General features: G+C 32.4%; 101 protein-coding genes and 3 tRNA genes (2 of these 104 cut by a window edge). 50 read left to right on the forward strand and 54 right to left on the reverse strand.

Annotated elements, in window-relative coordinates:
* The 5 genes from gyrB to G6042_RS07995 all read right to left on the reverse strand — a co-directional run.
* Positions 1 to 1,204, reverse strand: the 5' portion of a protein-coding gene (gyrB, locus tag G6042_RS07975) for a DNA topoisomerase (ATP-hydrolyzing) subunit B (protein WP_169523781.1). It extends 737 nt beyond the left edge of the window; 1,204 of the gene's 1,941 nt are visible here — the first part of the coding sequence; the start codon lies at positions 1,202 to 1,204; its stop codon lies beyond the left edge, outside the window.
* Positions 1,205 to 1,421: 217 nt separating this feature from the next.
* Positions 1,422 to 3,113, reverse strand: coding sequence for an asparagine synthase B (gene asnB / locus G6042_RS07980; RefSeq protein ID WP_169523782.1), 1,692 nt, complete (start codon positions 3,111 to 3,113; stop codon positions 1,422 to 1,424).
* Positions 3,114 to 3,275: 162 nt separating this feature from the next.
* Positions 3,276 to 3,725 (reverse strand): hypothetical protein, encoded by a 450-nt coding sequence (locus G6042_RS07985; protein ID WP_169523783.1) that lies wholly within the window; start codon positions 3,723 to 3,725, stop codon positions 3,276 to 3,278.
* Between the two features lie 100 nt (positions 3,726 to 3,825).
* On the reverse strand, positions 3,826 to 5,538 hold the full coding sequence (locus G6042_RS07990; protein WP_169523784.1) for a TonB-dependent receptor: 1,713 nt from the start codon (positions 5,536 to 5,538) through the stop codon (positions 3,826 to 3,828).
* A gap of 45 nt (positions 5,539 to 5,583) precedes the next feature.
* Positions 5,584 to 8,598: a tetratricopeptide repeat protein gene (locus G6042_RS07995; protein ID WP_169523785.1), complete on the reverse strand. Its 3,015-nt coding sequence runs from the start codon at positions 8,596 to 8,598 to the stop codon at positions 5,584 to 5,586.
* A gap of 212 nt (positions 8,599 to 8,810) precedes the next feature.
* Here G6042_RS07995 and G6042_RS08000 point away from each other — a divergent pair, with 212 nt between their 5' ends.
* Entirely contained in the window at positions 8,811 to 9,494 is a 684-nt protein-coding gene (locus G6042_RS08000) for a cell division ATP-binding protein FtsE (protein ID WP_169523786.1), read from the forward strand.
* Here G6042_RS08000 and G6042_RS08005 read toward each other — a convergent pair.
* On the reverse strand, positions 9,491 to 10,603 hold the full coding sequence (locus G6042_RS08005; RefSeq protein WP_169523787.1) for a glycosyltransferase: 1,113 nt from the start codon (positions 10,601 to 10,603) through the stop codon (positions 9,491 to 9,493). The genes G6042_RS08000 and G6042_RS08005 overlap by 4 nt on opposite strands.
* 73 nt (positions 10,604 to 10,676) lie before the next feature.
* Between G6042_RS08005 and G6042_RS08010 the strand changes: the two genes are divergently transcribed.
* Positions 10,677 to 11,615, forward strand: a complete 939-nt coding sequence (locus G6042_RS08010) for a glycosyltransferase family 2 protein (RefSeq protein ID WP_169523788.1) — start codon at positions 10,677 to 10,679, stop codon at positions 11,613 to 11,615.
* On the opposite strand, the gene G6042_RS08015 is transcribed toward G6042_RS08010, so the two are convergent.
* Together G6042_RS08015 and G6042_RS08020 are read right to left on the reverse strand one after the other, a co-directional pair.
* Complete coding sequence (locus tag G6042_RS08015; RefSeq protein ID WP_169523789.1) at positions 11,602 to 12,000, reverse strand: sugar 3,4-ketoisomerase; 399 nt, start codon at positions 11,998 to 12,000, stop codon at positions 11,602 to 11,604. The two genes, G6042_RS08010 and G6042_RS08015, sit on opposite strands and share 14 nt — an antisense overlap.
* 12 nt (positions 12,001 to 12,012) lie before the next feature.
* Positions 12,013 to 13,107 carry a glycosyltransferase gene (locus G6042_RS08020; RefSeq protein ID WP_169523790.1) on the reverse strand — a complete coding sequence of 365 codons (1,095 nt, stop codon included), beginning with the start codon at positions 13,105 to 13,107 and terminating at the stop codon, positions 12,013 to 12,015.
* Between the two features lie 37 nt (positions 13,108 to 13,144).
* Here G6042_RS08020 and G6042_RS08025 point away from each other — a divergent pair, with 37 nt between their 5' ends.
* The gene (locus tag G6042_RS08025) at positions 13,145 to 14,284 is read left to right on the forward strand and encodes a glycosyltransferase family protein (RefSeq protein WP_169523791.1); all 1,140 of its coding nucleotides are present in this window, start codon (positions 13,145 to 13,147) and stop codon (positions 14,282 to 14,284) included.
* Between the two features lie 28 nt (positions 14,285 to 14,312).
* Here the strand turns inward: G6042_RS08025 and G6042_RS08030 are convergent, their stop codons facing one another.
* The 4 genes from G6042_RS08030 to G6042_RS08045 are packed head-to-tail and all read right to left on the reverse strand — an operon-like array spanning position 14,313 to position 18,413.
* Positions 14,313 to 15,803 (reverse strand): oligosaccharide flippase family protein, encoded by a 1,491-nt coding sequence (locus G6042_RS08030; RefSeq protein WP_262887309.1) that lies wholly within the window; start codon positions 15,801 to 15,803, stop codon positions 14,313 to 14,315.
* Positions 15,804 to 15,817: 14 nt separating this feature from the next.
* Positions 15,818 to 16,831, reverse strand: coding sequence for a hypothetical protein (locus tag G6042_RS08035; protein ID WP_169523793.1), 1,014 nt, complete (start codon positions 16,829 to 16,831; stop codon positions 15,818 to 15,820).
* A gap of 22 nt (positions 16,832 to 16,853) precedes the next feature.
* Complete coding sequence (locus G6042_RS08040) at positions 16,854 to 17,393, reverse strand: acyltransferase (protein ID WP_211161660.1); 540 nt, start codon at positions 17,391 to 17,393, stop codon at positions 16,854 to 16,856.
* Positions 17,394 to 17,435: 42 nt separating this feature from the next.
* Complete coding sequence (locus G6042_RS08045) at positions 17,436 to 18,413, reverse strand: GNAT family N-acetyltransferase (RefSeq protein ID WP_169523795.1); 978 nt, start codon at positions 18,411 to 18,413, stop codon at positions 17,436 to 17,438.
* Between the two features lie 135 nt (positions 18,414 to 18,548).
* Between G6042_RS08045 and G6042_RS08050 the strand changes: the two genes are divergently transcribed.
* Complete coding sequence (locus G6042_RS08050) at positions 18,549 to 20,318, forward strand: gliding motility-associated C-terminal domain-containing protein (protein ID WP_235933236.1); 1,770 nt, start codon at positions 18,549 to 18,551, stop codon at positions 20,316 to 20,318.
* On the opposite strand, the gene G6042_RS08055 is transcribed toward G6042_RS08050, so the two are convergent.
* A complete protein-coding gene (locus G6042_RS08055; RefSeq protein ID WP_169523796.1) occupies positions 20,319 to 21,062 on the reverse strand; it encodes an RDD family protein in 744 nt (247 codons plus the stop codon).
* Between the two features lie 20 nt (positions 21,063 to 21,082).
* Between G6042_RS08055 and G6042_RS08060 the strand changes: the two genes are divergently transcribed.
* From G6042_RS08060 to G6042_RS08135, 16 genes are all read left to right on the forward strand, one after another.
* On the forward strand, positions 21,083 to 22,045 hold the full coding sequence (locus tag G6042_RS08060) for a stage II sporulation protein M (RefSeq protein ID WP_169523797.1): 963 nt from the start codon (positions 21,083 to 21,085) through the stop codon (positions 22,043 to 22,045).
* Positions 22,046 to 22,131: 86 nt separating this feature from the next.
* Positions 22,132 to 22,983 (forward strand): hypothetical protein, encoded by an 852-nt coding sequence (locus G6042_RS08065; protein ID WP_169523798.1) that lies wholly within the window; start codon positions 22,132 to 22,134, stop codon positions 22,981 to 22,983.
* A complete protein-coding gene (locus tag G6042_RS08070; protein WP_317168063.1) occupies positions 22,976 to 23,737 on the forward strand; it encodes a DUF4129 domain-containing protein in 762 nt (253 codons plus the stop codon). Before G6042_RS08065 ends, G6042_RS08070 begins: the two co-directional genes overlap by 8 nt.
* Complete coding sequence (locus tag G6042_RS08075) at positions 23,734 to 24,936, forward strand: DUF4350 domain-containing protein (RefSeq protein WP_169523800.1); 1,203 nt, start codon at positions 23,734 to 23,736, stop codon at positions 24,934 to 24,936. The genes G6042_RS08070 and G6042_RS08075 overlap by 4 nt, the downstream gene beginning before the upstream one ends.
* Positions 24,936 to 25,949 carry an AAA family ATPase gene (locus G6042_RS08080; protein WP_169523801.1) on the forward strand — a complete coding sequence of 338 codons (1,014 nt, stop codon included), beginning with the start codon at positions 24,936 to 24,938 and terminating at the stop codon, positions 25,947 to 25,949. Before G6042_RS08075 ends, G6042_RS08080 begins: the two co-directional genes overlap by 1 nt.
* Before the next feature lie 106 nt (positions 25,950 to 26,055).
* Complete coding sequence (locus tag G6042_RS08085; RefSeq protein ID WP_169523802.1) at positions 26,056 to 27,387, forward strand: DUF58 domain-containing protein; 1,332 nt, start codon at positions 26,056 to 26,058, stop codon at positions 27,385 to 27,387.
* 72 nt (positions 27,388 to 27,459) lie between these two features.
* Positions 27,460 to 28,095: an ApaLI family restriction endonuclease gene (locus G6042_RS08090; protein WP_169523803.1), complete on the forward strand. Its 636-nt coding sequence runs from the start codon at positions 27,460 to 27,462 to the stop codon at positions 28,093 to 28,095.
* Positions 28,085 to 29,281, forward strand: coding sequence for a DNA-methyltransferase (locus G6042_RS08095; protein ID WP_169523804.1), 1,197 nt, complete (start codon positions 28,085 to 28,087; stop codon positions 29,279 to 29,281). Before G6042_RS08090 ends, G6042_RS08095 begins: the two co-directional genes overlap by 11 nt.
* Before the next feature lie 14 nt (positions 29,282 to 29,295).
* The gene (locus tag G6042_RS08100; RefSeq protein WP_169523805.1) at positions 29,296 to 30,084 is read left to right on the forward strand and encodes a TrmH family RNA methyltransferase; all 789 of its coding nucleotides are present in this window, start codon (positions 29,296 to 29,298) and stop codon (positions 30,082 to 30,084) included.
* A gap of 153 nt (positions 30,085 to 30,237) precedes the next feature.
* Complete coding sequence (locus G6042_RS08105; RefSeq protein WP_169523806.1) at positions 30,238 to 30,948, forward strand: L,D-transpeptidase family protein; 711 nt, start codon at positions 30,238 to 30,240, stop codon at positions 30,946 to 30,948.
* Positions 30,949 to 31,117: 169 nt separating this feature from the next.
* Positions 31,118 to 32,659 (forward strand): serine hydrolase, encoded by a 1,542-nt coding sequence (locus G6042_RS08110; RefSeq protein ID WP_169523807.1) that lies wholly within the window; start codon positions 31,118 to 31,120, stop codon positions 32,657 to 32,659.
* A gap of 98 nt (positions 32,660 to 32,757) precedes the next feature.
* Positions 32,758 to 34,977 carry a RelA/SpoT family protein gene (locus G6042_RS08115; protein WP_169523808.1) on the forward strand — a complete coding sequence of 740 codons (2,220 nt, stop codon included), beginning with the start codon at positions 32,758 to 32,760 and terminating at the stop codon, positions 34,975 to 34,977.
* A 73-nt stretch (positions 34,978 to 35,050) separates the two neighbouring features.
* Positions 35,051 to 35,506 carry a Fur family transcriptional regulator gene (locus G6042_RS08120; RefSeq protein WP_211161661.1) on the forward strand — a complete coding sequence of 152 codons (456 nt, stop codon included), beginning with the start codon at positions 35,051 to 35,053 and terminating at the stop codon, positions 35,504 to 35,506.
* A gap of 165 nt (positions 35,507 to 35,671) precedes the next feature.
* Positions 35,672 to 35,878 carry a hypothetical protein gene (locus tag G6042_RS08125; RefSeq protein WP_169523809.1) on the forward strand — a complete coding sequence of 69 codons (207 nt, stop codon included), beginning with the start codon at positions 35,672 to 35,674 and terminating at the stop codon, positions 35,876 to 35,878.
* A 38-nt stretch (positions 35,879 to 35,916) separates the two neighbouring features.
* Positions 35,917 to 37,188 carry an adenylosuccinate synthase gene (locus tag G6042_RS08130; RefSeq protein ID WP_169523810.1) on the forward strand — a complete coding sequence of 424 codons (1,272 nt, stop codon included), beginning with the start codon at positions 35,917 to 35,919 and terminating at the stop codon, positions 37,186 to 37,188.
* Between the two features lie 82 nt (positions 37,189 to 37,270).
* Positions 37,271 to 38,698, forward strand: coding sequence for an L-serine ammonia-lyase (locus tag G6042_RS08135; protein WP_169523811.1), 1,428 nt, complete (start codon positions 37,271 to 37,273; stop codon positions 38,696 to 38,698).
* Here the strand turns inward: G6042_RS08135 and G6042_RS08140 are convergent.
* The 11 genes from G6042_RS08140 to G6042_RS08190 all read right to left on the reverse strand — a co-directional run bounded on the left by G6042_RS08140 (position 38,695) and on the right by G6042_RS08190 (position 49,712).
* Positions 38,695 to 39,723: a porin gene (locus G6042_RS08140; RefSeq protein ID WP_169523812.1), complete on the reverse strand. Its 1,029-nt coding sequence runs from the start codon at positions 39,721 to 39,723 to the stop codon at positions 38,695 to 38,697. The two genes, G6042_RS08135 and G6042_RS08140, sit on opposite strands and share 4 nt — an antisense overlap.
* Positions 39,713 to 41,665 carry a KUP/HAK/KT family potassium transporter gene (locus G6042_RS08145; protein ID WP_169523813.1) on the reverse strand — a complete coding sequence of 651 codons (1,953 nt, stop codon included), beginning with the start codon at positions 41,663 to 41,665 and terminating at the stop codon, positions 39,713 to 39,715. The genes G6042_RS08140 and G6042_RS08145 overlap by 11 nt, the downstream gene beginning before the upstream one ends.
* 115 nt (positions 41,666 to 41,780) lie before the next feature.
* The gene (locus tag G6042_RS08150) at positions 41,781 to 42,467 is read right to left on the reverse strand and encodes a response regulator (RefSeq protein WP_169523814.1); all 687 of its coding nucleotides are present in this window, start codon (positions 42,465 to 42,467) and stop codon (positions 41,781 to 41,783) included.
* On the reverse strand, positions 42,460 to 43,569 hold the full coding sequence (locus tag G6042_RS08155; protein WP_169523815.1) for a sensor histidine kinase: 1,110 nt from the start codon (positions 43,567 to 43,569) through the stop codon (positions 42,460 to 42,462). Before G6042_RS08155 ends, G6042_RS08150 begins: the two co-directional genes overlap by 8 nt.
* Before the next feature lie 89 nt (positions 43,570 to 43,658).
* The gene (locus tag G6042_RS08160) at positions 43,659 to 44,096 is read right to left on the reverse strand and encodes a nuclear transport factor 2 family protein (protein ID WP_169523816.1); all 438 of its coding nucleotides are present in this window, start codon (positions 44,094 to 44,096) and stop codon (positions 43,659 to 43,661) included.
* A 4-nt stretch (positions 44,097 to 44,100) separates the two neighbouring features.
* The gene (locus G6042_RS08165) at positions 44,101 to 45,405 is read right to left on the reverse strand and encodes an ABC transporter permease (protein ID WP_169523817.1); all 1,305 of its coding nucleotides are present in this window, start codon (positions 45,403 to 45,405) and stop codon (positions 44,101 to 44,103) included.
* Complete coding sequence (locus G6042_RS08170) at positions 45,405 to 46,328, reverse strand: ABC transporter ATP-binding protein (protein WP_169523818.1); 924 nt, start codon at positions 46,326 to 46,328, stop codon at positions 45,405 to 45,407. Before G6042_RS08170 ends, G6042_RS08165 begins: the two co-directional genes overlap by 1 nt.
* A 288-nt stretch (positions 46,329 to 46,616) precedes the next feature.
* Complete coding sequence (gene dnaJ / locus G6042_RS08175) at positions 46,617 to 47,741, reverse strand: molecular chaperone DnaJ (protein WP_169523819.1); 1,125 nt, start codon at positions 47,739 to 47,741, stop codon at positions 46,617 to 46,619.
* A gap of 65 nt (positions 47,742 to 47,806) precedes the next feature.
* Entirely contained in the window at positions 47,807 to 48,376 is a 570-nt protein-coding gene (locus G6042_RS08180) for a nucleotide exchange factor GrpE (RefSeq protein ID WP_169523820.1), read from the reverse strand.
* Positions 48,377 to 48,611: 235 nt separating this feature from the next.
* Positions 48,612 to 49,214, reverse strand: a complete 603-nt coding sequence (locus G6042_RS08185) for a thioredoxin family protein (RefSeq protein WP_169523821.1) — start codon at positions 49,212 to 49,214, stop codon at positions 48,612 to 48,614.
* 6 nt (positions 49,215 to 49,220) lie between these two features.
* Positions 49,221 to 49,712 (reverse strand): TlpA disulfide reductase family protein, encoded by a 492-nt coding sequence (locus tag G6042_RS08190; protein ID WP_169523822.1) that lies wholly within the window; start codon positions 49,710 to 49,712, stop codon positions 49,221 to 49,223.
* Positions 49,713 to 49,929: 217 nt separating this feature from the next.
* Here G6042_RS08190 and G6042_RS08195 point away from each other — a divergent pair, with 217 nt between their 5' ends.
* The 3 genes from G6042_RS08195 (at position 49,930) to G6042_RS08205 (ending at position 51,433) form a co-directional block, all read left to right on the forward strand.
* Positions 49,930 to 50,331: a DUF1801 domain-containing protein gene (locus G6042_RS08195; protein WP_169523823.1), complete on the forward strand. Its 402-nt coding sequence runs from the start codon at positions 49,930 to 49,932 to the stop codon at positions 50,329 to 50,331.
* Positions 50,332 to 50,380: 49 nt separating this feature from the next.
* A complete protein-coding gene (locus G6042_RS08200) occupies positions 50,381 to 50,854 on the forward strand; it encodes a tetratricopeptide repeat protein (RefSeq protein WP_169523824.1) in 474 nt (157 codons plus the stop codon).
* A gap of 138 nt (positions 50,855 to 50,992) precedes the next feature.
* A complete protein-coding gene (locus G6042_RS08205; RefSeq protein WP_169523825.1) occupies positions 50,993 to 51,433 on the forward strand; it encodes a hypothetical protein in 441 nt (146 codons plus the stop codon).
* Positions 51,434 to 51,512: 79 nt separating this feature from the next.
* Here the strand turns inward: G6042_RS08205 and G6042_RS08210 are convergent, their stop codons facing one another.
* The 6 genes from G6042_RS08210 to G6042_RS08235 form a co-directional block, all read right to left on the reverse strand.
* Positions 51,513 to 52,268: a LytR/AlgR family response regulator transcription factor gene (locus G6042_RS08210; RefSeq protein WP_169523826.1), complete on the reverse strand. Its 756-nt coding sequence runs from the start codon at positions 52,266 to 52,268 to the stop codon at positions 51,513 to 51,515.
* Between the two features lie 91 nt (positions 52,269 to 52,359).
* Complete coding sequence (locus G6042_RS08215; protein WP_169523827.1) at positions 52,360 to 52,668, reverse strand: 2TM domain-containing protein; 309 nt, start codon at positions 52,666 to 52,668, stop codon at positions 52,360 to 52,362.
* 2 nt (positions 52,669 to 52,670) lie between these two features.
* Positions 52,671 to 52,976, reverse strand: coding sequence for a 2TM domain-containing protein (locus G6042_RS08220; RefSeq protein WP_211161662.1), 306 nt, complete (start codon positions 52,974 to 52,976; stop codon positions 52,671 to 52,673).
* Positions 52,977 to 52,978: 2 nt separating this feature from the next.
* Positions 52,979 to 54,319: a 2TM domain-containing protein gene (locus tag G6042_RS08225; protein WP_235933238.1), complete on the reverse strand. Its 1,341-nt coding sequence runs from the start codon at positions 54,317 to 54,319 to the stop codon at positions 52,979 to 52,981.
* 46 nt (positions 54,320 to 54,365) lie between these two features.
* A complete protein-coding gene (locus G6042_RS08230) occupies positions 54,366 to 54,986 on the reverse strand; it encodes a tetratricopeptide repeat protein (RefSeq protein WP_169523829.1) in 621 nt (206 codons plus the stop codon).
* Between the two features lie 166 nt (positions 54,987 to 55,152).
* Positions 55,153 to 57,306: a TonB-dependent receptor gene (locus tag G6042_RS08235; RefSeq protein ID WP_169523830.1), complete on the reverse strand. Its 2,154-nt coding sequence runs from the start codon at positions 57,304 to 57,306 to the stop codon at positions 55,153 to 55,155.
* A 185-nt stretch (positions 57,307 to 57,491) separates the two neighbouring features.
* Here G6042_RS08235 and G6042_RS08240 point away from each other — a divergent pair, with 185 nt between their 5' ends.
* The 10 genes from G6042_RS08240 (at position 57,492) to G6042_RS08285 (ending at position 71,489) form a co-directional block, all read left to right on the forward strand.
* Complete coding sequence (locus G6042_RS08240; protein WP_169523831.1) at positions 57,492 to 57,875, forward strand: DoxX family protein; 384 nt, start codon at positions 57,492 to 57,494, stop codon at positions 57,873 to 57,875.
* 183 nt (positions 57,876 to 58,058) lie between these two features.
* Complete coding sequence (locus G6042_RS08245) at positions 58,059 to 58,451, forward strand: hypothetical protein (RefSeq protein WP_169523832.1); 393 nt, start codon at positions 58,059 to 58,061, stop codon at positions 58,449 to 58,451.
* A 105-nt stretch (positions 58,452 to 58,556) separates the two neighbouring features.
* Positions 58,557 to 59,096: an IS1096 element passenger TnpR family protein gene (locus G6042_RS08250; protein WP_169523833.1), complete on the forward strand. Its 540-nt coding sequence runs from the start codon at positions 58,557 to 58,559 to the stop codon at positions 59,094 to 59,096.
* A gap of 19 nt (positions 59,097 to 59,115) precedes the next feature.
* Positions 59,116 to 60,174: a nucleoid-associated protein gene (locus G6042_RS08255; protein ID WP_169523834.1), complete on the forward strand. Its 1,059-nt coding sequence runs from the start codon at positions 59,116 to 59,118 to the stop codon at positions 60,172 to 60,174.
* Positions 60,175 to 60,328: 154 nt separating this feature from the next.
* Positions 60,329 to 62,110, forward strand: a complete 1,782-nt coding sequence (locus G6042_RS08260) for a hypothetical protein (protein WP_169523835.1) — start codon at positions 60,329 to 60,331, stop codon at positions 62,108 to 62,110.
* 100 nt (positions 62,111 to 62,210) lie between these two features.
* The gene (locus G6042_RS08265; RefSeq protein WP_235933239.1) at positions 62,211 to 62,495 is read left to right on the forward strand and encodes a hypothetical protein; all 285 of its coding nucleotides are present in this window, start codon (positions 62,211 to 62,213) and stop codon (positions 62,493 to 62,495) included.
* A gap of 52 nt (positions 62,496 to 62,547) precedes the next feature.
* Positions 62,548 to 63,459, forward strand: a complete 912-nt coding sequence (locus G6042_RS08270) for an ABC transporter ATP-binding protein (protein WP_169523836.1) — start codon at positions 62,548 to 62,550, stop codon at positions 63,457 to 63,459.
* Positions 63,456 to 64,292 (forward strand): ABC transporter permease, encoded by an 837-nt coding sequence (locus G6042_RS08275; RefSeq protein ID WP_169523837.1) that lies wholly within the window; start codon positions 63,456 to 63,458, stop codon positions 64,290 to 64,292. The genes G6042_RS08270 and G6042_RS08275 overlap by 4 nt, the downstream gene beginning before the upstream one ends.
* A gap of 86 nt (positions 64,293 to 64,378) precedes the next feature.
* Positions 64,379 to 69,454 carry a T9SS type B sorting domain-containing protein gene (locus G6042_RS14555; RefSeq protein ID WP_169523838.1) on the forward strand — a complete coding sequence of 1,692 codons (5,076 nt, stop codon included), beginning with the start codon at positions 64,379 to 64,381 and terminating at the stop codon, positions 69,452 to 69,454.
* A gap of 25 nt (positions 69,455 to 69,479) precedes the next feature.
* The gene (locus tag G6042_RS08285; RefSeq protein ID WP_169523839.1) at positions 69,480 to 71,489 is read left to right on the forward strand and encodes a T9SS type B sorting domain-containing protein; all 2,010 of its coding nucleotides are present in this window, start codon (positions 69,480 to 69,482) and stop codon (positions 71,487 to 71,489) included.
* A 299-nt stretch (positions 71,490 to 71,788) separates the two neighbouring features.
* Here the strand turns inward: G6042_RS08285 and typA are convergent, their stop codons facing one another.
* A complete protein-coding gene (typA, locus tag G6042_RS08290; protein WP_169523840.1) occupies positions 71,789 to 73,585 on the reverse strand; it encodes a translational GTPase TypA in 1,797 nt (598 codons plus the stop codon).
* A 204-nt stretch (positions 73,586 to 73,789) separates the two neighbouring features.
* Between typA and G6042_RS08295 the strand changes: the two genes are divergently transcribed.
* Positions 73,790 to 75,448: a PAS domain-containing sensor histidine kinase gene (locus tag G6042_RS08295; RefSeq protein WP_317168069.1), complete on the forward strand. Its 1,659-nt coding sequence runs from the start codon at positions 73,790 to 73,792 to the stop codon at positions 75,446 to 75,448.
* A gap of 1 nt (position 75,449) precedes the next feature.
* Positions 75,450 to 75,851, forward strand: coding sequence for a response regulator (locus G6042_RS08300; protein WP_169523842.1), 402 nt, complete (start codon positions 75,450 to 75,452; stop codon positions 75,849 to 75,851).
* A 73-nt stretch (positions 75,852 to 75,924) separates the two neighbouring features.
* Here G6042_RS08300 and rpsT read toward each other — a convergent pair whose 3' ends face one another.
* The 4 genes from rpsT to proS all read right to left on the reverse strand — a co-directional run bounded on the left by rpsT (position 75,925) and on the right by proS (position 78,081).
* Positions 75,925 to 76,176 carry a 30S ribosomal protein S20 gene (gene rpsT / locus G6042_RS08305; RefSeq protein WP_169523843.1) on the reverse strand — a complete coding sequence of 84 codons (252 nt, stop codon included), beginning with the start codon at positions 76,174 to 76,176 and terminating at the stop codon, positions 75,925 to 75,927.
* 154 nt (positions 76,177 to 76,330) lie between these two features.
* Positions 76,331 to 76,402: transfer RNA gene (locus G6042_RS08310), tRNA-Glu, on the reverse strand.
* 45 nt (positions 76,403 to 76,447) lie between these two features.
* A tRNA-Glu gene (locus tag G6042_RS08315) sits at positions 76,448 to 76,519 on the reverse strand.
* Positions 76,520 to 76,602: 83 nt separating this feature from the next.
* Entirely contained in the window at positions 76,603 to 78,081 is a 1,479-nt protein-coding gene (gene proS, locus G6042_RS08320; RefSeq protein ID WP_169523844.1) for a proline--tRNA ligase, read from the reverse strand.
* A gap of 99 nt (positions 78,082 to 78,180) precedes the next feature.
* On the opposite strand from proS, the gene G6042_RS08325 reads away from it, so the two are divergent.
* The 6 genes from G6042_RS08325 to G6042_RS08350 all read left to right on the forward strand — a co-directional run bounded on the left by G6042_RS08325 (position 78,181) and on the right by G6042_RS08350 (position 83,607).
* A complete protein-coding gene (locus G6042_RS08325; RefSeq protein ID WP_169523845.1) occupies positions 78,181 to 79,173 on the forward strand; it encodes a hypothetical protein in 993 nt (330 codons plus the stop codon).
* Positions 79,174 to 79,236: 63 nt separating this feature from the next.
* Positions 79,237 to 80,736, forward strand: coding sequence for an OmpP1/FadL family transporter (locus G6042_RS08330; protein WP_169523846.1), 1,500 nt, complete (start codon positions 79,237 to 79,239; stop codon positions 80,734 to 80,736).
* A gap of 158 nt (positions 80,737 to 80,894) precedes the next feature.
* On the forward strand, positions 80,895 to 81,401 hold the full coding sequence (locus G6042_RS08335) for a hypothetical protein (protein WP_169523847.1): 507 nt from the start codon (positions 80,895 to 80,897) through the stop codon (positions 81,399 to 81,401).
* Between the two features lie 10 nt (positions 81,402 to 81,411).
* Positions 81,412 to 81,744, forward strand: coding sequence for a hypothetical protein (locus G6042_RS08340; RefSeq protein ID WP_169523848.1), 333 nt, complete (start codon positions 81,412 to 81,414; stop codon positions 81,742 to 81,744).
* A gap of 114 nt (positions 81,745 to 81,858) precedes the next feature.
* Positions 81,859 to 83,163 (forward strand): 30S ribosomal protein S12 methylthiotransferase RimO, encoded by a 1,305-nt coding sequence (rimO, locus tag G6042_RS08345; protein WP_169523849.1) that lies wholly within the window; start codon positions 81,859 to 81,861, stop codon positions 83,161 to 83,163.
* A gap of 6 nt (positions 83,164 to 83,169) precedes the next feature.
* Positions 83,170 to 83,607 carry a hypothetical protein gene (locus tag G6042_RS08350; RefSeq protein ID WP_169523850.1) on the forward strand — a complete coding sequence of 146 codons (438 nt, stop codon included), beginning with the start codon at positions 83,170 to 83,172 and terminating at the stop codon, positions 83,605 to 83,607.
* Here the strand turns inward: G6042_RS08350 and G6042_RS08355 are convergent.
* From G6042_RS08355 to idi, 14 genes are all read right to left on the reverse strand, one after another.
* Positions 83,604 to 85,829, reverse strand: a complete 2,226-nt coding sequence (locus G6042_RS08355) for a B12-binding domain-containing radical SAM protein (RefSeq protein WP_169523851.1) — start codon at positions 85,827 to 85,829, stop codon at positions 83,604 to 83,606. The two genes, G6042_RS08350 and G6042_RS08355, sit on opposite strands and share 4 nt — an antisense overlap.
* A 50-nt stretch (positions 85,830 to 85,879) precedes the next feature.
* Positions 85,880 to 86,593 carry a DUF4369 domain-containing protein gene (locus G6042_RS08360; protein ID WP_169523852.1) on the reverse strand — a complete coding sequence of 238 codons (714 nt, stop codon included), beginning with the start codon at positions 86,591 to 86,593 and terminating at the stop codon, positions 85,880 to 85,882.
* Between the two features lie 82 nt (positions 86,594 to 86,675).
* On the reverse strand, positions 86,676 to 88,532 hold the full coding sequence (locus G6042_RS08365) for a M61 family metallopeptidase (RefSeq protein ID WP_169523853.1): 1,857 nt from the start codon (positions 88,530 to 88,532) through the stop codon (positions 86,676 to 86,678).
* A gap of 129 nt (positions 88,533 to 88,661) precedes the next feature.
* Positions 88,662 to 88,937, reverse strand: coding sequence for a TIGR03643 family protein (locus G6042_RS08370; protein WP_169523854.1), 276 nt, complete (start codon positions 88,935 to 88,937; stop codon positions 88,662 to 88,664).
* Between the two features lie 108 nt (positions 88,938 to 89,045).
* A complete protein-coding gene (locus G6042_RS08375; protein WP_169523855.1) occupies positions 89,046 to 89,870 on the reverse strand; it encodes a sterol desaturase family protein in 825 nt (274 codons plus the stop codon).
* Between the two features lie 23 nt (positions 89,871 to 89,893).
* Positions 89,894 to 90,496: an alpha-ketoglutarate-dependent dioxygenase AlkB family protein gene (locus G6042_RS08380; protein WP_169523856.1), complete on the reverse strand. Its 603-nt coding sequence runs from the start codon at positions 90,494 to 90,496 to the stop codon at positions 89,894 to 89,896.
* A gap of 72 nt (positions 90,497 to 90,568) precedes the next feature.
* A complete protein-coding gene (gene aqpZ / locus G6042_RS08385) occupies positions 90,569 to 91,276 on the reverse strand; it encodes an aquaporin Z (protein WP_169523857.1) in 708 nt (235 codons plus the stop codon).
* Positions 91,277 to 91,333: 57 nt separating this feature from the next.
* Positions 91,334 to 92,245: a DMT family transporter gene (locus tag G6042_RS08390; protein WP_169523968.1), complete on the reverse strand. Its 912-nt coding sequence runs from the start codon at positions 92,243 to 92,245 to the stop codon at positions 91,334 to 91,336.
* A gap of 70 nt (positions 92,246 to 92,315) precedes the next feature.
* Positions 92,316 to 92,389: transfer RNA gene (locus G6042_RS08395), tRNA-Thr, on the reverse strand.
* Between the two features lie 78 nt (positions 92,390 to 92,467).
* Positions 92,468 to 92,734, reverse strand: coding sequence for a hypothetical protein (locus tag G6042_RS08400; RefSeq protein ID WP_169523858.1), 267 nt, complete (start codon positions 92,732 to 92,734; stop codon positions 92,468 to 92,470).
* A 55-nt stretch (positions 92,735 to 92,789) separates the two neighbouring features.
* Positions 92,790 to 93,752, reverse strand: a complete 963-nt coding sequence (locus G6042_RS08405; protein ID WP_169523859.1) for a type I phosphomannose isomerase catalytic subunit — start codon at positions 93,750 to 93,752, stop codon at positions 92,790 to 92,792.
* Between the two features lie 72 nt (positions 93,753 to 93,824).
* On the reverse strand, positions 93,825 to 94,289 hold the full coding sequence (locus G6042_RS08410; RefSeq protein ID WP_169523860.1) for a peroxiredoxin: 465 nt from the start codon (positions 94,287 to 94,289) through the stop codon (positions 93,825 to 93,827).
* A 1-nt stretch (position 94,290) separates the two neighbouring features.
* A complete protein-coding gene (locus G6042_RS08415; protein WP_169523861.1) occupies positions 94,291 to 94,701 on the reverse strand; it encodes a 6-pyruvoyl trahydropterin synthase family protein in 411 nt (136 codons plus the stop codon).
* A 53-nt stretch (positions 94,702 to 94,754) separates the two neighbouring features.
* Positions 94,755 to 95,282 carry an isopentenyl-diphosphate Delta-isomerase gene (gene idi / locus G6042_RS08420; RefSeq protein ID WP_169523862.1) on the reverse strand — a complete coding sequence of 176 codons (528 nt, stop codon included), beginning with the start codon at positions 95,280 to 95,282 and terminating at the stop codon, positions 94,755 to 94,757.
* A 162-nt stretch (positions 95,283 to 95,444) separates the two neighbouring features.
* On the opposite strand from idi, the gene G6042_RS08425 reads away from it, so the two are divergent.
* Positions 95,445 to 96,536, forward strand: a complete 1,092-nt coding sequence (locus G6042_RS08425; protein WP_169523863.1) for a bifunctional methionine sulfoxide reductase B/A protein — start codon at positions 95,445 to 95,447, stop codon at positions 96,534 to 96,536.
* A gap of 1 nt (position 96,537) precedes the next feature.
* Here G6042_RS08425 and G6042_RS08430 read toward each other — a convergent pair whose 3' ends face one another.
* Both G6042_RS08430 and G6042_RS08435 read right to left on the reverse strand, forming a co-directional pair.
* Positions 96,538 to 97,152, reverse strand: coding sequence for a response regulator transcription factor (locus G6042_RS08430; protein ID WP_169523864.1), 615 nt, complete (start codon positions 97,150 to 97,152; stop codon positions 96,538 to 96,540).
* Position 97,153: 1 nt separating this feature from the next.
* Positions 97,154 to 99,124, reverse strand: coding sequence for a tetratricopeptide repeat-containing sensor histidine kinase (locus G6042_RS08435; RefSeq protein WP_169523865.1), 1,971 nt, complete (start codon positions 99,122 to 99,124; stop codon positions 97,154 to 97,156).
* A 171-nt stretch (positions 99,125 to 99,295) separates the two neighbouring features.
* On the opposite strand from G6042_RS08435, the gene G6042_RS08440 reads away from it, so the two are divergent.
* The 4 genes from G6042_RS08440 to G6042_RS08455 are packed head-to-tail and all read left to right on the forward strand — an operon-like array spanning position 99,296 to position 103,668.
* The gene (locus G6042_RS08440; protein ID WP_169523866.1) at positions 99,296 to 100,663 is read left to right on the forward strand and encodes a hypothetical protein; all 1,368 of its coding nucleotides are present in this window, start codon (positions 99,296 to 99,298) and stop codon (positions 100,661 to 100,663) included.
* A gap of 17 nt (positions 100,664 to 100,680) precedes the next feature.
* Positions 100,681 to 101,616, forward strand: coding sequence for a hypothetical protein (locus G6042_RS08445; protein WP_169523867.1), 936 nt, complete (start codon positions 100,681 to 100,683; stop codon positions 101,614 to 101,616).
* A 36-nt stretch (positions 101,617 to 101,652) separates the two neighbouring features.
* Entirely contained in the window at positions 101,653 to 102,936 is a 1,284-nt protein-coding gene (locus G6042_RS08450) for an NHL repeat-containing protein (RefSeq protein WP_169523868.1), read from the forward strand.
* Positions 102,937 to 102,954: 18 nt separating this feature from the next.
* Positions 102,955 to 103,668, forward strand: a complete 714-nt coding sequence (locus G6042_RS08455; protein WP_169523869.1) for a hypothetical protein — start codon at positions 102,955 to 102,957, stop codon at positions 103,666 to 103,668.
* 2 nt (positions 103,669 to 103,670) lie between these two features.
* Here the strand turns inward: G6042_RS08455 and G6042_RS08460 are convergent, their stop codons facing one another.
* Together G6042_RS08460 and G6042_RS08465 are read right to left on the reverse strand one after the other, a co-directional pair.
* Positions 103,671 to 105,230, reverse strand: a complete 1,560-nt coding sequence (locus G6042_RS08460) for an NAD(P)/FAD-dependent oxidoreductase (protein ID WP_169523870.1) — start codon at positions 105,228 to 105,230, stop codon at positions 103,671 to 103,673.
* Between the two features lie 123 nt (positions 105,231 to 105,353).
* Positions 105,354 to 106,406 carry a DUF2891 domain-containing protein gene (locus G6042_RS08465; protein ID WP_169523871.1) on the reverse strand — a complete coding sequence of 351 codons (1,053 nt, stop codon included), beginning with the start codon at positions 106,404 to 106,406 and terminating at the stop codon, positions 105,354 to 105,356.
* A 59-nt stretch (positions 106,407 to 106,465) separates the two neighbouring features.
* Between G6042_RS08465 and G6042_RS08470 the strand changes: the two genes are divergently transcribed.
* The 3 genes from G6042_RS08470 (at position 106,466) to G6042_RS08480 (ending at position 112,258) form a co-directional block, all read left to right on the forward strand.
* Positions 106,466 to 106,705: a hypothetical protein gene (locus G6042_RS08470; RefSeq protein ID WP_169523872.1), complete on the forward strand. Its 240-nt coding sequence runs from the start codon at positions 106,466 to 106,468 to the stop codon at positions 106,703 to 106,705.
* Positions 106,706 to 106,968: 263 nt separating this feature from the next.
* Positions 106,969 to 111,261 (forward strand): beta strand repeat-containing protein, encoded by a 4,293-nt coding sequence (locus G6042_RS08475; RefSeq protein ID WP_169523873.1) that lies wholly within the window; start codon positions 106,969 to 106,971, stop codon positions 111,259 to 111,261.
* 193 nt (positions 111,262 to 111,454) lie between these two features.
* Complete coding sequence (locus G6042_RS08480; RefSeq protein ID WP_169523874.1) at positions 111,455 to 112,258, forward strand: HNH endonuclease; 804 nt, start codon at positions 111,455 to 111,457, stop codon at positions 112,256 to 112,258.
* 174 nt (positions 112,259 to 112,432) lie between these two features.
* Here G6042_RS08480 and recQ read toward each other — a convergent pair whose 3' ends face one another.
* The gene (gene recQ, locus G6042_RS08485; RefSeq protein ID WP_169523875.1) at positions 112,433 to 114,631 is read right to left on the reverse strand and encodes a DNA helicase RecQ; all 2,199 of its coding nucleotides are present in this window, start codon (positions 114,629 to 114,631) and stop codon (positions 112,433 to 112,435) included.
* An 87-nt stretch (positions 114,632 to 114,718) separates the two neighbouring features.
* Between recQ and G6042_RS08490 the strand changes: the two genes are divergently transcribed.
* On the forward strand, positions 114,719 to 115,343 hold the 5' portion of the coding sequence (locus G6042_RS08490) for a KpsF/GutQ family sugar-phosphate isomerase (RefSeq protein WP_169523876.1). 341 nt of this gene lie beyond the right edge of the window; 625 of the gene's 966 nt are visible here — the first part of the coding sequence; its start codon is at positions 114,719 to 114,721; its stop codon lies beyond the right edge, outside the window.

Raw genomic sequence — 115,343 nt, forward strand, 5'->3', positions numbered from 1 at the left:
CCATTTCACGTGCTTTCTTCGCTGCGTGACGTGCTTGTGCAGCTAAAATTACTTTTTGAACAATAATTTTAGCATCATTTGGATTTTCTTCCAAATAGTTTTCCAACATTTCAGCAACGGCTTGCGAAACTGGAGAAACTACTTCTCTATTTCCTAATTTGGTTTTGGTTTGTCCTTCAAATTGAGGTTCAGCAACTTTTACCGAAATAATCGCTGTTAAACCTTCACGAAAGTCATCTCCCGAAATTTCAAACTTTAATTTTTCTAATAATCCCGAAGCATCAGCATATTTTTTTAACGTACGAGTTAATCCCATACGGAAACCTTGTAAATGCGTTCCACCTTCGTGAGTATTGATATTATTTACATAAGAGAAGATATTTTCAGAATAACTTTCGTTATAAATCAACGCTACTTCAACAGGAATTTCACCTTTCTCGTTTTCCATCGAAATCACGTGACCAATAATTGGCACACGGTTTCCATCGAGGAATTTAACGAATTCTTTCAAACCTTCTTTTGAATGGAACGTTTCTCCTTCAAATTCGCCGTTTTCTTTAGTATGTCTTCTGTCGGTAAGTGTAATTGTAATTCCTTTGTTCAAGAAAGACAATTCACGCATACGCGCAGCTAAAGTATCATAGGAATACTCCAGAGTTTGTGTAAAAATTGTACCATCCGGTTTGAATGTTACAACTGTTCCTCTTTTTTCTGTTTCTCCGATTTGCTTAACCGGATACATTGCTTTTCCTCTTTCATACTCTTGCTCATAGACTTTTCCTTCTCTATGAACGGTTGCACGTAAATGATCCGAAAGTGCATTCACACACGAAACACCAACTCCGTGTAAACCTCCGGAAACTTTATAAGAATCTTTATCAAATTTTCCTCCGGCACCAATTTTAGTCATTACAACTTCCAAAGCTGATACACCTTCTTTTTTGTGCATATCAACCGGAATACCACGACCGTTGTCTTCTACTGTAATGGAATTATCTTCGTTTATAATAACACTAATTGTATCACAATGTCCAGCCAACGCCTCATCGATAGAGTTATCAACCACTTCATAAACCAAGTGATGTAAACCTCTAACTCCTGTATCACCAATATACATCGAAGGACGCATTCTTACGTGCTCCATTCCTTCTAACGCCTGAATACTATCGGCTGAATAATTGTTCTTTTTAATCTCGTCGCTCATATTATTTTATCGTAAAAAAATCTATTTTTTGTCTAACACGCAAATATATGAAAACACATAGGATTTACTATTAAAATTTACCTATAAAAGTGTTAAGTTATTAACATTTTGAGCCAGATTTCAACAAAAAACGCCTGCCAAAAAATGACAAGCGTTTTTAACAAACAAACTAAACTTCAATCAAAACCAAGTTTCAACTCTTGGTTTACTTTTTATGCTATTCTACTTCAATAGCAGTATCTTTTACATAGGCATCATCGTGAACATTAGCCACAGCTCTACCCGATGGATCATTCATATTTTTAAAAGCTTCATCCCATTCGAGAGCGATTTTGGTACTACAAGCAACGCTAGCTTCTTGTGGAACGCAAAGCGCTGCTGCATCACTAGGGAAATGTTCTGTAAAAATAGAACGATAATAATATTCTTCTTTGGATGTTGGCGTTTGCAACGGAAATTTGTATTTAGCATTCGCTAATTGTTCATCCGAAATTTCCTTTGCTACCATTTCTTTCAAAGTATCAATCCAACTATAACCAACACCATCACTGAATTGCTCTTTTTGACGCCAAACAACGCTTTCTGGTAACATTTCTTCAAAAGCTTTACGAAGCAACCATTTTTCCATTCGCTCGCCGTTAATCATCTTATCTTGCGGATTTACACGCATAGCAACATCCATAAATTCTTTGTCTAAAAACGGAACGCGACCTTCAATTCCCCAAGCTGCCAAACTTTTATTGGCACGCAAGCAATCATACATGTGAAGTTTACTCAATTTACGAACTGTTTCTTCATGAAATTCTTTGGCATTTGGCGCTTTATGAAAATACAAATAACCTCCAAACAACTCATCGGAACCTTCACCGGAAAGCACCATTTTAATTCCCATTGATTTGATAACTCTTGCCATCAAATACATTGGCGTTGAGGCGCGAACTGTTGTTACATCATAAGTTTCCAAGTTATAAATCACATCTCGAATAGCGTCTAAACCTTCTTGAATGGTAAATTTAATTTCATGATGAATGGTTCCAATATGCTCAGCTACTTTTTTGGCAGCAGCCAAATCTGGCGAACCTTCTAAACCAACCGCAAACGAATGCAATTGTGGATACCAAGCTTCTTGTGTATCACCTGATTCAATACGTTTTTGAGCAAATTTTTTCGCCACTGCAGAAGTAATTGACGAATCCAATCCTCCGGAAAGCAAAACACCATAAGGAACATCACTCATTAACTGACGATGAACCGCAGCTTCCAACGCTTTTTTCAATTCATCAATGCTGGTTTGATTATCTTTTACAGCATCATATTCTGTCCATTCTCTTTTGTACCATTGCACAAATTCACCATCTTTACTTGACAAATAATGTCCTGGAGGAAACAATTCAATTTTGGTACAGTAACCTTCCAACGCTTTCAATTCGGAAGCTACATAAAACGTTCCGTGTTGATCCCAACCAATATATAATGGAATAATTCCCATGTGATCGCGAGCCACGAAATATTCGTCTTTTTCTACATCGTAAATTGCAAAGCCGAAAATTCCGTTCATTTCGTCAATAAAATGTACACCTTTTTCTTTGTATAAAGCCAAAATCACTTCGCAATCGCTTTCGGTTTGAAACTGATATTTTCCTTCAAATTGTTTTCTTAATTCTCTGTGATTGTATATTTCGCCATTAGCTGCTAAAACCAATTGTTTGTCTTGGCTAAACAAAGGTTGTTTTCCCGAAGCCGGATCAACAATTGCTAATCTTTCATGGGCTAAAATAGCTTTTTCGTTACTGAAAATTCCGCTCCAATCCGGTCCGCGATGACGGATGATTTTTGCCATTTCCAATACTTGAGGTCTTATTGTTTCTGATTTTTGTTTTAATTCAAAAGCGCACACAATTCCGCACATAATCTTTTCTTTTTAATTCGTTTCTGGAAGCAAATTTGAAGCTTTCGATTTAAAATGAAAAACAAAAAACATTAATTAATTACAATTTGTAATTAAAAATATGTTTTTACAGAAATATTTAAACTAAAACAATCTGAAAAAGTAAATTTTAGTTAGAAAATGTTACTCCAAGCTTTCAATTTTATACTGTTTCCCATTCACTTCTGCAGAAAAACCAATGGAATTTCCCATTAATTGACTTCCTAATGGAGATTGTGGCGAAAGCGCGAAAACGGTTTTGTTGTCGATAGTAATTTTTGGCAAAGCCGTAGAAATAAAAAGTAACATTCCGTTGGTTTGCACCAAACTTCCCAAAGTTACTTTTTGATGGATTACAGAATCATCAATTCGGTCGAGAATATTTTTTTGGTCTAAAACTTCTCTAAGTTTATGGTTGAGTTTTTCTTGTTCCAAATGCATCATTGACAATGCTGTTTCATGCTTGTCGCCAGCCGAGCCTTTGGCATCATTCTGTGCATCATCGGTTAAACCCGAAATCATGTCTTGAAAAACATCGATTCGGTCTTGAACTAGTTGTTTATAGTAGGTGAGGATTTGAAGTTTTGTCATCATATTCTTTTTTAACCACAAAGTTCACAAAGTAAGCACTAAGAACACAACGAAATATAGCGAGCTTTGTGAAAAAACTTAGTGATCTTTGCGGTTAAATAAATTAAAAATCAAACTTATAACTTGCTCCACCAAGAACTTGAATTCCTTGAACTGGATAATTTAACCAACGTTGGTAATCTTGGTTTGCCAGATTATTTCCTTTTAAGAAAAATGTTAATCGCTCGTTATGTTTGTAACCAACATGAGCATTCAAATCAAAATAGCTGTCTAAATTTACTGTTGTTAAGGGTAAAAAATCCTGAGCAAATTGATCTTTTCTTTCGCCTACAAAGAAAACGCTTGTTCCAGCATACCATTTTGGTGTAATGGTTACGTCAAGATTGGCACCAACTTCAAGCTGTGGTAAATTCCAAGCTTCGGCAACTGCATCGGTTGAAAAACTATTGAAAGTTCCGTTTACACCAAAAGAAACATTTTTAGAAAAATCGGCTTTTAATTCACCAAAGAAACTAATCGTTTTCACTTGGTCATATACTACACCAAATGAATTTCCGAAGATGTAACCATCCGTATTTGCATTTGAACTTTGAAATCCATTACTTGTAAATAACGCTTTGTTGTCTTCGTTTTTATATGAACCGCGAACATTATAGCTTACTGAATTGGCAAGTTTACCTTTTAAACCTACATAAACATCATATTTTTGATCGGTTGGTGCTATTCCCAAAGTTGGAGAAACAAAGAAATTTTGTTCTACAAATTCTCTGTATGAATTTTGTTTTAACGAACCTTCAATTCCAGCATAAGCAATCATTAAATCACCAACAACTTTATACGAACCTGTTACTTGTGGATAAATGAAAAACTTACTTTCTCCTGATTCTTGTGCGGCGCTGTAGAAAAATCCAACTCCAGCATTTACGCTCAAATCATCTTTTTGTAAACGAATGCTTGGTTGAAAACCAAGATTAGTATAACCATATTTTATTTCGCTTCCGCCAAAAAAATCTTTTTCAAATGAACCGCTGATGTAATCTACAATAAAATCGGTTTTGATTTTTTCTTCTACAATATCAAATTCCATTGAAGGTTTTGCAATAAAACGGTTTTCAGCCGAACCAAATGCATCCCAAAATCTATTGAATTTAATGGTACTTTCCTTTAAAAAACTATCACCAAGATTTAATCTTCCTGCTACATATAAATTATGATACGTTTGTTGTTCGTCAATGACATCAATTACCGCTTGGTCAAAATAATTTGGTAAGATTCCATACCAATTATAAATTTGATGTTGATAACCTGCATCGGCATTCCAAGACAAAGCGCGAGTTCGGCTACCATAAGTTAAATCCAACGAAGTGTTTGAAAATTTATCATCCAAAGTAACATTTTTAATTCCGCCTTGCGAAGAAAGATGACGAAGCATTCCGCCAAAATAATCGGTATTGCTAACGTTTTCGGTTACAAATAATTCTACGTTAGCAGTTCCATAATTTCCAGCACCAAGCGTAATATAGTTGTTGTATAGTTTTTCTTGTGCCGATTTTTCTACGTTGGCAGCTTTTCCTTTATTTGGTGTAAAGGTTGATGCTACCGGAAAAGAGAAAATATTGTATTTAATATTCTCTTTTTTTGACGTTTCATCATCGTCAAAAGATGGCGTTTCTTTTACTTTAAATGCATCCGAAATGGTTGGCGAATAAGGTTTAACCACATTCACTACTTCGGTTCCAATGTTTTCGTCTTTCTTTTGAGCTGAAACCACTTGAGAAAAAACAGCAATTGCCAATATATATTTTAAATTTTTCATATTTAAGTTTTTTAAGCACTTCGACTGCGCTCAGTGTGACAAAATTTAGTTTGTAATTGATGAATTGGTTTTAGAAATTTCTCCTTTGATGATATTTAATTCTGTTTGCGCTTCGGTAACAACATCAGTATAAGTTGAGAAATTTTTAATTACACTTTCTAAAATTGATGTAGCACTAAAATCATCTTTCAATTGATAATAGTTTTTTGCCATAACAATCAATCCTTTGGCTCCAAAATATTTATAACCCGAATACTCTTTGGCTAATTTTTGAACTGCTTTATTTGAGTCTTCAAACTTGCCATCTTTGTTTTTGAAATAGGCATCATAATACAAAGCTTCTGCGGCTAATTCACCTTTGGCAATAGTCAACAATTTTGCATAAGCTGAACGTGCTTTACTTTCGTCATTGGCTTTTATTGCAGAACGAGCAACGATAATCTGCGCATCACTTTTTACTTTGTCATCGGTTTTTGGATTAGCCAAAACTTTATCGGCATAAACTACCGCATTTGAATAGTCTTTTTGCTCAAAATAGGCACGCATCAAATTGGCTTGTGCAAACGTTACATTTTGAGGAAAATCGGCTTCGGTTTCTAATCGTTTTAAAACTGAAATTGCCTTTGTATAATCATTATTTTTCAAATGAATTTCACACAAACGAGCCAACGATTGTTCCGTAAATTCACTTCGAGGTTTGCTTACTACAAATTCATAACTTGAAACGGCATTATTAGGCAAACCATCAGAAAAATAGGCTTGTGCTAAATAGAAATTTGCTTTCAGCGAATGAATTCCGTTAGGGAATTTCGAAACATAACCCGTCAAACTTGAAATAGCTTGTTTGGTATTATTTTGTAAATATTGTTTTTCGGCAGCTTCATAAGTATCGTTATCCAAATCGGCATCAGAAACTTCCACAAAATCCAATGTTCTAACCCAAGTGGCATATTCATCTACTTTTCCGTTATCCATATAAATTAATCTTGCGGTAGAAACAGCTTCAACAGCTTCTGGAGTTCGTGGAAAATCGGCAACTACTTTTTTAAATTTCGTTAACGCTAATTCGTCTTTTTGACTATTATAGTACACTAAACCTTGGCGCAAAATTGATTTGGCAGCAAATGAACCCGTTTTAAATTCGGATAATAATTGGTCGTACGTTTTAATTGCCAAATCAGTTTTCCCTTCGTTTACATACGTATTTGCCAGTTCAAATAATGCATCATCACGGTATTGTGACGTTTTGAAATTTTGTAAAAACTTATTGAAATCGTCTATTTTACTTTGGTTTCTGGAAACAAAACCATAACTCAAAGCTTTTTGAAACGCAGCATAATCGGCATCGATGCCTTTTAACTCAATCGCTTTATTATACGCATCCATTGCTGGCCAATATTTTGAAGTTACAAAACGGCTGTCGCCTAAACGAAGATACGAATCGTTTAAACGAACTTTATCGTCTTTAACAGCATCGATTTGTTTTTGGAAAAAATCACCCGCTTGATCGTATTCTTTCAGCTTGAAATGAGAATACGCAATGTTGTAATTAATGTTTTTGTATTCTGGAGTTGATTTGGCTTCAGCTGCATTTTCGAACTGTTTCAAGCTCAATAATGCTTCACTAAAATTACTCAAAACATACTCGCTTTCGCCTTTCCAAAAGGTTGCTCTAGCTGTAAATTTTGCGTCTCTTGGCGTGGCAATCGATTTTTTGAACATTGCCAATGCTTCTTTGTAATTTCCGTCAGTGTATAATTCTAATCCGCGGTAAAATGTTACTTTTTGATATGCTGGTTTGTTTTCGGCTGAATTATTTTTTTCTAATAAAACCAAAGCATCTTTATAATTTTTAGACGTGATATAAGAATTAATCAACAACGTTTCGATTTCGGCTTTGCTTGAAGTGTTTGGATATTTAGCTAAAAACGATGATAAAACATCTGGAACTGATTGGTATGAATTTCCAATTTCGTAACTTAATTTGGCATAATTCAAATGAGCATCTTCCTGAATTTTTTTATCAAAATCCATTTCGGAAGCATTTTTAAACGCATTTAACGCTTGTTGTTTTTTATCCGTTTTTAAGTAACTTTCTCCTAAATGATAATAACCATTTTGCGCCACATGATCTTTTCCATCGATGATTTTATTGAACTGAGAAATAGCATTTTCAAAATCATTTTGCTTGTAATACGTATAACCTAATTGGTAAAAATCGGTGTTTGACCATTTTCCTTTTTTACCTTTATATTCTTTCAAATAAGGCAATGCTTTGTCATATTGTTGAAGATTGAAATAACTTTCACCAATAATTTTATTCAATTCTGATTTTTCGGCAGCCGAAGATTTTGGCATTGCTTTAATTCCTTCGTCGATTGCTTTTTGGAAATTACCCAATTTAAAATTCATATCAGCTTGAAAATACGTTAGCTTTTCTTTGTATTTTTCATCGCCCGAAACTTGGTCAAAATATTTATTAGCTTCTTGATAATTATCGGTTTCATAGTTCATAAAACCTAAATAATACTTGGCTTGCGAACCATATTCTTTAGAATTAACCACTTTGTTGAAGTAATTGGTTGCTTCTTTCTTATTTTTTGACGTAAAATAAGCATATCCTTTTTGGAAATTGAATTTTTCTTGTTCTTCATACGTCAACGAAGATTCGTCAACCTTATCAAAATATTCCATCGCTTGAGGATATTTTCCTTGCTCAAAATAGTATTGCGCCACTTCTTTGTATGCCTGATTTTGCTTAGAACTTGTTGGATAATCCGAAACGAATTTTTCCATCAATTCATCAGCATTTGACTGATTTAATCGAATAGCGCAAGTTGCAATATAGTAAGCGCAATCGGCTTTGACATCGATTTCTTTTGCTTCTTGCTTTACTCTTTCAAAAAGAATTTGAGCTGACTGGTATTGTTTGTCTTTAAACAGTACTATCGCTTTGTCTAGTTCTGACAACTTATGTACATAAATTTCAGACTGTTGAGCAGAAATCGTTCCAACAGTTGCAAGCGGTAATACATAAAATAACAATGATAATTTTCGCATTTCTTCCTATTTTACTTTTTTCAAAAATATTACTCTTTAATGGTTAACGTAAAAACCTTTGCTTTTATTATGAACATTCTTTTGAACAATTGACATTTAACATCTTTTTAGCATTTGAACTTGCTGCAATTTTTAGCCAAAAATATTTTCTGAAACAAATTATTTTGAATAGCAATTTTAACTTCTTACTTTTACCCAATAAACTAAACGCGATGTCAGAAACTGTTTTATCCTTAAAAAATGTTACTATTTATCAAAGCAACAAAGTTGTTTTGTCGCAAATAAATCTAGATGTTACTCCTGGAGAATTTCTATATATTATTGGTAAAACTGGTACTGGAAAAAGTAGTTTTATGAAAACGCTTTATGGCGATTTACCTCTAACGCAAGGCGAAGGAAGCATTGTTGGCTTTGATTTAAAAAAATTAACTGATAATGAAATTCCGTTTTTAAGACGAAAAATTGGTATTGTTTTTCAGGATTTTCAATTGCTTCCAGACCGAAGTGTTTTTGAAAACATGCATTTTGTTTTAAAAGCAACGGGTTGGAAAGATGCATCAGAAATGAAAACAAAAATTGACAGCGTTCTTGAAAGCGTTGGAATGCTTGGTTTTTCTAACAAAATGCCGCATCAACTTTCGGGTGGAGAACAACAACGTGTTGCTATTGCAAGAGCTTTGTTAAACGATCCCGAAATTATTCTTGCCGATGAACCAACTGGAAATCTTGATCCGCAAACGAGTGTTGAAGTGATGAATGTTTTGAAAAAAATAAACGAAAGCGGACGAACCATCATCATGGCAACTCACGATTATGCTTTAATCATGAAATTCCCATCAAAAACATTAAAATGTGAAGAAAATACTATTTTTGAAGTCGTTCAGAAATCGGTTTAAGAGAAAAGTAGTTTTTCTATTTTTTTAGCATTTTCAATATCATTTAGAACAGTTGAAAGCACTTGGTTTCGCTTTTCATTTTCCTGATATTCTTTGTTTTTTAACTCATTTATCTTGGCAACAAACTCTTGCTTTGTCTCTGCTAATTCACATAAATTCAGAACAGTAACATCATCAATCATGTTTTTATTGACCAAACAAAAACGTCCATTGAAAAGTGAATTAACTACTTTTAATTTAGTTCCCGAACGTTGAAAAGAAAGCATTACGTTAATATGAGCTTCTGAAAATAAATCTGTCAATTGATTGCTGGCGTTTAATTCAACAAAAGCTACATTGGAAAGATTTTTTGCTTTGGTTTCGACCATTTTTTTTCCATTAGATGAAGCAATAATCAATTGATAATCGGGAATTTCTTTGAAAACTTCTATCAGGAATTTTGCTGCTTTTTTATTATCCGCCAAACGTAAATCACCATGATATAAGGCAAACTTTCCTTTTTTTGAAAGAAATTGATGTTGATTTCCGTGAAAAACAGGAACATAATCCGATTGATTGGTCATGCTTTTTACAACTTCATTTTCATAACACGAAAGTGTAAAAACATGATTAAAATTTGAAATTATTTTTTGATAACTCATGAATTTTTGAGCCACAAAATGATACATAATTTTCCAAAAATAATTAGTCTCATTTTTGCTCATTCCGGTATAGAAATCAGATTCAATGTTATGAAGTCGTAAAAATTTTTGATTTGGTAAATGTACTTTTTGAAGTATCATTGTGGTTTGCAATCCTTCAAAAAAAATAGGTGCATCGGTTTTAGCAATATTTTTAGCTAAATCATGATGAAATCGAGAAATAACTGGCAACGGAATTTTAGAAAAAAGAAAAAAAGGGTTTCTATTTTTTTTATACAAAAAAACGCGCTCAGTTATAGCTTTTAACTCATCCGAAACCACACTTCTATCTTGATAAAAACAATGTAAATAGATTTTAAACCCGATGGAATGCAACGCTTTTATTTTGTAAAAAACATCAATTACACCACCAAAATCTGGCGGAAATGGATTGTCAAAACTGATGATGTGAATAGATTTTGTTTGCATTGGTATTGACAAAAATAACATTTTAAAAAGAAGAAACCGCAGTTTTAATTATATTTGAAATTAAATTTATTTTATGCCTTTTTTTTCAGTAATAATACCCGTTTACAATAAAGAAAAGTATGCTCAAGCGGCTGTAAAAAGTGTTTTGAACCAAACTTTTACAGATTTTGAACTTATAATTGTAAACGATTGTTCAACGGATAATAGTAGAAAAGAAGTCTCAAAAATCATTTCTGAACAAATTAAAACCATTGAACATCTTGAAAACAAAGGACTTTCGGCTTCAAGAAATACAGGCATAAAAAATGCAACTGGAAATTTTATCGCTTTTCTTGATGCAGATGATGAATGGAAACCTGATTTTTTAGCCACAATAAAATCCTTAATTTCAACTTTTCCCGAAGCTCAATTATTTGCTACAAACTATGAAGAATTGTATGCTGATGGCATAAAAGTTATTCATAATCAAAAACTTTCTAAACTTGGGAATGATTTTTTGGTTGACGATTTTTTTGAATTGAATTTAGGCAAACCTATTTATTTTCCTGGAAGTTTATGTGTAAAAAAAACAGTTTTTGATGAAATTGGTTACTTTGACGAAAAAATTACCTACAGTGAAGATATTGATTTTAATATTAGAACCAATTTAAAATTCAAATTAGCTTACAGCACAAAAGCTCTAGTTACTTATACAATGTTTTCTGAAAATCAAATTACAAACAGTAGTGTAAAAAATAAAGTTTTCCCAGATTTAAACCAATATGAGATTTATACTGAAAATAAGTTTTCATTAAAAAAATATTTAGACTTTAACCGTTACATTTTTGCTAGAAAATTTAAGGCGCAAAATGACTTGGAGCGTTTTCAAAAAGTAACTTCTGAAATAAACTTCAAAAACCTTAATTACAAACAAAAGCTATTATTACGCTTACCAAATTCAATTGTCAATCTAATTTTTAAAACTAAAAGTTTGTTCTTAAAAAAAGGATTTATGGTTTCTACTTATGATTAACATAAGCTAAAAAATCATCAAAATTCCTGATATAATCTTCTTCCAAATATTCGCCAGAAGATAAAACTAGACAAACTGCTCCCGACGAAAAATTTTCTAGTTCGCGCCAAATATTAGATTTTATCAAAAGACCTTTATCGGGTTTATTTAATGAAATTATTTTTTGATTTTTTCCATCATTTACCACCACATCAAAACTTCCCGAAAGAGGAATTAGCAATTCAAATTGTTCTTTATGAGCATGTCCGCCACGTCTTGCAGAGCTTGGAACGTCAAATAAATAATAAACTCTTTTTATTAAAAACGGAATGATATCATTTTCAATAACAGCAATATTTCCTCTGTAATCTTCAATTTTTGGTATCTGTAAAATTTCTATATTCATATTGCTAACTTACTACTTTTTAAACAAATCAAGCCAAAGCTGTCCAATTGTTTCTGTTTCCAAATGCTTGATACTTAATTTTGCATTGCTTTTACAATTTTTATACAGTTTAGTATCTTCAATAAAAGTATTCATGGCTTGTGATAACTTTTCAAAATCCTGATTGTCAACTAAAATTCCATTTTCTCCATGTTGTATAATTTCGTTTGGACCGCTGAAACAATCAAATGAAACAACTGGCGTTTCAACAGCAAGAGATTCTATCAAAACATTTGGAAAACCTTCATTTTTACTCGACAAAACGGTAAAAATTGCGTTTTTATAATACGGAAAAGGATTTTCTTGATATCCTAAAAATTTAACTCGGTTTTCCAATCCAAGATTTTTGGCTAATTGAATATACTTTTCTTGATTTTTTCCTTCGCCAAGAAAGACTAAATCAATTGCTTTTTGAGGTAAATTTGATTTTGAATAAGCAATAATCAGTTGGTCAAATTGCTTGATATCATTGTTCATTCTGCCAGCTGCAAGAATGTAATTTTGAGTTTCGGGAATGAATTCTTCTTTTAATTTTATAATCTCTTCAAAATCAATCGGATTGTAGATATATGTTACATTTTGGGCAAATTTTTCTTGAATAATCTTATCTTTTACAGCACTAGAAACTGCAACAATTTTTTTGTTTTTATAAATTAGTTTAGACAGAAAAGATGATTTTGGAAAATAATAATTCAAAACTCCACTTCTAACTGAAAAAATGGCTTTCTTTTTATAAATCAAATTGGAGATTAAAAATTCCTGAACAAAAACATTTCTCATTCTGAAGTCGATAATTACATCAAATTGATTTTTTTCGACAAACTGTTTTAGTTTTATAAATCGACTGATTTTTCTAGTTATTGGATTGGAATTTTTATGAATTTTTCCCAAATTGAATAATTCACCCGAATTTTTATAGGTTACTGAATCTAAAAAGATACAATTGAAAACCTGATGATTATTGGCTACAAAATATTCGGACAAACGAGCATGAACTCTTTCGGCTCCGCCAACAGACAAACTATCGCCGATGATAGCAATTTTGTATGCTTTACTTTGTATTATCATTATTGATTACCTATTTTCGTAACAAATATAACCATTTATGAAGATTTTACTTCTTGGCGAATACAGTAGATTGCATAATTCTTTAAAGGAAGGATTGATTGCGCTTGGTCATGAGGTAATTATCGTTAGTAATGGTGATGGTTTTAAAAATTATCCTGCTGATTATTCCATAAGAGCAAAATGGTCAAGTGGTAAATTGGTCAATTTTTTTAGACAAATTATCTATAAAATCTTCCGATTTGATATTGCAAAATTGGAACAAGGCATTCGTTTTTATTTTTTACTGAGTAAACTGAAAGGATTTGATATTGTTCAATTAATTAACGAACGACCAATTAAAACGACATCTTCTTTAGAATTGTTTCTTCTTAAAAAGATATTCAAAAACAATAAAAAAGTTTTCTTTCTATGCTGTGGTAATGATTATCTGATTGTAAAATCGATGCTTGAAAGAAAATTGGAAAAGTCTATTTTAAATCCTTATTTTGAAGATAACAGTTTAAAAAATGACTATAAATATGTATTTGAATATACTAAAAAAAGTCATTTCAAAATTCATAATTTCGTATACCAAAATTGTGTTGGAATTATAGCTTCGGATATGGATTATTATTTGCCTATGAAAGATGATACTAAGTTTTTAGGGCTAATTCCAAATCCGATAAATAGTTCTGTTTTAGAACATCAGCAAGTACATATACATTCTAAAATCATCATTTTCTTGGGTATAAATCAATGGAATGCTATTCAAAAAGGGATTTTTTATTTTGAAAAAGCACTTGAAATAATCAAAAAGAAATATCATGACAATGTCGAAATAATAATTACTAAAAATATTCCGTATAACGAATATATTAATATTTACAACAAAGCTCATATTTTACTCGACCAATGTTTTGCTTATGATCAAGGTTACAACGCTTTGGAAGCTATGGCAAAAGGAAAAGTAGTTTTTACTGGTGCAGAAAAAGAATTTTTGCTAAACTACAATTTGCAAGAAGATGAAGTTGCCATTAATGCAAAACCTAATGTTGATTATTTAGTAGAAAAACTTTCTATGCTAATTGAAAATCCCGAAAAAATCATTCAAATAAGTAAAAATGCAAGAGCTTTTATTGAAAAAGAGCATGATTATGTAAAAATAGCTAAAAGGTATTTGTCAATTTGGGAAAAATAAAACACTTATAATTTTTAAAACCTAAAAGCTACTTTCTTCTATTAATTTTTTCGCTTATAAAGTGCTTTAAATTTATTCTTTTGTTTAACTCTTTCAAAGAATAAAGTGCGGAAATTATAAAAAGTATTGAAATAAATATGTACATATAAAATTGCTCGAAACTATAGACAATAGCAATAGCTACTAATCCTATAAACAAGTTAATTAGAACCAATCTTTTTCCTTCGGAGAAGAAATTAAAATTATAGTGTTTATTTACCATAAGATAAATATAAATCCCAAAGAAAACGCCATTTAAAACTGCCGCTAAACCTAACCCAAATAATCCAAAAAAGTGATACAAAACGATTGATAAAATTAAATTTACTATATCACCGAATAACGCTTGCTTGAAGAACAACTTTTTATTTCCTTTTACTAAAACAATATAACCTATAGGAAATACGACAGCTTTTAATATTACTGAAAACAATGCCATTTTTAATATCAAAAATGATGATGAAAATTCTGCTGTATAAAATAATTTGATTAAAAATGGAGCAATAATATACATGAGAACAATTGCTGGTGTAACCAAAATTAAGGCTATCTCAATTTGATTATTAACTAACTGTTTTACTTTTTCATTGTCAGTACTTATCGTAGATAACTTTGGATAAAAATCTAAAGCCATTGCATTAAAAATTAACCCTAAATAGTTAACTAGAATAACTATACTTACTTCATAATATCCTATAATTTGTAATGAATCGCCTCCATCATTGATATATAATTTTATAATAAATTTACTGATTTGACCAAGAATTAAATTGATTGACATAAAAAATCCCAACTTAAATATTGGTGACGATTGTTTGTAAAATTCAGTTAGATTAAAAGGTGTAAATTTTAATGAATAATTTCTAGTAAAGTACATTGTAATCAAAAACAAAACAACACTTGAGTACAAGATTACCCAAATTATGCCTTCTATTCTATAAAAATAATAAATTATAATTGTTCCTGATGCAGTTAAAAATGCTGCAATTATATTACATATTGCTAATCTTTTAATATTATTCATCCCTTGTAGAATTGCCATTCTTGCATTGGAAAAACTAGTAATAATAAAATAGACGGATAACAAAATAAACCAGTGCTGTTTTTCTTGTGTACCAAATGTAAAATAGCTTAATGTTTTGCTAAAAAACAATGATACTATTGCTCCAAACAAACCAATGAAAACTGCCATTTTTTGTAAGGTTGCTATTGTTTTTGATAATGCAGAATTGTCTTCAGAACCTTTAATCAAAGCAACTTCACGTGTGGCAACAGTAAGAAATTCAAAATTAGTTATTGCAGTTATGATACTGGTTGCATTGTTTAAAAGTGATACTAATCCTAAACCAATTGGTCCTAAATATAGCGCAACAAATTTAGAGCTGACAACGCTTATCAATATCCTGAAAACTTGCATCATTCCAAAAACTCCAGTTGCTTTTAGAATAGAACGATATGATGTATTGTTTTGCTGGCTCATTTTTTTTGTTACTTTTACCAATCAATTTTACAACCTATTGATTCGTATTGTTTTTTAAAATTATTCATCCAAATAATCCAGTTTTTTGATAGAATTCTTTTTTCTAAATCATTATCTAGAATAGAAACTATAACTTCTTGATCAATATCTTTAGGCAATGAACTTGTGACATCCATTTTATCCATTAGCCAAGCTTCGTTCATTATTTTATTAAAAACAAACATATCTACATTTTCACCAAACCGTTCTTTGTACTGACTTGTTGCCGAAGACATAAATCCAGTTCGCAAAACTTGATTATTAAATCGAGCAAACTTATTTTTATTCTTACGTAAAAATTTCAACGCATTATAAATTTGAAGTCCTTCATCGATATTGTTTTTGTGATTATTCCATAAACTAACAAAATAATCTCGATTAAAAACCATACCTGCAACCGAGTAAATTGTATAATATGCCAAATGCTTTTTTTGTGTATTGATTTTTAAAAAACGGAGTGTTTTTCTAATTTTAAATCTATCAAATTTGTAAAATATGAAGTAGTACAGAAAAGGAATTGTTGTAAATAATTTTGGTTTTAAAACAATAAAATTATTCTTCTGAATAGTTTCTTTACTTTGAATTACCATTGGACTTCCAATCCAAATTAATTTTAAAAAAATAACATTTTCTTTTATAATTTCATTATTAACTTGTTTTAAATCAATAAAATCGATAAACCAAAAATCATCTTCAATAATGATAAAATTCTCCGAAGCATTCTTAGCTGCTTCAAGCCAAAAATTTATTGGAATTGAATATTCTTTTGGACTTACTCCATTTATAGTAAATTGCTGCTTACTTTCATAAAACTGGGATTTTTTTATAACTACATTTTGGTACTTAGATACTATTTTATCTAAATAAATTTGTGGAGTTCCATCATCTAATATCACAATTTTATCAGCTCCTTTTACAAACTTTTCTATTGAGTATAAACATCTGTCAAGATAATAAGGTCTATTAAATGATTTTATTAGTATGTCCATATTCTAATTTAAAAAAAGTAAATCAAAGATTTCTAATTATTTTGGCTGGATTTCCTGCTGCTATAACATTTTCAGGAATATTTTTTGTAACAACACTTCCATTACCAATTACTGAGTTTTTGCCAATCATTACTCCTTTTAAAACAGTAACATTATTTCCTAAAAACACATTTTCGTCTATGAAAACTTCTACTGATTTTGGTTTTCCAACAATCCTATGATTTGCATGTAAATTATGTCCATCATTATCAATAATAGAACAATTTACACCTATCAATACATTTTTTTTAATTGTAATTTTTGTCAAAGCTACAGCCGAAAAACCATTGTTTAAAGCTACATTATCTTCAATAATAATTTCACTATCTTCTGTTCTTGCTTCGATGTAACAATAATTTGAATAATATCCCGGAGAATTTATCACTCCTATTTGAATATTTTTTCCAAAACTAATTCTTCCGTTACCTTTTAATTGTAATGGTTGATATAAGATTGGTTTTCCTACAACTCTATTACAACTTGAAAGAAATTGATACTTCCAAATTCTTAATTTAACAAACAAAAAAAAGTTTATTCTGGATTTTAAATTCAATTTTTACTATTTTTAAATTAAAATATCATTCAATAATACAAAATTTTTAGTCTCTAAAACATAATAATCTTGAACCGTTGTTTTTGCACCAAAACTTTCTTTCCAAAACAATATTCCCTGATTTATTTTTTTTCCGTTTTCTTCATGCGAAGGACCAAAATCAAAAAAACACTTCTCTGGAAAAACTTCTTTGATTAAATGGTTATAAAGATAATCAATGCTTCCTAATTCGTTTTTCTTTTCATTTCCCGAAATATATTGTGGATGTGCTACATTATCAGTTACAAAAACAGTTGTTCCAGCCATGATTTCACCATTGAAATATACATTAAAATGACGAATGTTTTCTGGGAATTTCTTTTGCAAATTGATAATTTCTTCTAGCGAATGAACTGGTTTTGCATTATGTTTTTTACTCAAATTTGGAATTAAAATTTCATTCCAAAACAATTCAAAATTCAGTTCTTCTTTTATTACTAAATTGTTTTTTTCGCCACGTCGAATACTTTCCTTTCTAGTTTTTGTAATTAAAAAAGGTTTTTCCAAATCAATCACCGAAAGACAATCTCGTCTAATTAGTCTTGCTTCGGTTAAAAACAAACAATATTCAATTTCTTCTGAAAAAAAATGGTTGTAAATTGACGGAATTAGTTTCAATTGCAATGTAGAAATCTCGTTTTGATGTAAAAATGCCAGAACCGATTTTGTTATTGTAATTACTTCGCCCAATTTTATTTTTTCACCAAAAACAAATCCGCCATACGTCAATCCTTGGTGCGAAAAAACGGTATTCTCAACTTTATTAGCTGGAATAACTGAAACCAATTTTCCTTCTTCAAAAACCATCATCGAATAATCTTGAAATCGATCAGAATGATATTCCATAAAATCACGGTGGAATAAAAAAGTAGCGTTTTTGGCACTACCAATAAAGGCATTCCAAACTTGAAAATCGTTTTTCTCGTATAATTTAACCGTATAGTTTTTCACGCTATTCTAATAAACTCCCGAAAAATACTCATTTATTTTATAAATCATCATAAGTTGTTAAAAATTCGCAATTCTAAAATAAATGATTAATTTTAAACAGAATTAATTTTAAATGTGAAAATAAAACGTATTTTTTTGATTTTCATTGCTTTCATAAGTTTCTTTTGTAAAACTTATGGTCAAGACATTACGCTTTTTCAACAATTTAATGGTCGGTTTGATTTTACGTTTATTGGCAACACCATGAACCTAGCCGAAAACAATTCGATTTATGCTCCAGTTACCGTTACTTCTTCTTCTGCAAATTTGAATTTACCTGCTGATGTAATTATAGAAAAAGCCTATCTATATTGGGCTGGATGTGGCGATGGCGATTTTGAAGTAAATCTAAACGATGAAAACATTACACCTGATAGAACGTTTAGTCTTTCCCGAAATTTTGATGGCAATATTTTCACCTATTTTAGTGCTTTTAAAGACGTTACAACTCAAATTCAAAACACCGGAAACGGAAATTATACACTTTCAAATTTAGATATTTCCGCTTTTGAAGAATGGCATTTGAGCAGAAGAACAAATTTTGCAGGATGGGCAATTTTAATTATTCTAAAAAATGACAATTTACCACTAAATCAAATCAACGTTTATGATGGTTTACAAGGCGTTCCAGACGATTTATCCATTACATTAAGTAGTTTAAATGTACTAGACAACCTTAATTCTAAAATTGGTTTTCTGGCTTGGGAAGGCGATGCTTTACTTCCAACCGAAACCTTTACTTTTAATAGTAATACATTGACCAATGCTCAAAATCCAATAAACAATGTCTTCAACGGAAGCAATTCTATAACTGGAAGTACCACTTTTTACAATATGGATTTGGATATTTATGATATTCAAAATAATATTCAAATTGGCGACACTACAGCTGAAATCTCGCTCAGTTCAACTCAAGATTTTGTAATGATTAATACTGTTGTTACCAAACTTAACAATCAATTACCCGATGCAACTGTTAGCATTGATAATATTCAAAAAGAATGCAATTCAAGAGTTATCGTTGTTGATTACACTGTTTATAATTTGAATTCTACCAATTTTTTACCATCAGGAACGCCAATCGCCATTTACATTAATAACGAATTTTTTGAATATACCGAAACTACACTTCCAATTGCAATTGACGAGCAGTTTTCTGAACAAATTACATTAGTTATTCCTGATGATTTTCCAGATACTTTTGAACTAAAATTTGTAGTTGATGATCTTGGAACTGGCGTTGGAATTGTAACCGAATTGATAGAAACCAACAATAGTTTTACCACAACTTTCGATTTTTTTTTACCAATAGCATTCAACCCGTTAGACGATTTAGTAGTTTGCAACGAAGGTTTAGCTCGTGGCACTTTTGATTTTTCAAGTTATGAAGAAATTGTAAAAACCAATCCTGATTTTACTGTTCAATTCTATGAAACTCAAGAAGACGCAATGCTTCAAACTAACGAAGTTTGGAACACCAATAATTATATCGCAACTATAACTCCAAAAGAAATTTTTGTTAGAATAAATGACGATTTTTGCTTCACTACAACTTCCTTTTTTTTGAAGACAAAAAATTGTCCTCCAACCGTTTACAATTATATTTCGGCAAATAACGACACTCGAAACGATTTCTTTTTTATTGATGGTTTGCGAGATATTTTCTTGGATTTTAAAATCGAAATTTACAACCGTTGGGGAAAATTAGTTTGGACAGGAAATCAAAACACTGAAAATTGGGATGGTTACATTAAAGATGGTTTTAGCATAAAAAAAGCTCCAGATGGAACTTATTTTTACTTAATTTTTCTAAACGATATTGATTATCCTGAACCGCTTAAAGGATTTTTGTATATTAATCAATAACTACATATTCTGCGTATAATAATTATAATCTTTCAAAATCGTTTGAATAAATTCCCTAGTATTTCCCATTTCGTTTTTAATACCGGTAACTTCCTCAATTTTAGCCGTTAATTTATTTAAAACCACAAAATCAGCAGTTTTTGCTGCAGCATTGTAGGTTTCTTTTATAATTCGAACATCGTTGTCCGAAAGTTTTATAACCAATGGAAATCTTGGTTGATAAACGTCTTCAATTTCTTCTAAAATAGTACTGTTTATGGAAATTTTACTCTTCAAAGTAATCACAGCTGTTCCAGCCGAAATATCGCCTAAACGTTGCGTATTTTTATTGACAACCATAGCAATCAATCCAACAATTCCGCTACTGATAGAAATATCAATCACTCGAAACAACCATCGAATTAAATAATCACCAAACGAAGCTTGATAACCATCTAATTTTACCACTCGAATTTTAACTAACTTTTTTCCAAAAGTTTGTCCTTCAAATAGTAATTCCAAAACCAAAGAATACAAAGCAACTGGAAGATAAAACAACATATAAATCGCCATTTGTGACCAGTTATCCATCTGATATATTAATTTATTCAAATTCAACAGATAGAAAAAAATATAAAAAACAAAGATGAAATAAGCGATTTTAATCAGCATATCAATAAGATACGCGCCAATTCGTTCACCAACCGATGCAGCTGTAAAACTTATCGTAACATTTTGTGTTGTATTTATTGCTAGTTGTGACATAATTTTTATATTAGCAATCCATGAGAGAAGTTGCATTCATAAAACAAAATAAAGAAAAATGGCTTGACTTTGAGCAAGCAATTTTTGGTAAATCTATAAAAAATCCTGATGAAATGGCAAGTTTGTACATTCATTTGGTAAATGATTTGTCTTATGCGCAAACCTATTATCCAAAAAGCAAAACTGTAGTTTACCTAAACTATTTAGCTTCACAGATTTATCAAAAAATTTATAAAACCAAACGAGAAGAAAAAAATCGCTTCGTTTATTTCTATAAAACAGAAGTTCCATTGCTGGTTTATCAATACAAAAGATATTTATTGTATGCTTTTGTTTTGTTTTTTACTTGTGTTGGAATTGGTGTTATTTCTGCAAAATATGATGATAATTTCGTTCGATTAATTCTAGGCGATTATTATGTCAACATGACTTTGGACAATATTAAAGATGGAAATCCTGTTGCTGTATATAAATCAGGAAGTAATTGGGGAAGCTTTATCGGAATAACACTAAACAATCTTTTCGTTGGTTTAAAATGCTATATCTATGGAATTTTTGGCGGAATTGGAACATTTGTCGTATTAATTCAAAACTGCATTATGCTAGGTTCGTTCCAATATTTCTTCTACCAACAAGGCGTTTTTTGGGAAAGTGTTCAAGGTATTTGGATTCACGGCTCAATGGAAATTTTTGCCATCGTTATCGAGTCGGCTTGCGGATTTATTCTCGGTGCTTCTATCCTATTTCCTAGAACTTTCTCACGATTAAATTCATTTAAAATTGGTTTTAAAGACAGTTTAAAAATATTTCTCGGAACAGTTCCGTTTACCATTGCAGCCGGAATTCTGGAAGGTTTTGTAACTCGTTATTCACTTGAAATGCCTAACTGGTTAAATGTTTTCATCATTTTAAGCACATTATCTTTAATATCGTTTTACTTTTTAATTTACCCAACTATTGTTCATAAAAAACTCAATAAATAACTATGTTTCAATTATTTAAAAATAGAGATTTCGGCGATTACATTAGTGACACTTTTGGCTTTTTCAGGCAAACTGGAAAACATTTTATGAAAATCTATTTCACCATTAATGGTATTCCATTGATGATTATGATGGTATTGTCGTATTTTCTGTTTAAAGTCTATTTTGACATTCTTAAAACTGGCATGAGCGGACAAGATAGTAGCGGTTTTGAAAACTCAATGTCTGACAGTTTTCCGTTCATTGTAGTTCTTGCCATTTTCTTTTTTCTGTTTTTGATTTTTATGTCAATGTTAAACTACACTGTTCCTGTAATTTACCTCGATTTATACGACAAAAAAAAAGGAAATAATTTCAGTGTTGGCGAAGTAGTTTCTGTCTTAAAATCCAACTTTGGCAAAATGCTAATTTTCTTCATCGCATCACTTTTTGTCATTACTCCTATTCTAATCATCGTTTTTGTATTATTATTTTTATTAGTCTTCATTATTATTGGAATTCCACTACTTTTATTTGCAATACCAACAGCATTTAGCTGGATAGCTTTAAGTTACTACGAATACATCAACTTTGACAAAGGTTATTTCGAAGCACTTTCGGATGGATTTTCCAAAATGAAATCGCAATATTTCCCAATTGTTGGTTCGTTGATGCTAATTTACATCATCATTCAAGTTACAATGACTGTTTTTACAATGATTCCTTATGCAATTGGCATGATTTCTATGTTTACTTCTTTGGAACAAAATCCTGGAAGTACAGATGGATTGGCAACATTTGGAATTATGATGTCGATTGTAATGGTGATCACGATTTTAATGAGTTACATTTTGAATAATTTGATGCTTATTAATCAAGGTTTAGCGCATTATAGCCGAAGAGAAAACGACGAAAATATTATGGCTCAAGACTCAATAGATTTAATTGGACGTGAATAAATTCTTGCTTCTTTTTTGGTTGTTATTTTCTGTTTCCGTTTGGTCGCAGGATTCTTTGGCTGTTGCCAAAAAAGATTCTGTGGTTTTTACCGAAAAAGACATTCTTGTTGATACCAATTCTGAAGTTTCACAACCCAAATTTGAAACCAATTTCAAAGAAAAATATAAATCTTCTGAATTTCAATACGAAGCAAAAATCACCGAAAAATCACTTTGGGATAAATTCAAAGAATGGTTAGCCTATTGGTTCAAAAAGTTTTTTGGACTTTCGAACATGAATGTTTCTCAAAAATATGTTGAATATACGCTGAAAACATTGGCAGTTTTAATTGTTTGCTATGTTATTTATATGATAACCAAACTAATTTTAAACAAAGAAGGTCAATGGATTTTTGGGAAATCAACCACCAAAAAGATTTACACCGATGAGGAAATCGAAAAAAATCTAACGCGTATTGATTTTGAAAAATTAATCAAGCAAACTTTACAAGACGGAAATCATCGTTTGGCAATTCGTTACTATTATTTGTTTGTTTTAAAACGTCTTTCCGAAAAAGAAATCATCGATTGGAATGCCGAAAAAACCAATACCGATTATTTATACGAAATAAAATCAGCCGATTTAAAAACTGATTTTCAATACCTTTCTTATTTGTACAACTACATTTGGTATGGCGAATTTGAAATGACCGAAGAAAGCTTTTTACAAGCTAAAAATGCATTTGAAAAAACCCTTCAATCGCTAAAAAAATGAGTAGAACATTAAAAATATATGTTTTCTTTTTGCTGATACTGATTGTTGGCGTAATCTATATTGATGCTGTTCGACCAAAACCAGTCGATTGGTCACCAAGTTATTTGTTGAAAGATAAAATTCCGTTTGGATTGTATGTTTTTAACGAAGAACACAAAGCGTTGTTGAAAAATCAAAACGTCGAAAAAGTTAGCCAAACGTTTTATGAAGCTTTTGAACCTAATTATTATGATGACGATACCTTAAATGTTTACACCAAAAGAGGAACAATTCTTAATATTTGCGACGAATATGTAATCGATGACCAATCAACTCAAGAGATTTTGTACTATGTCGCCGAAGGAAACAATGCGTTTTTAAGTGTTGAACGTTTGCCAAAAACATTGATTGATACCTTAAAATTAGAATTGGGTGCAAACCCTAATTTCTCAAAAGAAACACAAGTTTGGTTATCAAATTCAACTTTGGGTAGCAAAAAATACACTTTAAATAAAGGTGATAATCCTTTGGCATTCTCAAAAATCGACACACTTAAAACTACCGTTTTAGGTTATCAAGGAACTGAAAAAGAGAAAAAAATCAACTTTATCAAAATACCTTATGGCAACGGATTTTTCTTCATTCATTTGCAACCGGTTGCGTTCACCAATTATCATTTACTAAAAGATAACAATGCTGAATATGCCGAAAAAGTGTTGTCTTACTTGCCTAAAGATGATGTTTACTGGTTAGTCAAAGACCAATCAAGTTTGGTACAATCCTATTCGCCAATGCGTTATATTTTAAGCCAACCAGCATTAAAATGGGCTTGGTATATTTTCTTAATTGGAATTGTAATTTTCATGATTTTCAACGCCAAAAGAAGACAACGCGTTATTCCAATTATAAAACCATTGCCCAATACAACCGTAGATTTTACAAAAACCATCGGAAATTTATATTATCAAGAAGGAAATCATCAAAATATAATTGACAAAAAAATAATTTATTTCCTCGAAAGAGTTCGAAACGAATATTTAATGGATACGTCAAATCTCGATGAAAATTTCATTAAAAAATTACAATTAAAAACCGGTAAAGACCTAAAAGATATTGAACACTTGGTATATTTGATAAATTATCAGCGACGAAGCTACCATCAAAGTATCGAAAGTGATCTAATCGAAATCAATAACGCAATAGAAAAAATTATCAACTAATGGAAAATAGTGAAAACTTCGAAAATATCGAAAGCAACGAAAATCTAAATTTTCAATCGAGAATAAATTTGGAACCGCTTCGTGAAAGTATTGATAAAATAAAAGCCGAAATGGAGACCGTAATCGTTGGTCAACACAAAATGATTGACCAATTGTTAGTGGCAATTTTAGCCAATGGACACGTTTTAATTGAAGGCGTTCCTGGCGTTGCAAAAACCATGACTTCAAAGATTATTGCCAAAACACTTTCGGTTGGTTTCAGCCGAATTCAGTTTACGCCCGATTTGATGCCGTCGGATATTTTGGGAACTTCGGTTTTCGACTTAAAAAAATCAGAATTTGAATTCAAAAAAGGTCCAATTTTTTCCAATTTAATTCTAATTGACGAAATCAATCGTGCGCCAGCAAAAACACAAGCAGCATTGTTTGAGGTAATGGAAGAACGTCAAATTACTATCGACGGACATTCATTTCAATTGGACAAACCATTTATCGTTTTGGCTACTCAAAATCCAATCGAACAAGAAGGAACATATCGTTTACCAGAAGCACAATTAGATCGTTTTATTTTCAAAATCAACATTGATTATCCAAAGTTAGACGAAGAAATCAGCATCATTCAACGTGAACATACGCTTCAAAATACTGGAAAATTAGAACACATCAAAGCCGTGCTTTCTGCTTCAGATATTATGAATTATCAATCATTGGTAAAACAAATTATTGTAGAACCAAACTTGCTGGAATACATCGCCAAATTGGTTGTAAACACTCGTGAAAATGCGTTTTTATACCTTGGTGCATCGCCTAGAGCTTCGATTGCTATTTTGAATGCTGCCAAAGGTTTTGCTGCCATTCGTGGTCGTGACTTTGTTACGCCAGAAGACATAAAAGAAGCGGCAATTCCAGTTTTGCAACATAGAGTTATCGTAACTCCAGAACGCGAAATGGAAGGTTTAACCAGCGTTGAAATCATAAAACAAATTATAGAGAGTATTGAAATTCCGAGGTAAAATAGTGATTAGTAAATAGTGAATAGTAAAAAGCCAACACATTGTCACCATAGTTTATACAGAGCGAAGTCGAAGTACAGTCGAAGGGCAAAACAGAAATAAAAAAATGAAATTTTTCAAACAATTATATATCAACAATTTCTTTTTCTACTTGCTAATTGGCATTGTAGCTTTGTTTTGTTTGGCGTTTATGTTTCCATCGCTTTACAACGCAACATGGTATATTTTGCTTGGAATAATGGTGTTTTTTGTTTTGGATGTTATCATTCTTTTTAGTTCCAAAAACGGAGTTGATGCCGATAGAACAATGCCCGAAAAATTGTCGAATGGCGATGAAAATCCAATCGTTTTAACACTAAAAAACTTTTATACTTTCCCGATTAACGTAAAAATTATTGACGAAATTCCAGAACAGTTTCAAGAGCGAAATTTTGAACTGAAACGCAAAATAAAAACCGCTTCGCAAGATGAGTTTCAATACTATTTAAGACCAACGCAACGTGGCGAATATCGTTTTGGAAGTTTGAATGTATATGTTTCTTCTCCTTTGAAATTGATTTCTAAACGTTATAAATTTTGTTCGGATGTAATGGTGCCAACCTATCCATCGTACATTCAATTGAGAAAATACGATTTGATTGCGTTTTCAAATAATTTATTCCAATATGGTGTGAAAAAAATTCGCCGAATTGGTCACACTATGGAATTTGAACAAATCAAAGAATACGTTCCTGGCGATGACATCAGAACCTTGAATTGGAAAGCTACAGCTAAGAAAAACAGCTTGATGGTTAATCAATTTCAAGACGAAAAATCGCAAAATATTTATATGGTTATCGACAAAGGCAGAACGATGAAAATGCCTTTTAACGGAATGAGTTTGCTTGATTACGCTATCAATGCAACGCTGGTAATGTCGAATGTAATTTTGAAAAAACAAGACAAAGCCGGAATGTTTTCGTTTTCAAAAAAAGTGGATAATCGTGTCGTAGCCGAAAAACGAACTTCGCAAATGCAAAAAATTCTAGAAAATCTGTACAACGTAAAAACTGATTTTTTTGAAAGCGATTATTCTCGATTGTATGCTGATATCAAGAAAAACATCAACCAACGAAGTTTAATTATTCTCTACACCAATTTTGAAACTTTGGATGGATTACATCGTCAAATGCCATATTTAAAAGGAATTGCCAAAAGCCATTTAGTAGTAGTTGTCTTTTTTCAAAATACCGAATTGTATCAAATCACCAATAAAAAAACCGAAACTATTCAGGAAGTTTACGATAAAGTCATAGCCGAAAAATTCATTTTCGAGAAAAAACTCATCGTTACCGAACTCAAAAAATATGGTATTCATTCGGTATTAACGCAACCCGAAAACTTAACTTTGGATACAATTAATAAATATTTAGAGATTAAAGCGAGAGGAATTTTATGAGTTTTTATCTACTCATAAAAGTATAAAAAAGTAAATTTGTAGATTGCAAATAAACCTATACACATATTACTAATGGAAGAATTAATTCAAAGTATAAAAAATTTAGCAGAAGTATATTCAGCTAATTTAAAAGGAAAAATTGAGGCAAGGACAGAAGAAATGAAAGCTGACGATAATTCTCATTACCTTATTTATCGTGTTTTAGGGATTACTTTTGAACAAGGACAACTTATCGATTCATATCAAAATACTGGTCGATTCTTATATAAATATGCAGGTTCATTTCTTGAAGAAGCCGCAACTTTATGTTTAAATCACAAATTCCCTGATGGAATAAAAACTAAAATCGAAAACACTCTTGGACAACGTCCAAAAACATTTGAAATTGACTTTTTAAATTCTAAAGATGCAATTGAGGTTAAATGGAGAGATGCAACAACTGATGGCGACCACATCACAAAAGAACACACCAGAGTTAAAGTAATCCGAGAACACGGATTAAAACCAATTCGAATAATGTTTTATTATCCTCAAAGAGAACAAGCAATCAAAATTCAAGAAACCCTTAAAACCCTTTATGCAGGAATTAAAGGTGAATATTACGGCGGTGATGAAGCTTGGGAATATTTAAAAAAATATTCTGGAGTTGACTTAAAAGCTATTTTAACAGAAATTGCTAACGAAAGAACACCCGAAAATGGAAACTAACAAAATTATTCATGGAAATTGTGTTGAAAAACTCAAAGAAATTGAAGACAATAAAATTGACTTAATTTACTTTGATCCACCATTTTTTACTCAAAAAAAGCATTCGCTTACAAATAAAGATAGTTCTAAAACTTATGAATTTGATGATAAGTATAACTCCATTGATGATTATTTATCACTAATAGAAAATGTCTTAGAACAATCAAAAAGAATTTTAAAAAATTCAGGTAGTGTTTTTTTGCATTGTGATAAAACTGCTTCTCATAATATTAGAGTTGTTTTAGATAAAGTTTTTGGGCGTGAAAACTTCCAAAGTGAAATTATTTGGTCATACAAAAGATGGTCAAACTCAAAAAAAGGGCTTTTAAATTCTCATCAAGTAATTTTATTTTACTCAAAAACTCAAGACTTCAAGTTCAACACAATTTATACGGAATATTCTGCTACAACAAATCTTGATCAGATTTTACAAGATAGAGAAAGAAACGAAAACGGGAAATCCGTGTATAAAAGAGACGGAAATGGAAATCCAATTTTAGGTAAAGAAAAAAAAGGTGTACCACTTTCTGATGTATGGGAAATTCCATACTTAAACCCTAAAGCAAAAGAAAGAACTGGTTATCCTACTCAAAAACCTGTGCTACTTCTAAATCAAATTCTGAATATTGCAACAGATGAAGGAGATTTAGTACTTGATCCATTCTGTGGAAGCGGAACAACTTGTGTATCTGCAAAATCATTAAAAAGAAATTTTATTGGTATTGATATTTCTATAGATGCGATTGAACTAGCAAATTCACGATTAGAAGAAATGATTATTTCAGAATCTAATTTACTAAATAAAGGAACTAATGAATATTTTGAAAAAACAGAAAAAGAACTTGCAATTTTACAAAATATAAATGCTTTTCCTGTTCAACGTAATTCTGGAATTGATGGGTTTTTAAAGGAACATTGTGACGGAATACCTGTGCCTGTCAAAATTCAAGGAGAATATGAAACCATTGAAAGTGCAATTGAAAAATTAGAGAAAGCTTCAATGGGTAAAAACTACAATACAAAAATTGTAATTCAAACTAAAGAAACAGGAGTTAGCAGACTTTTTGACTTTCAGACTGATGTGATAATTATAAAATCACTTGAATTACAAACAAAACATATTATAAAAGGAACTACAAATGCATAACTAATGTTTGTTTTATGAAACAAATCACTTCAGCACAAAATCCTTTCATAAAATCATTGGTTTTACTACAAGAAAAAGCCAAAGCTCGAAAGCAATCGGGAACATTTTTAATTGAAGGAATTCGTGAAATTGAATTGGCAATCAAAGGAAATTATGAAATTGAGACTATTTTAATTTGTTTTGAAGTCATTGACAAATCTTTCAATCCTTCCATCTTTCAATCTTTAAACACCATTGAAATCTCCAAAGAAGTATATCAAAAACTCGCTTATCGCGATACAACCGAAGGAATTATTGCCGTTGCAAAAACCAAATCACATCAACTTCTTGACTTACAACTTCCCGAAAATCCGTTGATTTTAGTGATGGAAAGTATCGAAAAACCTGGAAATATTGGCGCAATGCTTCGAACCTGTGATGCCGCAAAAGTTGATGCTGTGATTATCGCCAATCCAAAAACCGATTTGTATAATCCAAATATGATTCGTTCCAGCGTTGGTTGTTTGTTCACCACTCAAATTGCAACAGCTTCTACTGAAGAAACCATTGCTTTTTTACAACAAAATAACATCAATTTTTACAGCGCAACGTTGCAAAATTCAACGCCATATCATACTCAGAATTTCACCAAACCAACAGCTTTAGTCGTTGGCACAGAAGCAACTGGACTAACTGAACCTTGGCGTGAAAAAGCCACACAAAATATCATTATTCCAATGCAAGGCGAAATCGACAGTATGAACGTTTCTGTTGCAGCAGCGATTTTACTTTTTGAAGCCAAAAGACAACGAGATTTTAAATAATTAAAATCAACCTTGATTTGAGATTCCTACGGAATGACAAGTTTGCGATTAATATTGAAGATGTAAAAGATATTATTTTGAAACAAGAAGCTAATTCAAAGCACAATTTGTCATTCCGTAGGAATCTCAAACAACTAAAATTAATTATATAAAATGAAATTGAAACTGATTTACATTCTACTTACCGCCATTTTATTTTTGGTTCTTTATCTAATGAAAAGCCAAATCATTAGTTTATTTTTTTCATCAAAAGAAAAGCAATCTGTAGAAAGTATCGCTAAAAAATACAATTCAAAAGTTGAAAATTCGCTAAAAAATGCTTTTGAGAAAACCAATATTGATAGTACTGATTTCGAAATGGCAATTCTTGCTTTCAAAAAAGAACAAATTTTGGAGGTTGTAGTTCGAAAAAATGAAACCGAAAACTGGAAATTACTGAAAATGTATCCTTTTACAGCATTCAGCGGAAAAATTGGTCCGAAACTAAAAAATGGCGACAAGCAAGTTCCCGAAGGTATTTATCAAATGGAATATTTGAACCCAAACAGCAAATATCATCTTTCGATTAAAGTAAATTATCCAAACGCATTTGATGAAGAAAAAGCAAAACTAGATAGACGAACCGATTTAGGTGGCGACATTATGATACATGGAAAAAGTGTAACCATTGGTTGCATTCCTGTTGGCGACAAAAACATTGAAGAAATTTTTATTTTAGCAACCAAAACTAAAAACAAGCATTTCCCGATTATCATTGCGCCACACGATTTTAGAACTAACAAAACATTTCCAAAAATCGAAGCTATTTCTTGGGAAAATGAATTATATGAAAACATTTCAAAGGAACTCACTAACTTTGAATAATTAAATTTTAAAACATTACACAAATTTTTAGATTCCTACGGAATGACAAGTTTGCGGTTAATTATGAATATGAAAACTAGAATTAGTATTTAGAAATAAAAAGCAACTTCTAAGCACAGTTTGTCATTTCGTAGGAATCTCATACATTAAAAAAATAACAACAAGAATAATGAAATACTCAATTTTACTTGCATTACTACTTTCAACTTTTAGCAGTATTGCACAAATCACCGAAAAAGAAGTAGATGTTTTGGTAGAAAACACCATGAGAGCGTTTAACGTTCCCGGAATTGCCGTTGGAATTATCAAAGATGGGAAACTGGTTTTAGCCAAAGGATATGGCGTTTCAAACATCAATACTAATCAAAAAGTAGATGCCAATACGTTATTCGGAATTGCTTCAAATAGTAAAGCTTTTACAGCAAATGCATTAGCCATTTTGGTTGATGAAGGAAAAATCAATTGGGATGATAAAGTCATTAAATACCTTCCTGATTTTAAAATGTATAACGATTATGTAACCAATGAATTTACAATCCGAGATTTACTGACGCATAAAAGTGGACTTGGACTTGGCGCTGGCGATTTGATGATTTGGCCAGACGGACATGATTTTACGCCAAAAGATATTGTAAAAAACATCCAATACCTAAAACCAGTTTCAGGATTTAGAACCAAATATGATTACGACAATTTATTGTATGTTATTGCTGGCGAAGTGATTGAAAAAGTTTCGGGTAAATCATGGTGTGATTTTGTGGAAGAACGAATTATGAAACCTATCGGAATGAAAAACAGCGCGGCTTCTTGGAACCGATTAAAAGATACGACAAACGTAATTGTGCCACACGTTCCAACCAACGGAAAACTAGAAGTTATCAAGCGTTATACCAATCCAATTTTTGATGCTGCAGCAGGTTTATATGCTTCGGTAAACGATATTAGTCAATGGCTTAATTTCCAAATGAACAAAGGAAATTTTGACGGAAAACAACTCATCAGCGAGAAACAAATCCTAGAAACTTGGTCGTCGCAAACTATTTTGCCTAACCGAAAAAGTCATCCTTATACAACGAACTTCAGAAGTTATGGTTTGGGTTGGCAATTGACGGATATCAATGGTCATTTACAAGTTTCGCATACTGGCGGTTTAGACGGAATTGTGACACAAACCATTATGTTTCCAAACGAAAAATTAGGAATTATTGTTTTGACTAATCAGCAAAGTGGTGCGGCATTTACCGTAATTTCCAATACCATAAAAGACAGTTATTTAGGTTTGCAAAAGTTTGACCATTTGGCCAATTTAACCCAAGACAGAAAACAAGCCGAAGACAATGCTGATAAAATCACGGACGAAGTTTGGGCGCAAGTTGATAAAAATATAAAAGCGAAAACGAAAATTGATACCAAAAAATACATCGGAATGTATAAAGACAATTGGTTTGGCGAAGTTTCGATTTATGAAAAGAAAGGGAAATTGTATTTCACATCTAAACGTTCGCCTCGATTAACGGGTGAACTATTTTTCTACAAAGACCAAAATTTTGTAGTAAAATGGAACATTCGCAGTTTTCATGCCGATTCACATATTTTCTTCGATATCGATTCAACTGGAAAAGCAAATCATTTCACCATGAAAGCCATATCGCCGTTAACCGATTTTAGTTATGATTTTCACGATTTAGATTTCACCCGAACTCAAAATTAAAATCAATTTTAAGTCAATTTTTATTGGTTAAAAATTATAGAGGAAGATTTCAAATTGAATATATTTTTTCTTACTTTTAGTGAATTGAATTTAGTGCTATGACTGAGATAGATTTAGAAGAAGAGAAAAAAGCGATTGCCAGAGAATACAAAGAATTACTCCGCATAAGTTATCAAACGCTTACCGATGAAGATAAAAAACTGATTCGCAAAGCATTTGATGTTGCCGTTGATGCTCACAAAGACCAACGAAGAAAATCAGGTGAAGCTTATATTTTCCATCCAATCGGTGTGGCGAAAATTGTTGCGTCCGAAATTGGACTTGGCGCTACGAGTATTGCTGCGGCTTTGATGCACGATGTTGTAGAAGATACTGATATTACTGTTGAAGATATCGAACGAATGTTCAATCCAAAAATTGCGCATTTGGTTGAAGGTTTGACCAAAATTTCTCAGGTCAAAAAAGACATGAACATTTCGATGCAAGCCGAAAACTTCCGTAAAATGTTGTTGACGCTTAATGATGATGTTCGGGTAATTTTGATTAAAATCGCTGACCGTTTGCACAACATGCAAACCATGGATTCCATGCCTGATTATAAACAGGTAAAAATTGCTTCTGAAACACTTTATATTTATGCGCCGTTAGCCCATCGATTAGGCTTATACAATATCAAAACGCAACTGGAAGATTTAGGTTTAAAATATACCGAACCCGAAGTTTACAACGAAATTGTCAGTAAAATAAAAGAAACCAAAGAAGAACAAGATGCTTATATCAAATTGGTTTCGGATGTGTTAAAAAAATCGCTCAATGAAGAAGGTGTTGAATACACACTGAAAGGAAGACCAAAATCCATTTATTCTATTCGAAGAAAAATGGCGGCTCAAAACGTAACTTTTGATGAAGTTTATGACAAATTCGCACTTCGAATTATTTATAAATCAAACCTTCATGATGAAAAATTTCTAGCTTGGAAAATATATTCTGTTGTAACCGATCATTATCGTCCAAGTCCAAGTCGTTTGCGCGATTGGATTTCTTCACCTAAATCAACTGGTTATGAAGCATTGCACATCACGGTTATGGGACCAAAAGGTCGATGGGTTGAAATTCAAGTTCGAAGCGAACGTATGGACGAAATTGCCGAAAAAGGTTATGCAGCACATTATAAATATAAAAACGGTGCGACCGAAGAAACGGGTTTAGACACTTGGCTCAACTTGTTAAAAGAAGCTTTGGAAAATTCCGAAACCAATGCGGTTGATTTTGTAGAAGACTTCAAAATGAATTTGTATGCCAAAGAAATTTTTGTCTTCACACCCAAAGGAGAAATTAAATCGTTACCAAAAGGCGCAACTTCGCTCGATTTTGCTTTCAGTATTCATTCTGAAATTGGTGTAAAAACTCGCGGAACTCGCGTAAACGGAAAATTAGTTCCGCTAAATCACGAATTAAAAAGCGGAGACCAAATAGAAGTAATTACCTCTGTTCATCAAAAACCAACGATTAACTGGCTAGATTATGTAACGACTTCGAGAGCCAAAAATAAAATTAGAAACGTTCTCAACGAAAATACTAAGAAAATTGCCGAAGAAGGAAAAGAATTACTAACCCGAAAACTAAAACATTTAAAAATCACGTTGAATGAAAGCGTGGTAAACGAATTAGTAAACTTTTTCAAATTGAAAACCAGTTTGGATTTGTTTTACAGAGTTGGAATTGGTTCAATCGAAAATCAGCAATTAAAAGACTTTGCAGCTCAAAAAAGCAATACATTTATTAATTTCTTCAAAACCAAAATCAAACGACAGCCGAGTACAAATCAAGAAGAAATAAATCGTCCAGAATTAAGCAGTAACTATGATATGCTTGTTTTTGGAAGTGAAAACGACAAACTCGACTACAAACTTTCCTCTTGTTGTAACCCAATTCCAGGTGACGAAGTTTTTGGATTTATTACTATCAACGAAGGAATTAAAGTACACAAAAAAGATTGTCCAAACGCTATCACACTGCAATCCAACTATGCCTATAGAATTATGCAAGCCAAATGGATTGATTCATCACAACAAGAATTTAAAGCAACACTTAAAATTACCGGAATGGACACACTTGGTTTAACCAACGAATTAACCAAAGTTATTTCTAACCAAATGCACGTAAACATTCAAAGTATTTCTTTGAGTGGCGAAGCGGGAATTTTCAACGGACAAGTTGCCGTGATTGTTCAAAACAACAACATTTTGAAAAAATTGATAGAAAACATCAAAAAAATTGATGGAATAGATAAAGTAACAAGAGTTTACACAAATTGATTTGAGATTTGATAAAACAAACTTTGCAACAAAGATACTTTGAAACCTTAAACAAAAAAATTACCTTTGTCACATGACACAAATTGCTTCAGATAATACAAAAAATCAAGAGATTGTAAAAAACGTTTTTACACATTATCTTGAAAACAACAGTCATCGAAAAACACCCGAACGTTACGCTATACTTCAGGAAATATACGATAGCGAAGAACATTTTGACATAGAAAATCTATACATCAAGATGAAAAACAAGAACTATCGCGTTTCTCGTGCCACGTTATACAACACTATCGAGTTGTTGTTAGACTGTGGATTAGTTCGAAAACATCAGTTTGGACAAAATCAAGCACATTATGAAAAATCCTATTTCGACAAGCAACACGACCACGTGATTATGACCGATACTGGCGAAGTAATTGAATTTTGTGATCCAAGAATACAAACCATAAAACAAACTATCGAAGAACTATTCGGCATAGAAATACACAACCATTCACTGTATTTTTACGCCAACAAAAAAAAGAATTAGGAGCGAAAGGTTTAGGCATTTTCAGCAAACCATTTTCCCGCTTTTCGTTGCAATCTTTTTATTGTTTTTGTCACACTGAGCTTGTCGAAGTGTAATTTTCTTCAAAACAATAAAAAGGATTTCCACTACAATCGGGGCTAAAAAACAAACCATAAAAATAAAACAATGCAAAAAACCAACTATTTCAAGAAAACATTCATATTCGTTTTTGTGTTTTTTACAGTTTATAAAATTGTTTTTCAATTATTCGAAGGAATTGAGACTTTTACATCTGAATTTCTAATAAAAACATTGGCTGTAGTATTCATGACATCGTTAACGCTAGCCGTTTTAAATCATTTTCTAAAGATTGATTTTAATAAAAAGAAATAAAAAATTACAATAAAACAACAACACAACACACAAATAAAATGACTGTAGATTTACTACTCGGATTACAATGGGGTGACGAAGGAAAAGGAAAAATCGTCGATGTACTAACTTCAAAATACGACATTATTGCTCGTTTTCAAGGCGGACCAAATGCTGGACACACACTTGAATTTGACGGAATAAAACACGTTTTAAGAACCATTCCTTCTGGAATTTTTCACAGCAATAACATCAATATCATCGGAAACGGTGTCGTAATTGATCCTGTAGTTTTCAAACAAGAAATTGACGGATTAGCAAAATTCAATCTTGATTTAAAATCAAAACTAATCATTTCAAGAAAAGCACACTTAATTTTACCAACGCATCGTTTACTAGATGCAGCAAGTGAAGCATCAAAAGGAAAAGCAAAAATTGGTTCTACTTTAAAAGGAATTGGACCAACTTATATGGACAAAACCGGAAGAAACGGAATTCGTGTTGGCGATATTGAACTAGCTGATTTTGAAGAACGCTACAGAAATTTGGCAAACAAACACGAAGAAATGATAAAATTCTACGATGTTGCCATTCAATATAACTTACCTGAGCTTGAAAAAGAATTCTTTGAAGCCATTGAAGATTTAAAGAAATTAGATTTTATCGATAGCGAAGAATATTTGGCACAAGCTCAAAAATCTGGAAAATCAATTCTTTGCGAAGGTGCGCAAGGTTCGTTGTTAGATGTTGACTTTGGAACGTATCCATTTGTAACCTCTTCAAACACTACTGCTGCTGGAGCTTGTACTGGTTTAGGAATTGCACCAAATAAAATCAAAGAAGTTTATGGAATTTTCAAAGCCTATACAACTCGTGTTGGTTCTGGACCATTTCCTACCGAAGATTTTGGAAATGATGGCGATGTAATGGCAAAAGTTGGTAACGAATTTGGTTCTGTAACTGGAAGAAAACGTCGTTGTGGTTGGCTAGATTTAGTCGCATTGAAATATGCTATTCAAGTTAATGGTGTAACCCAATTAATGATGATGAAAGCCGATGTATTATCAGGTTTTGAAACCTTAAAAGTATGTACAGCATACAATTACAAAGGCGAAATTATCAATCATTTGCCTTATAACATCGAAGAAGAAAACGTAACTCCTATTTACACTGAATTCAAAGGATGGAAAGCTGATTTAACTGGTTTAACAACATTTGATAGTTTACCAAAAGAACTAAAAGCATACATCGAATTTATAGAAAATGCTGTTGAAGTTCCTATAAAAATAGTTTCCGTTGGACCAGATAGAAAGCAAACCATTACACGATAAAATAAACTTCAGTAATTGAAATTTTAACATCGCAACCGAAGGTTAATTTCAATATCTTTGCTCAACTAAATCGTTATCGTAAATGGAAGAATGTATTTCAGTCTTTGATATGCTTAAAATTGGTGTTGGTCCATCAAGTTCACATACGCTTGGACCTTGGCGTGCTGCTGAACGATTTTTAGTAGAATTGAGAGCAGAAAACCTATTGCAAAATATAACTCAAATTAAAGTAGATTTATATGGTTCTTTATCTTTAACAGGAAAAGGTCATGCTACGGATTTGGCGGTCATGTTAGGTTTATCTGGTCAAGATCCTGAATATATTCCAGTAGAAAATATCGCTTCAATAATTAAAGAAATTGAAGATAAAAACGAAATCAATTTAGGTAACGAAAAAGTAATTCCGTTTTACTTTTTGCAAGATATTATTTTCAACAAAAACTTTCTTCCGTTTCATGCTAATGGATTGTCGTTTACTGCTTTTTTAAATGATGAAAGCCAATACACATCAACCTTCTACTCTATTGGTGGCGGATTTGTCGTAAAAGAAGAACGCGAAAATGCCAAGAAAAAACATCAAATAAAATGTGCTTTTCCTTTTCCTATTCAAAATGCGGAAGAGTTATTGCAATATACTATCAAGGAAAATAAATCGATTTCTGAAATTGTATATGCCAATGAAATTTCGATGCGTCCAGAAGCTGAAGTTCATAGCGAATTGATGCGAGTTTGGAACACAATGCTCGAATGTATGTACATTGGTTGTCATAGTGAAGGCATTCTTCCTGGTGGATTAAACGTTCGCCGAAGAGCTTTTGACATGCACCAAAACTTAATAGGTTTATCCAATTATAATTCACCACAAGAATGGTTAGAAACCATTAGAAAAACCGAAGTAAAATTTCGTCAAATTTTAAAATGGGTTTCATGTTTTGCCTTAGCTGTTAATGAAGTTAATGCGGCTTTAGGTCGAGTTGTTACAGCACCAACTAATGGTAGTTCAGGCGTTATTCCGGCGGTTTTAATGTATTATATGGTTATTGAAAATCATCAAGCAGACGAAAAACAAATCAAACAATTCCTGATGGTTGCTGGAGAAATTGGAAGTATTTTCAAAAAAGGTTCAACTATTTCAGCAGCAATGGGTGGATGTCAAGCTGAAATTGGCGTTTCCTCTGCAATGGCAGCTGGCGCTTTGTGTGAAGTTATGGGCGGAACACCAGACCAAGTTCTAATGGCAGCTGAAATCGCTATGGAACATCATTTGGGTTTAACTTGTGATCCGATTGGTGGATTGGTTCAAATTCCGTGTATTGAAAGAAATACAATGGGTGCAATTAAAGCTATAAACGCTGCTGAATTAGCTATGGAAACTGATGCCAAAAATGCCAAAGTTCCTTTGGATAAAGTCATCAATACGATGTGGGAAACTGCCAAAGACATGAATTCTAAATACAAAGAAACTTCGGAAGGTGGATTGGCTGTTGCTGTGAATATGGCAGATTGCTAAAATTCAAAACTTAAGTTAGTCGTTAAAAATAAATTTGAATTTACTAAATCTGAATTTTTCTCAAAAACATCATTTTCACTTTTAAAATAGCGTGCTTCGGTTCTAAATTTTACTTTTGAATTGGGCAGATAATCTAAGTTTATAGAAAAACCAAGCGTTTTAAATTTATCATTGGTGGCTATAATTACGTTTTCTTTATCCTGATAATATTCCGTTCTAAAAGCCGTTTGCCATTTTGGATAAATAGAATATTGTGCTATAAAAACAGGACTAAACCAAGTTTTATTTTGATAAACATAATCAAATCCTGCAATCGTTCGCCATCTGGAATTCCACGTTTTATCCCAATACAAATTATTAAAATATCGCATAGAATAATCCATTCCGTTGAACTCTTTCCCAATAAATGTACTCCAATTGATAACCGAATTAGAGCTTGGTTTGTAACTTATTTGTGTTCCAAAAGCTGGCGGAATATCCTTTTGTGGTTTATTAATTCGTTGCCAACCATTGGTTACAAATCCTGAAAAACTCCATTTATCAGATGGTTTGTAGTTGTATTTTATTCTAGTCATAAAATAAGGTGAATTTTCAGCTAATAACGAACGGGTTAAAGTTAAATTAGAATTAGAAGTTGCCGTTTCAAATCCAATATAGCTAGGCAAAATTCCTACTTCAATTGAATGCTTCATTTGTTTATCTAAAAACAAACCAACATAAGCTTCGTTTATATATTTTATCTTTTCATTAGCATAATTATCTTCAACATACGTTCCCGATTGTAAAGATAAAACGCCATAAATATTACTATATTCAACCTTTGCTCGTAACAATCCTATGTTTAAATTAAACTCATTTTGCCGATTGTAATTATACATAAAAGGCAACTTTTGTTCCGGTTTTGGTTGATTAAAATCATACGAATAATACATATCAACATAACCCGAAAACGAAACTTTTGGAACTTCATCTTGTGCTGAAACGAATGTCGAAATCAGTAGAAAAAATGAAAAACTATTCTTCATTAGTATAACATTTATGTTTCAAAGGAATATTGGTTACAGGCGAATAAACCATTGGATATTCTTCTATTTGAACATCACTTTTATCTAATCCAAAAGCTTTTTCATCAGAAATTGATAATTTTTTCAGCCAAAAATAAGAGGTTAACAACCAACCTTCTTTGAACGTAAATTCGTTTTCAACCGAAATAAATTTTTCTATGATTACAAATTTAAAATCGGGCTCAGTGTTGTATTTTGTTGAACCATCAGGTCGAATATGCAAGTTTAGTTGTTTTCTACTCACTAAATCCTGAACAATTTTTTTGAAATACAACTCGACTTTTGGTTGTACTCTAAAACCAACATTAAGTATCACTTTAATCACTTTGTCGTCCAACAATTCTATGATTTCATAGTTTAAAGTAAAAGGTTCGTTGGTTCTATTGATATGCAAAAACCAATAAACATCAGCTCTTTTAGGCTTTTTCGAAAAAATAGAATTGATTATTTTTTCTTCAATTTCATAGGTTTTATCGGCTTTTGACAAATAAATTAAATGTGTGGCATATTTTGGAATTACATCATCTTCGCTTAATTCTTTCAACAACGGAGTTTGCTCAACCAAATTGGTAAATTTTAAAAATCGATTATTAATTTTTCGGGAATAATACCAAACATACATCACCATAAAAATGAATAATTCGAAGAACAAAAACATCCAACGTTCTTTAATTTTTACCACATTGGCAATAAAAAACGATACTTCAATAATTGAAAAAAGCAATAGCATCAAAACAACCCAAGACAATTTAATTTTTTTGATAAACACTAAATAATATGATAATAAAAATGTAGTCATCAACATAGCAACAGTAATCGAGAAACCATAAGCTGCTTCCATGTGAGCGGAATTTTTGAAGTACAAAATCATTAAAACGCAACCTATCCAAAGGATTGTATTTACTGATGGAATGTAGATCTGCCCTTTTAAATTGGTTGGATGTTTCAAAGCAACTCTTGGCCAAAAGTTTAGTGAAATTGCTTCATTGATTAATGTAAATGAACCACTAATCAAAGCTTGTGAAGCAATTATGGCTGCTAATGTTGCTATTCCAATTCCGATGAGTAAAAACCACTGTGGCATAATTTCATAAAACGGATTTTGACCATTTAAAAACTCGTTGCCTTGGTGCATTAACCAAGCACCTTGACCAAGATAATTTATCAATAAAGCCAATTTTACAAACATCCAAGTGATGCGAATATTTTCTTTTCCACAATGACCTAAATCAGAATACAAAGCTTCAGCTCCAGTTGTACAAAGGAAAATTGCTCCAAGAAGCCAAAATCCATTAGGATATTCCACCAATAATCGATAAGCATAAACCGGATTTAGTGCTTTGAAAATATCAGGATGATGGATGATTTGTGACAATCCAAGAACCAACAACATTGTAAACCAAACAACCATTGCCGGACCAAAAATAGTTCCTACTTTTTGAGTTCCAAAACGTTGAAAAATAAATAATCCTGATAAAATTGCAATTACAATAGGAATAGTTGGTAAATGAGGAACAACCGTTTCCAATCCTTCAACAGCCGAAGCTACCGAAATTGGTGGCGTGATAATTCCGTCGGCTAAAAGACAAGTTGCGCCAAGAATTGTTGGAATAACTAATTTGCCTTTTCCAAAGCGTTTTACCAAAGCATAAAGCGAAAAAACACCACCTTCGCCATGATTATCGGCTGAAAGTGTCAGCAAAATATATTTAAACGTAGTTTGAAAAGTCAATGTCCAAAAAACACAGGAAATTCCACCATAAACTAACATTTCTGTAATTGGTCTATCGCCAATAATGGCTTTCATTACATATAACGGACTGGTTCCAATATCGCCATAAATGATACCTAAAGCAACCAATAACGAAGCTGCTGTAACTTTTTGTTTTGTAGATGAATTCATATTTTTATTTATTTGAATTTTAGAATGAATACGATTAGATTAGGACAAAAAAAACCTGTATCGCTATGTTTTCACATGCAATTTTTAATTTTAAACTCTTAAAATTTAATTGATTTTAACTAGAATTGAAACGATAACCAACGCCTGATTCGGTGATGATGAATTTTGGATGATTGGCATCTTCTTCGATTTTTTTTCTGAGTTGCGCCACAAAAACACGCAAATATTGTGTTTGCTCCGAATAACTTTGTCCCCAAATTTCTTTTAGAATGTATTGATGTGTTAAAACTCTTCCGTCGTTTTTTATTAATAAAGCTAATAAGTTATATTCAGTAGCGGTAAGTTTTACAATTTCTTCTCTATTTTTCACAATTCTTGAAGCAAAATCGATACTACAACTGCCAAAAACTTGTATAGTTTCATTGCTGCTACTAGTTTTGCTTCGCAAAGCAGTTCTAATTCGCGCCAAAAGTTCTTGGGTTCGAAATGGTTTTGTCATGTAATCATTTGCACCATTATCAAGTGCTTTCACTATTTCTTCTTCGGTACTTTTAACCGATAAAATAATGATAGGATTAATGAACCATTCGCGGAGTTTTTTCAAAATAGATTGTCCATCTTCATCGGGCAAACCTAAATCTAGCAAAATCAAATCGGGTTGATGACTTGCTGCCATGGTTATTCCTTCTTTTCCGTTGGTTGCAAAAAGCACTCGGTATTCATTAGCTTCCAAAGCAATTTCGAGCAACTTTCTAATTTGCGCTTCATCATCAATAACTAATATGGAAAAACCGTTATTCATTGGGCAACGAATTTACAGGTAAACAATCTACAACAAAAGTCAATTCGAAAATTGCTCCGCCATCTTCGGCATTTTGCAAAGTAATCGTTCCGTTTTGAGCTTCTGTAAAACCTTTAACAATTGACAAACCAAGTCCTGTTCCGCCTGTTTTTGAAGTTTTAAATCGATAAAATTTATCAAAAGCTTTGTCTATTTCTTCTGGTGGAAAACCATATCCATCATCAGAAATCGTGATGACACATTTTTTAATTAAATCAATATGAAGGTCATAATCGGCATCAACTTCATACTTAACTTGTATCGAAACCGTTGCTCCTTTTGGCGTATGCTGCGACGAATTGTAAACAAGATTATAAATTATTTGCTCCATTAAACCGTAATCCAATTTAAAAAGAGGCAAATTTTCATCGATATTGATTACTATTTTATGATTTTTAGTTTCTTCCGAAAGACGATTGCAAACATTATACACAATCTCTTTTACATCGCACCAATCCAATTTTGGCTGAATATATCCCGATTCTAAACGTGACATATTCAACAGATTTTCGACCTGATAATTGAGTTTCATTGAAGCTTTTTCAATTTCGCTATGTAATTTTTGTTGGGTTTCTTGAGTAAGATTTACATTTTTTTGTTGTAATGTATCAATGGAACCAACAATTGCAGCAATTGGTGTTCGCAATTCATGCGATAACGAATCGAGCAATGTATTGTATAATTTTAATGTGCTTGCTCGCGTTTCTTTGATATGGATTGCGCGTTGCATTCGCTTGAAATTATTCGTCAAAACCGCATTTATCAATGCAATAATGAAATACATAAAAAGCAATAAAATATCTTCAGGTTTATCAATATGAAGTGTAAAATAGGGTTTGATAAACACAAAGTTTAAAGCCAACGCACTTAAAACTGCACCTAATAAAACTGGTTTAATTTCAAGAAAAATAGCTAATAACGAAACGACTACTAAAAGAAGATAACCAACTATTCTATAATCGATAATATCTCTAACCAACAAACACAAAATTGTTACTAATGCTACTGATGAAAAACTTACAGCATATTGATTTTTAGCACTTTTAAAGAATAACTTGTCCACTGTTATTAATTTTTGACAAAGTTACGGCGATAGTTGTAAGTAAAATATATTTTAAAGAATAGAAAATATAAAGATTTTATAAAGATTTATTATTTCCTTCTTGTATCAACCAAATGAATGATTTTCCAGCCCAAAGCTTCATTTTCTTTGAAAAGAGTAAAAGCATTTACACCTTTATGGCTTAGCTTTCCATTGATGTAGAATTCATAAGGTGTCCAAACATGTGCCATTGTTCCATCAATTTGGATAGAATAACTCAAAATTCGTTCTTCAAATTTTATATCCGAAGGAATGGTTGCCATTGAATGATAGAATTCTTTGGGCATTTCTTCGGATATTTTATTTCCTTTTATACCTTCTGATAGTGATTGTAATTTTAATTTATCGCTACAAACTGACTTGATTTTGATGGTATCTTTTGCATGAAATCCTTCAAAAAAAGTTTCAATTGTTTTTTGAACTGCTTCCTTTTGTGCATTGGAAACAAAACCAAGTAATAAAATCAAAATCAGGAAATATCGTTTCATGTTTTTAGTATTTTAACCATCTGTACAATTCTTTCCATGTTGGTTTTTTGCCATACATCAAAATTCCAACACGGTAAATTTTGGACGCAAACCAAACTACTAAAAAGAAGGTTGCAAATAATATAATCAGTGAAAGTGCTATTTGCCAAAGCGGAACTCCAAACGGAATTCGCATCATCATTACGATTGGTGATGTTAATGGTATCATAGAGAAAACAGTAGCAACGGTTCCGTGTGGATCATTGATTACGGTAAAAAATCCAATATAAACTCCTAAAATTAAAGGCATAATGATTGGCAATAAAAATTGTTGCGAATCGGTTTCGTTATCAACTGCTGCGCCAATGGATGCATAGAATGAACTGTACAAGAAATAACCTCCGATGAAGTAGAAAATAAACGAAATTAGAATTGTAGCAATTGGTAAATTCCACAATTCCTTAATATAGAGTTGCATTGTTCCACCCATTTCTTGCTTAGCCATTTGTATTGCTTGATCTTCCATTCCTGAAGTTGCGCCCATTTGTACATTGAAAAATGTGGAAAGAACAAACATCGCTACTAGTCCAAGAAACGCCCAAATTAAAAACTGTAAAATTCCTGCTAATGAAGTTCCTATAATTTTTCCCATCATCAATTGAAATGGTTTTACCGATGAAATAATAACTTCAATAATTCTCGAAACTTTTTCTTCAATAACGCTTCGCATGACCATGTTACCATAAATAACAATAAACATCATAATCAAATAACCAAATGCTCCGCCAATTCCAATCTTGATTTCGTTCAATCCTTTGAGTGCTTCTTCTCCAGTTGCTTTAGTCAAATGAATGGATACATCGGATTTTGCTTTTTTGATTGCTAAAGTATCTAAACCTGCTTTTTGGAAATTTTCTTGTGTTAATTTATGATTGATAACCTCTTCGATATCACTAATAAACATCACACTTGGACTATCATTTGAAATATACTGAATTGATTTTTGAAGCGAATCATTAGAGGAAACATTTGGAATAACTAAAAGTCCTTCATAAGCTTCAGAAACGATACTATCTTTTAAAACTTGAAGATTTATGGTAGAAAAATCGACGTATTTATATTCTTCATCGCTTTTAAATTCACTGAAAAATTTACCCGATTGGTCATGAACTGCAATCGTTTTTAAATCGGCTTTCATCGTACTTAAATAGCCAACAAAAACAGCAATTCCAACAAACAATAATGGACTTAAAAAAGTCATGACGATGAATGATTTGTTACGAACTTTGGCAACAAATTCTCTTTTGATGATTAGACTTAATTTGCTCATTATTTATCGCTTACAGTTTTAATAAAAATATCGTTCACACTCGGGATTTTCTCCATAAAATGAGTTACTTGTCCGCGTTGAATTAACAGGTTTAAAAGTTCGTTTGGTGTTGATGTTCCAATGTTGATTTGTAATTTCAATTCGTCGTGCAGTGATTTGAAATCGGTTTGTGAAAGCGTGAATTTTTGCGACAAATCATACATCAATCCTTCAACATTATCGGTCAAAATTCCAACTTCATACTCATTAGTTCTGAATTGTTTCTTTACATCCGAAAGTTTTCCTTCGATAAGTTTATTCGATTTATGAATTAAAGCAATATGATCACACATTTCTTCCACGCTTTCCATTCGATGGGTTGAAAAAATAACCGAAGTTCCTTTTCTATTCAACTCGATGATTTCGTCTTTAATCAAATTAGCATTTACTGGATCAAAACCAGAAAATGGTTCGTCAAGTATCAATAATTTAGGTTTATGCAAAACGGTTACCACAAACTGAACTTTTTGCGCCATTCCTTTTGACAATTCCTGCATTTTTTTGTTCCACCAACCTTGAATTTCCAATCGGTCGAACCAATAGTCTAATTCGCGTTTGGCTTCGGCTTTTGAAAGTCCTTTTAACTGAGCCAAATACAAACATTGCTCGCCTACTTTCATCGTTTTATACAAACCGCGTTCTTCTGGCATATAACCAATTGTACTAACATGATTTGGGTTTAATTTTTCTCCATCGAGAATAATTTCGCCACTATCTGGCATTGTTATTTGGTTAATTATTCTAATTAAAGATGTTTTTCCGGCACCATTTGGACCAAGAAGTCCATAAATACTACCTTTTGGAACGGTTAAAGAAACTTCGTTAAGCGCAGTATAATCGCCATATTGTTTGACTACATTTTTTACTTCAAGTATATTACTCATATTTTTTTGTTTCAAAAATCAATTTCAACTTCAAAAATCAATTTCAACTTCAAAAATCAATTTCAATTACAAATTCAAATTGTTTTTTGAAGTTGATTTTTGCTATTGCTTTTTGCTATTGACTTTTGAAGTTGTTTTTTGCTATTGCATTCGGTAAAAGTAATTGAAAAATTGCATTTCAAAAAAAAACCCACCCAATAAAATGAATTACAGGATGGGAAAAATTGCTATGAAAAAGAAATTACTTGTTTCCAAGTAACACATTCAAATATAAAATTATTTTTTTAATTATGAAAACATATCTTTCACTTTTTCAAAAAAAGATTTATCACTTTTTTCAGGATGCGGAACAAAGTTCTCGTCAGTCATTGCTTTTTCAAAGAATTGACGCTGTTCTTTATTCAAAGTCTTTGGTGTCCAAACGTTTATATGAACTAGTAAATCACCATTGCCATAACTGTTTAAACTAGGAATTCCCTTGCCTTTTAGTCTTAAAATTTTACCCGACTGAATTCCTTCTTCTAATTTAATTCTCACTTTTCCGTTTACAGCTTCAATATCTTTTGAAACTCCAAGTGCGGCTTCAGCAAAACTGATGTATAAATCGTAGTGTAAATTTTCGCCTTCACGTTTTAAATACTCATGTTCTTGCTCTTCAATAGCCACAATTAAATCGCCTGCAATTCCGTTTCCTGGTGCATCATTTCCTTTGCCTGAAACTTTTAATTGCATTCCGTCAACAACACCTGCTGGAATTTTGATAGAAACGGTTTCGTCTTCTAAAATCATTCCGTAAGCATCGGCATTATTAGGTTTACTTTCAATCGTTTGTCCAGAACCGCCACAAACATGGCACGTTGTAGCTGTTTGCATTCTACCTAAAATAGTATTGGTCACTTTTAAAACTTGACCTTGACCATTACAAGTTGAACAGGTTTTATATTTTACGCCTGGCGCTTGAATTTTTCTTTTAACTTTTACTTTTTTCTCAACACCATTGGCAATTTCTTCCAAAGTCAATTTTACTTTGATACGAAGATTGCTTCCTTTAACACGGCGTTGTCCACTCGAATTTCCGCCAAAGCCACCAAAACCACTTCCTCCAAATGCACCGCCAAAAATATCTCCAAACTGACTGAAAATATCATCCATGTTCATGTGTCCATGACCACCAAAACCACCAGCGCCATCAAATGCTTGATGACCATATTGATCGTATTTTGCTTTTTTATTTGGATCGCTTAATACTTCATAAGCTTCGGCAGCTAATTTAAAATTCTCCTCAGCAGTTGGATTTCCTGGATTTTTATCAGGATGAAATTCTATCGCTTTTTTTCGATATGCCTTTTTTATTTCATCAGCCGAAGCACTTTTGGAAATGCCTAATATTTCGTAAAAATCTTTTTTGCTCATATTTATTAATTTTATTAAACGTGATAAATCACGTTTCTATTCAAAAAGTTGTAATTGGAAATTAATTAATTTCCGATTACAACTTTTGGAAAACGAATAATTTTATCGCCCAATTTATATCCTTTTTCAACTACATCAACAATTTTTCCTTTCAAATCATCGCTTGGCGCAGGAATTTGAGAAATTGCTTCAGCAAAATCACCATCAAAACTGTCACCAGCTTTAACCTCAATTTGCTCCAATCCTTTGGAAACCAATGTTGATTTTAATTTTTCATGAATTAATTCAACTCCTTTTGCCAAAGTTTCATCACCACTTTTTGAAATTTGCGTCATTGCTCTGTCAAAATCGTCTAAAACTGGCAACATGGCTTGTAAAACTTCTTGATTGGCAGTTTTGAATAAATCAATACGTTCTTTTGTCGTTCTTTTTTTGAAGTTTTCAAATTCAGCAAAAAGACGAAGAAATTTATCTTTCTCTTTTGCTAATTCTTCCTGCAATTGCTCTTCAACACTAAGTTCTTCGGCAGTTTCAACTTCGTTTACAACATTTTCAGTCTCATTTTCAATTGGATCTTTATCTCTATTTTCAGTATTCATTGATGTTTTATTTTTAAAAATATCTTTAATTTTCATATTGTTGATTTGTATGCAAAAGTACTGCCATTTCTCTTTTTTTGCCAAATTGTCATATTTTTTATTGAAATTGGCACTAAAAATTTAATAAAATTTTAAGACTAAATCGATTTCGCTTTGTTTAAATTTGTGGATATAAAGGTTAAGGTTTTAAGTTGATATATTATTAATTCGAATGCAAATAAAAAAAGGACTTCAAAATTTGAAGCCCTTTTTTTTTATGTAAATCAATAGGTTATGCTTTTTTCTTCACTTTGATAGAACATCCAATGGCTTTGGTTGTTTCTGGCATTGGTGCTTGTCCATTTTCTAAAGCTGCAATGGCATTTTCTAGGTATTTTTCTTTTACTGCCGAAGCATCATCCGAATTATCATCGATTGCACCAATATATTTTACAACATGATTTTTATCTAAAAGAAACACATGAGGCGTTTTTGTCGCACCATATTGTGGATAAATTTTTTGACCTTCATCCACTAAATATGGAAAAGCAAATTTTTTGTCTTTGGCTTTCTTTTGCATGAATTCAAAAGTATCGTCTGGTTGCGCGATTGGATCATTTGGGTTGATTGCCAATAAGATATAACCCTTTGATTTATATTTTTTTGCCAAATCGTTAATTCTGTCTTCATATTTTACGGCAAACGGACACGTATTACAAGTAAAAACTAAAATAAAACCTTTGGCATCTTTATAATCAGCCATGCTGTAGAATTTACCGTCAACTGATTTTAATTTGAAATCGGTTGCTGTGTCGCCAGGTTGATAACCCGTAGACAAACTGTTTCCTACCAATAAGGACGACATGAAAATTAAAATTATTGGAATTGCTTTCATAAATTATTATTTTAGATTGATAAATGAGTTTATATATTCGTTGAGTTCTTCAAAATTTTCAAAATCGCGTTCGGCAAATTGTTTTTTCTTTCCATTGAGAAGTAACGTTGCCGGAATTGCGCCCGACCAGTCGGTATCAACTTTGGAAAGCCACGTGTTATAATCTTTGTCTGCCAAAAGCAAAACTTTGGATTTCAGTTTTCTTTTTTCGATAAACGGAATGAGTTTTTTGTCTAAATCTTTTTTGCTATCCAAACTTACCAAAATGACTTTTACGTTTTTATTTTCGGAGTTTAGTTTTTCAAAATAAGGTAACTCTTTGATACACGGCGCACACCAAGTTGCCCAAAAATTGATAACATATACGTTTTCGTCTTCAATCAAAACGTTTTTGGCAAATTCATCATACGTGTCATAAACCGTAACTTTTTCCTGCGCTTGAACCGAAAAAGCAACGAAAAGCAAAACGAATAAATAATGAATGGATTTTTTTGTCATAATGCACGAAGTTACTGAGTTATAACAAGAAGCTGTTTGGTGTTAACAAAATTTTATTACTGTTTTGCAATTGTTACAAGCAAACTTTGTCATTCTGAACATAGCGTTAGCGAAGTGAAGAATCTCATGACGAAAATAAGTTGATGAGATTCCTCGTTCCTCGAAATGACAAAGTTGATGTAAAAATCCTTACTTTAGTAATTTATTTTTACAAATTATGAAAGAAGAAATTGCTACTTATATTTCGCTTTTGGATGAAAATTATCAGGAAATTGCTAATCGATTATTTGAAACGATTGAAGCGAATTTGGTTTCAACCGAAAATAAAATTTGGCATCGTCATCCGGTTTGGTTTATAGACGGAAACCCGATTGTTGGCTTTGACAAATTAAAAAACGGTTTGCGGTTAATGTTTTGGAGTGGCGCCAATTTTGATGAAAATCAACTGAAAATTGGCTCTGGAAAATTTAAAGATGCTTCAATAACTTATACATCTTTAGACCAAGTAAATACTGATGATGTAAAGCGTTGGGTTGAAAAATCTGCCAAAATACAATGGGATTATAAAAACATCGTAAAACGAAAAGGAAAGTTGGAACCGTTGGTTGGGATTGAGTAAAAATTTATATTTTTACAATTGTAAGATATATAAATATTTGTAAAAGTATATGCAAGAAAAAGCAAAAGATTATTGTAATAAAGCAAATGAATTCCAATACAAAATCAAGAATTTTGCTGAAGCTAGTAATTATTATTTAAAAGCAATTTCTTTAGATTCAGAATTCACAGAAGCGTTGAATGGTTATGCGCAAAATCTTCGACTAAATGTAAAAGATTACAACCTTGCAATTATATATTATTCTAAAGTCATTGAATTAAATCCTCTCTTTGAATGTGCTTATTTTAGAAGAGGAATTTGTAAAGGAATGCTAAATGATTTGCATGGACAACTTTACGATTATTCTAAACATATTGAAATAAACAAACCAAAAGCAGACAATTTTATTTCAAGAATTTTGATAAATTTAAAATTAGAAAATAATTTAGCCGTAATAGAAGATTGCAAAATTGTATTATCCCTAGAACCAAATCATCCTTTTGCATTAAAAACATTAATTGAAACTCAAAAAAGAATAATATGATAGATAAGTTTTCTTTTTTTACTGTACACTTTTATCATTTAGTGGATTTGTTTTTGCCCTTTATGAAGTAATGGCTAGACAAAAAATAGAAATGGAAACTTTTACACACCGAAATTTAAAAAGCATATTAAAATATCAATGAGAAAAGAAACTAGTAAAATATTAATAATTATTGTTTACTTAATAATTACCTCTTGTGAAAAACATAATAAAGAGACTTCAATAACGGAAAAAAAACAAGTTAAAACTTCAAAAAATCATAGTGAAGAAAACCTCTTTATGGATGATGTAGAAAAAATCACTTTATTATCTATAAGTAAAAACATTCCTCTTAAGCAAGTCAATTCTGTTTTAAAAGATTATTATGATAAAACATCTTTAGCTTTTGTTTATAATAACAATTCAGATTATTATGAAAAAGTAATTGACACTATTTCAAAAAAATATAATTTAAGTAACCAAAAAACTGCTTCAATAATTTTTAGTTATCAATATGAATTAATTACCGAAGAAGAAATTATAGAAAATTATTTATTAGAAAAAGATGAATATCTTTCAAATCAAGATAACGAATATTAAAAGTATTCACTCAATAATTTATTCTATTTTTTTTATTATTCATCAAAAAATTAAACCATAAACTTGGAGAAGGTAAACATTACCCCAGCCATTCCTTAAAATCATTCACGCGTTCGCGAGCAACAATTACCTCATCGTCTTTGTAGGTTGGTAAAATCACTTTCAGTCGGGAATTACTGTGCAACTGAATTTCCTTAATCGCTTTCATCGGGATAATGAATTTTCTTGAAACACGGTAAAAGTCTTTTGGATCGAGTTCGGTTTCGAGTTGTTCCAAAGTGTTGTCTAACAAATAATCGCGATTGTCTAACGTATGCAAATACGTTCCTTTGTTTTCGCTATAGAAACACTCAACTTCTTCAATGGCAATCATTTTCAGTTGTTGTCCCATTTTTATCGTGAAGCGTTTTTTGTATTCTCTGTCAATTGGGTTGATCAACATTCGCTTGATCGCTTCAAAATCCAAACTGGTAACCAAACTTTTTTGAAATTGATTTTTGAATTTGTTAATTGCAATTTCCAAATCGTCTTCGTCAATCGGTTTCAGTAAATAATCAATACTGTTCAGTTTAAATGCTCGCAACGCATATTCATCATAAGCCGTGGTAAAAATCACGGCACTTTTAATGTCGATTTGCTCAAATATTTCAAACGACAATCCATCGGAAAGTTGAATATCCAGAAAAATTAAATCGGGATGTTGATTGGAATTAAACCAAGTAACGGCTTCTTCTACTGAATGTAACATTGTTTTTACGTCTAATCCTAATTTTTCGATCTTTCGTTGCAGTAGTCGTGCGGCTGGCTTTTCGTCTTCTATGATGATGATGTTCATGTTTTGGTTATTTGTGGATTTGGTTATTTGGTTTCTCGAATGCGCTTGAAGTGACAACTGTGAACTTAAAACTGAGAACTGACAACTGGAATTACTCCCATTTATTGTTCTTTTCTTTTTCCATTAATTCTTTGATTTTCTTTTCTTCCCAGTTTTCACCCAAAATCATCGATGGAAGAAAAACTGAAAGTCCGTGAGCTACTAATCCAATTCCCCAAAAGAATGGTGTTGTTAATGTTTTCCATTGAAAATAACTTTCGCCTTCATTTACACTTTGAGCATTTAGTATAAAAATCATAATGTTCACCACAATATAAACGCCAAGATGTGAATAAAATCCTTTGATTTTTTTAACACGTTTTGCAGCTTCTTGATATCTAATTTCGTCTCTGTTTTCCATGATTATTCGTAGTATTTGTCTCTTGATTTTTCTTCGTCCATAAATTCTTTAATCTTTTTTTCTTCCCAATCTTTACCTATGAAAGTAAAAATATTAAAAACCATTATTGCATGAACTAATAGTCCAATTCCCCAACCTAATAATGTCCAAACGAACCATAAATACTGTGGTGAATATCTTAAATTGATAAAAATTAACACAATCATTACCAGTATATAGGAAGCCAAATGTGAATAAAAACCTTTGATTTCTTGCACTCGCTTTTTGGCTTTTTGGTATCGTTCGTATTCAGTTTCTTTTATTTCCATGACTATTTCCATTTGTTATTTTGATTGTTGTCTTTTTCTAGAATTTCTCTAATTTTTCGTTCTTCCCAGTTTTTTCCGTAACCAAAAACTTCGAGTGCGTGAAACGTTACGCCCATTCCCCAACCTAACATTGGGAACCAAAACCATTGAAATTTTGTGGTACTTAAATTGATAAAAATCAAAATTGGGATTACAAAACAGTAAGAAATCAAGTTGCCATAAAATCCTTTTAATTGATCTACTCTGTCTTTTGCTTTGGCATAAGCCATATTTTCGTTATAAATATTTTGTGTTTCCATGATGACGATTTGTTTAGTTAAAATTGGAATTTTTACTTTAAAAACTTCTGATGTTTCTTCCACCAAAACTTTTCTTTCCGAAATTAATGCATAGCGATTGACGATGTTCTGCAGTCCAACGCCTTTTCTATCTTGCAGCACTTCTTTCTTTTGTAAATTATTCTCAATGATTAAATAATTGTTTTCAATATAAATTTTAATGTGAAGCGGTTTTTGCTCGCTAACTACATTGTGTTTAATGGTATTTTCCAATAAAAGTTGTAATGACAACGGAACAACTTTGGCTTCTGCATTCTCAAAATCGGTTGGAATTTCGTAGCTAATGCTGTTTTCAAAACGCATTTTCAACAAATTCATATACGTTTTAGCAAACTGTAATTCTTCTTCTACCGAAACCAATTCTTTGTCTTTTTGTTCCAAAACATAGCGGTAGATTTTAGATAACGAAGTTGTAAATCGTTGTGCATTATCTGGATTTTCTTCTATCAAAGAACTCAGCACATTCAAGCTGTTGAACAAAAAATGAGGATCGATTTGATTTTTTAAACTCTCAAATTTAGCCGATGCTGTTCCGGCGATAACTTTTTGTTCTTTTACTCGATTTTCGTTATACGCTTTGTAGAAATAGAAAGCGTGAATTGCAAGCGTTACAATTAAAGTTATAACCGAAGCGACCAAATAGTTTGCCATGGTTTCTTTTTTGAAAAACGCTGCAAAAGTGCTTCCTTCTATGATTACATCTTCAAAAACTCTCAGTAAAAAAATGGCGACTATCGTTACAACGAATGAAGAAATAAAACCGACTATTATTCTTTTTGGTGTAAATCTATCGGCTTTAAAAATTTTATCTAATCGCATAAAAACTGCGGCATTGATAAGATACAAAACCACTCCATACATCATTGTATAACCAAAGTTAGTCAGCATTGTATAATCGAAAGCGATACTGCTACCAACTACAAATCGAATTCCCAATAGTACCATAAAAATTACAAAAGCGATAACTACTGCTTTGATGAACTCTCTGATTAATCTTTGTATCATGACTAATTTTTTTAAAATGAGACTTTTATAAAATAATATCTCCTAATTATTTACAGTTTTTCAAAGCTTCGTTTGCTCTGTCTAAACCCCAATTTGGATGAAAAGCTGTCTCAGGTTTAAAAGTAGCAAATAATTCGATTGATTTTGCTATTTGTTCGCACATTGGTTTTGTGTCAGCTCCAGACCATTTTGCTCCGCCAATTTCAAATTCGGCTTTGCTAAAAACTACTCTTGGATTGTTTGGCGCAATGGCTAATGCTTTATAATATTGTTCCATTGCTAATCCTGAATATTTCATCCCGTTTGTCATTGGATCCTGGACTAAAACTGCTGTATAAACCATTGCTTGTAATACCATAATTTCGGCATTGTTAGGCGAAATCAACGTTGCGTTGTCAACAGCATTTTGAGCTTTTTCGATTAAAGCGGTTGCTTTTTCTCTGTTTTTTGGATTAAATGCTTCGATAGCATTAATCATCCCGATGTAGTAACTTGGCAACCAATTTGTTTTTTCTGCCGATGCAATTCTTTCAAATAAAGCGGTTGCTTCTGCTGGTTTCCCTTCGCCCCAAAGTGATAATGCTTTTTGCATTCCTGTTTCATATTGGGTTTGTGCTGCTAACATTGAGCAAACAAAAAATGCGGTAATGGTGATAATTGTTTTCATGATTTTTAATTTTTAATTATTGATGAATTGAAACTTTGTTTTTAATTACACTTCAAAAGTATCTCGGATTGTATTCCTATAAAACTTATTCTTACCGAACTGTTGATTTTGATGGATGAATTGTTTTTTTTTAGTGAATAGTAATTAGCTGTACTACTTTTTACTATTACAAATTATTCAACTGATTATCTTTTTTGTTATCGCTGATGGTCCAAAAGAAACCTACAAAGAAAAACTGATCTGCCGTTGGACGAATTTCTCTTCTTTCGTAAATGCCATTCGTATTTACAGTATTTGCATATTCATAACCAAAAACATTTTGCGTTGCTAAAACATTAGAAACTGATACATACAAAATCTTTTGTTGCGAAAGTAAATATGCCCAACCCAAACTTAAATTGTTGTAACTTTTTGTTTTTGATGCCATGAAATTAGCTTCATTTGGATTGTTGTATGGTCTTCCAGAAGAAAAACTATTGGTAATACTTAATTGCGATTTTAATTTATTTATCCACCATTTAGAAACTACACTCAAACTATGATTTGCAACAAAATTTGGTGTAACAGTTGTTGGATAATTTTTATAATCTCTTTGCGTATCGATATATGAATAAGAAACCCAATATTCTAAATTTTTAATCGTGCTGTTGTCTCTCCAAAGCATTTCAAAACCTTTTGCGTAACCCGAACCTGCATTGGTAAACTGACTATCAAACTGAGAAACATTGGTGTCAAATTTTACTAAATCGCTGTATTTTTTATAGTAAGCTTCAGCTCTAAACAATTTGCGGTTTTTATTATACAAAAAGTTTAAAATATAATGGTCTGCTTTTTCGCTGCTTAAATAATCGGCATATTTTAAATAATCTTGTCTTGGTGCTTGCGTAAAACTTCCATAAGCCAATGAAAACTGTCCACTTTTAGAAACTTTGTAAGCTAATGAAGCTCTTGGCGACACAACTGTTTCTTCTAGTAAATCATTGTTAGATAAACGAACACCTAGTTTTCCGGCAAACTTTTTAGAGAAGAAAATATCGGTTTCGGCATAAGTTGCAGCAATATTAGCATTGTATCCACTTTTGAATGTAAAATCTTCATTTGAATTAAAGCTTTCATCAAACTTAGTAATGAAATAATCCGCACCAAAAGTCAACTTTACTCTATCGGAAAACGATTTTTTCAATCGCATTTTTAGGTGTGATGAATGTTCGTTATTTTCGACATCGTTTACATCGAGACCAATTTTATTTTGCCCATAACCATAGCTCAATCCAGAAAATAATTGCCAATGATTACTAAGATTTGCTTTATAGGAAGCATTCAAATAAAAATTATTGTTGTTTAAATCTACTCTGGTTTTTGTTGTAGAATTGATGCTTTCTTGATTGATATCAAACTGCGAAGCGTCAAAAGCTGCGTATAATTTGAATAAACCATTTTCAAAATCATGCCGATAAACCGCTTCGCCCGAAAGTGATTGAAACGGTTTGTTCCAATCAGCGTTTTGTGGAATTAATCTTTGATACGGTTCTAAATTGATGTAAGCTGTGTTGAAAGAGATGGAGTTTTTTCCCCATTTTTGAGTATTTGCCAATCCTAAACCAACCGTCATCAAGGAAATATCTGTTTTTTCTTCCACCATTTCATCTTGAGTATTTAACAACAAAACACTTGAAAGCGCTTCGCCATATTCTGCAGAATAACCACCAGTTGAAAACGACATTCCACTAAAAAGAAATGGCGAAAATCGTCCACGAGTTGGCACATTTGCCGTTGTTGCACCATAAGGTTGCGCCACTCGAATTCCGTCAACAAAGGTTTGAGTTTCATCGGCTTCGCCACCACGAACAAAAAGTCGTCCATCTTCGCCAACAGTATTTGTTCCTGGCAAGGTTTGCAACGCCGAAACAATATCGCCCATTGCACCAGCAGTTGTTACAATATCTAGTGGTTTTAAAACTGAAATTCGTGCTTTTTCGCCTGCATCAAATGTTCCTGCAGTAACAATTACCGCATCAAGAGAATTTACACTTTCTCTAAGTTTTACCGTTTTGTTTTTATAATTTGCTACATCTATAGCTATTGAAAGTGTTTCATAAGTCACAAAACTAATGACCAAAGTTTGATTACCAGTTGTTGTCGTTGAAAAGCTAAACTTCCCATTTTCATCGGATGTTGCGCCATCATAAGTACCATCAATATAAATATTGGCACCAGCAATAGGTTTGTTTTTTTCGTCAAGAACAGTTCCAGAAATTTCGTTTTGAGCTAAAACAGTAAAGCTTAAAAAGAATAAGATAAAGGTGTAAAAAGTTTTCATAGTGGTTGTATTTTGATAGGACAAAATTGCATGAAGAACAAAAACTATAAAATATTTATTTACCGAACTGTAGAAATTAGTGGATGAAGTGTTGTTGTTTTATTTTTAAAGAAAAATATTCGGTCTATAACTTTTATCACTTCTTTTTGTATCTTTATTTTTCAAACCAAAAAACAAAATAAAAAATGGGTAAAAACACTGACCTCGGATTATTATTCCTTCGAATTAGCGTTGGCGGATTAATGCTTTTTCACGGCGTTGCAAAATTGATGCATGGCATTGAATTTCTTGTTCAATCGATGGGAACATTTGGCTATGCCGTTTATATTGGAGAAGTTTTGGCTCCTTTGGCTATTTTAATTGGCTGGCGAACACGAATTGCCGCTGTAATCTTAGCTATCAATTGTATTGTAGCCGTTGGAGTTGCTCACAGCAACGAACTTTTTTCACTTTCAGAACACGGCGGATATGCCAACGAATTATTAATGTTATACCTTCTTGGTGCTGTAGCTTTATTTTTTACAGGCGCAGGAAAACATGCTATTTCTTCTCAAAATACTTGGGACTAAAAATTTCATTCGTCCTGAAAATTGATTGTTTTCAGGACGAATTTTATTTTAAAACAATTGTTGTGCTGTTCTTCAACAAGTTGACGAATTACATCAAAAAATTGCCAAAACAAAAATCTAATCTTAACAGTATTATTAAATAATTTTCATTAGCATTGCAACTTCAAAAAACTAACCTACCAAATGAAAATTATCAAATCGCTACTTACGTTTGCTGCGATATTCTCAATGAATTCGGGCAATGCACAAGTAATCATTCAAATGTGGCCCGAAATTAAAAACTACCACGAGCTGATGACAAAGTCATACAAATCAGCAAAAAAAGGAGATTTTAATCCTATCAAAAATTACGCAACAACTCTTTCTAAAGATGCCGAAAAACTTTGTATTGAAAACATGCCCCAAAATTTTAGACAACCTAAAACTATTGAAGCATTAGTAAAACTAAAAAGAGAAAGCAAAAGCATCAAAGAATTAGTAGAGAACAAAGCTTCAAACAACGAGATTTTTGAAACCTTAAAATCAATTCATCATACGTTTATAAAAATGTCGGATTTGTGCTGTCAAAAGAAATAATCTATTCAACATTTTTTTAGCATAATTTGTTATCAACAAATCACAAATCATAAACCGATTTCCTAAAATTATATTTTACCTTTGTTGGCTCAAAAAAAAAGGATTATGATTTATAAATTCAGAGCAATACTTGATGCTGAAGAAGATGTATTCAGAGATATTGCAATAAACGAAGAGGATACTTTAGAAGATTTACACAACGCCATCGTTAATGCTTTTGGTTTTGACGGAATGGAAGTTGCTTCCTTCTACACCTGTGACGATACTTGGAATCAAGAAGACGAAATTCCAATGTTTGACTCTGGTGATGTTCCTGGTGAACAAAAAACAATGAGTGATTATCAACTCAATGACTTATTAAGCGAAGACCAAACAAAAATTATCTACGTTTATGATTTTATCAATATGTGGACATTTTTGGTTGAATTGGCTGCGATTGAAGAAGCAGAAACTGGCGTAACCTATCCAAGTCTTTTGTTCTCTCACGGAGAATTGCCAGCCGAAGCGGTTGAGAAAAAATTTGAAGCTGACAATGATGATGATTTATACTCAGAATTTGAAGACGATTTAGATGAAGACGATTTAGATATGTTTGGTGGCGATGATAGCTTTGAAGACTATGGATTTGAAGAAAATTGGAATTAAAAATTAGAATAACCGATAAATGATAAACCTGTTTAATACCCATGTAGAAACGCTTTCCATTCATAGAGTGGGAAATAAAAGCCGCAACGAAGCTATTTTTCTTTCAGATGAACCGTATCAACTGAATGACGAAATCATGCCATTATTGAAGGAATTTTTCTTTAAATCGTTTCGTGAAAAAGAAGAAAACTATTTTCAGTTTGCTCATGATGTAGATTTGGAATACAACGATATGTTCAATTTAGCATCTGAAATTTTTACAAATCCAAGTGATTTTCATGAAGTTTCAAAAAAAATAACCAAACATCTTTTTGAACAATCCAATCATCCGCATATTAAAAACGGAGAAGTTTATATTACTTATTTAACCAATGTATCGATTGACAACAATGTTGTAGATGCCATTGGTGTTTTTAAAAGTGAAATCAAAACGGATTTTCTTCAATTTGAAGAGAAAGATAAAAATCTGGAAATGATTTTACAACAAGGAATTAACCTTAACAAACTTGATAAAGGTTGTTTGATTTTTAATCACAAAAAAGAAGAAGGTTATAAAATCCTCACAGTTGATAGTAATCGTTATGATGCAAGATATTGGTTGGAACATTTTCTTTCGGTTGATGCTTTTCAAGACGAAAATTTCTATACTAAAAAGTACTTGAAATTCTGTCAAAGCTTTGCCAAAGACGTTGTTCTTCCTGCCGAAGACAAGAAAGAAGAAGTAATGTTCATGAACCGTGCTGTGAATCATTTTGCTAAAAACGATGAATTTGAAGAAACAAAATTCCTAAACGAAGTATTGGATAATCCTGATTTAATTCCAGAATTTAAAAACTACAAAGTAGATAAAGGTGAAAAATTCAGTATTGAAGACATCACTACTTTTCCAATAGCAAATGCTGCGGTTAGTGATGCTCGAAAATCGATAAAAAACGTAATCAATTTAGACACCAATATTCAAATAAAACTGGATTTTATCAATCCAGAAAGTGCTGAAAAATTTGTAGAAAAAGGTTGGGACGAAGAAAAACAAATGTATTACTACTTAGTTTATTTCAACAAAGAACAAAAAAGTTAAGCAGTTAATCAATTTTAAGAAAAATCCTCAATTGTTAAAAACGATTGAGGATTTTTTTATTTCTAATGTTTATTTATATCTTTCGTGTTATTTCGCCAAAATAATGATAAAGAAACTTTTGGTTTTACTTCTACTTTTCTTTTGTTGTCAAAATATGACAGCACAACAAACAGTTGCAAAAGACTCAGCAAAAGTTTACAAAGACATTGAAAAATTTTCAAGAAAATCAAAGTTCGGAAAATTTGTTCATCGATTATTATTCAAATCAACTAGAAAATCAAAACCTTCCAAAAAAGCGTCAACTCAAAGATATTATCTAAAAAAAGCGTTTGATAAACACGAAGGCAAAATCATTAGAAACATAAACATCGAAACGCTTGATCCGTTTGGATATTCAGTTGATAATACTAAAGATCAACCCGATAAAGGAATTGAGAAATTTGGAAATGCTTTTCATGCTAAATCTAAAAAGTTCACTATTAGAAATCTTTTATTATTTAAAAAAAATGAACCTCTAGATTCTATAACCGCTAAAGAATCTGAACGTTTAATTAGACGTCAAAGGTTTGTAAGAAGTGTTGTTATTAAACCAGTTGCTATTGGAAACAGCAAGGATTCTGTAGATATTTCTATTAGAGTTCTTGATTCTTGGAGTTTAATTCCAACAGGCGCAATTTCGGGTTCAAGAGCAAATTTTGAAATAGCTGAACGAAACGTTTTTGGTCTTGGTCATGAACTATCGCACGATTTCACACAGCGTTTTTCCGATAAAAGCAACGCTCATAATTCTCGTTATTTAATTAGAAATATTAAAAATTCGTTTACTAATGTTACTTTAAACTACAACGAATCGTTAGAAAAAAACATTTCAAAAAGCATTCGAGTGGAACGATTATTTTTCTCGCCATTAACTCGTTTTGCTGGCGGCATTTTTCTGGAAAACAGAGCTTTTTCGGACTCGCTACCAAACCCAACAAACGAGTTTGAAATTGTTAGTTTTAAAAATGAAACGCGTGACTTTTGGTTTGGACATGCTTTTAAAATTTTTGGTGGAAAAACCGAAGATTACAGAACAACTAATTTGGTTACAACCATTGGCTACAAAAATGTAAATTATATAAAAACACCATCAACTGAACTTGATCCTAATCAATTTTTTGCAAATGAAGAATTGTATTTGACAAGTATTGGTATCAATACACGAAAATTTGCTGAGGACAAGTATCTTTTCAATTTTGGCATTATTGAAGACATTCCTTATGGTCAAGTCTATTCCATAACGGGTGGATTTCAGAATAAAAACAATCAAAAACGAGCTTATTTTGGCGGACGATTTGCCTATGGAAACTATTTTGATTTTGGTTATCTTGGAATTAATTCAGAATGGGGAAGTTTTTTTCATGGAAGAGATTCTAAAGAAACTACATTTAAAATCGAAGCAAATTATTTTACCAATTTACTATCTATGGGCGATTGGAAAATTAGACAGTTTATAAAATCCAATTTAGTTATTGGAAACCATCGCGTTTCAATTTTAAAAGACAGAGTAACACTTGGTGATGAAGATGGTATTCAAGGTTTTAACAATCCGTTAATTAGCGGAATTAGAAAAGCAACAATTACTTTACAAACCCAAACCTACGTTCCTGGAAGTTGGCACGGATTTCGTTTTAGTCCTTTTTATAATATGACACTTGGAATGCTTGGCAATGAAACCGACAAATTTTTAAACAATAGTTTGTTATCAAAATTTAGTATTGGCGTGTTGATTAATAATGATTATTTGGTTTTTAACAGTTTCCAAATTTCATTGTCTTTTTATCCAAAAATACCTTTTGAAGGAACAAATGTTTTCAATACTAATAGTTATAAGAACAATGATTTGTCTCTTCCCGACTATGAAATTGGTCAACCTAGCATTGTTTCATATAAATAATTTTTATTAATTTTAAATAAGTTAAAACTTATATTTTTTATTAAAAAACGCATTTCATCGATTATTTTATAACTTTTATCGTATTTTAAACTATTTTTAAATGCCGAAAAAAATAGAAAACATGAAAATTAAAAGGTATTCTAAAAATTTATTAGGCAAAAAAATTGTGTGTATAATTTTTGGACATCAGTTTATTGAAACCAAAAAAGTAAATATTCACTTTAGCGAATTTGAATGTTCCTATTGCAAATTACAAGTTACTAACGATAAAATTGGAAAAAAAACTGCTTTGACCAATGAATTGAAAGAAATCAATGAAACTTTATCGTATCTGAATTTAAAAAAAGAATTTGTAAAAAGATTTTATTACTCAAAAAAAGAATAGTAACAAATTAAGGATATAATCGTCTTACATTAAATCCTTAATCAAAAAAATCTTGGAGAATTCAATCCTTTCAATCAAAAATCTACACAAAAAATATGGCAAAGTTCATGCTGTAAATGATGTGTCACTCGACATTTACAAAGGCAATGTCTATGGAATTTTAGGTCCAAACGGTAGTGGAAAATCCACAACATTAGGAATAGTTCTTAATGTTGTAAACAAAACTTCAGGCGAATACAGCTGGTTTGGTGGAAAACTAGAAACTCATGATGCGTTAAAAAAAGTTGGCGCTATCATTGAACGTCCCAACTTTTATCCTTACATGTCTGCAAAAGAAAACCTAGAATTGGTTTGCAAAATTAAAGGTGTTGACTATAAAAAAGTAGATGAAAAGCTGGAAATTGTTGGACTAATCGACCGAAAAAACAGTAAATTCAAAACTTTTTCTTTGGGAATGAAACAGCGTTTAGCCATAGCTTCGGCTTTATTAAACGATCCCGAAATTCTAATTCTCGACGAACCAACTAATGGTTTAGATCCACAAGGAATTCATCAAGTTCGCGATATCATTCGTCTTATTGCTTCTCAAGGAACAACTATTTTATTGGCTTCTCATCTTCTTGATGAAGTAGAAAAAGTATGTAGCCATGTTTTGGTTTTGCGCTTTGGTAAAATCTTATACAACGGCAAAGTAGATGAAATGGTTAGTCATAATGCCTATTTTGAATTACAAAGCAATAACAATCAAAAACTTATTGAAGCATTAAAAAATCATCCTGAATTGGACAATTATGAAAATAATGAGGAAAAAATCATTGCTCATTTTAAAACCCAAGTTGATTCTGCTGAACTAAATGGATTTTTCTTTGAAAAAGGAATTTCTTTAAACCATTTGGTAAAAAGAAAGCAAAGCTTGGAAGAACAATTCCTTACATTAACCAATTCAACCGAAACTCAATCATGAAACGTTTATTAGCCATAGAACTTCAAAAAATCTGGAAAAATCGTGCCAGCAAAGTATTAACCATTGGATATTTTGTTATTCTTTCTTTTATTGCTTTAATAGCTTCTATAAAATTTGACATTGGAATTTTTAAATTTCATTTAGCCGAAATGGGGATTTTCAATTTCCCATATATTTGGCATTTCAATACTTACATTGCTTCCTTTTTAAAAATATTTTTAGCCGTTATTATCGTTTCTATGATGGCAAACGAGTACAGTTATGGAACTTTAAAACAAAATCTCATTGATGGAATGAGCAAAAAAGAATTGATTTTGTCAAAATTCTTAACTATAGTTCTTTTTGCTGGAATCTCTACGCTTTTTGTATTTGTAATGTCGTTATTTTTGGGATATGGATTTTCGTCCTACACCGAAATTGGAATTGTTTTCTCAGATTTAGAATATCTTCTTGCCTATTTTGTTAAACTATTAGGTTTTTTCTCGTTCTGTTTATTTCTTGGAGTTTTAATAAAACGATCCGCTTTTGCATTGGGTTCGCTATTTATTTGGTTTATTTTTGAAAAAATTTCTTATGGAATTTTAAAATTCAACATTTACAACAAAAACCCAAAAGTAGATGATGTATATGCTTTTATGCCATTAGAATCCATGAGTAATTTACTCATTGAACCATTTACAAGACTGAATTCTGTTAAAAATCTACAAGAAGCAGTTGGCGAAAACTCACTTAAGGATTATGATGTCCATCTATCTTCTATTCTAATTGTATTGATTTGGATAGCAATTTTTGTTTATTCTTCTTACATTATAATTAAAAAACGTGATTTATAATCCATTAACAATCAATAAAATCTTAAAGAAAGCATAAAGCGAGGCAATCGTTTTATGTTTTCTTATTTATTTGTTAATTTTAGCGAATGAAAAAGAAATTATTTTATTTGCTTGTACTTGTTTTATTTTCAATAAACGGGTATTCTCAATTTAGTAAAACACACTACATTCCGCCATTAGCAGGTTCATCCACGGTAATTCCTGGACAACAATATCTCTATATTTCTACTCCAACAACAACACCAGTGAATTTTAAAATCATTGAACTTGGAGGAAATATTATTACAGGAACTGTTTCAAAAAGTTCTCCATTTATATATGATATTGGTTTTGGTGCTAATTCTCAGGTTTATATAGATGCCAATACATCATCCAATGTTTACAATAACAAAGGTTATATTGTTGAAGCAGAAGATATGATTTATGTTACCTTACGAGTAATTGATTCTACAGGAAATCATGCTGGTTTATTAGTTTCAAAAGGAAGAGCTTCTTTGGGTAATCGTTTTAGAGTTGGAGCAATAACCAATCTTGATGTAACAAACTACATCGATATTCACTCAACGTTTGTGTCTGTTTTAGCTACCGAAAATAATACAACCGTAAATTTTAGCAATATTAAGCCCGGAGTAACAATCAATAACAATCCAAATGGTTCAAATCCGTTTAGCATAGTTTTGAACAGTGGAGAAACTTATGCAATTGTCGCTCAAGGACCAAATAATGCCAATCGTGATGGATTAATTGGTTCCTTAGTAACTTCAGATAAACCTATTGCTTTAAACTGTGGTTCTTTTGGAGGAAGTAATGCTGTTGCTAATTTAGACTTAGGTTTTGACCAAATTGTTCCAGCGGAAAGAATCAATACTAATGAATATATTTTTATAAAAAGTACTGGAATTGACAATGTAGAAAAAGTACTTCTTGTTGCTGATGAAGATGGAACCGAAATCACTATAAACGGAAATGCAACGCCTGTATTTACATTGAACGCAGGTCAATATTTACCGTTAAATGGAAATAGTTTTGATGCTAACGGAAATTTATACGTTAATTCCAATAAAAGAGTTTTTGCCTATCAAAGTGTTGGTGATAATGGTGCGCAAGATCAAAGAAACCAAGAATTATTTTTTGTTCCACCTTTAAGTTGTCAAACACCTAGAATTATCGACAACATTCCTCAAATAAACTTTGTTGGAAACAGACAATTTAACGGTCGAGTAACGATAGTAACCAAAACAGGTTCAACACTTAATTTTACAGTAAACGAAAACAATTATACTGTAAATACACTTCCATTTAGTATTACTGGTCCAAATCCTGTTACTGGAAATCCAAATTATGAAACCTATGTAATTACAGGTTTAACAGGTAATGTCTCTGTATTTTCAACCAGCGAAATTTATCTCGCAGCTTATGGTTCGGAACAAGCGGCAACTTTTGGAGGATATTATTCAGGATTTACATTTGAGCCCGAAATTTCTTTTACAAAACTTGATTTAACTCAAGATTCTTGTATTCCAAATACTAGATTATCCGTAAATACATTGAGTCCTTTTGACGCTTTTCAATGGTATTTTAATGATGTTTTAATTCCATCTGCAACCGAAAACTTTTTAATACCAACACAACCTGGATATTATAAAGTTTCTGCAACTATTTCGGGTTGTGGATTGCCTGTTGAATCCAACAATATTCCTGTAAGTTCTTGTTCGCTTGATACTGATAATGATGGCGTAAATAATAATATTGATTTAGACAATGACAATGATGGTTTAACCAATTGTCAAGAATCATATGGCGATGTGAATTTTAATTTTACCAATTCACCTATCGGTTCAATACAAATTGGCGATTATATCAATACTTATCTGGAAACAGTTACCACTGCTGGAAGTGTAACACCATCGGCAACACCTTTTGTTGCCGAAGCAAGCGGAAATTTTGTTACCGAAGCAGCAACTGGAAAAGGAAATTCTGTAACTTATACAGTCAATTTCAACAATCCAATTAGTCTCGCTATCGAATATGCGTCGATTTTAACTAATCCAAGTAATGCATTAAGCCAAGACACTGAAATTAGAATATCTTGTCCTGTTGACAAAACAATTACCCTTTTAAATCCTGACAATCAACTGCTAATTGACACCAATTATGATGGCGTTTTTGAAAGTGGCGTAACACAATTTTCTTCTTTTGAAATTCGTTTCAGACTAAATACAGGTATATCATTAACTCCAGAAAACAGCACTTTTTCTATAAAAGCCAATCTGATAAGTACTATTTCTATTTCTAATACCAATCTAACTGATTCAAACACTAGTCGAGTTTCACTAAAACTTGTTGCTACTTGTGTTCCAAAAGATAGTGATGGAGATGGAAGTCCTGATCAAAACGATTATGACAGTGACAACGATTCTATTCCTGATTATTATGAAAGTCAAGGAGCAAATTTTGTTGTAAGAAGCAATATCGATGCTAATAATGATGGTATTGACGATGCATTTGGAACTGGAATTATTCCAGTTGATACTGATGGTGATAGCGTTCCAGATTATCTTGATTTAGACTCAGACAATGATGGAATTTTTGACATCATAGAATCTGGAAGTCCAGGAAATCAAAATAATACTAACGGAATTATGATTGGCAATTTTGGCACAAATGGTCTACACAATAGTTTAGAAACTTCTCCAAATAGTGGCATTATAAACTACACCATTGCCGATAGCGATAATGATGGTATTTGGAATTTTATCGAATTGGATAGCGATGATGATGGTTGTTTTGACACCATAGAAGCTGGATTTGAAGACAATAACAACGACGGAATTCTTGGAAGTGATGTTCCAACCAATATTGTTGATGGACTTGTTATTTCAGCTAGCGGTTATGGAATTCCTAACCAAAATTATACTATTGGTGCGCCAATTTCCATCACAACACATCCAGCCAATGTTACGGTTTGTGAATTACAAACTGCCATTTTCACCGTTGATTCTCCAGCTGTTGACAGTTATCAATGGCAACTTTCTACCGATAATGAAACAACTTGGAGCAACTTAACTAATAATGCAACCTATTCTGGCGTAACAACTGTTAGTTTAACGGTTTCCAATGTTTCGCCTACAATGGTTGGTTATAAATATCGTGTTTTCTTAAACAGAATTGGAAATTCTTGCGGATTGTATTCCAATGCTGCTACATTGACAACTTATGCTTTGCCAGTTGTAACAACACCTATTACATTAAAACAATGTGATAGCGATTCAGATGGAATTTCTGATTTCAATTTGACACAAATTAATGATTTAATTTCTGCAAATGCCGCAAACGAAACTTTCGCTTATTTCACTTCGCAAACCGCAGCCGAACAAGAAATCACAACTCAAGAAATTACCAATCCAATTGTTTACAATACTGGTACTTCAACCGTTTTTGCTCGTGTAGAAAATTCAAACGGTTGTTATAGTGTTGCACAAATTAATTTGGTAGTTTCTGTCAGCCAAATTCCGCCGAGTTTTGTAATTCAAGACATACACAAATGTGATGATTATCTTGATGCAACTAATGATGATCGTGATGGAATATCTGGACCATTTAATTTTACAAGCATAAAAAACAGTTTGCAATCCATTCTTCCGCCAACAGTCACTATCAGTTTTTACAGAAATGAAGCCGATTTTCTTGCTGAAACTGATGCTGATGGTAATTCATTAGCCATAACAGACATTGCAAATTACAGAAATATTGGGTATCCAAATTCACAAACAATTTGGGTTCGAGCCGATAGTACCATTGATAATTCTTGTTATGGATTTAAAACATTTGAAATTATTGTAGAAGCATTGCCTATTGCAAATAATGTAAATGCAACCAACCAAATTCGCCATTGTGATGATGACCAAGATGGAATTTATGGATTTGACACAACTGGAATTGAAGCTACCGTTTTAAACGGACAAACCAATGTTAATCTGCGATATATTAGAGCAAATGGAACGCAAACCACTACATTACCAAATCCGTTATTGGTAAACCAAAGTGAAACAATAACTGTAAGAGTAATCAATAATGTTACTCCGAGCCAAACTGAAGAATGTTTTGACGAAGTGCAATTAGAGTTTATTGTTGACGATTTGCCACAAGCTTTTGCGGTTCCAGTTTCAGCAACAACGTATTGCGATAACGAAGCTGATCCTTTGTATCAAGACGGAATTGTAGATTTTGACACAACTGATTTTGAAACCACTATTTTGGGCGGACAAACCAATATGAATGTTTATTATTTTGATGAAAACAACAATCCATTGCCAAGTCCGTTGCCAAATCCTTTTAGAAGCGGAACGCAGAATGTTCGTGTGGTAGTTGAAAATAGAACCAATACAGATTGTACTGCCGAAGTTATACTTCCGTTTATTGTAAACCCAACTCCAATTATTGATTTAAATGAGCGAGTTTTAATTTGCTATCCAGATACACAAACGACTATTGACGCTCATATTCTTGACGGAACGCCAATTTCAAGTTATACTTATCAATGGTATTTGAACGGAAATTTATTAGTTGGAAAAACGAGTTATGCCATAACAGTTCTAACGCCAGGAATTTACAACGTAACCGTTACTAACAGTACTAATTGTGTCATGTCAAGAAAAATTGAAGTTGTAATTTCTGAAGTGCCAACTTTTGACAGCATAGTTATCCAAGATTTAACCGATATCAATACGATTTTAGTAAATGTAAATGGTTCTGGAGATTATGAATTTGCGCTTGACGATATTGCTGGTCCATATCAAAGTTCAAACCTTTTCTACCAAGTTCCATTTGGATTACATCAAATTTATATTCGAGATGTTGCTGGTTGTGCAACTATTGGACCAATTCAAGCTGCTGTTTTAGGAATTCCAAAATATTTTACACCAAATGGCGATGGTTTTCACGACACTTGGAATATAAAAGGAGTATCTTTGCAGTCAAATTCTCGCTCGATTATTTACATTTTTGATCGCTACGGAAAGTTATTGGCTCAAATAAAACCAATTAGTAATGGTTGGGACGGAACTTTCAATGGTCGTCAAATGCCATCCGATGATTATTGGTATTCTATTCAATTTGAAGATGGTCGAAGTGCAAAAGGACATTTTGCTTTAAAGAGATAATTTGAGTTTTGATTACCCATAAATTATGTTTTTTAAGAAATTTTATCTGCTTTTTGGATTAATTTTTAGTTCAGCTTCTGCTCAATATATCACTACCGATGAAACACAAACAGCGGTTGAATTGATAGAAAATGTATTGATAAATTCGGGTTGTGCAAATGTTTCAAATGTATCCGTTTCTGGAGGAAATTTTACTTCGGGAGAAAAAAGTTGGGGTTATTTTAATGCTGCTGGAACGAGTTTTCCTTTTGAAGAAGGTATTATTTTAAGTACTGGAAAAATTATAAATGCACAAGGACCAAACGGTTATATTTCTGATGATGGCGGCGGAATGGGTTGGGTTGGTGACAACGATTTGAATGAAGCGCTGGGATTAAACAATACATTTAATGCTACAATTCTAGAATTTGATTTTATCCCTATTGGAAACCAAATTAGCTTTGATTATATCTTTTCTTCCGAGCAATATTTAACCAATCCAAGTCCTAATCAATGTAGTTTTACCGATGGTTTTGTTTTTTTACTAAAAGAAGTCAGTAGTTCAAGTTATCAAAATTTAGCTGTAATCCCAAATACAACTATTCCAGTAAAAGTAAATACGGTTCGCGGAACAGGAACGATTTGTCCAGCTGCAAATGCAACTTATTTTGATGCTTTCAACGGTATTGAACATCCTACCAATTTCAACGGACAAACCAAAGTTTTAACTGCAAAAGCTGATGTTATTCCGGGACAAACGTATCACATAAAATTAGTCATTGCCGATGAAGGAAATTATCGATACGATTCGGCTATTTTCTTGAAAGGAAGCAGTTTTTCTACTGGAATAGATTTAGGTGATGACAGAACCTTTGCCAATCAAAATCCGGTTTGTACTACTGAAAGCATCACGCTAAACGCTACTACAACTGGAGTTCTAAACTATCAATGGTTTTTTAACGACAATCCAATTCCTGGTGAAACGAATAGTACTTTGACTTTAAATCCGCCATATAATGTTAACCAAAACGGAACGTATTCTGTTGAGTTGACTTTTTCACCAACTTGTATATCAACTTCTGAAATTGATTTGGATTTTGCAACAGCACTTACAGTTGACCAAACTTCATATACTTTTTGTGATACTGATGCGGTTCAAGATGGAATTACAACTGTCACTCTTAGCGATATTATTCCAACCTTGTTCTTGAATTTACCTGCTAATCTTCAAGTGAATTTTTATAGTAGTACAACAAGTACCGTTGCTTTGTCAAATTCATTTTTACTTACAACTCCTTTTCAGCAAACGATTTATGCTAAAATAAGCAATAGTTCTTGTTACAATCCTATTGCTGTAACGTTGAATATCAATACTTTTAACGCAATTATTAATGACGAAACGGCTGCTATTTGCAACAATATTTCAACTACTTTAACGGCTGATAGCGGTTTTCAATCGTATACTTGGAATACAGGCGAAACTACTTCATCTATACAAGTTACTGATGCTGGTGTTTATACTGTTTTAATAGAAAATGCAAACGGTTGTACGAAAACGAAAACTTTTACTGTTACCAATTCTGAAATTGCTACTATTGAAAATATTGTAATTACTGGTTTTGATGTAAATACTTCGGCTGAAATTGTGGTTTCGGGTAACGGAATTTATGAATTTTCTATTGATGGTGTTAATTATCAAAGTAGTCCTGTTTTTACTAATTTGACTGGTTTGGTTTATACTGCTTTTGTAAAAAATGGTTGTGGTATTGTGCAGAAAGATTTTTATTTAGTTCAAATTCCGAAGTTTTTTACGCCAAATGGTGATGGAATAAATGATATTTGGTTTATAAAAGGTATTCGTCCGTTGACGCCAAATGCTCGTTCTATTGTTTCTATTTTTGATCGATATGGTAAGTTGTTAATTCAGTTTCCTGCTTTTGCCAATGGTTGGGATGGAACGTATAATGGTCAACAAATGTTTGCTGATGATTATTGGTATGTTATTGAATTAGGCGATGGAAGAACGGCAAAAGGTCATTTTTCGTTGTTGAGATAATTAAACGTTTCACTTTTTTAGCAACAGATTTAACGGATTAAACTGATTTTTCCTGAAGTAAAAATGGTTTCATTATTAGCCCTGATTGAAGCAAATATCCTTTTTATTTGTTACTGAGAAAAAAAGCCCTTCGACTGCGCTCAGGGTGACAAAAGTTGAGTTGCCTTTTTATTAAACCGATAAAAAGATATTGCGTAAAGCAGGAAAATGGTTTACAAAAATTCCCGAACGATTCGCTCCAAAAAAAATCCCAAACTCCTTTATTGGAATTTGGGATTTAGATTTTGGAATTTTATTGCTTATAGTTTGAAACGTTTTCTGTCGTTTTCGTTCAAATAGATTTTACGTAAACGCAACGATTTTGGTGTTACTTCTACATATTCGTCCTTTTGAATGTATTCTAAAGCTTCTTCTAATGAGAATTTGATTGCTGGAACGATTTTGTTTTTATCGTCGGCACCAGCGGAACGGAAGTTGGTTAACTGCTTGGTTTTAGTGATATTAATGGTCATATCATCGCCACGAGAGTTTTCTCCAACTACTTGTCCTTCGTAGATATCTTCGTTTGGATCAACAAAGAATTTACCTCTATCTTGTAGTTTATTGATTGAGTAAGGAATGGCTTTTCCGTTTTCCATAGAGATTAACGAACCGTTGATACGACCTGCAATTTCTCCTTTGAATGGTTCGTAACCAATGAAACGATGCGCCATGATTGCTTCTCCAGCAGTTGCTGTCAACAATTGATTTCTCAATCCGATGATTCCACGTGATGGAATGTTGAATTTGATAATCATTCGCTCGCCTTTTCCTTCCATAGAAAGCATTTCTCCTTTACGTACTGAAACGAATTCAACTGCTCTTCCTGAAACGTGTTCTGGTAAATCGATGGTTAATTCTTCGATTGGTTCACATTTTACACCATCAATTTCTTTGATAATTACTTGTGGTTGACCAATTTGCAACTCATAACCTTCTCTTCTCATGGTTTCGATTAAAACCGATAAGTGAAGTACACCACGACCGAAAACCATAAATTTATCGGCTGAATCTGTATCGGCTACGCGAAGTGCAAGGTTTTTTTCTAATTCTTTTGCTAAACGATCTTTGATGTGACGCGATGTTACAAACTTTCCTTCTTTTCCGAAGAAAGGAGAATCGTTAATTGTAAATAACATACTCATTGTTGGCTCGTCGATTGCAATGGTTTGCAATGCTTCTGGATTTTCGAAATCTGCGATTGTGTCTCCAATTTCAAAACCTTCTACTCCAACGATTGCACAAATATCTCCAGCAACTACTTCGGTTACTTTTTTACGTCCAAGACCTTCAAAAGTGTGTAGTTCTTTAATTCTTGATTTTATAACTTTTCCATCTCTTTTTACTAAAGAAATTGGCATTCCTTCTTTTAAAACACCTCTTTCAAGACGACCAATAGCGATACGACCTGTAAATGAAGAAAAATCTAACGATGTAATCAACATCTGTGGAGTTCCTTCTGATACTTTTGGAGCTGGAACGTGTTCTACAACCATATCTAATAATGGTTCGATGTTTTCTGTTTGGTTTTCCCAATGGTCAGACATCCAGTTATTTTTTGCCGAACCATAAACGGTTGGGAAATCTAATTGCCATTCTTCTGCACCCAATTCGAACATTAAGTCGAAAACTTTTTCGTGAACTTCTTCTGGAGTACAGTTTTCTTTATCAACTTTATTGATTACTACACATGGTTTTAATCCTAAATCGATTGCTTTTTGCAACACGAAACGAGTTTGTGGCATTGGACCTTCAAATGCATCAACTAAAAGACAAACTCCGTCTGCCATGTTGAGTACACGTTCTACTTCACCACCAAAATCGGCGTGACCTGGAGTATCTATAATATTAATTTTTGTTCCTTTGTAAACAACAGAAACATTTTTAGAAGTAATAGTAATTCCTCTTTCACGTTCTAAATCGTTGTTGTCTAATATTAAATCGCCTGTGTTTTCGTTTTCACGAAATAACTGGCAATGATACATAATTTTATCAACCAAAGTCGTTTTACCGTGGTCAACGTGAGCAATAATAGCAATGTTTCTAATCGATTCCATCTAAGTTTTTTTTCAGGGTGCAAAGGTACATTTTATTTTTTGATAAAACTGTTCTTTAAAATAAATTAGCATGATAAAATTATTTTATATTTTCATCGATATGTTAGTTTGAAATTTTTAAACTTACTTAAATTTTATATATTTGGAGTAATGAAAAACAACTCTAATAAAATAACCCTCATTTATTTTGTTATCTTGATAACAGTGGTATTTTTGACGCAAAAAATATTTACTAGTTATTCTTTTTCCTCTGAAACCAATTCGATTATTACTACCAAAGAGATTGTAATCATTGTTTTATCAATCGTTTTGTTTCGATATTTTCTATATGTAAACGAAAAACACAACGAAATAGTTTTAAATAAACTCAAAAAAAGTAACCAAGATATTATAGAATCCAAGGAACGATATGACATTGTTGCCAAAGCAACGAGTGATACCATTTGGGATTGGAAGATTGATAACGATGCTTTTATTTGGAATAAAGGAATTCAAAGCGTTTTTGGTTATAAAAAAGAAGAAGTTGGCAAAGGCTCAAATTGGTGGTTTGAGAGAATTCACCCCGAAGACAGTTTAAAAATGTCGGTTCGTTTATATTCTTTCCTTGATTATAAAACTGACAAATGGCAAGACGAATACCGTTTTCAATGTGCCGATGGTAGTTATAAATATGTCATCGATAAAGGCTTTTTGGTCAAAAACAAAGACGGAAAAATAGTTAGAATGATTGGTTCTATTCAAGATGTAACCAAGCAAAAAGAAGAAGAACAACGACTTCGTTTACTAGAAACGGTTATTACACAAACAAACGATTCGGTAATGATTTGTAGCACTCAACTGAACGAAAACTCAATGCCAAACATTCTCTTCGTAAACTCAGCATTTGAAAACATGACTGGATATAAAACCGAAGAATCAATAGGAATGTCGCTGGATATATTGTTTGGAGAAAAATCAGACAATCAACATACCGAAGAGCTTAAAAAATGCATTAGAGAATATCAAGTTTGTGAAGTAGAAACTATTTGTTACAAAAAAAATGGTTCTGTATTTTGGATAAACTTTTCCATGATTCCTGTTACCAATAAAGACGGCGAACATTCTCACTGGATTTCAATTCAAAGGGATGTTACCGAGGTAAAAGAAAAAGAAAAAGAAAGAGAACAACTCATCAGGGAATTAACCAAAAACAATAACGATTTAAAACAGTTTTCATATATCACTTCCCATAATTTAAGAGCACCTCTTTCAAATTTAACTGGACTTTTGAATTTAATTGATGATATTCCTATTGAAAATCCGGAATTAAAAGAATTAATTGACGGATTTAGCACTTCAACTCATTTATTGAACGATACTATCAATGATTTAGTTAAAGCAATTGTTATTAAAGACAATCCTTCTATTAAAAAGGAAAAAGTTCCCATAAAAGAAGTTTTTGAAAATGTATTCAATCAGCTGAACTTTATGATTAGTCTTCACAAACCTATCTTAAAAATAGAACTAGAAGAAGAATATATTTCTAATATCAATAAATCTTACCTAGAAAGTATTTTCTTGAATTTAATGACAAATTCAATTAAATATCGCTCCACAACTACTCAACTCAAAATTACGATTTCTTCAAAAATCGAAAATGACGAGCTGATTATTAGTTTTAAAGACAACGGAATTGGTATCGATTTGGAAAAAAATAAAGATAAAATTTTCGGATTATACCAACGCTTCCACAACCATCCAGACAGCAAAGGATTAGGACTTTATTTAGTAAAATCACAAGTAGAAAGCATGGGCGGAACAATAACTGTTGATAGTAAAGTTGGCAAAGGCACTACATTTACCCTGAATTTTAAAAAACAATAAAATGTTAGATAAAGTTTTTTGCATAGATGACGATCCAATAACACTGATGCTTTGTAAAAAAGCAATGCAAAGAGTAGATTTCGCTCATGAAATAATAACGCTTCAAAGCGGCGAGGAAGCTATTTCTTTTTTTGAAACCAATAGCAATTCTCCCGAAAACAATGATATTCCTAATCTAATTTTCCTTGACTTAAATATGCCTTTAATGAGCGGTTGGGAATTTTTAGATATCTATTTAAACCGTGGTTATCACAAAATATTTACTAAAACCAGCATCATCGTTCTATCTTCAACTATAGATCCAAAAGACATAGAAAAATCAAAATTCTACCCAATGGTTGTCAATTTTCTTTCTAAACCAATCAGCAAAGAAATCTTGCAGGAATTAAAATCAAAACTTTAAAAATTCTAAAAAAATAAGAATAAAAAAAAGCACTCATCCCTGAGTGCTTTACTTTTTGTATAAACTTTATCGATTATAACTTAGCAACGTGCTTAGTTAATTTAGATTTTAAGTTAGAAGCTTTGTTATCATGAATTATATTTTTCTTAGCTAATTTATCAATCATAGAGATTACAGAAGATAATTTAGCAGCTGCTTCAGTTTTATCAGTAGCTAATCTTAATGCTTTAATTGCATTACGAGTAGTTTTGTGTTGATATCTGTTCAACACTCTTTTCTTTTCGTTGCTTCTAATTCTTTTTAGAGCTGACTTATGATTTGCCATTTTCTTTTAATTTAATTGTAATAATTGTATAAACTATTAGTTAAAAAAGAAAAACCTCCCACATTAGCCTAAGCGAACACTTTGGTTTTAACTAATAAAACAAAATCCGAGACACTGGACGATTGTTTTATAAAACTATTTTACAACTAATTTGTAGCCCGTAGGGGAATCGAACCCCTCTTACCAGGATGAAAACCTGGCGTCCTAACCGATAGACGAACGGGCCATTTTTATAACCTTTTCGAAATAAACAATACGTTTATAGAACTTGTAGCCCGTAGGGGAATCGAACCCCTCTTACCAGGATGAAAACCTGGCGTCCTAACCGATAGACGAACGGGCCATTTTTTACTTAAAATTGCGGTGGCAAAAATACAACTATTTTTCAATCCCGCAAGAGTAAAAACAAATTTTTATATTTTTTTATTAGTATGCTTTTGCAAACAACACTCTACCAGCAGATTTGCCTCCAGAAAAAATACAAATCCCTTCTTCTTTTTTTCTATCCAAAGGAATACAACGGATGGTTGCTTTAGTCAATTCTTTGATTTTTTCTTCGGTTTCTGGTGTTCCATCCCAATGAGCAGAAACAAATCCAGCTTTGTTATCTAACACCTCTTTAAACTCCTCAAAAGAATTTACTTCAGTGATATGAGAATTTCTATAAGACAAGGCTTTATTAAACAAATTCCCTTGTATTTGCTCTAATAATGATTGAACGTATTCTACAATACCATCTTTTGAAACAATTTCTTTAGACAAATTATCACGTCTCGCTACTTCAAATGTTCCATTTTCTATATCATTTGGACCAACAGCTATTCTAACTGGAACTCCTTTTAATTCATATTCTGCAAATTTAAAACCTGGTTTTTGTGTTGTTCTGTTATCGTATTTCACAGAAATATTTAGTTTTCTAAATTTAGAAACTAATTCATCAACAACCCTATTGATAACATCTAATTGTTCATCTGTTCTATGAATTGGAACAATAACGACTTGTATTGGAGCTAAATTTGGTGGTAAAACCAATCCGTTATCATCAGAATGCGTCATTACTAATGCACCCATTAATCGAGTTGAAACTCCCCATGATGTTCCCCAAACATGTTCTTGCTTTCCTTCTTGATTAGCAAATTTCACATCAAATGCTTTGGCAAAATTTTGGCCTAAAAAGTGGGATGTTCCTGCTTGCAAAGCTTTTCCGTCCTGCATCAAAGCTTCGATACAATAAGTCTCATCTGCACCAGCAAAACGTTCATTAGCCGTTTTTATTCCTTTTACAACCGGAATTGCCATAAAACCTTCAACAAAATCAGCATAAACATTCATCATTCGCTCTGTTTCTTCGATCGCTTCTTGACGTGTTGCGTGTGCAGTATGTCCTTCTTGCCATAAAAACTCTGCTGTTCTTAAAAACAAACGAGTTCTCATTTCCCAACGAACAACATTTGCCCATTGATTTATTAAAAGCGGTAAATCGCGATACGACTGAACCCAATTTTTATAGGTACTCCAAATGATTGCTTCACTAGTAGGACGAACGATTAATTCTTCTTCCAATTTAGCATTTGGATCAACCATTAATTTACCAGGACGAGTTTCATCGTTTTTTAATCGATAATGTGTTACAATCGCACACTCTTTAGCAAAGCCTTCGGCGTTTTTCTCCTCGGCTTCAAACATACTTTTGGGCACAAAAAGAGGAAAATAAGCATTAGAATGCCCTGTTTCTTTAAACATTTTATCCAATTGGGCTTGCATTTTTTCCCAAATAGCATAACCATATGGTTTGATAACCATACAACCTCGAACTCCTGAATTTTCAGCTAAATCAGCTTTCACAACCAGTTCGTTATACCATTTTGAATAATCTTCTTCTCTTTTTGTTAAGTTTTTGCTCATGATGAAATTTTGGCACAAATATTGTTAATCTTTTTTTAACTATTTTATTCAGCAAAACTAACTATTTTTGTATAGTCCAACAATAAAAATGCTAATGTTATGAAAACTAATACTTTTTTCCACAAAAAAACATCCTTCCTTTTTGTAGTTGGATGCTTATCAACTTTGTTTTATTCGTGTGGTTCTTACCAAAATTCGTCATATTATGACAACGATGGTATTTATGCCGAACAAGAAAACAGAAATACTCAACCTGCTCAAAAAAGCTCAAATAGTAATCAATATAAAGAATACTTTAGCTCTTTAAATCAAGAAGCTGAAGAAATTTTTACTGATGTAGAAAATTATTCATCTGTTCAACCAGAACAAAACGATACCCAAACGGAAAATTCAAAATCCTATTCAAGTTGGGGAAACAATCCTCAAAATGTTACGATTAATGTTTATGACAACAGTTGGGGAATGGCTCATTGGAACAATTACTGGTATGGAAATTATTGGGGTTGGAACAGCTGGGCATGGAACAGTTGGTATGGTCCAGGCTGGGGATGGAATGTTGGTTGGGGATGGAACAATTGGGCTTGGAATAGCTGGTATGGACCAAATTGGGGTTGGGGTTGGAATAACTGGTACGGTCCAAATTGGGGCTGGGGTTGGAACAACGGATATCACAACAATTGGTACTATGGTAATGGCAGAAGAGGAACAAATTATAACTACTCTATGGGTAGTCGCTATTCCAACAGAAGTAACTCTAACTTTGCTACATCGGGAAGAAGAGGAACAAGTGTTGGAACAAGAAATACAACTTTTGGAACTACAAGAAACAATACTGTGTCAAGACCAATAAATACTACAAGAGAAAATACAGGAACAAGAAATCCAAACGCAACAACTACACAAACAAGAAATAATACAGTTCGTTCTACATCTACTCCATCTAGAAACTATTCTGAAACTCCAAGAAGTAATTCAAATTCAGGAACACGATCTAATTCAAATGTAGGTGGCGGAAGAAGTTCTTCTGGTGGATTTGGCGGAGGAAGCTATGGTGGCGGAGGCGGAAGATCTGGCGGAGGCGGAAGACGTTAATAAATTCTAATCCCATGAAACAAAAAATGTCTCATGGGTTTCTTTTAAAAAATAATTGTTACTATGAAAAAATACATTTCAATCATTCTCTTAGGATTATCGATACCTAACTTTTATGCGCAACAAATAACCATAGAAGAACCGCTTCGCTTGTCTGTGGATAACATTACAGGAACAGCAAGATTTAGAGCTATGAGCGGAGCTTTTGGCGCACTTGGTGGCGATTTATCTGCCATTACTCAAAACCCTGCAGGTTCGGTATTTTTTAATAATAATTTTGGAACAATTACAGCTTCCAACTATAACTCCAAAAATATTGCTCGCTATTTTGGAACAACAACAAGAGACAATGACAGTTCATTAGACTTAAACCAAATTGGTGCTGTTTTTATTTTTAAAGATGCAAGCGGAGCTAGTGATTGGAAGAAAATTTCACTGGCAATCAACTATGAAAATACTAGTAATTTTGACAACAGCACTTTCATTGCTGGTACAAATCCATACAATTCTATTGGAAATTATTTTGAAAATCTAGCACAAGGCATCCCATACGAGAATTTTACAAAATATTACTATGAAGAATTATTTTTTGATGAACAACAATCATACCTAGGTCTTCAAACCAATATTCTTGCTCCTTTATCAACTAATCCTTCGAATACATCTTATCAATCCAACATTCCAACGGGTGGAAATTATTACCAAGAAAACAGTTCAGTAACATCTGGTTACAGCGGAAAATTGACAACCAATTTTGCTACGGCTTATAAAGACATTTTGATGCTTGGTGTGAACTTAAACTTCCATTTTGTCGACATTAGAAGATCGTTTTCTGTCTTTGAAAGCAACAACAACCCTTTAAATGAAGGTCGTCCAACTGTTTCAAGATTGCGTTTTGACAACAACATAAATACACTTGGAAATGGTTTTTCATTTAACATTGGAGCAATTGTAAAACCAACCGATTATCTTAGAGTTGGGCTTTCATATGAGTCACCAACATGGTATCGTTTAACTGATGATGCAACACAAGGCGTTAGTACTAGAGTTATTAACAACAATGTAGAATCTACTTTTGCTTCTTATCAACCAACAATTGTTTATGAACCATATAAAATTCAAACACCAGATAAATGGACAGGAAGTTTGGCGTTCATTTATCAGAAAAAAGGACTGTTAAGTCTTGATGTCTCTAGAAAAGATTATTCAAACACACGAATCAAACCTAAAAATGAATATATTGGATTGAATTCATATATGAGTAATGTTTTGGATGAAGCATTTGAAGTTAGACTTGGTGGTGAATACAAAATCAAACAAGTTTCGCTTCGTGCTGGTTATCGTTTTGACCAAAGTCCATACAAAGTTGATCAAGCATTTGGTGATTTAACTGGATATTCTGGTGGATTAGGCTATACTTTTGGTGAAAACCGAATTGATTTGGCTTATACCTACGAACACAGAAACATGAATCAAGCTTTAATATCTTCGGGAATGAATGATCCAGCGAGAATTAGTAGATACAACAATAATGTAACTTTGAGTTATTCGATTAATTTTTAGATTATACCACATTAGAACCAACATAACGGTTAAAAAAGGCTGACCACCCAAAGTCGAAATAATTTTGAAACGACATCAAAAAAATAGTAAATTCGAGTATGTTATGAGCATTTTGTTTGAAAATCGAAAAGAGTAGAACTTTAATTTAAAAAACAAAAATGAAACATTTAAATAAATCCCTTTTCTTAGTAGTTTTATCGCTAATTATATTTTCTTGCGAACAAAACGACAATCAAGACTTGAAAAATCAAACTGTAAATTTAAAGTTTGAAACAGCAACTTTAAACTCTAAAAACAATGCTAAACAAAGTTCAATAACTGAAATTGAAACTGAGATAGAATTCGTTGATGGTTTACCTAAATTGACATCTAACGAATTAGTGGAAATACCCGTTGTGAATTCTGAAAACAATGAAACAACTTATGCGTATGTTTTAAAGACTGAATATGAACAGTGGCAATCATCTCAAAATAAAAATAATGTTCAACAAAAATCAGGCGGATGTGATTTTAGTATTAAGAGTGGATATGGTTTCACAGGCAGATGTTTTGAATATGGACATTTTTATACCGGCAATAATTGTGTGACAATTTTTGTTGCTTGCAACATTAATTGCATTGGCTTTGACGATGTCTGTCCAGATTGGAATGAAGCTTTTGCATAAAGACATTAATATGAACAAAATTATACTATTTATTTTATTTGCATCAATTTTTTGTAGTTGCAAAAGCCAAGAAATCAAGAATGTTGGTATATCAAATCCTGATAATTTTTCTAACACTTCAAATACACAGGATTTTAATACTTATCTAAACTATTTAGGAAATCAAAAAAATCTTAAATCAATCAAAGTTTTACATAATAAGAAGGTATTTGATTTCGAGAAATTTAAAGAAAATGTTGGCTTTAATGAAAAACAGAATATAGACATTATTAAAGATTCAACTATAATATCAAAATATGATGTAAAGGATTGTAAGATTTTAATTCTTGTTAAGGATAAATAACGTAGCATAACACGGTATATAAAAACCATTCCAAAAAGGAATGGTTTTATTTTTGGCACAACTTCCAAATAAAAACCGTAATTTTGCACTCCAATTTTTCATTCTGAAAAAAATATGAGAACAAAGACTTTAAAGAAAAATAAAATCAACGTAATTACGCTTGGATGTTCTAAAAACACCTACGATAGCGAAGTCTTGATGGGACAATTAAAAGCTAGTGGAAAAGATGTTGTGCATGAACAAGAAGGAAATATCGTCGTGATAAACACCTGTGGATTTATTGATAACGCCAAAGCCGAATCGGTAAACACTATTCTTGAATATGCCGATAAAAAAGAAAGAGGAATTGTTGACAAAGTTTTTGTAACCGGATGTCTTTCTGAAAGATACCGACCAGATTTAGAAAAAGAAATTCCAAATGTCGACCAATATTTTGGAACAACCGAACTGCCTTTGTTACTAAAAGCACTTGGTGCCGATTATAAACATGAACTTCTTGGAGAACGTTTAACTACAACGCCAAAAAATTATGCTTATTTAAAAATTGCTGAAGGTTGCGACAGACCTTGTAGTTTTTGTGCCATTCCATTAATGCGTGGCAAACACGTTTCGCAACCTATAGAAAAATTGGTTAAAGAAGCCGAAGTTTTAGCTAAAAATGGTGTAAAAGAACTTATCTTAATTGCGCAAGATTTGACTTATTATGGTTTAGATTTATATAAAAAACGTAATCTGGCAGAATTACTTGAAAATTTAGTAAAAGTAGAAGGCATTGAATGGATACGTCTTCATTATGCGTTTCCAACTGGTTTCCCAATGGATGTTTTGGATTTAATGAAGCGTGAACCAAAGATTTGTAATTATATCGATATTCCGTTGCAACATATTTCAGATAATATCTTGAAATCAATGCGTCGCGGAACTACCAAAGAAAAAACCACAAAACTTTTAAAAGATTTCCGCGAAGCTGTTCCTGGAATGACAATCAGAACAACTTTAATCGTTGGTTATCCTGGCGAAACGCAGGAAGATTTTGAAATAATGAGAGATTGGGTTCAGGAAATGAAATTTGAAAGATTAGGTTGTTTTGCCTATTCTCACGAAGAAAACACACATGCTTTTTCTTTAGAAGATGATGTTCCCGAAGAAGTAAAACAAGCTCGTGCTGCCGAAATAATGGATTTACAATCGCAAATTTCATGGGATTTAAACCAAGAAAAAATAGGGCAAACCTTCAAATGTATTATCGACAGAAAAGAAGGTCAATATTTCATTGGAAGAACCGAATTTGATAGTCCAGATGTTGACAACGAAGTATTAATTGATGCTTCAAAATTTTATGTAAAAACAGGTGAATTTGTTAATGTAAAAATTATTGATGCTACTGAATTTGATTTATACGGCGAACCTGAAAATTAATTGGTTATGAAAAATTTATACTGTATTCTTTTTGTTTTCATTACATCAATATCACTTGGTCAAATGAACAGAGGCATGGGAAGAACACCTCAAATTCCTAATAGCAATTCACAAAAAAAAGTTGATCCAAAAGAAGCTGCCTTAAATTATTTGAAAAAAGAGCTAAATTTAGATACCTTTCAAGAAGCAGCAACCAAAACTTTCATCGAAGAAAACATGAAAGAAAGAGAATTCATTTTAGGTTTGGATATTTCTGATGCTGATAAAATCGAAAAACTTACTGTTTCAAATGATAAAATGCACGCTCAGATGAACACCATTTTGAATGAAAATCAAAAAGTTCTTTTGGAAAAATTGAAAGATAAAAAATCTGGTGATAAAAAGAAAAAAAGCAAGAAAGATAAAAAAGAAGAAAAAGACGAGTTAATTCTGGAAGAAAATTAAAGCGATAATAATCCGTTTTCTTTTAAAATTTCTATTGGTTTTGAAAACCAAAACAATTCAAAATCTTCAAATTGCTGTTCAAAACTTTCTTTCATTTGACTAAAAGTCAATTTTCTATCATTTTGAACCGTAGCTTTTTCAAGATATTCAACGAGCCATAACGCTTTTTCTTTTTCTAGCGAAATATCAAAGGTTTGTCTTTTGTCGTGAAAAGTTAGCTTTATCATTTCCCAAGAACTTCCCTTTTTAGATTTAACAAAGGCTTCAACCTGAGGCTTTCCTCCTATCCAAACTATTTTAGCCGAAGGTTTTACGGCAAATAGATTGTCTTCTAACAAACTATTCTCAATAAAATCTGGGCTAATCTTCGTTTTTGGAATTTTAAAATCGAACCAATCCTGCAAATCGTAGTCAAAACAAATTCCGTGCATATAATTGAACAATGATTTTTTTAGCCCAAAACTGAATTTATCGTGATTAATTCCGGTTTTGTCTTTAAACTGAATATCGTTATTGGCAAAAGTAATCTCATTCATTTCGGGAACAACACCAAATTCCTCTGGAAACATGCCAACTGGCGAATGTGCCGTCATTGCAAATTGATGCCAAAATCCACTTTGAAGAATTCCTATTTCGAACATTTGACGAACCATTTCTAAACTATCAACCGTTTCCTGAACTGTTTGCGTTGGATAACCATACATCAAATAGGCATGAACCATAATACCGCTTTCGGTGAAATTTCGGGTAACTTTGGCAACTTGCTCAACCGTTACGCCTTTTTTTATCAATTCTAATAATCTATCTGAAGCTACTTCTAATCCGCCAGAAACCGCAATGCAACCCGAAGCTTTTAGTAAAACACACAAATCGGAAGTAAAACTTTTTTCAAACCGAATATTTGTCCACCAAGTAACGGTAAGATTTCGTTTCAAAATTTCCAAAGCTACTTCTCGCATCAAAGCTGGTGGCGCAGCTTCATCTACAAAATGAAAACCATTTTCACCCGTTTGAGCAATCAGTTCTTCCATTCTGTCAACCAAAATTTTGGCTGCAATAGGTTCGTAAACCTTTATATAATCTAGAGAAATATCACAAAACGTGCATTTTCCCCAATAGCAACCATGTGCCATCGTGAGTTTGTTCCATCGACCATCGCTCCAAAGCGAATGCATTGGATTAGCAATTTCTATAACCGAAATGTATTTGTCTAACAACAAATCGGAATAATCAGGCGTTCCGACTTCGGCTTGCTTATAATCGTGGCGAATGGTGTTGTTTTTATAGACAACCTCTTTATTTTCTAGAAGAAATGTTCGTTTAAACTCACTCATTTCTTCATTAAAAGCACCTCGACTGCGCTCGGTGTGACAAATGGAATTATAAAGCAATTCAACCGGAAGTTCGCCATCATCTAAAGTGATGAAATCAAAAAATTCAAAAACGCTTTTGTCTTTTACTTCTCGGAGTTCGGTATTAGGAAAACCTCCGCCCATTGAGACCTTAATCTCTGAGAAATGCTTTTTTATGAATTGCGCACAACGAAAAGCACTGTATAAATTCCCTGGAAACGGAACCGAAATACAAACCAATTTTGGGTGAATCGATTTTATTTTTTCTTCTAAAATTTGAAGTGTGATTTTATCAATATAAGTCAAATCGTTTTGCAAATGAGTATACATTTCGTCAAATGAATTGGCGCTTCTGCCCAAACGTTCTGCATAACGACTGAAACCAAAGTTTTCATCGACACATTCCACAATAAAATCGGATAAATCTTCAAGATACAATGTTGCTATATGCTTGGCTTTATCTTGCATTCCCATTGAACCAAAAGCCCATCCCGAAGCATCGGGATCATTATTGTAAGCATCAAATCGAGAAGCTTCGGGTAAAAAATTTCCACTGCAAATTTGCCTTGCCAACGTTGGATTCTTTCCTTGCAAAAAAGCAATTACGTTGTTAATGGTTTTAATGTAATCTTGCTGTAAAGAAAAAATTCGTTGAGCGTTTTCACCAAACTTTTCAAAATTGAAACTTGAAACTTGAAACAAATTTTCTAACCCATTTTTTGAAAAAAGTTCCAAAATCACTTCTATTCCCAAATCCATTTGAAAGGAAGAAATGTCTTTAGTATTCAAAAATCCTTTCAAATAAGCTGTTGCTGGATATGGTGTATTCAGCTGTGTAAATGGTGGCGTTATGAGAAGGATGTTTTTCAAGGGCTAATTTTTTGCAAAAATAACAATAAAAAAAAGTGCTTTCGCACTTTTTATTTCTCCGATTTCTTTCTTTCGTTGTAATATTCGGTTAGCTTTTTTCCATAAAGCGATTTGGCAACTTTTGGCGTCATCGTTTTGTGAATAGTATCTAAATATTTCAAGTTGATGTCATAAATTTCGGCCAAAGCTACATAAGGAGAAACTTCATAATCGCCGTTGTTTACAGCAAAATTAGTTGAATAAAGGTATTTTCTTTTCAGAATTCCGTTTTGTTCTTCTTCTATTTTTGCGATTTCGTCGGTCTTATTTTCTTTATAAGCCATTACTTTTTTCTGAATTAATTCAAGGTCTTTATCAATGAATTTTGACATCACTTTTTTATATTCTTCATATAATTCGTGATTTTTAGAACCTGTAATTTTAGCATCGGCAGTAAAAAAATCCAACGATGTTTGAATATTCATTTTTCCTTGTTCAGCAAAAAATGGAATATTATTATCCAATGAATTCGATACACCACGATCTAAAAACAAATACAACATTTCAGGTGATTGAATGTCAAATTCGCTCTTAAAATTAGAATCGCCACTAATTATAATACTATCAATAACAACCAAAGTAGTATCTTTCATTCGCTGAATATAAAGTTTACCTTCTTTCAGTCCTTTTATATTTCCAGTTAAAACAAAGTTTTTATCCGATTTTTTTTCGGCACAAGAAAACAAAAACAATGTGCTTAACACTAAAACTATCGATTTACGCATAATAAAATTTTTGGCGCAATGTTACAAAAAAATCCTCAAATGGCTAGCCAAATGAGGATTTGATTATTGTTTTTTTGCTAAGTTATCCTTTTAACCAAGCTTCTTTTAGTTTGGTTTTTGAAGCATCAATTTGCTGATAACCTTCAACTTCAGCCATTGTTAGTTTTACTTTTCCAGCAACGGTTTGCTCTTTTCCATCTCTTTTTATTTTAATAGAAACAGCATCGCCTTCTTTCCAATCTTGGCTTGACATAATCATTTCATAGATGTTATCAAGGTTATAATTTACATCGTTTACCGCTAGAATTATGTCGCCACCTTTCATTCCTAATGACTTCATTAATTCGTTTATTTCCAAATCAGAACGAACAATTATTTCTTTAGTCGCAGAATTTATGGTAACCAATGGTGTAGTTTCATTTTTCAAAAATGGGTTCATTGGTACTTGAATTTTTCCTTTACCAACGCCAACTTTTGCAAAAAACTCATCATAATTTATCGGTGTTGTGCCTTCGATATGCGTTTTGATAAATGCTCCAACTTCTGGATAAGTAATCGATATAATTTTGTCAAAAAGCTCTTCGTCATTGAATGGTTTTTCTGCACCATATTCTGCCGAAAGTTTTTGCATCATATCCAAAATTCCTCTTTCGCCATTGCTTTTTTCACGGATAATAATGTCGATACACATTCCGATTAGCGCGCCTTTTTCATATACATTTAAGTATTGATCTTTGTATGGTTTTTCTAAAACATTGGCACTCATCACGGTAAACGACATGGTATCATTCATTTTAGCAGCATTTCCAATTTTTCCAACCATTCGCTGATAAAACTCATCTTCGTCGATTAAACCTTGATTTATTTGGAACAAATTCGCAAAATATTCCGTTACACCTTCATACATCCAAAGGTGTTTTGACATTTTTGGATTGTTATAATCAAAGTAATGAATCTCTTTAGAATGAACACACAAAGGCGTTAAAATATGAAAAAACTCGTGAGAAACCACATCAATTAATTGTTGTCCAAGCATGTTTGCTGGCATCGCTTCTGGAAAAACAACCGTTGTAGAAGTATGATGTTCCAATGCTCCAAAACCTTTGGCATCATTTTTTTCCATATCTGACAAATACAATAAAACGGTATATTGCTTGTTACTGTTTACTTTTCCTAAAAATGCTTTTTGTGCACGCATCATTTTTTCTAAATCAGGCAAAAGACTTTTAGCCGAATGAACGCCATTTGGAGAATAAACGCTGAACAAAATCTCCATTCCATCAACGGTAAATGTTTCAAAATCAGGTTTTGAATACATTATTGGATTATCGGTCAATTCAAAATATCTTGAAACGGTAAACACATCATTTGTAGCACTTTTATCAGTATCAAGCAATGAAGTTGTTCCTACTAAATTTTCAGGATGTGAAACGTTTAAGGTATATTTTACATCGGTTTTTCCATTAAAATAACCCACAAATCCGTGATTATTCAACATGAAGTTTTTTCCAGCTAAAATATTAGTTCCAGCAGGCGAAAACACTTCTTCTTTACCAAAACCTCTTCCAGTTTCAATATCATAAGTATCGTTAACTAAATAAGTGATTTTTGCTAATGATTTTGCATTAGAAATTTTCCAAGTATTATCATCTGATTTTACAACCGGTAATTCTTTTCCCTTTTTATCAAATGCTTTAAAACCTTCAATATATTTTCCATAATCATCGGTAGAATAGGTTCCAGGAACAGTTTTTGGGATTTGATAGATGACTTCGCTTTTACCAAATTCTGGTGCAAGAACGGTAACCAAAACTTTGTCTTCTTTTACATTGATTAAATCAATAGTTGCTTTTACTTCTTCATTTATTGCTTTTTTCTGAGCAAATACGCCAGTAGAAAAAGCTGTTATAAAAAGAATAGATAAAACTGTTTTTTTCATTTGATATATATTTTAACAAATTGGTCAACAAAAATAACCATTCGTTACAAAACAATTGAATTTTGGCAAATGATTAACAAAGATAATTTTATGAAATAAAAAAACTCTTGCGGAACAAGAGTTAGATTTTTAGTCAAATTTATTTTTGATATAGTATTTTCCTTCTAAATCATCGTCAAAGTCGTCAATGATTGGCTTTGGTTTGGGTTTACTTCCAACCGCTTTTTTCTTCCAAAGTTCAAAGTTGTCTTTGGACAGACGTTTTCGCATTAATTCGGTTACTTCATTTTCTGTAAGTCCAAATTCTTCCTTAATTACTTCAAAAGGTTTTCTTTCCTCTTGAGCCATACTGACAACTCGTTCAATTTGTTCGTTGTCAAGTTCTACTCGCTTACTTTTTTTCATTTCTGTAAAAGCATTATTAAAAAAATAGATATCAACTGATGAATTAGTAATTCAATATTAGTAAAAAAAATAATTAGTTTATATGAGTAGTTTAATTTTTTTGAAAAATTAATTTTCTGGCGAACGTAGTTTTTGAAAAGGAATTGATAATAAGTTCTTTAAATTATTATGTTCTTCGGGTTTCATGTGTGTATCAACGCCAAATATTAATTTTTCTCTATCTAATGTCTTAAAAGTTCCAAATAATCGATCCCAAATAGAGAAAATATTACCATAATTACTATCCGTATAAGGCAAAACGTAGTGATGATGAACTTTGTGCATATCGGGCGAAACGAGAAAATAACTCATCAATTTATCCACTTTTTTAGGCAAAACGATATTAGCATGCGTAAATTGTGTCGCTACAACCGATAATGTTTGGTATAAAAAAACCATCCACATTGGACTACCAACTGCTAAAACTCCAAATGTTGTAAAAGCAAAACGAATAACACTTTCTCCTGGATGATGTCTGTTGCCAGATGTTGTATCTATCCAAGTATCGGTATGATGAATGAGATGAAAACGCCACAAAAACTTCACTTTATGTTCAACCAAATGCGCTAAATACGCTCCGATTAAATCCAAAAGCAATAATCCGATTATCGCAAATAACCATTCATTCATATCTGGCAACCAATTCAAAATTCCAAATTGATTATCGACTGTCCATTGTGCTGTTTTTAGCAAAATAAAAGCCAAGCAAAAGTTAACAATAATCGTTGTTAGTGTAAAAAAGATATTAATTCCGGCATGTTGCCATTTGTTATATTGAAATTTCACAAATGGAATTGCGCTTTCAATTATCCAAAATAAAGCAATTCCACCAGCTAAAATCAAAGCTCTGTGTGAAGACGGAATAGTCGAAAAGTAATTAATTATTTCTTGCATAATAACAAATATACTAAAAGTAGCTATTTGATAATTCGGAAGGTTAAATTTATTCTGGAACCAATAGGTTTTGCTGTTTTTGGAATTTGATGTTTCCAAAAATGCTGCGTTGTTCCTTTCATAATCAACAAACTTCCGTGTTCAAGATTGATTTTTAGCTTTTGTTCTTTGATGGAATTATGCTGTAAATGAAAACTTCGTTCTACGCCAAAACTTACCGAAGCAATGACTGGATTTCTGCCGAGTTCTTTCTCATCATCGGCATGCCAACCGTTGCTGTCTTTTCCATCGCGATAATAGTTCAGCAAAACAGTAGTAAAATTTTCATTGCAAACTTCTTCAATTTCATTTTTGATAAAAAGTAATAACGAATTCCAAGCATGAGGTTGCATTACAATGTTAGAATAGCTGTATGGTTTTCCTTCATTGCCAAAAAGCGCTGTTAATCGCGGTTGCGGATAGGTTTTTCCAAAAACGGTAATTTCATCTTGTTGCCAAGGAATTTCGGTTTTTAATTTTTCAAAAAACTGATCGGCTTTTTCTTTTCCAAAAAAATCAGGATAATAAGTTATCTCTGAGTCAGGAAGTTCAAAATGAATGGCTTCGGTAGGAAAAAGTGAATTCATACAACAAAAATAAAGAGAAAAAAATGAAAAATTTCACTCTTTTCTCTTTATCCCATAATTAGTGTAGTAAAATTATAAAGTATCCTTTTTGTCTAACAAAATTTTATAAATAAAACCACCAACTAAAGCTCCAGCGATTGGTGCCACCCAAAACAACCACAATTGTGACAACGATTCACCTTGTGTAAAAATAGCTTGAGAAGTTGAACGCGCCGGATTTACCGAAGTATTTGTAATTGGAATGCTAATCAAGTGAATTAGAGTCAATGCTAATCCAATAGCTACGCCAGCAAATTTTCCGTTTGCCGCTTTATCGGTTGCGCCAAGAATTACGATTAAGAAAAACATTGTTAACACAAATTCCGCTGTGAAAGCTGCTGTCATCGAATATCCATCGGGAGAAAAAGCTCCAAAACCGTTGGTTGCAAAAGCTCCAGCTTTAGTATTATCAATTGCAAAACCTTCTTTTCCCGAAAGAATAAAAAGTAATGTTCCCGCAGCGACAATTCCGCCTAAACATTGGGCAACAATATAAGGTAATAAATCTTTGGCAGAAAAACGTCCGCTTGCCCAAAGTCCAAAAGAAACAGCCGGATTAAAATGTCCGCCAGAAATATGTCCAACAGCATAGGCCATTGTTAAAACTGTTAATCCAAATGCCAAAGAAACTCCAGCAAATCCAATCCCAAGTTCAGGAAATCCTGCTGCAAAAAGTGCACTACCACAGCCGCCAAAAACAAGCCAATAGGTTCCAAAAAATTCTGCAAATAATTTTCTCATACGTTTTGATTTTTAATTGGTTATAAATCAAATGTACGAATTTATTTTAATAGCATTTTATTTATTACGGAATTTTACATTCATTAATACAATTGCCAAGATGATTAATGTAATTCCTATCCATTGAGTAAAAACTACTTTTTCATTCAAAATCATAAAAGCCATCATCACTGAAACTGGTAATTCTAATGCCGAAACGATACTTCCTAACCCTATTCCTGTTAAAGGAAATCCTGCATTTAAAAGAAGTGGCGGAATTACTGTTCCAAACAGAGCGATTAGTATTCCCCATTTGTAGAAAATATCATAGTTGAATGGTGTCTTTTGAGTAAGAAATGCGAAAATAAAAACAATAATAATTCCGCCCAAAAGCATGTATAAACTTCGCTGTGCAGAAGAAATCGATAACGCAACTTTATTTGCCGCAAACATCGTTGTAGTAAATGAAGCCGCAGCTAAAAGTCCAAGAACAACACCCCGCCAATCTAAATCGATGCTTTTACTAAACAAATTAGTTGCCAATGCTGTTCCAAAGAGCACAATCAAAACGGCAAAAACTTTGATTTTTGAAGGTAATTTTTTTTCTAGAAACATTTCCAAAACAACACCCATCCAAACCGTTTGCATCAATAAAACAATTCCAATTGATACTGGAATGTATTTTACCGCCAAATAATAAAATATACTAGTTAATCCTGTAGAAGTTCCAACCAGCATTAATTTTTTTATATCAGATGAAGACGCTTTAACAACATTGTTTCCTTTTCTTTGCTTTTGAAAAGCATTAATCCCTAAAACGATTAGAATTCCAATCAAAAATTGAGCGACGATAACTTCTGCTGGCGTATAATTTAAACCTTGCGAACTAGTATCTTTATAAGCCAATTTCACAAACGTGGCCAACATTCCGTAACTGGCTGCACCTAGTCCAACCAAGAATACTCCTTTCAATACATTATTTCCAACCATTTTCTTCTCCATATAATTTTCTAACTTTATTGCATAAAAAAAGGAAAGCTTTCGCTTTCCTTTCCGATTGAGCCGATAGAGGGACTCGAACCCACGACCTGCTGATTACAAATCAGCTGCTCTAGCCAGCTGAGCTACACCGGCATCTCAATTCGAGTGCAAATATAAATTTGAATTTTAATTCTCCAAAATTTTTTTGCACTTTTTTATAGTTTTTTTCTATTAAAGTGCGTTGATTTTTCCAATCAACTGATTAGCAGTTTGTTCTAATTCAGCATTTATTTGCTTAAAATGAGCTTTTTTGTTTTCTACATTTTTAGCGTTTACTTTAGTAATTAAAGTATCAAATGATGCAATTGCCTCATCAATAATTGCTTGTGATGCTTCAGTAGATTTTCCTGCTTTACTTAACTCATGAAAATAAACGATTTCAATAATATCACCAATAACAAAGTTGATGTCTTTTTTTAAATTTTTAACGCTTGGCATTTTCTTTTATTTTTAAAATTTGGTGCAAAATTACATATAAACTTTTGAATATAAGTTAAGAAATGTATATTTCTAACAACGAACCTTTTCCACTTAACTGAAAATCAGTTAACGATGCTGGAATTAAAACTGTATCACCTTTTTTATAGCTGTACTTTTCTTCATTTAAAATTAACTCAAAATCGCCATCAACACACATGTAAACGGTAAACGAATTTTGATTTTTGTTGACGTTCAGGTTTCCATTCAACGGGATAAAATTGGTTGTAAAATAACTACAATCAACCACTTCATTTGATGTATTCTCTATTTTTAAATACTCTTTTTGCGCTTCGACTTTGTCATAATTTATCGCTTCAAGAGCTAAATCAACATGAAGTTCACGCGTATTTCCGTTAGCATCTACTCTATCGAAATCATATAATCTATATGTAATATCAGATGTTTGTTGGATTTCTGCAATTACGGTTCCTGCACCAATGGCGTGAACTGTTCCTGTTTCTAGAAAAAACACATCGCCTTTTTTTACTTTTTTGGTATCAAGAATGCTTAGTAATGTTTTGTTTTCTAAATGCTTTATATATTCTTCTGAAGAAGATTTTTCTTTGAAACCCACAATTAATCTTGCCTCATCATCGGCTTGCATCACATACCACATTTCCGTTTTACCAAAAGAATTGTGTCGTTTAGCAGCCAATTCATCGTTGGGATGAACTTGAATAGATAAATCTTCACGTGCATCAAGATATTTAAAAAGCAACGGAAATTGTTTCCCGAATTGTTCAAAAACTTTAGTTCCTAAAACTTGTTCTGGAAAATCATTTATCAACTCGTTTAATGATTTTCCTTTGAAAACTCCATTTGCAATTGTACTTACATCGTTTTCTACAGTTGAAATTTCCCAACTTTCTCCTGTAATTTCTGAAGCTATTGGTTTATTGAGATGGGTTTTCAATTTTGTTCCACCCCAAATTCTTTCTTTTAAGATGGGTTCAAACTGTAAAGGATATAGTTTCATAAGTTGAATTTAAAGCGCAAATATCTGTCTTTTTTTGTTTTGGAATTAATAATATAAAACCAAAAAAATATATTATTTTGCAGTGTGGCTTTGATTTCTAAGTATTTCTAATGCTTTTTCAATGTGGATTTTTCCGGACATGCTATTGAAAACCATTTCAATTATACCGTTTTTATTGACTACGTAAGTTACTCTTCCTGGGATTAAACCGAATAAATCATTGGGTACACCAAATAATTTCCGGAGTTTTTTATCGTTATCCGACAATAAAATGAAAGGCAATTGGTGTTTTGAGGCAAACTTTTGATGGGATTTATTCGAGTCACTACTGATACCAATAACTTCTGCTCCAAGTTCTTTAAATTCTTCGTAATTATCTCGAAAACTACAAGCTTGCTCGGTGCAAACTCGGGTTTCATCTTTAGGATAAAAGTAAATTACTAATGATTTTCCAATAAAACTTTGGCTATCAAAAGCATTTCCGTTGCTATTGATTGCTGTAAATTTGGGTAGCTTATCACCTATTTTCAAACTCATTTCAGTTGCCTTTGTATGATACAAAATTGCGTGGCGTTTCATAAAGAACTACTTCTAACTCTTTATTTGCATCAATATATTTTCGAAGTTTATTCCAGATGACAACTGCAATGTTTTCGGCTGTTGGGTTTAAATTCTCAAAATCAGGAACATCGAGGTTTAGATTTTTATGATCAAAAGCATTTTCAATGTGTTCTTTTATCAAATCAGAAAGAATTTTTACATCAATCACAAAACCTGTTTCTTGGTCTATTTCTCCGGTAACAGAAACAATTAGTTCATAGTTATGACCATGAAAATTAGGATTATTGCATTTACCAAAAACCAAATCGTTTTGTTCCATCGACCAGTCTTTTCGATACAATCGATGGGCAGCATTGAAATGTGCTTTTCTAGAAACGGTTACTTTCATTAGATTTCTGATTATTGATTAACGATTTTTGAATTAGTGTGAATTCCATAATTTCAAATCTTGTGTTCTTCTAAATAATGATAAAACTCGTCGAAAATAATTTTGAACCAAACGGTGTAACAATCTGGATTTTCTACCATATCATCTTTGATGTCTTCAATTTTCATCCATTTCCAACTTTCAACTTCATCTGCATTGATATTTGGTTCTTCATTTGAGTAACCAATCATTACATGATCGAGTTCGTGTTCAGTCAAACCATTGTCAAAAGGTGCTTTGTAAATAAAATGAAACAACTCTTTTAGTTCTGTTTTGAAACCCATTTCTTCATACAAACGACGTTTTCCTGCTTCTATATTAGTTTCTCCGGCTCGTTGATGACTGCAACAAGTATTGGTCCATAATAGAGGCGAATGATATTTATGATGTGCTCGTTGTTGCAACATCACTTCGTTTTTATCATTTAAAACAAAAACTGAAAAGGCTCGATGCAAAACTGCTTTTTCATGAGCTTCTAGCTTATTCATCAAGCCAATGGGTTCGTCTTTTTCATTGACTAATATTACTTGTTCTTCTTTCATAGAGTTTTTGTGATGGTCAAAAATACGAAAAAAAACAAGCCTCAATAATTATGCTTGTCGAACAACCGTTAAACTTTCCTTAAATCATCTCTATTTGTAATCTGTAAGACATTTTGCAACGTACTTCTATTGTAAATTTGTACATCAATTAATTTAATTGTTATGAGAAAAATAATCACATTTTTGTTTCTGATTCCCTTGCTTACCCTAACGGCTTGTGGACAATCAAACAAAAAAACTTCAAAAAAAGAAACTAATACTATGGAAAATGTAATTAACAAACCTGGAAATCCTTATTATTCCAATACTGATACTAAAAAATTAAATGTTTCGAATGCCGAATGGCAGAAAATTTTATCACCCGATTTGTATGCTGTAGCTAGAGAAGCTGACACCGAAAGAGCTTTCACGGGAACGATGTGGAAAAGCGAAACCAAAGGAACCTATTATTGTGCAACGTGTGGAAATAAACTGTTTAAATCAGACCAAAAATTTGTGAGTAGTTGTGGTTGGCCAAGTTTTTTTGAACAAGAAAACAAAAACAGTATTTGGTTCAAACCTGATAATTCCTATGGAATGCAACGCACCGAAGCACTATGCGGAAGATGCGACAGTCATTTAGGACATTTGTTTGATGATGGTCCAGAACCGACTGGAAAAAGATATTGTATGAACGCGATTTCACTAGATTTTGTGCCTGATGCAATTGCAACAAATTCAGGAAATAGTGAAACAATTGTTCTTGGCGGTGGTTGTTTTTGGTGTGTGGAAGCGGTTTATGAAAATCTTGATGGAGTAACCAAAGTTGTTTCGGGATATGCTGGCGGAAGTGTTGAAAATCCAAGCTATGAAGAAGTTTGTACCGGAAGAACTGGCGCAGCAGAAGTGATTGAGATTACTTATGATAAAACCAAAACGAATTTGGACGAAATTTTCAAAGTGTTTTTCACTGTTCACGATCCAACTACTTTAAATCGTCAAGGTGCTGATGTTGGTACGCAATATCGCTCAGTGATTTTTTATAAAAACGAAAACGAGAAAAAAGCCGCTCAGGATTTAATTAAAGATTTGAACAAGGAAGTTTTTGACAATAAAATTGTGACTACGCTTGAACCTTTGAAAAAATTCTACAAAGCGGAAGAATACCATCAAGGATATTATGAAAACAACAAGAACAAACCTTATTGTCAAATGGTAATTCAACCAAAAATTGAAAAGTTTGAAAAGGTTTTTAAGGATAGATTAAAGAAATAGTTTAAATCAAATCGAACTTTAAAGCATTTTTTATTAATGAAGCGGTGTTATTGGCTTCTAATTTTAGCATTAAATTTTGTCGATGAGAACTCACAGTAGTAATGCTTATAAAAAGTTTATTGGCAATTTGCTGATTGGTTAATCCTTCGGCAATTTGAATTAACACCTCTTTTTCTCTACGGGTTATTATTGGTATTTCATCATATTTTGATGTATTTTGTTTTTGATAACCTACATTAAAATACATATTTCCAATTAAAACCTCACTGATGGCTTTATAGATTTCTTCCCTGCTAGAATTTTTTAACAAATAACCGCTTGCCCCGTTTTCAATCATTTTAGAAACATAACCTCTGTCATTAAAAGTGCTCAATGCTAAACATATAATTGACGGAAACTCGGTTTTAATTTTTTTGCATAATTCAATTCCGCTAATATCAGGAAGATTTATATCGATAAAAGCAATATCTACTTCATTTTTTGCAATAAAAGAAATGGCTTCAAAAGCATTTATAGCCGTTCCTACAACAACTATACTTTCGTTTTGCGATAAAAGTGTTTTAAAACCTTCTATCACCATTGGATGATCATCTACTATAAAAATTTTGTGTTTCATATTATTCTATTTCAAATTCAATATGAGTTGATGTTCCGTTTTTATCAGAAGTAATGTCTAATTTTCCTTTTAAATAATCTACACGATGTTGAATATTTGTTATACCAATTCCATCCTTTTTAACTGAATTTACATCAAATCCTTTACCATTATCTTCCACTGTTAGCGAAATAGTTTTATTATTTTTAGAAAGTTGCACGTGTATTTGAGTGGCATTGGCGTGCTTAATAGTGTTATTCAATAATTCTTGCACAATTCGGTATAAAACAATTTCTACCGTTTGATTTAATCTTTCTTCCAACCCAAAACTTTGGTAAACAATCTGCAATCCCGAATTTTCTAAAACTGAATTGCAATAATTTTGCAAGGTATCATCTAAACCAAATTTTATCAAAGCTTCGGGCATCATATTGTGTGCCACACGTCGCATTTCGGTAATAGCGCTATCCAATTGAGAAATGCTTTTGGTAAACGCATTGGCATTTTCTTCCGATAAAATTACATTTCCTTTTACACTATTTAGCTGAAATTTTACACCTGATAACATTCCGCCCAAACCATCGTGTAAATCTCTTGCTAATCGGGTTCGTTCTGCTTCTTCTCCTTGTATTATATTTTGCGCAGCATCAATTTGTTTTTCTTGCAGTAGTTGTTTTATTTTTTGTTCCGCTAATTTTTTTCTGGTTTTATAATTTCTATATAACAAGAAACTAAAGAGTAATAATCCAATTGAAATTCCAGTTAATGAATAAATAAAAATTTTGTTTTGAAGTTGTTTTTTCTCTAAAAGTAAAATGTCTTTATCTTTTTTTTCCGATTGATACCTAGCTTCGCGTTCGGAGAATTGTTCTGCTTGTTCGCCTGTAATTATCTCATCATTAACAGCTGCATATTGCTTAAAATACTTGTATGCTTCTTTATATTGTTTTGTTTCATATAAATATTGATGTAAAACTTTGTAATAATCTCTTTTTTCGGTTGGGTTTTCAGTTTGTAAATAGTATGCTTCCGATTGGTTGAGAAAATTTTCTGCTTCTGAATATTTTTTTTCTTGTAAAGCTATATTAGCCAAAAGCAAACTAGAAATTGCAATTCCGCTTGAACTATTTATTTCTTTTGCCGTGTTTAAACTTTTTTGAGCAAATATTTTACAACTATCTAGTTTATCTAACAATAAATATTCTTGAGCAATATTGTGATAATAACCATATATATATGATCTTTCTATTTTACTATTTTCTAATTGAGGTAAATGCTTTAATCTAATAGTAAGTGCTTTTTCAATCTTTCCGTTTTCTGCATAGTTATCTGCTTTTTGCTGTGTATAAAATGCAATAATGGTTTGATTTTTATATTTATTTGCTATCGCTAATGCTTTATCAATATATTCGTTAGCTTTTGGTAAATTTTTTAGCGTACTAAAAACAACGCTCATATTAAAATATAAATCCGATTTTTTCTTATCTAAAATTCTTACGGTAAGCTTTTTATCTTCTAAAATCTGAGGATTATCAAATATTTTTTGAGCTTCTAAAAAATAATCAATGCATTGTTCGTATTCACCGGTTTCATATTTTATACTTCCTAAATTAAAATTTGCTCCAGCCATCAAATAAATATGATTTCCATTTTTTGCTGCAACTAAAGCTTTATTCTGACACTCAAATGCTTTTGATTTATCATTAAAATTACTATACCAAAGTCCTAGAAACCGATAGCTATTTGAAATGGCAAAGTTGTTTTTTAACTTAATACTTTTTGCTAATGCTCCATCAAGGAGTTTTTTAGAAAGAGTGCTGTCAATCTCAATAATATCATATCCCAAATGACTAAGTAATCTAACTTGAGTTGTGTCTGTCTTTTGTTTTCCAATAGTAGTTATAAGTTGTTTTATACTATCCAATTCACTTTGCTGTGAAAACCCCAAAACAACCGAAAAAAATACTATTATAATAACTAATGCTTTCTTCATTTTTATTTTTTTATAACAATAACAAAGTAACCCAAACAATATCATTTCGTTATCCTATAAAAGTAGGATATTTAAAATCATTAGTAAAGAGGATAACCTATTTTTTTATGCAAATTAATTTTATAACATCAAATTTTTATTCAAAATAGTATTAATTTAAAAATAGCGATTATGAAAAATTTAAACCTGCTCTTTATTTGTTTCAGTGTATTATTTTTTGCATCATGCTCTAATGATAATGAAACAACTAGTGTATTAACTGTAAACACAACAGATGCAATAAATTTAACTGCAACCACTGTTACTCTTGGTGGAGAAGTTGTTACTGATGGCGGAAGTGCTGTAACAGAACGTGGAATTTGTATGGGTGAAAACCCAAATCCGGAAAAAGATTTACCCGATGTTTATACTGATATTTTAGGTAGTGGAACTGGTGCTTTCAGCGAAACATACGATATATCAGCATTACCATCAAGTACAAATATCTATTTTAGAGCTTATGCAATAAATGCCAACGGAATTGTTTATGGAGAAATTAAATCGTTTACCACTTTAAGTTGTCCTACAATCCAAGTTACTAACAATATTACAACACCAACTATTTGGGAGACAGGAAATGTATATGTGATAAATAGCGAAATAACTATTACATCAGTTTTAACAATACATCAAGGAGTAATCGTTAAACTAGGACAAAATGGTAGAATACGGGTAAATACTGGTGGAAATCTATTTGCATATGGAACAGAAACTAACCGAATTACTTTCACTTCTTTGGCAGATGATAGTTATTGTGGTGATACTAATGGAGATGGAAATGCTACATCACCGCAAAAAGGCGATTGGATTAATGTTTATTTAAATGGTGGTGCAAGTCAATTTATAAATTGTGATTTTTTGTATGCTGGAGGAAATGATGGTGGTTATCGCTGTGCAGTTGTAGTATCTGGTTCGGGTTCTAATTTTGTTTTTGATGGTTGTGTTTTTGCGCATACGGCAAATGGAACAAACTTTACTGGTCAATTTGCCTTTTATGGAGCAAACAATATGAGAGATCCAGCAATTTCAGAATTTGTAAATAATGTGTTTTATGATAATTATTACCCAATTTATTTGAATGCAACCTATTCTATTAATCCTAACAATAGTTATAGTAATCCTGACAATCCATTTGAAACAAATGCTAGAAACTGTATTTGGATGTACCCAAATGGTGGTTCTAATGTAAATGTAAACCTTACCGAAACCGAAGTTCCTTTTGTAATGGATGGATATTTGCAAAAAAATACCGGCTCATTTACACTTGGTCCGGGAGTTGTTATGAAATTTCCAACAGGAAATACATTTGGATTAAACATTTCTAATCCATCAATTAATCCATCGGCTGTTTTAACTTCTATAAAAGATGATTTTTGGGGAGGAGATACAAATGGCGATGGCAATGCAACTTCTCCAGCAGCAAACGATTGGTATGGATGTTACAACCATTCTACTTCAGCTTGGATGAATGGTGCCAATATTTTATATGCTCAAAATTAATTTTAAAGAATAAAATTATGAGAACAATCTTTTTGTTAGTTGCAGTCACATTTTCAATTTCTACTTTTTCACAAGTAGGAATTGGCACTACAAGTCCTGATGGTTCTTCAATTCTTGATATTAATTCAAACAATTCAGGGTTGTTAATTCCAAGAGTTAGTTTATCCGATGTTTCAAATGGAACTACACCAATAAATTCTCCGGCAGTTAGTTTATTAGTTTATAATACTAATGTATCAACTACTGGAGGAAATGGTGTTGGTTACTATTATTGGAATGGTACACTATGGGTAAAACTACTAATTAATAATGATGAAAAATGGAGTAGAGATTCAAGTAATGGCTATTTATTCCCAACAACTTTAACCGATAGAGTTGGCATTGGCTTGAACAACCCAACTGAAATGCTCGACATAGTTGGCAGAGTTAAAATTGTAGATGGTAATCAAGCAACAGGAAAAGTTTTAACTTCTGATGCTAACGGAGTTGGAACATGGCAAAAAGTGGGTATAAATAACATTAATGTTTCGCTTACTAACCCAGGAATAAGTGTTCCCTATACAACTGCAAACTTTTTACAAACCGGAGTTTCTATTACGTTACCAACGGGAAAATTTGCAATAAATGTCACTATGCTTTTAACAAATACAACTGGAACACCAACTCCTAATAATTCTTCTTTTTGGTTGCGCTCAACATTTTCGGATAGTTCTGGAATAAACCCAGTTTCATCAACAGATATTATTGGAGGTAGACTTATTAGCGGCAATTTACCTGGTTCAAGTTTATTCTCTCTTTTAAGCGGAACAATTATTATTAACAATACATCAGCACTACCAAAAACATACTACTATGTAGCTGGAAATGTACATATTATAAACACAACTGATACTTTACTCAAAATAGGCGGTAACTTGAATGAAAACAGCATAATTGCTTATAAATTAGAGTAAAGTATTCTATTACTACTAAATTAAACTTACTTTCAAATGAAAACAATTAATTTATTTTTTCTATTATTATTTTTCCAAATAATAAAAGCACAAACTGTTTCTACTTATGCGGGAACAGGTTTACAAGGTAGCACAGATGGAAATGCAACTTTAGCAAGTTTTACTTTTCCACAAGGAATTTGTATAGATGCGACTGGAAATATTTATGTTGCAGATACAACAAACAATATTATTAGAAAAATTACAGCAGATGGAATAGTAACTACTATCGCAGGAACAGCCGGAGTTACAGGTTGGTGGAATGGTCAAGGAAGTGCTGCTGCTTTTTATTTACCAATAGGTATTACTGTCGCTCCTAATGGCTACCTATATGTTGCAGATACGTTCAATAATAAGATAAGAAAAATTTCGCCTTCCGGAGAAGTAACTACTTTTTCAGGAGTGGGAAGCGGAAATATAGATGGTGATGCAAGTGTTGCAAGATTTAGTAGCCCTCAAGGAATTGTGTTAGACAGTAATGGAAACTTATTTATTGCAGATTATGGCAATCATAAAATTCGTAAAGTTGAGTCAAATGGTTTTGTAACAACATTTGCAGGAACCGGATCATCAGGTTCAACAGATGGAAATGGAATTGCTGCAAGTTTTAATCGACCTGCCAGCATTACAATTGACGGTAATGACAACCTGTATGTTGTAGAGAGTTTTGGTCAAAAAATTAGAAAAATCACTCCAACAGCTGATGTTACTACTATTGCAGGTAACGGAACAATAGGAAATAATAATGGAATAGGAAGTTCTGCAAACTTTAATTACCCAAGTGGTATTGCTATTGATAATTCTAACAATCTTTTTATAACCGATACTAACAATAATGTAATTAGAAAAATTGATACCAATGGAAACGTTTCAACTTTTGCAGGAACTGGTTCACAGGGATTTAATAATGGTGCAATAGATGCTGCTACCTTTCGTTTTCCAAAAGGAATTACTATTGATCAAAATGGAAATCTTTATATTACCGACAATTACAATCACAGTATTCGTAAAATTACATCACAAAATTTATCAGCACCAGATATTGATAATCATACATTTATTATTTATCCCAACCCATTTACTAGTAGTGTCAATATTAAAGTTAAGGATAATACTAAATCAACTTTACAAATTATAGACTTTAATGGTAGAATAATTGTTAAAGAACAACTCTGTGAACTTGATAACAAAATAGATACCAGCAATTTAATTCCCGGAATATATATTTTCAAAATTAATTCAAGTCAAAAAAATTCAATTTATAAAATGATTAAAATATAACATTAAATAATTTTAGTTATGAAAAAACTTTTTACAATAATTATTGCTTTAACAATAATAATTTCTTGCAGTAACAGTGATACTAACGAAGAAAACTCAAACAATTCTCCTTTTACTATTTGGATGGGACAACAAACAGGATCTACGGGTAATTTTTCTAATTTACGTTGGATGATTGTTCTCCCTAACGGTAAATACTTTAATCAACTTCCTACGGAAGGATTTATAAACTTTTCTGAAAACCAAACAGGTGGAACGTGGGGAAATTTTACTATGAATGGCAACTCAGGAACTTTTACCAATCAATACGAAACACTTAATGTAAATAGAATTAGCAATACCGAAATGGAAATTGTGGGCTATACAAATCATATCTACAAACTTTCTTCTGTGAATGGATTAATTCTTTCCGGCAAATACAATACTATTCCAAATTGGTCAACAATTCCCAACTATCCTTATGCTCCAAATGATTTTCAACCCATGATAGAATTTTTTTCTGATGGTTCTTTTCTAGATTTTGGAGCTTTTGTAATTAATTTCACGATACCTTATCAATATCCTGATAGAGCTCCGGGGATTGGCACTTATGAAATCAATAATTTTACGCTTATTCTAAACTATGATGACGGAAGAATAATTACAAAAGCATTTAGTGGGATTTTTAATAATCCTGTAAACTCTTCAAGTGAACTTGTACTAATAGGTGGAAATCCTTTTTACAACAACTAAAATTACTGTAAAACCTCAGCAATTTTCAACGCACATTTTTCGCCATCAATGGCAGCTGAGATAATTCCGCCGGCATAACCTGCGCCTTCGCCACACGGATACAATCCTTTTATTTGAAGATGTTCCAAAGTTTCGTTATCTCTCGGAATTCTAACAGGTGATGAAGTTCTGCTTTCTGGTGCGTGCAATATGGCTTCGTTAGTTAAATAACCTTTCATCGTTTTTCCAAATTCTTTGAAACCTTCTCGCATGATTTGGGATAAAAAACCAGGGAAAACTTGTCCCATTTCAACCGAAGTTGTTCCGGGAACATATGATGTTTTTGGAATATCTGCCGATACTTTATTTTGAGTAAAATCTATCATTCGTTGTGCTGGAACTTTTTGAGTTTGACCTGCTAAATGCCACGCTTTTTGTTCGATGGCTTTTTGAAATTCCATTCCGGCTAAAGCTCCAAATTTGGCAAAGGGTTTAAAATCTTCCAATTTTAGTTCAACTACAATTCCAGAATTGGCTGTAGCTTGATCACGTTTTGATGGTGACCAACCATTGGTTACCACTTCGCCTGGACTTGTCGCACACGGTGCAATTACGCCACCTGGACACATACAAAACGAATACATACCTCGACCGTTGACTTGTTTTACAATGGAATATGGCGATGGCGGTAAGAATTCTCCTCGGAAATCACACGAATACTGAATTCTATCAATTAATTCCTGCGGATGTTCTGCACGAACGCCTAATGCAAAAGGTTTTGCTTCGATAAATATTTTTTTTCTGTCTAATAGTTCAAAAATATCACGCGCTGAATGTCCTGTGGCAAGAATTACTTTATTGGCAGAAATGACATCACCATTTTGAATAACAACTCCTTGAACTTCATTGTTTTTTATAATAAAATCGGTGACGCGAGTGTCGAATAAAACTTGTCCGCCGCATTCGATAATTTTTCCTCGAATGTCTTGGATAATTTGTGGCAATTTATTGGTTCCAATATGTGGATGTGCTTCAACCAAAATATCATCTGAAGCTCCGAAAGCAACTAATAATCGGAGAATTCTATCTACATCACCACGTTTTTTGGAACGTGTGTATAGTTTTCCGTCAGAATAAGTTCCTGCTCCGCCTTCGCCGAAACAATAATTACTGTCTTCGTTGACAATATGATCACGATTGATGGCTTTTAAATCGCGACGGCGACCGCGAACGTCTTTTCCTCTTTCAATTACAATTGGTTTTAAACCTAATTCGATTAATTGTAAAGCGGCAAAAAGTCCGGCTGGACCAGCGCCGACAACTATAACTTCTTGTTGATTGGAAACATTCGGATAATCGGGAAGTGCTATTTTTTGAGGAATAAACTCTTCATCGATTAAATAAACAGAGACTTTAAGATTAATCTTTATGGCTTTTTGTCTCGCGTCGATGGAGCGTTTTAAAACTACTACTTTTTGAACCAACTTTGTTGAAACACGAACTGTTTTTGCCACATACTCATAGAGCAAACTTTCATTGGCTGCTATTTCGGGAGAAACTTGGAGTAATAGTTCTTGTGGCATTTAGATATTAGATTTATGATATTAGATATTAAATATTGAACCTCGACTTTACTTCGACTTCGCTCAGTATAAACTAGTGTAACATTATATTATCGATGCAGATGCAAAAGTAATTATTTGTTTTTACTTTTTCTCCTCGAAAGCGCGCAAAGCGAAGGAAGCCAGCCAATGTTCGCCTTCATAGTTGCCATCGACCACGGACGGAAGCGAGAAGTTTAGATGGTAATCGGCTAGGTTTTTCAGGTGTTTGAACTCGTTTGGATATTGATTTAACAAATGATACATGTTCCAAGCGCGGCTGAAATTTAGTCCGTCGAGATGCACTAGATGTCCGTCGGTTCTATCGGAAACGCGGGCAACTTCCCATTTGTAGTCTTTTTTGAAAAGGTTTGGTGCAAACTTTTTGAGCCAAGTTAAAAACTCATTTTTGGGCAAAATTCGTTGCATTAACGCCATTTCTTCCATACACGGCGACAGGAAATCGGTTCCACTTGGTTCCCAATTGAATGGACAGTTTTCGTCTTTTTGGAATAAACGAATAGCGTTTTCTTTGATGCTTTTTTGGAGTACTTCATTTTTAGAAAACACGGCATAATCCCAAGCATTTGTCAATCCGAAAGCGGTATTGGAATGCGTTCCAACGCGAACCGGATATAATAGTTTTGGCAAAAACTCAATGTATCGTTCGATGATGATATTGGAAAGTGGTTTTAGGTTTTGAGCGAGTTCTTTAGCAAAAGGTTCTTTGCTGGTTTCGAGTTCGAGTTGTAGTTTGAGTAACCAATTCCAGCCGTAAGTTCGTTCGAATGATTTTTCGTGTTTCTTATTGAGGTAATCTATTTCTACCTGAATGTTTTCTTTGGAAAGGTTGGTTTTCAGCTTTTGTATAATCTGTTCTTTGTTAGCCAAATTAGGATATCGCTTGAGCAAATAAACCAAACTCCAATGTCCGTGAACGGAAGAATGCCAGTCGAAACAGCCATAAAATGTTGGATGGAGTTTTTTGGGTGATTGAATTTCGGTGCTGTCAATAAGCATTTGTCCCAATTTGTTTGGATATTCTTGTTGAAGACATTTTAATGGCAAAGTAGCTAAATGATTAGCTTGCTGCAAAGTTAATTCTTGAGCGAAATTTTTAAAAGAAATGAATAAAACAAATAGGTAGAAGTATTTCATAGCTAAGCTTTTTTCAAATGTAACAAAAAGTTACCTTTGCTGAACTACATTTTTATTATATGTCACGACAAATAAAACTGATTTGGGATTTTAGAGGCGAAGTGGCTGCCAAGACTGCCGAACATCATGAAATTCATTTGAAAGAATATATTGCTATGGAAAAATTACCTGTAACAATAACTGGTTTTGAAATCAAAAACGAAATGCATGCGATTGCTTTTATGGTTGTTACCGATGACAATATGATACAAGTTCGTGATGCTTTAAAGCCACACAGAGGTGAACTTTTTGTTCCTTAAAATAAAAATTAAATATTTTCGTTTAACCCTTGAAAACAAAGGGTTTACAAAATTTTTTTAGCTTTTTAAATTCTGTAATTTTGAAAGAGTTGGTTACTTTATAATGCATATAATAATTTACATTTGAGAATATTAATCAAACCCAACACCTTATGATTTCAAATTACATTTTCAGGAATTTTTCGAAACAAAGTTATTTAATTGAAGTTATTCAAAGAACAAAGTGCTATCTCGTAATCGCATCTTTGTTTTTGGTAACCGAAATGCAGTCACAAACTACTTTTACTTCGGTACAATCAGGTAATTATTCCGATCCAACAACTTGGGGAACAACAACTGCGCCAACTTCTGACGATCATGTTGTCATTAGCTCAGGAAACACTGTAACTCTTGATGATATACTAACAGCACAAAATGTTACAATTAGTGGAACTTTAAATTGTATTGAAGCTGCCTCTGAATTTACTGTAGAAGGAAATTTAACTGTAAATTCAGGTGGATTATTCAAAGGACACTTCTATTTTGAAACGTCTTGGGGTGGTTATGATAAAGGAATTCAACTTGCGGTTGCAGGTAATATTATAAACAATGGAAGAATAGATTTATCCATTGGAGCAACCTATATTCCTGAAGGTGTTTTAAAACTTAATGGTTCAACGGTTCAAACCGTTAGCGGTTTAGGAACATTTGGTGGAACTTTATACTTAACGGATAATACTAATACCGGTGCGGTTATTAACCAATTAGAAATTGACAACTCTAGTACAGCAACACCAAACGTTATTTGGAGTTTCAACAATATTAAAATCAAAGGTGTATTAACGCTTACTAATGCCCGAGTTGATTTAGGCACAAACAAAATGACCATTGGAAATTATAGTACGGCTACAACTAATTGTTCTGCAGGAAATGGTTTTCTTAATGGAACTATTGGAAAATGGTATGGCGTTTATGATACATATGCCCAGATTAATCCAGGTGTTGATTACTACAATACAAGTACGTTGTTTCCATTCATCAATAGCAATGGAGAAAACCGATCAGCCTTTATCACTAGACCAAACGATACTAACAATACTGCCACTGCTGGAGAACTATCCGTAACCTATTTTGATGGAACAGGAATTACAACAGGTCTTGCCATAGCAGACGGAAGCTATACCGTAACCGATGTTTTTGAAGGTGCATGGTCAATCGCTAAAGACAATACTTATGCTTTTCCGCTAGAAAACCATACAATAGCTTTTGCTATCGAAAACGCCTATTTAATTAAAAATGGAAACTCAAGAATTTTTAAAGTTGATGAAACTACTGCTGGTAATCATCAAACTGGAACCACAACACCATTTGCAGCAAGAACTGGATTATCTACTGCTGATTTAAACAATACTTTTCAGGTAGGATTTAACGCTTCTTTAGACTCGCCTATAACTTCGGTACAAACAGGAAACTGGAATGATGCAACCACTTGGAGTAATAACGCTATTCCATCATGTGCCGATACCGTTACTATTCTATCAGGACATACTATTACAGTTAACACAACAGGTTCAGTTGCTGGAGTGAATATTTCTTCTGGAGCAAGTTTACTTCATACATCTTCAACTTTAACCGTTGGTTGTACAAATAACAACGCTACATTTTCTAACAAAGGAACTTATACTATTAGTGCTGGAACTTTAGCAGTAAACGGTAATGTAGTTCATTCAGCGGGAAGTACATTCAATCAGTCTGGTGGTGATATTATTGTAGATGGAAATAATAATGGTGATGCTGCTACAAGTATTGATCAAACTCATTTTAGAATTTCTACTTCTTCGTTAAATTTAACTGGTGGAAAAATAACAATTGTTGATCCAGGAGTTGTAAACGCAAACTTAGTAACTAGTCATAACATTACAAGTATCGTTCCTTGTGTTGGATGGTTTTGTTGGTATCCAACGAACATCATATTAGATTCAGTAGAAAATATTTCTGTTGGACAAATTATCGTTGGAAGTGGAATTCCTGCTGGAACGACTGTTGTAAATGTAAATTCATTTGATAATTCTATCAATACAAATCCAAGTTTACCTGAAACTGGATTAACATTACCATTAAACGTATCTTTTTATAGCATTTCTGGTTCAGCAGTATCTTCATTTGTTTATAATGGAACTACCGATGTAGCAGCAAGCGGAAGCCACACACTACAAATTGGTGATGGTATTTCAACTCAAAAAAGTATTCTAACCACAACTGGTTTCAACTTAAACTTAAGAGCTGCAGAAGGTGTTTTATCTTTAAACAATTTTATAGTAAACGCACTTGATACTACCAATCGTTTTGTAACTTTAGATAGCAATAATGAAAACTCCAACCAAGTTGTATTACACATTCAAAATGATTTTACAATTACGCAAGGAAAAGTAAAAGGTTCTGGCGTTAACACCTATTATGGTGGAAATGTTGTAAACAATGGCGAATTAAACCTAAACAACACTACACATTTTGGAAACTATAGTGCAGGAAGTCTTGTTGCAACTTCAAATCCTCAAACTATTTCTGGTACAGGAACTTTTAATGCGCAAGTAGAAACATCTCTAAACACACCTTCAAATACTGCTTCGGTTTCGCAACTTAGAGTTAATAATTCTAGTGCAGAAGGAGTTACTTTCATGGTTCCGTTTAACGTTGCTAGTAGTTTAACTATGGAAGATGGAATTATTCACACTTCATCTACAAGCAGATTAAAAATTGGTGTTCCGTCTATGCAATATACTGGTTCTATCATGGGTAACTTTGGTGACAACTGTTATATTGATGGTCCAATGTCTAAAGATATTGGAGGAAGTCAAAACGCCGATAATATTACTAATGGTTCTGGTTTTGACACTCCTTTCTTCTTTCCTGTTGGAAAATCAAGCTACACACCTATTTGGGTTGGTGTAACAACTCCATCCGGAGGATTTGGAACACCTGGAACGAACTTAAACGTTGAAGCTTTTGAAACCAATCCTGGAACGGCTTCTGCAACTATTTCTAACTTAAGTCAAAACAGATGGGAAGTTTCAAAAACAGCTGGAACTGCTACAAATTTCAACATCAGAGTAGCTGATCCAAACGCACTTGAAGGTGGAATTATCGTTCAAGCAGCTTCAGCAACTGGAGTTTATAATACCGATTTTGGTATAACTGCTACATTTGAAACTGGAACACCAAACACACTACAATCGGATACTGAACCAATCGATTTTGCAGATTTTAAAGGTTTCTTCTCTACGGCAAGACAAGCTGATTGTTCTGTTGTTACACCAGGAAATACAGTTGCTTCTGTGACAACAACTTGTAACGGAAAATCTGTAACTTTAAGCTTACAAAATGTTGTTATTGGTGAAGGAATTACATACCAATGGCAAAGCTCATTAAATGGTACAGATTTTACTGATATTGATGGTGAAACTGCAACAACTACAAGTGTTATGCCATTAGAAAACACACATTATCGTTGTAATGTAACCTGTTCTTTCAGCTCGTCAACGGTTGCTTCAACTCCAATTTTAATTGAGTTAAACAACACAATAACAGCTACTGTTCCTGCAACAATTTGTTTACTAAATACTGATACGGCAACTTTAGAAGCAACGGCTTCATCTGGTGATGTTAAATGGTATTCGGCACAAGTCAACGGAACTACTTTAGGAACTGGAAGTCCATTTACAACTCCAGCTTTAACAGAAACTACAACTTTCTATGCTGGTACTGAAACTACATCAAACGGTACTGCTGGTATAGTATATGCTGGAAGTGGTTCTGGCGGAGGAAGTACAAACAGAGGATTGGCATTTAATTTGAATAATTCTATTATTTTAAATTCTGTTAAAGTTCATCCTGTACAAACTCCTGGTAATGCTGCAGCACCAATTACAATTAAAATATTCCAAAATGGAGTACAAGTTCCTGGAACTAGTGAAGTAGTTTTCACACCTGCTACTTTTTCAAGTTGGGGTTCACCAACGGTTACAGACCAAACCATTGTAACACTTAACTACCAATTGGCTGCAGGAGACAACTATACTCTTTTAGTTACTGATGGTATAACATATAGCAATGCATTAGCAACTTCAAGTTTATTTCCAAATCCATATCCAATTACAACTGGTGCAGTGTCAATATTAGGTGGTTATCAAGATGATGCTATCGACACTTACTATTATAACTATTTCTATGATTGGAATATTACTGAAGTATGTTCATCGGCTAGAGTTGCTGTAGTTGCTACTGTAGAAACAACAGATTGTGATTTATCAAATCCTTCAATTTCTGATAATTTAACTAAAGTAATTGCTTATCCAAATCCTTACGCTAATGGTTTCAATTTGGATATTGCTTCAAACAATTCTTCTGATATTAGTGTAAAAGTATATGATATGCTTGGAAGACTGATTGAAAACAAAGAAGTGAATTTTGATAATTTAAAAACAACAACTTTTGGTAATGGTTACCCAACTGGAGTTTACAATGTAATTGTTACTCAAGAAAACCATTCAAAAACACTACGAGTTGTTAAACAATAAAACTAACCATAACCACAACTATGAACCAAAAAACGGCTGCCTTAAAAAGCAGCCGTTTTTTATTTTGAAACAAAATCACTCTTTACTATTTGATTGCTAAACTGATTAATAATCTATAAATTATTTGGTATATTTGGATATAAATACACTATTGATAGTGACTGTATATTAGTTAGTTACAATACCACCAAAAATGCGCAAGAATAGATTTAAAAAAACAAAACTTGGTGAAAGGTCTGATCAGAACCTCAGAAAAATCACTATCCGAACTTTGGTAAAAGATATTGGATTATTGAAAGAAAAATTAAAGCTTGAATTAATCAGTTATGAAAATTGGAAAATCAACAAGCCAATTTATGATAATTACAAAATACAATATTTAAAACACTTTAAGTTAAAAATAAAGCCTCTTGAAGATGAAATCAAAATTATATATGAAAGCTCAAAAAGTTACAAGAGAATTTTTTTTGGAATTATAAAAACTAAAAAAATAACTGAGGAAAGTAACTTAAAAATTCAATCGCTAAAAGGAGAAATAGAAATTATTGAAAAGAATATTAGATTTGAGCTTGGAGACATTAAAGAAGAAAAAGAACATTTCAATACATATCTTATTAAATATTATGAAAATCAAATTAATCGCTACACTGAATTCCTAAATAAAAAGTTAGAAAAGAATAGCAAAATTGAACAAGCAAAAGCTATCGCAGCAAAAGTTACAAATGATTCAAGAAAGTTAGGAGATTTAATAAAAAATAAACTAATTAAAAATGATATTTGCCCATATTGCAATAACCTGATTGTTGGTTTTTACCACGCCGACCACATTTATCCTATATCAAAAGGCGGACTTTCTACGGAAAGAAATATGATTTACGTTTGTAGTGATTGTAATTTGAAGAAAAGCGACTTAACTCTTCAAAAATTTATAATTAAATATAATTTGGACAGAAATTTAATAGAAAGCAATTTACAAATGTTTAATAAAGATTATTAAGTACTACCACTAACATCCGTAACTGTTGCAAAACCTCCATATAAAAAAACCTCTTTTATCCCAAAGTTTCAAGATATTTTAAACCTGACAGGTTTAGCAACGAAAAAAACTTCATAAAAAAACGGCTACTCACAAGTGAGCAACCGTTTATTATTTTACAAATGCACTTTATTTTTAATTCGCCACTTCGCTAATGAATTTTATACGCATTAATCGAAGTTCTTCAATGTCATAATCGCCATCAAATTCTTTTAAAGCATCTTCTATTTTATCGGTTTCCGATTCCATGAAGTATTCGTGAATTTCTTCTTGTTGGTCTTCATCAAGGATTTCGTTTATCCAATATTTGATATTCAACTTTGTTCCTGAATACACTATTTGCTCCATTTCTTTCAACAAAGCATCCATCGTCATTCCTTTAGCTTTTGCAATGTCTTCTAAAGAAAGCTTTCTATCAATATTTTGAATGATGTATAATTTATTAGCCGAGTTTGCTCCAGTAGATTTAACTACTAAATCATCTGGTCGGATAATATCATTATCTTCAACATATCGCGCAATAAGTTCTACAAACTCTTTTCCATATTTCTTGGCTTTTCCTTCACCAACGCCATGAACATTACTTAGCTCATCGATAGTAATTGGGTATTTCAAAGCCATATCTTCTAAAGATGGATCTTGAAACACTACAAACGGCGGAACACCAAGTTTCTTCGCTACTTTTTTACGTAAATCACGCAACATTACCATCAAAGCCTCATCAGCAGTTCCCGATGATTTTGCAGCTGTAACAATAGCATCGTCTTCGGCTTCATTATACTCATGATCTTCCGACATCATAAAAGACGTTGGATTTTTAATAAAATCATGACCTTTATCAGATACTTTCAGAATTCCGTAAGTTTCGATGTCTTTTGTTAAAAGTCCATCCACCAATACTTGACGGATTAAAGCCATCCAGTATTTCTCTTCTTTATCTTTTCCGCAGCCAAAGAAACTTTGAGTATCGGTTCTATGTGCTTTTATAGTTGCATTTACTCTACCAATTAAAGTATAGATAATTTCCTTTGACTTGTATAAATGTTTGGTATCGCGAACAACTTCCAATAATTTTTTAACGTTATCTTGAGCTTCGACTTTGACTTTTGGATTACGAACGTTATCGTCCATGTCTGCACCTTCGCCCGTTTCGCTATCAAATTCTTCACCAAAATAGTGTAATAAGAATTTACGTCTCGACATTGAAGTTTCAGCATAAGCTACTACTTCTTGAAGCAAGGCGTATCCAATTTCTTGCTCGGCAACAGGTTTCCCTGACATAAACTTTTCTAACTTTTCTACATCTTTATATGAATAGTAAGCTAAACAATGTCCTTCGCCTCCATCGCGACCAGCACGACCTGTTTCTTGATAGTAACTTTCTAATGATTTTGGAATATCATGATGAATTACAAAACGAACATCGGGTTTGTCAATTCCCATTCCAAAAGCGATAGTTGCTACAACAACTTCTACATCTTCCATCAAGAACATATCTTGATGCTTCGCACGGGTTTTAGCATCCAATCCCGCATGATAAGGAACGGCAGAAATTCCGTTAACTTGAAGTACTTCGGCAATTTCTTCTACTTTTTTTCTACTTAAACAATAGATAATTCCCGATTTTCCTTTGTTTTGTTTGATAAATCGAATAATATCCGATTCTATATTTTTTGTTTTTGTACGTATTTCATAAAACAAATTCGGACGGTTGAACGATGCTTTAAACGTTTTAGCATCCGACATGTCTAAATTTTTCAAAATATCTTCTTGTACTTTTGGCGTAGCCGTAGCAGTCAATCCAATAACCGGAATATTGGAACCTAATTGTTTAATGATGTAGCGAAGATTTCGATATTCTGGTCTAAAATCGTGTCCCCATTCTGAGATACAGTGTGCTTCATCAATAGCAACAAAAGAAACGGGAACGCTTTTAAGAAATTCTACATATTCTTCTTTTGTTAACGATTCAGGAGCAACATAAAGAAGTTTCGTTATTCCTGATACAATATCTTTCTTAACCTGATTGATTTCGGTTTTAGTCAACGAAGAATTTAAAACGTGAGCAATTCCATTTTCTGAAGATAAACTTCTAATAGCATCAACTTGGTTTTTCATCAAAGCTATTAAAGGCGAAACAACAATGGCTGTTCCTTCTTTGATTAATGCTGGTAATTGGTAACAAAGTGATTTTCCTCCGCCTGTTGGCATTATTACAAAAGTATTCTCATTACTGATGATACTTTTAATAACGTTTTCTTGTAACCCTTTAAATTGGGAGAAACCAAAATACTTTTTTAATTCTTTATGTATGTCAATTTCGTTTGAATTCATTCTTAGTTAATGGTATTTTTACATAAATTTGCACAACATAAAGATACAACTTTCTTTTAAACACACAAATTTTATACAATTTCTATTTTGATCACTACAGAAAATATTTTAGCATCAGCAAAAAAAACAGTTCTAGCTGAAAGCGAAGCAATTAGTAATTTAGTCAATTACCTTGATGACAATTTTGTAAAATCAGTTGAAACTATTTTTTCTTCAAAAGGTCGTTTAGTCGTTACTGGAATTGGTAAAAGCGCCATTATTGCACAAAAAATTGTAGCTACTTTAAACTCAACCGGAACACCTTCTCTATTCCTTCATGCGTCAGAAGCTATTCATGGCGATCTTGGAATGGTACAACCTGATGATGTGGTTATTTGCATTTCAAAAAGTGGGAATAGTCCTGAAATTAAAGTTTTGGTTCCGCTATTAAAACGTTTCAATAATAAATTAATCGCTATCACTGGAAACATTACTTCATTTTTAGGCAAAGAAGCTGATTACACTTTAAATACTTATGTAGAAAAAGAAGCTTGTCCAAACAATTTAGCGCCAACCAATAGTACTACAGCTCAGTTGGTTATTGGCGATGCGATTGCCGTTTGCTTGATGGAAATGCGAAATTTTTCTGCCGAAGATTTTGCCAAATATCATCCTGGCGGAGCTTTGGGTAAAAAATTATTACTTCGTGTTGGCGAAATGCTCGACACCACTC

This window comes from Flavobacterium solisilvae (assembly GCF_012911605.1).
Taxonomy (GTDB): domain Bacteria; phylum Bacteroidota; class Bacteroidia; order Flavobacteriales; family Flavobacteriaceae; genus Flavobacterium; species Flavobacterium solisilvae.

What these genes read in the sequence shown, in the direction of transcription:
- G6042_RS08475 (WP_169523873.1), top strand. Translation starts at nt 106,969, where the DNA reads ATGCAGTCACAAACTACTTTTACTTCGGTACAATCAGGTAATTATTCC.
- G6042_RS08000 (WP_169523786.1), top strand. Translation starts at nt 8,811, where the DNA reads ATGTCAGAAACTGTTTTATCCTTAAAAAATGTTACTATTTATCAAAGC.
- G6042_RS08210 (WP_169523826.1), bottom strand. Translation starts at nt 52,268, where the DNA reads ATGAACATCATCATCATAGAAGACGAAAAGCCAGCCGCACGACTACTG.
- G6042_RS08030 (WP_262887309.1), bottom strand. Translation starts at nt 15,803, where the DNA reads ATGAGCCAGCAAAACAATACATCATATCGTTCTATTCTAAAAGCAACT.
- G6042_RS08230 (WP_169523829.1), bottom strand. Translation starts at nt 54,986, where the DNA reads ATGAAAACAATTATCACCATTACCGCATTTTTTGTTTGCTCAATGTTA.
- G6042_RS08195 (WP_169523823.1), top strand. Translation starts at nt 49,930, where the DNA reads ATGAAAGAAGAAATTGCTACTTATATTTCGCTTTTGGATGAAAATTAT.
- G6042_RS08135 (WP_169523811.1), top strand. Translation starts at nt 37,271, where the DNA reads ATGGAAGAATGTATTTCAGTCTTTGATATGCTTAAAATTGGTGTTGGT.
- G6042_RS08130 (WP_169523810.1), top strand. Translation starts at nt 35,917, where the DNA reads ATGACTGTAGATTTACTACTCGGATTACAATGGGGTGACGAAGGAAAA.
- G6042_RS08465 (WP_169523871.1), bottom strand. Translation starts at nt 106,406, where the DNA reads ATGAAATACTTCTACCTATTTGTTTTATTCATTTCTTTTAAAAATTTC.
- typA (WP_169523840.1), bottom strand. Translation starts at nt 73,585, where the DNA reads ATGGAATCGATTAGAAACATTGCTATTATTGCTCACGTTGACCACGGT.
- G6042_RS08120 (WP_211161661.1), top strand. Translation starts at nt 35,051, where the DNA reads ATGACACAAATTGCTTCAGATAATACAAAAAATCAAGAGATTGTAAAA.
- G6042_RS08180 (WP_169523820.1), bottom strand. Translation starts at nt 48,376, where the DNA reads ATGAAAATTAAAGATATTTTTAAAAATAAAACATCAATGAATACTGAA.
- G6042_RS08350 (WP_169523850.1), top strand. Translation starts at nt 83,170, where the DNA reads ATGAAAAATTTATACTGTATTCTTTTTGTTTTCATTACATCAATATCA.
- G6042_RS08370 (WP_169523854.1), bottom strand. Translation starts at nt 88,937, where the DNA reads ATGAAAAAAAGTAAGCGAGTAGAACTTGACAACGAACAAATTGAACGA.
- G6042_RS08215 (WP_169523827.1), bottom strand. Translation starts at nt 52,668, where the DNA reads ATGGAAAACAGAGACGAAATTAGATATCAAGAAGCTGCAAAACGTGTT.
- G6042_RS08390 (WP_169523968.1), bottom strand. Translation starts at nt 92,245, where the DNA reads ATGGTTGGAAATAATGTATTGAAAGGAGTATTCTTGGTTGGACTAGGT.
- G6042_RS07995 (WP_169523785.1), bottom strand. Translation starts at nt 8,598, where the DNA reads ATGCGAAAATTATCATTGTTATTTTATGTATTACCGCTTGCAACTGTT.
- G6042_RS08080 (WP_169523801.1), top strand. Translation starts at nt 24,936, where the DNA reads ATGGAAAATAGTGAAAACTTCGAAAATATCGAAAGCAACGAAAATCTA.
- G6042_RS08455 (WP_169523869.1), top strand. Translation starts at nt 102,955, where the DNA reads ATGAAAAAACTTTTTACAATAATTATTGCTTTAACAATAATAATTTCT.
- G6042_RS08185 (WP_169523821.1), bottom strand. Translation starts at nt 49,214, where the DNA reads ATGAAAGCAATTCCAATAATTTTAATTTTCATGTCGTCCTTATTGGTA.
- G6042_RS08250 (WP_169523833.1), top strand. Translation starts at nt 58,557, where the DNA reads ATGATTTATAAATTCAGAGCAATACTTGATGCTGAAGAAGATGTATTC.
- G6042_RS08260 (WP_169523835.1), top strand. Translation starts at nt 60,329, where the DNA reads ATGACAGCACAACAAACAGTTGCAAAAGACTCAGCAAAAGTTTACAAA.
- G6042_RS08170 (WP_169523818.1), bottom strand. Translation starts at nt 46,328, where the DNA reads ATGAGTAATATACTTGAAGTAAAAAATGTAGTCAAACAATATGGCGAT.
- G6042_RS08115 (WP_169523808.1), top strand. Translation starts at nt 32,758, where the DNA reads ATGACTGAGATAGATTTAGAAGAAGAGAAAAAAGCGATTGCCAGAGAA.
- G6042_RS08360 (WP_169523852.1), bottom strand. Translation starts at nt 86,593, where the DNA reads ATGCGTAAATCGATAGTTTTAGTGTTAAGCACATTGTTTTTGTTTTCT.
- G6042_RS08375 (WP_169523855.1), bottom strand. Translation starts at nt 89,870, where the DNA reads ATGCAAGAAATAATTAATTACTTTTCGACTATTCCGTCTTCACACAGA.
- G6042_RS08005 (WP_169523787.1), bottom strand. Translation starts at nt 10,603, where the DNA reads ATGCAAACAAAATCTATTCACATCATCAGTTTTGACAATCCATTTCCG.
- G6042_RS08235 (WP_169523830.1), bottom strand. Translation starts at nt 57,306, where the DNA reads ATGAAAACTTTTTACACCTTTATCTTATTCTTTTTAAGCTTTACTGTT.
- G6042_RS08365 (WP_169523853.1), bottom strand. Translation starts at nt 88,532, where the DNA reads ATGAAAAAAACAGTTTTATCTATTCTTTTTATAACAGCTTTTTCTACT.
- G6042_RS08275 (WP_169523837.1), top strand. Translation starts at nt 63,456, where the DNA reads ATGAAACGTTTATTAGCCATAGAACTTCAAAAAATCTGGAAAAATCGT.
- G6042_RS08085 (WP_169523802.1), top strand. Translation starts at nt 26,056, where the DNA reads ATGAAATTTTTCAAACAATTATATATCAACAATTTCTTTTTCTACTTG.
- G6042_RS08265 (WP_235933239.1), top strand. Translation starts at nt 62,211, where the DNA reads ATGCCGAAAAAAATAGAAAACATGAAAATTAAAAGGTATTCTAAAAAT.
- G6042_RS08165 (WP_169523817.1), bottom strand. Translation starts at nt 45,405, where the DNA reads ATGAGCAAATTAAGTCTAATCATCAAAAGAGAATTTGTTGCCAAAGTT.
- G6042_RS08245 (WP_169523832.1), top strand. Translation starts at nt 58,059, where the DNA reads ATGAAAATTATCAAATCGCTACTTACGTTTGCTGCGATATTCTCAATG.
- G6042_RS08405 (WP_169523859.1), bottom strand. Translation starts at nt 93,752, where the DNA reads ATGAAACTATATCCTTTACAGTTTGAACCCATCTTAAAAGAAAGAATT.
- G6042_RS08110 (WP_169523807.1), top strand. Translation starts at nt 31,118, where the DNA reads ATGAAATACTCAATTTTACTTGCATTACTACTTTCAACTTTTAGCAGT.
- G6042_RS08335 (WP_169523847.1), top strand. Translation starts at nt 80,895, where the DNA reads ATGAAACATTTAAATAAATCCCTTTTCTTAGTAGTTTTATCGCTAATT.
- G6042_RS08200 (WP_169523824.1), top strand. Translation starts at nt 50,381, where the DNA reads ATGCAAGAAAAAGCAAAAGATTATTGTAATAAAGCAAATGAATTCCAA.
- G6042_RS08380 (WP_169523856.1), bottom strand. Translation starts at nt 90,496, where the DNA reads ATGAATTCACTTTTTCCTACCGAAGCCATTCATTTTGAACTTCCTGAC.
- recQ (WP_169523875.1), bottom strand. Translation starts at nt 114,631, where the DNA reads ATGAATTCAAACGAAATTGACATACATAAAGAATTAAAAAAGTATTTT.
- G6042_RS08150 (WP_169523814.1), bottom strand. Translation starts at nt 42,467, where the DNA reads ATGAATAACGGTTTTTCCATATTAGTTATTGATGATGAAGCGCAAATT.
- G6042_RS08430 (WP_169523864.1), bottom strand. Translation starts at nt 97,152, where the DNA reads ATGAAACACAAAATTTTTATAGTAGATGATCATCCAATGGTGATAGAA.
- G6042_RS08075 (WP_169523800.1), top strand. Translation starts at nt 23,734, where the DNA reads ATGAGTAGAACATTAAAAATATATGTTTTCTTTTTGCTGATACTGATT.
- G6042_RS08055 (WP_169523796.1), bottom strand. Translation starts at nt 21,062, where the DNA reads ATGTCACAACTAGCAATAAATACAACACAAAATGTTACGATAAGTTTT.
- G6042_RS08325 (WP_169523845.1), top strand. Translation starts at nt 78,181, where the DNA reads ATGAAAACTAATACTTTTTTCCACAAAAAAACATCCTTCCTTTTTGTA.
- G6042_RS08460 (WP_169523870.1), bottom strand. Translation starts at nt 105,230, where the DNA reads ATGCCACAAGAACTATTACTCCAAGTTTCTCCCGAAATAGCAGCCAAT.
- G6042_RS08105 (WP_169523806.1), top strand. Translation starts at nt 30,238, where the DNA reads ATGAAATTGAAACTGATTTACATTCTACTTACCGCCATTTTATTTTTG.
- proS (WP_169523844.1), bottom strand. Translation starts at nt 78,081, where the DNA reads ATGAGCAAAAACTTAACAAAAAGAGAAGAAGATTATTCAAAATGGTAT.
- G6042_RS08300 (WP_169523842.1), top strand. Translation starts at nt 75,450, where the DNA reads ATGTTAGATAAAGTTTTTTGCATAGATGACGATCCAATAACACTGATG.
- G6042_RS08060 (WP_169523797.1), top strand. Translation starts at nt 21,083, where the DNA reads ATGAGAGAAGTTGCATTCATAAAACAAAATAAAGAAAAATGGCTTGAC.
- G6042_RS08330 (WP_169523846.1), top strand. Translation starts at nt 79,237, where the DNA reads ATGAAAAAATACATTTCAATCATTCTCTTAGGATTATCGATACCTAAC.
- G6042_RS08065 (WP_169523798.1), top strand. Translation starts at nt 22,132, where the DNA reads ATGAAAATCTATTTCACCATTAATGGTATTCCATTGATGATTATGATG.
- rpsT (WP_169523843.1), bottom strand. Translation starts at nt 76,176, where the DNA reads ATGGCAAATCATAAGTCAGCTCTAAAAAGAATTAGAAGCAACGAAAAG.
- G6042_RS08220 (WP_211161662.1), bottom strand. Translation starts at nt 52,976, where the DNA reads ATGGAAATAAAAGAAACTGAATACGAACGATACCAAAAAGCCAAAAAG.
- G6042_RS07990 (WP_169523784.1), bottom strand. Translation starts at nt 5,538, where the DNA reads ATGAAAAATTTAAAATATATATTGGCAATTGCTGTTTTTTCTCAAGTG.
- G6042_RS08100 (WP_169523805.1), top strand. Translation starts at nt 29,296, where the DNA reads ATGAAACAAATCACTTCAGCACAAAATCCTTTCATAAAATCATTGGTT.
- G6042_RS14555 (WP_169523838.1), top strand. Translation starts at nt 64,379, where the DNA reads ATGAAAAAGAAATTATTTTATTTGCTTGTACTTGTTTTATTTTCAATA.
- aqpZ (WP_169523857.1), bottom strand. Translation starts at nt 91,276, where the DNA reads ATGAGAAAATTATTTGCAGAATTTTTTGGAACCTATTGGCTTGTTTTT.
- G6042_RS08145 (WP_169523813.1), bottom strand. Translation starts at nt 41,665, where the DNA reads ATGAATTCATCTACAAAACAAAAAGTTACAGCAGCTTCGTTATTGGTT.
- G6042_RS08450 (WP_169523868.1), top strand. Translation starts at nt 101,653, where the DNA reads ATGAAAACAATTAATTTATTTTTTCTATTATTATTTTTCCAAATAATA.
- G6042_RS08425 (WP_169523863.1), top strand. Translation starts at nt 95,445, where the DNA reads ATGAGAAAAATAATCACATTTTTGTTTCTGATTCCCTTGCTTACCCTA.
- G6042_RS08205 (WP_169523825.1), top strand. Translation starts at nt 50,993, where the DNA reads ATGAGAAAAGAAACTAGTAAAATATTAATAATTATTGTTTACTTAATA.
- G6042_RS08400 (WP_169523858.1), bottom strand. Translation starts at nt 92,734, where the DNA reads ATGCCAAGCGTTAAAAATTTAAAAAAAGACATCAACTTTGTTATTGGT.
- G6042_RS08340 (WP_169523848.1), top strand. Translation starts at nt 81,412, where the DNA reads ATGAACAAAATTATACTATTTATTTTATTTGCATCAATTTTTTGTAGT.
- G6042_RS08010 (WP_169523788.1), top strand. Translation starts at nt 10,677, where the DNA reads ATGCCTTTTTTTTCAGTAATAATACCCGTTTACAATAAAGAAAAGTAT.
- G6042_RS07985 (WP_169523783.1), bottom strand. Translation starts at nt 3,725, where the DNA reads ATGATGACAAAACTTCAAATCCTCACCTACTATAAACAACTAGTTCAA.
- G6042_RS08020 (WP_169523790.1), bottom strand. Translation starts at nt 13,107, where the DNA reads ATGATAATACAAAGTAAAGCATACAAAATTGCTATCATCGGCGATAGT.
- G6042_RS08415 (WP_169523861.1), bottom strand. Translation starts at nt 94,701, where the DNA reads ATGAAAGTAACCGTTTCTAGAAAAGCACATTTCAATGCTGCCCATCGA.
- G6042_RS08255 (WP_169523834.1), top strand. Translation starts at nt 59,116, where the DNA reads ATGATAAACCTGTTTAATACCCATGTAGAAACGCTTTCCATTCATAGA.
- G6042_RS08035 (WP_169523793.1), bottom strand. Translation starts at nt 16,831, where the DNA reads ATGGACATACTAATAAAATCATTTAATAGACCTTATTATCTTGACAGA.
- idi (WP_169523862.1), bottom strand. Translation starts at nt 95,282, where the DNA reads ATGAAAGAAGAACAAGTAATATTAGTCAATGAAAAAGACGAACCCATT.
- G6042_RS08285 (WP_169523839.1), top strand. Translation starts at nt 69,480, where the DNA reads ATGTTTTTTAAGAAATTTTATCTGCTTTTTGGATTAATTTTTAGTTCA.
- G6042_RS08440 (WP_169523866.1), top strand. Translation starts at nt 99,296, where the DNA reads ATGAAAAATTTAAACCTGCTCTTTATTTGTTTCAGTGTATTATTTTTT.
- G6042_RS08480 (WP_169523874.1), top strand. Translation starts at nt 111,455, where the DNA reads ATGCGCAAGAATAGATTTAAAAAAACAAAACTTGGTGAAAGGTCTGAT.
- rimO (WP_169523849.1), top strand. Translation starts at nt 81,859, where the DNA reads ATGAGAACAAAGACTTTAAAGAAAAATAAAATCAACGTAATTACGCTT.
- G6042_RS08015 (WP_169523789.1), bottom strand. Translation starts at nt 12,000, where the DNA reads ATGAATATAGAAATTTTACAGATACCAAAAATTGAAGATTACAGAGGA.
- G6042_RS08140 (WP_169523812.1), bottom strand. Translation starts at nt 39,723, where the DNA reads ATGAAGAATAGTTTTTCATTTTTTCTACTGATTTCGACATTCGTTTCA.
- G6042_RS08095 (WP_169523804.1), top strand. Translation starts at nt 28,085, where the DNA reads ATGGAAACTAACAAAATTATTCATGGAAATTGTGTTGAAAAACTCAAA.
- G6042_RS08410 (WP_169523860.1), bottom strand. Translation starts at nt 94,289, where the DNA reads ATGAGTTTGAAAATAGGTGATAAGCTACCCAAATTTACAGCAATCAAT.
- G6042_RS08090 (WP_169523803.1), top strand. Translation starts at nt 27,460, where the DNA reads ATGGAAGAATTAATTCAAAGTATAAAAAATTTAGCAGAAGTATATTCA.
- G6042_RS08125 (WP_169523809.1), top strand. Translation starts at nt 35,672, where the DNA reads ATGCAAAAAACCAACTATTTCAAGAAAACATTCATATTCGTTTTTGTG.
- G6042_RS08025 (WP_169523791.1), top strand. Translation starts at nt 13,145, where the DNA reads ATGAAGATTTTACTTCTTGGCGAATACAGTAGATTGCATAATTCTTTA.
- dnaJ (WP_169523819.1), bottom strand. Translation starts at nt 47,741, where the DNA reads ATGAGCAAAAAAGATTTTTACGAAATATTAGGCATTTCCAAAAGTGCT.
- G6042_RS08240 (WP_169523831.1), top strand. Translation starts at nt 57,492, where the DNA reads ATGGGTAAAAACACTGACCTCGGATTATTATTCCTTCGAATTAGCGTT.
- G6042_RS08435 (WP_169523865.1), bottom strand. Translation starts at nt 99,124, where the DNA reads ATGAAGAAAGCATTAGTTATTATAATAGTATTTTTTTCGGTTGTTTTG.
- G6042_RS08190 (WP_169523822.1), bottom strand. Translation starts at nt 49,712, where the DNA reads ATGACAAAAAAATCCATTCATTATTTATTCGTTTTGCTTTTCGTTGCT.
- G6042_RS08225 (WP_235933238.1), bottom strand. Translation starts at nt 54,319, where the DNA reads ATGATACAAAGATTAATCAGAGAGTTCATCAAAGCAGTAGTTATCGCT.
- asnB (WP_169523782.1), bottom strand. Translation starts at nt 3,113, where the DNA reads ATGTGCGGAATTGTGTGCGCTTTTGAATTAAAACAAAAATCAGAAACA.
- G6042_RS08470 (WP_169523872.1), top strand. Translation starts at nt 106,466, where the DNA reads ATGTCACGACAAATAAAACTGATTTGGGATTTTAGAGGCGAAGTGGCT.
- G6042_RS08445 (WP_169523867.1), top strand. Translation starts at nt 100,681, where the DNA reads ATGAGAACAATCTTTTTGTTAGTTGCAGTCACATTTTCAATTTCTACT.
- G6042_RS08160 (WP_169523816.1), bottom strand. Translation starts at nt 44,096, where the DNA reads ATGAAACGATATTTCCTGATTTTGATTTTATTACTTGGTTTTGTTTCC.